This window comes from Pseudomonas allii, assembly GCF_055380095.1.
The window spans coordinates 515,314-630,656 of record NZ_AP039450.1 but is presented as its reverse complement, the minus strand read 5'-3'; the positions used below and the strand labels follow the sequence as shown (position 1 = coordinate 630,656).

At 61.2% G+C, this 115,343-nt stretch carries 94 protein-coding genes, 2 tRNA genes and 1 riboswitch (2 of these 97 only partly in view); of the genes, 27 read left to right on the top strand and 69 right to left on the bottom strand.

Going from position 1 to position 115,343, the window contains the following annotated elements; all coding sequences use genetic code 11:
• Positions 1-629, top strand: partial view of an integrase core domain-containing protein gene (locus ACZ445_RS02760; RefSeq protein WP_464707972.1) — the 3' portion only. 520 nt of this gene lie to the left of the window's left edge; only the last 629 of its 1,149 coding nucleotides appear in the window; the start codon falls outside the window, past its left edge; the stop codon is at positions 627-629.
• Between the two features lie 74 nt (positions 630-703).
• On the opposite strand, the gene ACZ445_RS02755 is transcribed toward ACZ445_RS02760, so the two are convergent.
• The 8 genes from ACZ445_RS02755 to amaB form a co-directional block, all read right to left on the bottom strand.
• Positions 704-1,468: an SDR family oxidoreductase gene (locus tag ACZ445_RS02755; RefSeq protein ID WP_058423435.1), complete on the bottom strand. Its 765-nt coding sequence runs from the start codon at positions 1,466-1,468 to the stop codon at positions 704-706.
• A gap of 802 nt (positions 1,469-2,270) precedes the next feature.
• Positions 2,271-2,987, bottom strand: coding sequence for an ABC transporter ATP-binding protein (locus ACZ445_RS02750; RefSeq protein ID WP_058423436.1), 717 nt, complete (start codon positions 2,985-2,987; stop codon positions 2,271-2,273).
• Positions 2,984-3,859: an ABC transporter ATP-binding protein gene (locus ACZ445_RS02745; protein ID WP_058423437.1), complete on the bottom strand. Its 876-nt coding sequence runs from the start codon at positions 3,857-3,859 to the stop codon at positions 2,984-2,986. The genes ACZ445_RS02750 and ACZ445_RS02745 overlap by 4 nt, the downstream gene beginning before the upstream one ends.
• On the bottom strand, positions 3,856-5,133 hold the full coding sequence (gene livM, locus ACZ445_RS02740) for a high-affinity branched-chain amino acid ABC transporter permease LivM (protein ID WP_058423438.1): 1,278 nt from the start codon (positions 5,131-5,133) through the stop codon (positions 3,856-3,858). Before livM ends, ACZ445_RS02745 begins: the two co-directional genes overlap by 4 nt.
• A 2-nt stretch (positions 5,134-5,135) precedes the next feature.
• Positions 5,136-6,050, bottom strand: a complete 915-nt coding sequence (locus ACZ445_RS02735; RefSeq protein WP_058423439.1) for an ABC transporter permease subunit — start codon at positions 6,048-6,050, stop codon at positions 5,136-5,138.
• A 200-nt stretch (positions 6,051-6,250) separates the two neighbouring features.
• Positions 6,251-7,387 carry a branched-chain amino acid ABC transporter substrate-binding protein gene (locus tag ACZ445_RS02730; RefSeq protein ID WP_058423440.1) on the bottom strand — a complete coding sequence of 379 codons (1,137 nt, stop codon included), beginning with the start codon at positions 7,385-7,387 and terminating at the stop codon, positions 6,251-6,253.
• A 374-nt stretch (positions 7,388-7,761) separates the two neighbouring features.
• On the bottom strand, positions 7,762-9,045 hold the full coding sequence (gene amaA / locus ACZ445_RS02725) for an L-pipecolate oxidase (protein ID WP_464704732.1): 1,284 nt from the start codon (positions 9,043-9,045) through the stop codon (positions 7,762-7,764).
• A gap of 157 nt (positions 9,046-9,202) precedes the next feature.
• A complete protein-coding gene (gene amaB / locus ACZ445_RS02720; RefSeq protein ID WP_058423442.1) occupies positions 9,203-10,693 on the bottom strand; it encodes an L-piperidine-6-carboxylate dehydrogenase in 1,491 nt (496 codons plus the stop codon).
• A gap of 153 nt (positions 10,694-10,846) precedes the next feature.
• On the opposite strand from amaB, the gene ACZ445_RS02715 reads away from it, so the two are divergent.
• The 3 genes from ACZ445_RS02715 to nadE all read left to right on the top strand — a co-directional run bounded on the left by ACZ445_RS02715 (position 10,847) and on the right by nadE (position 14,028).
• The gene (locus ACZ445_RS02715) at positions 10,847-11,737 is read left to right on the top strand and encodes a LysR family transcriptional regulator (RefSeq protein ID WP_058423443.1); all 891 of its coding nucleotides are present in this window, start codon (positions 10,847-10,849) and stop codon (positions 11,735-11,737) included.
• Positions 11,738-11,982: 245 nt separating this feature from the next.
• Complete coding sequence (gene pncB, locus ACZ445_RS02710; RefSeq protein WP_058423444.1) at positions 11,983-13,197, top strand: nicotinate phosphoribosyltransferase; 1,215 nt, start codon at positions 11,983-11,985, stop codon at positions 13,195-13,197.
• 3 nt (positions 13,198-13,200) lie between these two features.
• Positions 13,201-14,028, top strand: coding sequence for an ammonia-dependent NAD(+) synthetase (gene nadE / locus ACZ445_RS02705; protein WP_058423445.1), 828 nt, complete (start codon positions 13,201-13,203; stop codon positions 14,026-14,028).
• A 99-nt stretch (positions 14,029-14,127) separates the two neighbouring features.
• Here the strand turns inward: nadE and azu are convergent, their stop codons facing one another.
• Entirely contained in the window at positions 14,128-14,574 is a 447-nt protein-coding gene (azu, locus tag ACZ445_RS02700; protein ID WP_010213586.1) for an azurin, read from the bottom strand.
• Positions 14,575-14,906: 332 nt separating this feature from the next.
• Between azu and ACZ445_RS02695 the strand changes: the two genes are divergently transcribed.
• Positions 14,907-15,089: a hypothetical protein gene (locus ACZ445_RS02695; RefSeq protein ID WP_034105670.1), complete on the top strand. Its 183-nt coding sequence runs from the start codon at positions 14,907-14,909 to the stop codon at positions 15,087-15,089.
• A gap of 46 nt (positions 15,090-15,135) precedes the next feature.
• Here ACZ445_RS02695 and ACZ445_RS02690 read toward each other — a convergent pair whose 3' ends face one another.
• From ACZ445_RS02690 to ACZ445_RS02660, 7 genes are all read right to left on the bottom strand, one after another.
• A complete protein-coding gene (locus tag ACZ445_RS02690; RefSeq protein ID WP_058423446.1) occupies positions 15,136-16,026 on the bottom strand; it encodes a transglutaminase family protein in 891 nt (296 codons plus the stop codon).
• Positions 16,026-18,512, bottom strand: a complete 2,487-nt coding sequence (locus ACZ445_RS02685) for a circularly permuted type 2 ATP-grasp protein (RefSeq protein ID WP_058423447.1) — start codon at positions 18,510-18,512, stop codon at positions 16,026-16,028. Before ACZ445_RS02685 ends, ACZ445_RS02690 begins: the two co-directional genes overlap by 1 nt.
• Before the next feature lie 157 nt (positions 18,513-18,669).
• On the bottom strand, positions 18,670-21,960 hold the full coding sequence (locus tag ACZ445_RS02680) for a transglutaminase family protein (protein WP_464707971.1): 3,291 nt from the start codon (positions 21,958-21,960) through the stop codon (positions 18,670-18,672).
• A 187-nt stretch (positions 21,961-22,147) separates the two neighbouring features.
• Complete coding sequence (locus ACZ445_RS02675) at positions 22,148-22,543, bottom strand: hypothetical protein (protein ID WP_058423530.1); 396 nt, start codon at positions 22,541-22,543, stop codon at positions 22,148-22,150.
• Between the two features lie 50 nt (positions 22,544-22,593).
• Positions 22,594-23,052 (bottom strand): hypothetical protein, encoded by a 459-nt coding sequence (locus ACZ445_RS02670; RefSeq protein ID WP_028615524.1) that lies wholly within the window; start codon positions 23,050-23,052, stop codon positions 22,594-22,596.
• Complete coding sequence (locus ACZ445_RS02665) at positions 23,049-23,969, bottom strand: hypothetical protein (protein WP_058423449.1); 921 nt, start codon at positions 23,967-23,969, stop codon at positions 23,049-23,051. Before ACZ445_RS02665 ends, ACZ445_RS02670 begins: the two co-directional genes overlap by 4 nt.
• A gap of 212 nt (positions 23,970-24,181) precedes the next feature.
• Positions 24,182-26,485 (bottom strand): YgiQ family radical SAM protein, encoded by a 2,304-nt coding sequence (locus tag ACZ445_RS02660; RefSeq protein ID WP_058423450.1) that lies wholly within the window; start codon positions 26,483-26,485, stop codon positions 24,182-24,184.
• A gap of 211 nt (positions 26,486-26,696) precedes the next feature.
• On the opposite strand from ACZ445_RS02660, the gene ACZ445_RS02655 reads away from it, so the two are divergent.
• Positions 26,697-30,719, top strand: a complete 4,023-nt coding sequence (locus tag ACZ445_RS02655) for a dermonecrotic toxin domain-containing protein (RefSeq protein ID WP_058423451.1) — start codon at positions 26,697-26,699, stop codon at positions 30,717-30,719.
• 9 nt (positions 30,720-30,728) lie between these two features.
• On the opposite strand, the gene dnaB is transcribed toward ACZ445_RS02655, so the two are convergent.
• The 7 genes from dnaB to rnr all read right to left on the bottom strand — a co-directional run bounded on the left by dnaB (position 30,729) and on the right by rnr (position 37,991).
• Entirely contained in the window at positions 30,729-32,126 is a 1,398-nt protein-coding gene (gene dnaB, locus ACZ445_RS02650) for a replicative DNA helicase (protein WP_016976916.1), read from the bottom strand.
• Between the two features lie 111 nt (positions 32,127-32,237).
• Positions 32,238-32,684 carry a 50S ribosomal protein L9 gene (rplI, locus tag ACZ445_RS02645; RefSeq protein ID WP_003171376.1) on the bottom strand — a complete coding sequence of 149 codons (447 nt, stop codon included), beginning with the start codon at positions 32,682-32,684 and terminating at the stop codon, positions 32,238-32,240.
• Positions 32,685-32,702: 18 nt separating this feature from the next.
• A complete protein-coding gene (locus ACZ445_RS02640) occupies positions 32,703-33,596 on the bottom strand; it encodes a YybS family protein (RefSeq protein ID WP_058423452.1) in 894 nt (297 codons plus the stop codon).
• Between the two features lie 36 nt (positions 33,597-33,632).
• Positions 33,633-33,863 carry a 30S ribosomal protein S18 gene (gene rpsR / locus ACZ445_RS02635; protein WP_002551829.1) on the bottom strand — a complete coding sequence of 77 codons (231 nt, stop codon included), beginning with the start codon at positions 33,861-33,863 and terminating at the stop codon, positions 33,633-33,635.
• A gap of 28 nt (positions 33,864-33,891) precedes the next feature.
• Positions 33,892-34,314 (bottom strand): 30S ribosomal protein S6, encoded by a 423-nt coding sequence (gene rpsF / locus ACZ445_RS02630; protein ID WP_010563335.1) that lies wholly within the window; start codon positions 34,312-34,314, stop codon positions 33,892-33,894.
• A 291-nt stretch (positions 34,315-34,605) separates the two neighbouring features.
• On the bottom strand, positions 34,606-35,367 hold the full coding sequence (gene rlmB / locus ACZ445_RS02625; RefSeq protein ID WP_058423453.1) for a 23S rRNA (guanosine(2251)-2'-O)-methyltransferase RlmB: 762 nt from the start codon (positions 35,365-35,367) through the stop codon (positions 34,606-34,608).
• Positions 35,364-37,991, bottom strand: a complete 2,628-nt coding sequence (gene rnr / locus ACZ445_RS02620) for a ribonuclease R (RefSeq protein WP_058423454.1) — start codon at positions 37,989-37,991, stop codon at positions 35,364-35,366. Before rnr ends, rlmB begins: the two co-directional genes overlap by 4 nt.
• Before the next feature lie 225 nt (positions 37,992-38,216).
• Between rnr and ACZ445_RS02615 the strand changes: the two genes are divergently transcribed.
• From ACZ445_RS02615 to ACZ445_RS02585, 7 genes are all read left to right on the top strand, one after another.
• Positions 38,217-38,303 (top strand) — tRNA-Leu (locus tag ACZ445_RS02615).
• Between the two features lie 152 nt (positions 38,304-38,455).
• Positions 38,456-38,542 (top strand) — tRNA-Leu (locus ACZ445_RS02610).
• A 145-nt stretch (positions 38,543-38,687) separates the two neighbouring features.
• Positions 38,688-39,713, top strand: coding sequence for an extracellular solute-binding protein (locus ACZ445_RS02605; RefSeq protein WP_058423455.1), 1,026 nt, complete (start codon positions 38,688-38,690; stop codon positions 39,711-39,713).
• A complete protein-coding gene (locus ACZ445_RS02600; protein ID WP_058423456.1) occupies positions 39,713-41,272 on the top strand; it encodes an ABC transporter permease in 1,560 nt (519 codons plus the stop codon). The genes ACZ445_RS02605 and ACZ445_RS02600 overlap by 1 nt, the downstream gene beginning before the upstream one ends.
• 95 nt (positions 41,273-41,367) lie before the next feature.
• On the top strand, positions 41,368-41,763 hold the full coding sequence (locus ACZ445_RS02595; protein WP_147467444.1) for a hypothetical protein: 396 nt from the start codon (positions 41,368-41,370) through the stop codon (positions 41,761-41,763).
• 10 nt (positions 41,764-41,773) lie between these two features.
• A complete protein-coding gene (locus tag ACZ445_RS02590; RefSeq protein WP_058423457.1) occupies positions 41,774-43,129 on the top strand; it encodes a MinD/ParA family ATP-binding protein in 1,356 nt (451 codons plus the stop codon).
• Positions 43,130-43,131: 2 nt separating this feature from the next.
• Complete coding sequence (locus ACZ445_RS02585; RefSeq protein WP_058423458.1) at positions 43,132-44,607, top strand: hypothetical protein; 1,476 nt, start codon at positions 43,132-43,134, stop codon at positions 44,605-44,607.
• Positions 44,608-44,723: 116 nt separating this feature from the next.
• Here the strand turns inward: ACZ445_RS02585 and ACZ445_RS02580 are convergent, their stop codons facing one another.
• The 12 genes from ACZ445_RS02580 to ACZ445_RS02525 form a co-directional block, all read right to left on the bottom strand.
• Entirely contained in the window at positions 44,724-46,658 is a 1,935-nt protein-coding gene (locus tag ACZ445_RS02580; RefSeq protein WP_058423459.1) for a methyl-accepting chemotaxis protein, read from the bottom strand.
• 139 nt (positions 46,659-46,797) lie between these two features.
• Positions 46,798-48,087, bottom strand: coding sequence for an adenylosuccinate synthase (locus ACZ445_RS02575; RefSeq protein ID WP_058423460.1), 1,290 nt, complete (start codon positions 48,085-48,087; stop codon positions 46,798-46,800).
• 54 nt (positions 48,088-48,141) lie between these two features.
• Positions 48,142-49,329 carry an ATP phosphoribosyltransferase regulatory subunit gene (locus tag ACZ445_RS02570; RefSeq protein WP_058423461.1) on the bottom strand — a complete coding sequence of 396 codons (1,188 nt, stop codon included), beginning with the start codon at positions 49,327-49,329 and terminating at the stop codon, positions 48,142-48,144.
• A gap of 293 nt (positions 49,330-49,622) precedes the next feature.
• Complete coding sequence (hflC, locus tag ACZ445_RS02565) at positions 49,623-50,489, bottom strand: protease modulator HflC (protein WP_025857365.1); 867 nt, start codon at positions 50,487-50,489, stop codon at positions 49,623-49,625.
• Entirely contained in the window at positions 50,489-51,664 is a 1,176-nt protein-coding gene (gene hflK, locus ACZ445_RS02560) for an FtsH protease activity modulator HflK (protein WP_028615515.1), read from the bottom strand. The genes hflC and hflK overlap by 1 nt, the downstream gene beginning before the upstream one ends.
• Before the next feature lie 96 nt (positions 51,665-51,760).
• Positions 51,761-53,062, bottom strand: coding sequence for a ribosome rescue GTPase HflX (gene hflX / locus ACZ445_RS02555; RefSeq protein ID WP_058423462.1), 1,302 nt, complete (start codon positions 53,060-53,062; stop codon positions 51,761-51,763).
• A gap of 12 nt (positions 53,063-53,074) precedes the next feature.
• Positions 53,075-53,335 (bottom strand): RNA chaperone Hfq, encoded by a 261-nt coding sequence (gene hfq / locus ACZ445_RS02550; protein ID WP_058423463.1) that lies wholly within the window; start codon positions 53,333-53,335, stop codon positions 53,075-53,077.
• A 94-nt stretch (positions 53,336-53,429) separates the two neighbouring features.
• On the bottom strand, positions 53,430-54,401 hold the full coding sequence (gene miaA / locus ACZ445_RS02545) for a tRNA (adenosine(37)-N6)-dimethylallyltransferase MiaA (RefSeq protein ID WP_058423464.1): 972 nt from the start codon (positions 54,399-54,401) through the stop codon (positions 53,430-53,432).
• On the bottom strand, positions 54,401-56,317 hold the full coding sequence (gene mutL / locus ACZ445_RS02540; RefSeq protein ID WP_058423465.1) for a DNA mismatch repair endonuclease MutL: 1,917 nt from the start codon (positions 56,315-56,317) through the stop codon (positions 54,401-54,403). Before mutL ends, miaA begins: the two co-directional genes overlap by 1 nt.
• On the bottom strand, positions 56,317-57,738 hold the full coding sequence (locus tag ACZ445_RS02535) for an N-acetylmuramoyl-L-alanine amidase (protein WP_025857370.1): 1,422 nt from the start codon (positions 57,736-57,738) through the stop codon (positions 56,317-56,319). The genes mutL and ACZ445_RS02535 overlap by 1 nt, the downstream gene beginning before the upstream one ends.
• Before the next feature lie 15 nt (positions 57,739-57,753).
• Positions 57,754-58,224 carry a tRNA (adenosine(37)-N6)-threonylcarbamoyltransferase complex ATPase subunit type 1 TsaE gene (tsaE, locus tag ACZ445_RS02530; RefSeq protein ID WP_058423466.1) on the bottom strand — a complete coding sequence of 157 codons (471 nt, stop codon included), beginning with the start codon at positions 58,222-58,224 and terminating at the stop codon, positions 57,754-57,756.
• Positions 58,212-59,072 carry an NAD(P)H-hydrate dehydratase gene (locus ACZ445_RS02525; protein ID WP_058423467.1) on the bottom strand — a complete coding sequence of 287 codons (861 nt, stop codon included), beginning with the start codon at positions 59,070-59,072 and terminating at the stop codon, positions 58,212-58,214. The genes tsaE and ACZ445_RS02525 overlap by 13 nt, the downstream gene beginning before the upstream one ends.
• Positions 59,073-59,135: 63 nt before the next feature.
• Here ACZ445_RS02525 and queG point away from each other — a divergent pair, with 63 nt between their 5' ends.
• Positions 59,136-60,200 carry a tRNA epoxyqueuosine(34) reductase QueG gene (queG, locus tag ACZ445_RS02520; RefSeq protein ID WP_058423468.1) on the top strand — a complete coding sequence of 355 codons (1,065 nt, stop codon included), beginning with the start codon at positions 59,136-59,138 and terminating at the stop codon, positions 60,198-60,200.
• On the opposite strand, the gene ACZ445_RS02515 is transcribed toward queG, so the two are convergent.
• The gene (locus ACZ445_RS02515) at positions 60,197-60,811 is read right to left on the bottom strand and encodes a trimeric intracellular cation channel family protein (RefSeq protein ID WP_058423469.1); all 615 of its coding nucleotides are present in this window, start codon (positions 60,809-60,811) and stop codon (positions 60,197-60,199) included. The two genes, queG and ACZ445_RS02515, sit on opposite strands and share 4 nt — an antisense overlap.
• Before the next feature lie 194 nt (positions 60,812-61,005).
• Positions 61,006-61,548, bottom strand: coding sequence for an oligoribonuclease (gene orn / locus ACZ445_RS02510; RefSeq protein ID WP_010213620.1), 543 nt, complete (start codon positions 61,546-61,548; stop codon positions 61,006-61,008).
• A 108-nt stretch (positions 61,549-61,656) separates the two neighbouring features.
• On the opposite strand from orn, the gene rsgA reads away from it, so the two are divergent.
• A complete protein-coding gene (gene rsgA, locus ACZ445_RS02505; protein WP_025858074.1) occupies positions 61,657-62,688 on the top strand; it encodes a small ribosomal subunit biogenesis GTPase RsgA in 1,032 nt (343 codons plus the stop codon).
• 167 nt (positions 62,689-62,855) lie between these two features.
• On the opposite strand, the gene motB is transcribed toward rsgA, so the two are convergent.
• The gene (gene motB, locus ACZ445_RS02500) at positions 62,856-63,875 is read right to left on the bottom strand and encodes a flagellar motor protein MotB (RefSeq protein ID WP_058423470.1); all 1,020 of its coding nucleotides are present in this window, start codon (positions 63,873-63,875) and stop codon (positions 62,856-62,858) included.
• Between the two features lie 3 nt (positions 63,876-63,878).
• Complete coding sequence (motA, locus tag ACZ445_RS02495; protein ID WP_058423471.1) at positions 63,879-64,730, bottom strand: flagellar motor stator protein MotA; 852 nt, start codon at positions 64,728-64,730, stop codon at positions 63,879-63,881.
• 166 nt (positions 64,731-64,896) lie between these two features.
• Between motA and ACZ445_RS02490 the strand changes: the two genes are divergently transcribed.
• From ACZ445_RS02490 to asd, 3 genes are read left to right on the top strand one after another with little or no spacing between them, the layout of a single operon-like run.
• Positions 64,897-66,432, top strand: coding sequence for an HDOD domain-containing protein (locus ACZ445_RS02490; RefSeq protein WP_310863250.1), 1,536 nt, complete (start codon positions 64,897-64,899; stop codon positions 66,430-66,432).
• A gap of 57 nt (positions 66,433-66,489) precedes the next feature.
• Positions 66,490-67,305, top strand: coding sequence for a thiosulfate sulfurtransferase (gene rhdA, locus ACZ445_RS02485; protein WP_310863249.1), 816 nt, complete (start codon positions 66,490-66,492; stop codon positions 67,303-67,305).
• A 15-nt stretch (positions 67,306-67,320) separates the two neighbouring features.
• Positions 67,321-68,181 (top strand): archaetidylserine decarboxylase, encoded by an 861-nt coding sequence (gene asd / locus ACZ445_RS02480; RefSeq protein WP_310863248.1) that lies wholly within the window; start codon positions 67,321-67,323, stop codon positions 68,179-68,181.
• A 134-nt stretch (positions 68,182-68,315) separates the two neighbouring features.
• On the opposite strand, the gene serB is transcribed toward asd, so the two are convergent.
• Complete coding sequence (gene serB, locus ACZ445_RS02475) at positions 68,316-69,530, bottom strand: phosphoserine phosphatase SerB (protein WP_058423475.1); 1,215 nt, start codon at positions 69,528-69,530, stop codon at positions 68,316-68,318.
• A 133-nt stretch (positions 69,531-69,663) separates the two neighbouring features.
• On the opposite strand from serB, the gene ACZ445_RS02470 reads away from it, so the two are divergent.
• Positions 69,664-71,151 carry an AhpA/YtjB family protein gene (locus ACZ445_RS02470; protein WP_179029812.1) on the top strand — a complete coding sequence of 496 codons (1,488 nt, stop codon included), beginning with the start codon at positions 69,664-69,666 and terminating at the stop codon, positions 71,149-71,151.
• A 186-nt stretch (positions 71,152-71,337) separates the two neighbouring features.
• Here the strand turns inward: ACZ445_RS02470 and ACZ445_RS02465 are convergent, their stop codons facing one another.
• The 8 genes from ACZ445_RS02465 to ACZ445_RS02430 form a co-directional block, all read right to left on the bottom strand.
• A complete protein-coding gene (locus tag ACZ445_RS02465; protein WP_058423477.1) occupies positions 71,338-72,048 on the bottom strand; it encodes a PqiC family protein in 711 nt (236 codons plus the stop codon).
• A 176-nt stretch (positions 72,049-72,224) separates the two neighbouring features.
• Positions 72,225-74,489 (bottom strand): DNA topoisomerase IV subunit A, encoded by a 2,265-nt coding sequence (parC, locus tag ACZ445_RS02460; RefSeq protein WP_058423478.1) that lies wholly within the window; start codon positions 74,487-74,489, stop codon positions 72,225-72,227.
• A 73-nt stretch (positions 74,490-74,562) separates the two neighbouring features.
• Positions 74,563-75,558: an esterase-like activity of phytase family protein gene (locus ACZ445_RS02455; RefSeq protein ID WP_058423479.1), complete on the bottom strand. Its 996-nt coding sequence runs from the start codon at positions 75,556-75,558 to the stop codon at positions 74,563-74,565.
• Positions 75,558-77,462 (bottom strand): DNA topoisomerase IV subunit B, encoded by a 1,905-nt coding sequence (gene parE, locus ACZ445_RS02450; protein ID WP_058423480.1) that lies wholly within the window; start codon positions 77,460-77,462, stop codon positions 75,558-75,560. The genes ACZ445_RS02455 and parE overlap by 1 nt, the downstream gene beginning before the upstream one ends.
• 44 nt (positions 77,463-77,506) lie before the next feature.
• Complete coding sequence (locus tag ACZ445_RS02445; protein ID WP_248485841.1) at positions 77,507-78,115, bottom strand: YqiA/YcfP family alpha/beta fold hydrolase; 609 nt, start codon at positions 78,113-78,115, stop codon at positions 77,507-77,509.
• 184 nt (positions 78,116-78,299) lie between these two features.
• A complete protein-coding gene (gene cpdA / locus ACZ445_RS02440; protein ID WP_179029579.1) occupies positions 78,300-79,115 on the bottom strand; it encodes a 3',5'-cyclic-AMP phosphodiesterase in 816 nt (271 codons plus the stop codon).
• 97 nt (positions 79,116-79,212) lie between these two features.
• Positions 79,213-79,662, bottom strand: coding sequence for a DUF1249 domain-containing protein (locus ACZ445_RS02435; protein WP_012721893.1), 450 nt, complete (start codon positions 79,660-79,662; stop codon positions 79,213-79,215).
• The gene (locus ACZ445_RS02430; protein ID WP_058423483.1) at positions 79,653-80,270 is read right to left on the bottom strand and encodes an NUDIX domain-containing protein; all 618 of its coding nucleotides are present in this window, start codon (positions 80,268-80,270) and stop codon (positions 79,653-79,655) included. The genes ACZ445_RS02435 and ACZ445_RS02430 overlap by 10 nt, the downstream gene beginning before the upstream one ends.
• A 193-nt stretch (positions 80,271-80,463) precedes the next feature.
• Here ACZ445_RS02430 and ACZ445_RS02425 point away from each other — a divergent pair, with 193 nt between their 5' ends.
• A complete protein-coding gene (locus tag ACZ445_RS02425) occupies positions 80,464-81,201 on the top strand; it encodes an RsiV family protein (protein WP_058423484.1) in 738 nt (245 codons plus the stop codon).
• Here ACZ445_RS02425 and cytX read toward each other — a convergent pair.
• Positions 81,167-82,459 (bottom strand): putative hydroxymethylpyrimidine transporter CytX, encoded by a 1,293-nt coding sequence (gene cytX / locus ACZ445_RS02420; RefSeq protein ID WP_179029578.1) that lies wholly within the window; start codon positions 82,457-82,459, stop codon positions 81,167-81,169. The genes ACZ445_RS02425 and cytX overlap by 35 nt on opposite strands.
• Before the next feature lie 130 nt (positions 82,460-82,589).
• Positions 82,590-84,479 (bottom strand): phosphomethylpyrimidine synthase ThiC, encoded by a 1,890-nt coding sequence (gene thiC, locus ACZ445_RS02415; protein ID WP_464704715.1) that lies wholly within the window; start codon positions 84,477-84,479, stop codon positions 82,590-82,592.
• Between the two features lie 148 nt (positions 84,480-84,627).
• A riboswitch (TPP riboswitch) is annotated at positions 84,628-84,733 on the bottom strand.
• Between the two features lie 196 nt (positions 84,734-84,929).
• Between thiC and ACZ445_RS02410 the strand changes: the two genes are divergently transcribed.
• On the top strand, positions 84,930-86,369 hold the full coding sequence (locus ACZ445_RS02410; protein ID WP_058423487.1) for a TolC family outer membrane protein: 1,440 nt from the start codon (positions 84,930-84,932) through the stop codon (positions 86,367-86,369).
• 122 nt (positions 86,370-86,491) lie between these two features.
• Here ACZ445_RS02410 and waaA read toward each other — a convergent pair whose 3' ends face one another.
• The gene (gene waaA, locus ACZ445_RS02405) at positions 86,492-87,769 is read right to left on the bottom strand and encodes a lipid IV(A) 3-deoxy-D-manno-octulosonic acid transferase (protein ID WP_058423488.1); all 1,278 of its coding nucleotides are present in this window, start codon (positions 87,767-87,769) and stop codon (positions 86,492-86,494) included.
• Between the two features lie 23 nt (positions 87,770-87,792).
• Positions 87,793-88,683: a LysR family transcriptional regulator gene (locus ACZ445_RS02400; protein ID WP_058423489.1), complete on the bottom strand. Its 891-nt coding sequence runs from the start codon at positions 88,681-88,683 to the stop codon at positions 87,793-87,795.
• A 101-nt stretch (positions 88,684-88,784) separates the two neighbouring features.
• Here ACZ445_RS02400 and ACZ445_RS02395 point away from each other — a divergent pair, with 101 nt between their 5' ends.
• From ACZ445_RS02395 to ACZ445_RS02380, 4 genes are read left to right on the top strand one after another with little or no spacing between them, the layout of a single operon-like run.
• Entirely contained in the window at positions 88,785-89,120 is a 336-nt protein-coding gene (locus tag ACZ445_RS02395) for a DMT family transporter (RefSeq protein WP_049710328.1), read from the top strand.
• 55 nt (positions 89,121-89,175) lie between these two features.
• Positions 89,176-90,351 (top strand): NAD(P)/FAD-dependent oxidoreductase, encoded by a 1,176-nt coding sequence (locus tag ACZ445_RS02390; protein WP_058423490.1) that lies wholly within the window; start codon positions 89,176-89,178, stop codon positions 90,349-90,351.
• Positions 90,348-91,160 (top strand): aldo/keto reductase, encoded by an 813-nt coding sequence (locus ACZ445_RS02385; protein WP_058423491.1) that lies wholly within the window; start codon positions 90,348-90,350, stop codon positions 91,158-91,160. Before ACZ445_RS02390 ends, ACZ445_RS02385 begins: the two co-directional genes overlap by 4 nt.
• A gap of 41 nt (positions 91,161-91,201) precedes the next feature.
• Entirely contained in the window at positions 91,202-92,161 is a 960-nt protein-coding gene (locus ACZ445_RS02380; protein ID WP_058423492.1) for a hypothetical protein, read from the top strand.
• Between the two features lie 45 nt (positions 92,162-92,206).
• Here ACZ445_RS02380 and ACZ445_RS02375 read toward each other — a convergent pair whose 3' ends face one another.
• From ACZ445_RS02375 to msbA, 3 genes are all read right to left on the bottom strand, one after another.
• Entirely contained in the window at positions 92,207-93,133 is a 927-nt protein-coding gene (locus tag ACZ445_RS02375; protein WP_464707970.1) for an NAD-dependent epimerase/dehydratase family protein, read from the bottom strand.
• Positions 93,126-94,550, bottom strand: a complete 1,425-nt coding sequence (gene hldE, locus ACZ445_RS02370) for a bifunctional D-glycero-beta-D-manno-heptose-7-phosphate kinase/D-glycero-beta-D-manno-heptose 1-phosphate adenylyltransferase HldE (RefSeq protein WP_058423494.1) — start codon at positions 94,548-94,550, stop codon at positions 93,126-93,128. The genes ACZ445_RS02375 and hldE overlap by 8 nt, the downstream gene beginning before the upstream one ends.
• A gap of 113 nt (positions 94,551-94,663) precedes the next feature.
• Positions 94,664-96,469: a lipid A export permease/ATP-binding protein MsbA gene (gene msbA, locus ACZ445_RS02365; protein WP_310863242.1), complete on the bottom strand. Its 1,806-nt coding sequence runs from the start codon at positions 96,467-96,469 to the stop codon at positions 94,664-94,666.
• Positions 96,470-96,626: 157 nt separating this feature from the next.
• Here msbA and ACZ445_RS02360 point away from each other — a divergent pair, with 157 nt between their 5' ends.
• The gene (locus tag ACZ445_RS02360; protein ID WP_058423496.1) at positions 96,627-98,483 is read left to right on the top strand and encodes an O-antigen ligase family protein; all 1,857 of its coding nucleotides are present in this window, start codon (positions 96,627-96,629) and stop codon (positions 98,481-98,483) included.
• Positions 98,484-98,537: 54 nt separating this feature from the next.
• On the opposite strand, the gene ACZ445_RS02355 is transcribed toward ACZ445_RS02360, so the two are convergent.
• The 6 genes from ACZ445_RS02355 to ACZ445_RS02330 form a co-directional block, all read right to left on the bottom strand.
• Positions 98,538-99,419 carry a glycosyltransferase gene (locus ACZ445_RS02355; protein ID WP_058423497.1) on the bottom strand — a complete coding sequence of 294 codons (882 nt, stop codon included), beginning with the start codon at positions 99,417-99,419 and terminating at the stop codon, positions 98,538-98,540.
• Entirely contained in the window at positions 99,416-100,564 is a 1,149-nt protein-coding gene (locus tag ACZ445_RS02350; RefSeq protein ID WP_058423498.1) for a glycosyltransferase, read from the bottom strand. Before ACZ445_RS02350 ends, ACZ445_RS02355 begins: the two co-directional genes overlap by 4 nt.
• 59 nt (positions 100,565-100,623) lie before the next feature.
• Entirely contained in the window at positions 100,624-102,024 is a 1,401-nt protein-coding gene (locus ACZ445_RS02345) for a PIG-L deacetylase family protein (RefSeq protein ID WP_058423499.1), read from the bottom strand.
• Positions 102,021-102,917, bottom strand: a complete 897-nt coding sequence (locus ACZ445_RS02340; protein WP_464707969.1) for an antimicrobial resistance protein Mig-14 — start codon at positions 102,915-102,917, stop codon at positions 102,021-102,023. Before ACZ445_RS02340 ends, ACZ445_RS02345 begins: the two co-directional genes overlap by 4 nt.
• Complete coding sequence (locus tag ACZ445_RS02335; protein WP_034095562.1) at positions 102,918-104,675, bottom strand: carbamoyltransferase family protein; 1,758 nt, start codon at positions 104,673-104,675, stop codon at positions 102,918-102,920.
• Positions 104,676-104,817: 142 nt separating this feature from the next.
• Positions 104,818-105,174, bottom strand: a complete 357-nt coding sequence (locus ACZ445_RS02330; RefSeq protein WP_464707968.1) for a YceK/YidQ family lipoprotein — start codon at positions 105,172-105,174, stop codon at positions 104,818-104,820.
• A gap of 198 nt (positions 105,175-105,372) precedes the next feature.
• Here ACZ445_RS02330 and ACZ445_RS02325 point away from each other — a divergent pair, with 198 nt between their 5' ends.
• Positions 105,373-107,475 (top strand): TonB-dependent receptor family protein, encoded by a 2,103-nt coding sequence (locus tag ACZ445_RS02325; RefSeq protein WP_464707967.1) that lies wholly within the window; start codon positions 105,373-105,375, stop codon positions 107,473-107,475.
• A gap of 122 nt (positions 107,476-107,597) precedes the next feature.
• On the opposite strand, the gene ACZ445_RS02320 is transcribed toward ACZ445_RS02325, so the two are convergent.
• The 8 genes from ACZ445_RS02320 to waaF all read right to left on the bottom strand — a co-directional run.
• Complete coding sequence (locus ACZ445_RS02320; protein ID WP_464707966.1) at positions 107,598-108,476, bottom strand: DUF3800 domain-containing protein; 879 nt, start codon at positions 108,474-108,476, stop codon at positions 107,598-107,600.
• A gap of 71 nt (positions 108,477-108,547) precedes the next feature.
• A complete protein-coding gene (locus ACZ445_RS02315; protein WP_464707965.1) occupies positions 108,548-110,005 on the bottom strand; it encodes a lipopolysaccharide kinase InaA family protein in 1,458 nt (485 codons plus the stop codon).
• Complete coding sequence (locus ACZ445_RS02310) at positions 110,005-110,757, bottom strand: lipopolysaccharide kinase InaA family protein (protein WP_058423505.1); 753 nt, start codon at positions 110,755-110,757, stop codon at positions 110,005-110,007. The genes ACZ445_RS02315 and ACZ445_RS02310 overlap by 1 nt, the downstream gene beginning before the upstream one ends.
• Entirely contained in the window at positions 110,754-111,488 is a 735-nt protein-coding gene (locus ACZ445_RS02305) for a lipopolysaccharide kinase InaA family protein (protein ID WP_058423506.1), read from the bottom strand. The genes ACZ445_RS02310 and ACZ445_RS02305 overlap by 4 nt, the downstream gene beginning before the upstream one ends.
• Positions 111,488-112,294 carry a lipopolysaccharide core heptose(I) kinase RfaP gene (rfaP, locus tag ACZ445_RS02300; RefSeq protein WP_058423507.1) on the bottom strand — a complete coding sequence of 269 codons (807 nt, stop codon included), beginning with the start codon at positions 112,292-112,294 and terminating at the stop codon, positions 111,488-111,490. Before rfaP ends, ACZ445_RS02305 begins: the two co-directional genes overlap by 1 nt.
• Positions 112,291-113,415, bottom strand: coding sequence for a glycosyltransferase family 4 protein (locus ACZ445_RS02295; RefSeq protein ID WP_058423508.1), 1,125 nt, complete (start codon positions 113,413-113,415; stop codon positions 112,291-112,293). The genes rfaP and ACZ445_RS02295 overlap by 4 nt, the downstream gene beginning before the upstream one ends.
• On the bottom strand, positions 113,415-114,476 hold the full coding sequence (waaC, locus tag ACZ445_RS02290; protein WP_179040646.1) for a lipopolysaccharide heptosyltransferase I: 1,062 nt from the start codon (positions 114,474-114,476) through the stop codon (positions 113,415-113,417). Before waaC ends, ACZ445_RS02295 begins: the two co-directional genes overlap by 1 nt.
• 1 nt (position 114,477) lies before the next feature.
• Positions 114,478-115,343, bottom strand: partial view of a lipopolysaccharide heptosyltransferase II gene (waaF, locus tag ACZ445_RS02285; protein ID WP_179029567.1) — the 3' portion only. The gene runs 169 nt beyond the window's last position; 866 of the gene's 1,035 nt are visible here — the last part of the coding sequence; its start codon lies beyond the right edge, outside the window; it ends in the stop codon at positions 114,478-114,480.

The following is a 115,343-nucleotide window of genomic DNA, read 5'->3' as shown; positions in this document are numbered from 1 at the left end:
TGATTCTGGCGTGCAGGGCTCATCCTAAAATCATGACCCAGCCTGTAAAACAAACCTTTGAGCGGCTTTTTCAGGATTACGGCATGCCGGAAGTCATTCGTTCTGACAACGGAGTCCCTTTCGCCTCTCCTGGCCTGGCGAGGATATCCACACTGGCCGTCTGGTGGATCCGTTTAGGTATCTATCCCGAGCGAACCATGCCGGGAAGACCTGCCCAGAATGGTCGACACGAACGAATGCATCGCAGCCTGAAACTTGAGCTACCGCTAGGGAGCAACTTGGTGGAGCAGCAGCTTTTGCTGGAGCACTTCCGGCATGAGTTCAATTACGTACGCCCTCATGAAGCGCTTGGTATGAAACGTCCGGGAGATGTGTACGTGCCGTCTACTCGGCTTTACCCAGGGTGCTTGCCCGATGTGGAGTATCCGGCAGAAATGCGGGTGCGAAGCGTCAGGCAGGATGGATCGATCAAGTGGAACGGCAAGTTGGTATTTGTCAGCGAGGCCCTATCCGGAGAAAGGATAGGGCTTAAAGAAGCTGAGGATGATGTCTGGGATTTGTACCTGTGTGATTATCCCTTGGGGAGGCTTGGACGAGGTATGACCCGCGTCCAAGCCTCAAATGTGTAAACGATGTCCCCGGTTTCAGATGTAAACGATGTCTACGGTTCTACACCCCGATGGCAGCGAAGCGGTTTAAAGCCTTACTTGGCCCCACGCTCAATCGCAAACCCCGCCCAGGTCTGGCTCACCGGCATCAGCTCCAACCGGTTGATGTTCACGTGCGCCGGGGTGTTCATCACCCAAAAGATCGTGTCAGCAATATCCTGCGGCTGGATCGGCTCAGCCCCCGCATAAGTCGCGTCATACCGCGCCTGGTCACCGCCAAAACGCACCAGCGAGAACTCGCTCTCGCACAGGCCCGGCTCAATGTTGGTCACACGCACGCCGGTGCCCTGCAGGTCGCAACGCAGGTTCAACGAGAACTGCTTCACGAACGCCTTGGAGCCGCCATACACGTGGCTACCCGGATACGGGTAGCTGCCGGCGATGGAGCCAAGGTTGATGATGCCGGCGCCACGGCCGTGGGCGATCAAGCGCGGCAGCAGCAGGCTGGTGGTGGTCAGCAGGCCCTTGATGTTGGTGTCGACCATGGTTTCCCAATCGTCGAGATTGCACTTGGGCGCAGGGTCGGTGCCCACGGCCAGGCCGGCGTTGTTGATCAGCCCGCGCAGCGTGGCGAATGACGGCGGCAGGTTGGCAATGGCGTCTTCCATGCCCTTGCGGTCACGCACGTCCACGACCAGGCCATGCACTTCGGTCTGCTTGGAAAGCTCTTCGACCAACGCATTCAGGCGGTCGGCGCGACGACCGGTGAGCACCAGTTTCCAGCCGGCTTCGGCAAAACGACGAGCGCAGGCTTCGCCGAAACCTGAGGTTGCGCCAGTAATAAACAGCGTGTCGGACATGGTGTTCTCCTTGCGGGCATCGGGAAAAAAACAGCCAGCAGAATGCCCGTACGCCGCGATGTCGGCAACCACTGGGCACACAACTCGAAACATGCCTGATCACTTTTTAACCACTTCACGCAAAGCCTTACAGAGCGTGGCTCGCAGCCATATGCACGCAGGTTATCCACAACTGCGCCCACAGTCTTTGGGGGCAAGTGCAAAATGGCTCAGGCCTTTATACACAAGGGCTACAGACGGTTTTGCAAAGTTTTTTGCTTGACCTTGGCCGGGGCGTATGTAGGCCCAGCGGCACACCGAAAATCAGAACGATGGCTCCAGGCCAGTCATTCCGGCCTCTGCGGCGGTCTTTCCAGAGTTTAGTCACAGACTTATCCACAGGCTGGCGGGACATATTCCGGTCATATACCTGTGTCTTTAAACAGGTTGACAACGGGCTCGACCAGTCGTCAAAAAGCCGCTGATCAAAAAACAGGCATCGCGCTACAGGCCGCGTGTTTGTTGGCTTTCAGCCAGCTACTCCCACGTTACCCACAGCCGGTTCCACAGCAGATGGGGACAAGTCAAAACTGTGACAAAACAGGGATTTGCGGCGGCTATATGTCGCGCTTTGGAGGGTGGCTGGATTTGTTTTCCACAATTTGGTGGCAACCCTCTTCACACCACAAAAAAACATGTGGATCTGCTTAATGTGGGAGGGGGCTTGCCCCCGATGGCGGTATGTCAGTCGACAGATGTACTGCTGATCCACCGCTATCGGGGGCAAGCCCCCTCCCACAGGGGGACCGCGTCGTTATTTAGATCAGTGACCGCCGAGGTAGGCGTTGCGCACTTCCTCGTTGACCAGCAGCTCCTTGCCAGTGCCGGTCAGGCGGATCTCGCCGTTGACCATTACGTACGCCCGATCCGACAAGCGCAGCGCATGGTTGGCGTTCTGCTCCACCAGGAAAATAGTCATCCCGGTGGCCGCCAGCTCGCGCAGGGTCGAGAAGATCTGCTTCACCACAATCGGCGCCAGGCCCAGGCTCGGCTCGTCGAGCAGCAACAACTTCGGACGACTCATCAGTGCCCGCGCAATGGCGAGCATCTGCTGCTCGCCACCGGACATGGTCATGGCACGCTGGGTACGCCGTTCCTTGAGCCGTGGGAACAGCTCGAACATGCGCTGCATGTCTTCCTGAGCGTACTTGTCGCCAATCGGGATGGTGCCCATCAGCAGGTTTTCCTCGACGGTCATGTCGGGGAACACCCGCCGCCCTTCCGGCGACTGCGCAATGCCGTTGGAGGCGATGTAGTGGGACGACTTGTGGGTAATGTCGACACCGTTGTAGAGGATCTGCCCCGACTCGGCCCGTGGCTGGCCGAAGATCGACATCAGCAGCGTGGACTTGCCCGCGCCGTTGGAGCCGATCAGGCTGACGGTTTCGCCTTCGTTGATGTGCAGCGAGACTTTCTTCAGGGCCTGGATCGGACCGTAATACACATCCAGGTCCTTCATTTCGAGGATAGGTGCACTCATACCAGCTCCTCTTCGTCAGCGCCCAGGTAGGCGGCAATCACTTTCGGGTCGTTGCGGATCGCGTCCGGGCCGCCCTCGGCGATCACGTTGCCGTGGTCCAGCACCACGATGTGGTCGGAAATACTCATCACCATGCCCATGTCGTGTTCGATCAGCACCACCGTGAGGTCGTGTTCGTCGCGCAACAGGCGAATCATCGCGCTGAGGGCTTCGGTTTCCTGGGGGTTGAGGCCCGCAGCGGGTTCGTCCAGGCAGATGATCTGCGGCCGGGTGCACATGGCGCGGGCGATTTCCAGGCGGCGCTGCTGGCCGTAGGAGAGTTCACCGGCCAGGCGGTTGGCGCAGTCCACCAGGTCCACCACTTCCAGCCAGTAAAAGGCGTGGTCGAGGGCGTCGCTTTCGGCCTTGCGGTAGCCCTTGGTGTTGAGGATGCCCGCCAGCATGTTGCGATTGACCCACATGTGCTGGGCCACCAGCAGGTTTTCCAGTACCGACATTTCCTTGAACAGGCGGATGTTCTGGAACGTCCGGGCCAGACCGGCACGGTTCACCAGATGGGTGCCGCCGAACATCTTGTAGTACAGGCGGCTGAAGAAGCTTTTCGGTGACACGAAGTCGGTCGGCTGGAAGCGCTCGCCAAGCAACTGGATCACGTTGGTCTGCTTGCCGCGGATGTTCAGTTCGATCTTGCCGCCGCTGGCTTTGTAAAAGCCGGTGAGGCAGTTGAACACCGTGGTCTTGCCGGCGCCGTTAGGGCCGATCAAAGCGAAGATCGAGTTGCGTTCGACCTTGAGGCTCACATCGCTCAAGGCCTTGATGCCACCGAAGTGCATCATCAGGTGTTCCACGGAGAGGACGACTTCCTTGCTCATGGCGCTACCCCCTTGCGTGGTGTCACACCGGTACGGCTGATGCGGATCAGACCTCGCGGTCGCCAGATCATCATCACCACCATCAACACGCCAAACAGCAGCACGCGGTATTCGGAGAAGCTGCGCAGCAACTCAGGTGCGACGGTCAGCACAAAGGCCGCAATCACCACGCCCACCGTCGAGCCCATGCCGCCCAACACCACGATGGCCAGGATCAGCGCCGACTCGAAGAAGGTGAACGACGACGGGTTGACGAAGCCCTGGTAACTGGCAAAGAACACCCCGGCCAGACCGGCCGTCGATGCACCGATAGTGAACGCCGAGAGCTTGACCAGCACGTGGTTCAGGCCCATGGAACGGCAGGCGATTTCATCTTCGCGCAGGGCTTCCCAGGCGCGGCCCACTGGCATGCGGGTCAGGCGGTGCTTGATATACAGCACGGCCAGCACCACCAGGAACAGCACGATGTAGATGAACAGGAATTTGATGTTGGGGTTGTAGTCGATGCCGAAGAACTCATGAAACGGAACCCCGCCATCCTTCGCGCGCTTGCCGAACTCCAGACCGAGGAAGGTCGGCGACGGCACCGGCATGCCATTCGGCCCACCGGTAAACGACAGCCAGTTATTGAGCACCAACCGGATGATTTCACCAAAGCCCAGGGTCACAATGGCCAGATAGTCACCGTGCATTCGCAACACCGGGAACCCGAGTATGCATCCCGCCAACGCCGCCGCGATGGCCGCCAGTGGCAGCACGGTCCAGAAGCCCAGGCCCAGGTATTGATACCCCAATGCCAAGCCGTAGGCGCCGATGGCGTAGAACGCCACGTAACCCAGGTCGAGCAAGCCGGCCAGACCTACCACGATGTTGAGGCCCAGGCCCAGCAACACGTAGATCAGGCCGAGGATCACCACGGTGAGCAGGTACTTGTTAGCGAAGATCGGGAACACGATGGCGATCACGATCAGCGCCGGGATGATCCAGCGCAGCCGCGACTTGTAGTCCGGCGCCAGCACGTGCACGCCGGAGCCACTGCTCTCGAAGCCCTGCAAAATCTTCAGGCCCTTGGGGGTTTGCAGGAACAGGCTCATGGCAAAGCGGCCGACCATCACGATGGCCACCAGCAGGCCGACGCGGGCCGGTTCCAGGTTGAAGCTGTAGCCGTCGAGTACCACGCCGACGATCGGACCGAACACGATCAGCGAAATCAGCCCGGCAAGGATCGTATCGACCACACTTTTCTTGATATCGATTGATTTGGCAGCAGACATGTTTACACCTTCGCCACGAGTGGGCGACCAAGCAGGCCCTGGGGACGGAAAATCAGAATCACCACCAGCAGGGAGAAACTGAACACGTCTTTGTAGTCAGAGTTGATCAACCCCGAGAACAGCGACTCGGAGATACCGAGGATGATCCCGCCCAACATCGCTCCAGGCAGGGAGCCGATGCCGCCGAGTACCGCCGCGGTGAACGCCTTGATACCGATGATGAAACCAGCATAGAAGTCGAAGGTGCCGTAGTTGAGGGTGATGAGCACGCCGGCCAATGCCGCCATGGCGGCGCCGATGACGAACACGTAGGAGATCACCCGGTCGGTGTTGATGCCGAGGATCGACGCCATCTTGCGGTCTTGCTGGGTGGCACGGCACATGCGGCCGAGCTTGGTGTACTTGATCACGTAGGTGAGCAACGCCATGCCGGCGAACGCCGCCACGAGGATGAAGACCTTGGTGTAGGTGAGCTGGACGAACCCTGTGCCGAAATCGACGCGCCAGGCGCCTGCCAGCAGGGTGGGAATGCCTTGTTGCTTCGCTCCCTGAGCGATCTGCGCATAGTTCTGCAGGATCAGGGAGATACCGATGGCGCTAATCAGCGGTGCCAGTCGGGTGGAGTTGCGCAGCGGTTTGTAGGCGACACGCTCGATGACCCAACCGTACACGCCAGTGACGACCACGGTGAAGATCAAGGTGCCGAGAATGAGCAGCGGGAAGGATTCGATGCCGAAGTAAGCCAGCAGTGCCAGACTGATCGCCGCGAGGTAAGCGGAAATCATATAAACCTCGCCGTGGGCGAAGTTGATCATGCCAATGATGCCATAGACCATTGTGTAGCCGATGGCGATCAGGCCATAGACCGACCCGAGGGTCAGACCGTTGACCAGTTGCTGCAGGAAAATACCATCCATAACGCAATCTCACGCGGTGAGCACCTGCACACCGGGAGGTGTGCGGCGCTTCTGGAGGAAAAAACAGATATTGATAACAGCACGATCTCCTGTGGGAGGGGGCTTGCCCCCGATGGCGGTGTACCGGTCAACAGATCTGAACCTGATCCACCGCTATCGGGGGCAAGCCCCCTCCCACATTGGAGCTGTGGTGTTCTGGATTACTTCTGTTTTTCCAGCTGGTGGTATTTGCCGTCTTTATCCCACTGGTAAACCACGTAGTCGGAGATTTTCAGGTCGCCCTTGGAATCCCAGGCTTTCTCGCCCATGACGGTTTTCACCGGGTGAGCCTTGAGCCACTTGGCAGCGTCTTCGCCCTTGTTGGACTTGGCGCCGTTGAAGCCGGCGGCCAGGGCCTGGACCGACGCGTAGGCGTACAGGGTGTAGCCTTCAGGCTCGGTGCCATTCTTGCGGAACTCTTCCACCACCGCCTTGCTGTCCGGCAGCAGGCGCGGGTCGGCGCCGAAGGTCATGTACACGCCGTCGACATATTGCTTACCGCCAGCGGTGGCAACCAGTTCGTCGGTGACCACGCCGTCATCGGACATGAACTTCACGTCTTTCAGACCCGCTTCACGGATCTGGCGAACCAGTGGGCCGGCTTCGGGGTGCAGGCCGCCGAAGTACACGACGTCGGCACCGGTGGAGCGGATCTTGGTAACCAGGGCGCTGAAGTCTTTCTCGCCACGGGTCAGGCCTTCTTCCAGCACCGGCTTGACGCCGCGCTTGGTCAACTGGGCAGCGGTGGCGTCGGCCAGGCCTTTGCCGTAGGTGTCCTTGTCGTTGATGACCGCGACTTTCTTGCCCTTGAGCACATCGACAATGTAGTCGCCGGCCACGATGCCTTGCTGGTCGTCACGCCCGCACATCCGGAACATGGCGCCCAGGCCGCGCTCGGTCACCTGTGGGTTGGTGGAGCCTGGGGTGATTGCGATGATGCCGGCTTCGTCGTACACCTCGGACGCCGGGATGGTGTTGGAGGAACAGAAGTGCCCGACCACGCCGATCACTTTGTCCTGGTCCGCCAGGCGGTTGGCCACGGCCACGGCTTGCTTGGGTTCGCAAGCGTCGTCGCCAGCCACCAGCACAATTTTCTCGCCGTTGATGCCACCGGCCTTGTTGATCACATCGGCTGCCGCCTGGGCACCTTTCATGTACTGCTCACCGAAAGCAGCGTTGGCACCCGTCATCGGGCCCGCCACGCCAATTTTCACATCAGCTTGAACAAACGTAGAAACACCCAGCGCCGTTGCAACGGCGAGGGCCAGAAAACCTTTCTTGTAAAACGTCTGGGACATGAGTGGTGCTCCGATATTTTTGATTTTTGGCACGACAACTTGCATTCAAACTTTTCACCGAAAGCTCAGAGCAAAGCGCGTGCCATTAGGTTTTTATTCTTCAAAAAGACACGGTGTCATTGTTATTGCAGGCGTTTCGGCTCCGTTCGCCAGGACGTGCAACCCTCTAGCGTCAAGAGGTGCAACCAATGGATCGAAAAAGTACAACCTCGGCAGGTCGCACCTGCAACCAAACCTATAAACGACAGTTCCTACAGCTGTAACAGCCTGCGTAACGGAACTGCACATTTACAGTGCGCGACTGCTACGACTTGCACCAATACAGATTAGTAGCCTGCTAAGAAAATGCAGGCTTTTGAGCGGTATTTCGCTGATCAGATCACGATCCTCAGGCATTGGCCGGCGTGATACAGCGAGAAACCCGCCTCATAAAGACAGCTGCGTAACCCAACCCCCGACAACGGTTGCATGGGTGCAAAGGGAATCGGTAATGCCTGGAGATTCTGGTGACACAAATAGTCGGCAAACGCCTTGCCGACCACGCTGCCGGTGGTCACGCCACGACCGTTATAGCCCGTTACGGCCACAAGGCCCGGGGCGGGCTCGAACAGGCGCATCAAGTGGTCGGGGGTGAAGGCGATGCAGCCGGTCCAGGTGTACTCCCACTGCACCGATTTGAGGTACGGGAAGTAATGCTGCTGCACCCGATCGGCCCACGCCTTGAGGAACCAGGCGGGTTTCTGGTTGCCATTGCCCAGGCTGCCGAGCAACAGGCGGCCGTCGGCATCGCGGCGAATGCTGCTCAAGACCTGGCGTGTATCCCAGGAGCCCTGGCCACCGGGCAAAATCTGTTCGGCGGCGGCGTCCGTCAGCGGGGCCGATGCGAGCTGGTAGTAGTAACCGGGGAAAAAATTGCGCCGCAGTTCAGTCCATTCGCCTTCTGTGTAGGCGTTGGAGGCGATGACCACCTGTGCAGCCTGCACTGAGCCCTGGGCGGTCTGCACCGACCACTGCGCACCTTGGCGCTCAAGTCGAGTGACCGGTGAATGATCGAACAACTGCCCGCCCAGCCCGGCGGCAGCATTGGCCAGACCACTGGTGTAAGCCATCGGGTTCAGGGTGCCGGCACGCCGGTCCAGCAAGGCGGCGGCGATTTTTTTAGTGCCAGTGGCCTGCTCGCAGGCCTGGCCGGTGAGCAGTTCCACCGGTGCGCCACGGCGCTTCCACTGTTCTTCACGACTGCGCAGGTCCGCCTCGCCACGGGCGTTGTGCGCCATGTGCAAGGTGCCCTCACGGCGCAACTGGCAATCGATGTTGTATTTGTCGATCAGGCTGAACACCAGCGACGGTGCCGCGCCCAACATGCGGTTGAGCTGGCTGCCCACCGCCTCGCCGAAACCGGCTTCGATCTCGTCCGGCGGGATCCACATCCCGGCGTTGACCAGCCCCACGTTGCGCCCCGAACCACCATGGCCGGTGCGATGCGCCTCCAGCACGGCCACGCTTTTACCCTGTTCCAGCAAATGAATGGCCGCCGACAGACCGGTGATCCCGGCGCCGATCACACACACATCCACCTTGACCTCGCCGTTGAGCGCAGCGCGATCCGGCCGGCTGGGGGTGAGGTGTTCCCACAAACATGTTTCGCGTAATGGCATTGCCAGACTCCGTGATGAAACCTAACAAACAGCTCGGTCAATGTGGGAGGGGGCTTGCCCCCCGATGGCGATGTGTCAGCCAACAGATGTACAGCTGATCTACCGCTATCGGGGGCAAGCCCCCTCCCACATTTTGATCTCATTCCAGCCAGCAGAATCAGTCGAATGTAATGCCTTGTGCCAATGGCAGCTCAAGCGAGTAATTGACAGTATTGGTCTGCCGACGCATGTACCCGCGCCACGCATCCGAACCCGACTCGCGCCCGCCGCCGGTCTCTTTCTCCCCACCGAACGCGCCGCCGATTTCCGCGCCGCTCGGGCCGATGTTGACGTTGGCGATACCGCAGTCGCTGCCGACCGCCGACATGAACTGCTCGGCTTCACGCACGTCAGTGGTGAAGATGCACGAAGACAAGCCTTGCGGCACGGCGTTGTTCAGGCGCAGGGCCTCGGCGAAGTCGGTGTAGCCGACCACGTAGAGAATCGGCGCGAAGGTCTCGGTGCACACCACATCGCTTTGCTCGGGCATTTCCACAATCGCCGGTGACACGTAGTAGGCATTCGGGAACTTGTCTTCCAACTGGCGCTTGCCGCCAAACACCTTGCCGCCTTCGCTCAGGGCCTGCTCCAGCGCGTCCTGCATAGCGTCGAAGCCGTGCTTGTCGATCAGCGGGCCGATCAGGTTGCCTTCCAGCGGGTGGCCGATGCGCACCTTGGAATAAGCCGCCTTGAGGCGAGTGACGATTTCTTCCTTGACCGATTCATGGGCGATCAGGCGGCGCAGTGTGGTGCAGCGTTGGCCGGCAGTGCCAACGGCGCTGAACAGGATGGCGCGCACGGCCATGTCCAGGTCGGCGCTTGGGCCGAGGATCATCGCGTTGTTGCCGCCCAGCTCCAGGATGCTGCGGGCGAAACGCGCGGCGACTTTCGGCGCCACTTCGCGGCCCATGCGGGTGCTGCCGGTGGCGCTGATCAGGGCGACGCGCGGGTCGTCCACCAGTGCGGCACCGGCGTCGCGGCCGCCGATGATCACTTGGCTCAAGTACTGCGGGGCGCCGTCGAACTTTTTCAGCACGCGCTCGAACAGCGCCTGGCAGGCCAGGGCGGTGAGCGGGGTTTTTTCCGACGGTTTCCAGATCACCGCGTTGCCGCATACCAGCGCCAGGGCGGTGTTCCACGCCCACACCGCCACCGGGAAGTTGAAGGCGCTGATCACGCCGACCACGCCCAGCGGGTGCCAGGTTTCACGCATGTGGTGGCCAGGACGCTCGGAGGCGATGGTCAAACCGTACAACTGGCGCGACAGGCCGACCGCGAAGTCGCAGATGTCGATCATTTCCTGCACTTCGCCCAGGCCTTCCTGGGTGATCTTGCCGGCTTCCCAGGACACCAGCTCACCCAGGTCGGCCTTGTATTCGCGCAACACATCGCCAAATTGGCGCACCAGTTCGCCACGGCGCGGCGCCGGCACTTTGCGCCAGGCCTCGAATGCATGCTCGGCGCGACTGACCTGTTGCTCCACCTCGGCGGCACCTTCCCAGTGCACACTGCCGATACGGCTGCCATCAATCGGCGAATGCACAGGTTGTTTACCCGACTGGTACAACGCCGGGTTTACCCCGAGACGATCAAGCAATGCGGCAACCATGGGTCACTCCTTCAATTTCAAACAGAAAATTCGCACCGTCACACACACGGCGATCCAGGCCTTATTTGTAGCTGGCCCAAGACTTGCCAACAAACGACGATTAGGCGAGATATCATTCCGTTTATTCATGCAAAGAATAAAAAGAGGCGTGCCGTGCTGAACAAAAGACATTTGCCCTCGATCACTGCCCTGCAGTGTTTCGAAGCCGCCACCCGCCACCTGAGCTTTACCCGCGCCGCCGAGGAGCTGAACCTCACCCAGAGCGCCGTGAGCAAACAGGTGGCGCAGTTGGAAGAACTGCTACAACACCTGCTGTTTCGCCGGGTGCGCCGCCGTTTGCAGATGACCCCGGCGGGCGACCTGTATCTGGTGGAAGTGCGCAAGATCCTCACCCAAGTGGAGATGTCCACGCACTACCTGCGCTCCTACGGCGGCGAGACCGAAGTACTGCGCGTGTCCACGCCCTACACCTTCGGCGCGCGCTGGCTGGTGCCGCGCCTCAAGGGCTGGCGGCTGCGTCACCCGCAGATCCACCTGGACCTGTGCAACGAGCAGGAGCCGGACGAGCTGCTGCAAGGCAAGGCCGACATGGCCTTCTATTTCGGCCAGGGTTCACGCCCCGGCACCGAGAGCCTGAAGCTGTTCAGCGAAGAATTGGTGCCGGTATGCGCACCGGAAAGCCTGCCGGCGCGGCCCTTCACCGACCCCACGCAACTCAGCGACCTGGTGCTGCTGCAAAACGCCTCGCGGCCCCAGGGCTGGCATGACTGGTTCGCCAGCCAGGGTTACCAGACCGAACACAGCTACCACGGGCCACGTTTCGATACCTTCTATATGTGCATTCGGGCGGCGCAGGTGGGGTGTGGCGTGGCGTTGCTGCCGCGCTTCCTGGTGGAAGAAGAACTGGCCGACGGCAAGTTGGTGATCCCCTGGCAGCATGCGATGCCGAGCCAGGATGCGTATTACCTGGCTTACCCGGAGCATTCGGCGGAGGTGCCCAAGGTGCGTGATTTTGTGAAGTGGATGATGGAGCAGGTTATTTAGTGCCTGGAGTACCGCCATCGGGGACAAGTCGAATCGTCGCACCGCCCCTCCCACATTTGAATGCATCCACAAATCAAAATGTGTGAACCCGGTAAAGTGTGGGAGGGGGCTTGCCCCCGATGAGGCCAGTGGCCCAACTGAAAAAATCACTGGCAAAACCCCACAGGTCTATGCGCCACTAGCCCCCTTCATTAATTGTGCGTAAAGGTCGGCGCCCATCGCCGTCCCGTCTGGAGATTCCCGTTATGAGCGAGAGTGTGTTTGCCGATCGCATCGTGCAGAACTTGCTCGACACCGACTTCTACAAGCTGACCATGATGCAGGCGGTGCTGCACAACTACCCCAATGTGGAAGTTGAATGGGAGTTCCGTTGCCGTAATAGCGAAGACCTGCGCCCGTACCTGGCGGAGATCCGCTACCAGATCGAGCGCCTTGCCGAATTGAGCCTGAGCCCCGACCAACTGGGTTTCCTGGAGCGCATCAGCTTCATGAAGCCGGATTTTTTGCGCTTTCTCGGACTGTTCCGCTTCAACCTGCGCTACGTGCAGACCGGCATCGAGAACGGCGAGCTGTTCATCCGCCTGCGCGGGCCCTGGCTGCATGTGATTCTGTTTGAAGTGCCGATGCTGGCCATCGTCAGCGAAGTGCGTAACCGCTACCGCTACCAGACCGTGATCCTCGAACAGGCCCGCGAGCAGCTGTACCGCAAGTTCGACTGGCTGACCGCCAACGCCAGCAGCGACGAGCTGTCCGAGCTGCAAGTGGCCGACTTCGGCACGCGCCGGCGCTTCTCGTACCGCGTGCAGGAAGAAGTGGTCAGCGTGCTCAAGCATGACTTCCCCGGACGTTTTGTCGGCACCAGCAACGTGCACCTGGCCCGCGAGTTCGACATGAAGCCGCTGGGCACCATGGCCCACGAATGGATCATGGCCCACCAGCAACTCGGCCCACGCCTGATCGACAGCCAGATCGCCGCGCTGGACTGCTGGGTCCGCGAATACCGTGGCCTGCTGGGCATCGCCCTGACCGACTGCATCACCACCGACGCGTTCCTCGGCGACTTCGACTTGTACTTCGCCAAGCTCTTCGACGGCCTGCGCCATGACTCCGGCGACCCGGTGCAGTGGGCGGAAAAAGCCATCGCCCACTACCACAAGCTCGGCATCGAGCCGATGAGCAAGACCCTGGTGTTCTCCGACAGCCTGTCGCTGCCCAAAGCCCTGGAAATATTCCGTGCGCTGCGGGGTCGGATCAATGTGAGCTTTGGCATCGGCACCAACCTGACCTGTGACATCCCGGGTGTCGAGCCGATGAGCATCGTGCTTAAAATGACCGCCTGCAATGGCCAGCCCGTCGCGAAAATCTCCGATGAAGCGGGCAAGACCCACTGCACCGACCCGAATTTCGTCGCCTATTTGCGTCACGTTTTCAAAGTACCTGCCCTACCAAGCAAGGAGTGAATCATGCAAGCCGTACAGCGTGAGATTGCGCAGCAGCTCAAGGTCCAAGCGCCGTTCAACGACCAGGCCGCCCTTGAGGCCGAGGTTGCCCGCCGCGTGGGGTTTATCCAGGATTGCCTGCGCAAGTCAGGGCTCAAGGCGCTGGTGCTGGGCATCAGCGGTGGCGTCGACTCCCTGACCGCCGGCCTCCTGGCCCAACGCGCAATAAAAGAACTGCGTGAAAACAGCGGTGATGAGGCCTACCGCTTTATCGCGGTGCGCCTGCCTTACGAAACCCAGTTCGACGAAATCGACGCCACGGCCTCGGTGGACTTTATCGAGCCGGACGAGCGCCACACCGTGAACATCGGCCCGGCGGTCAAGGCCCTGGCCAATGAAGTCGCGGCATTTGAGGGCAAGGCGGCGGTGTCCCGCGATTTCGTACTGGGCAATACCAAGGCGCGCATGCGCATGGTGGCGCAGTACACCATCGCCGGCGCGGCCGGTGGCCTGGTGATCGGCACCGACCATGCGGCGGAAGCGGTGATGGGCTTTTTCACCAAGTTCGGTGACGGCGCCTGCGACCTGGCACCGTTGAGCGGGCTGGTGAAGAACCAGGTGCGTGCGATTGCGCGGTACTTCGGGGCGCCGGAGTCGTTGGTGGAGAAAGTGCCGACAGCCGACCTGGAAGACTTGTCGCCGGGCAAGCCGGACGAAGCGTCACATGGCGTGACCTACGCGGAGATCGATGCGTTCCTGCACGGCGAGCCGGTGCGTGAGGAAGCGTTCAGGATTATCTGCGAAACGTATCGCAAGACCGAGCACAAGCGGGTCATGCCATTCGCGCCGTGAGGTAGGACGCCATCGGGGGCAAGCCCCCTCCTACACTTTGATTTGTGAACACATCCAAATGTGGGAGGGGGCTTGCCCCCGATGAACGGTGATGCGGTATTACTTGACGGTCACAGTGCCTTTCATCATCGAGATGTGGCCTGGGAACGAGCAGAAGAACGCGTAGTCAGTCCCGGCGGCCAGCTTCGACACATCGAAGGTCACCGAGTCTTTCTCGCCGGCACCGATGATCTTGGTGTGGGCGATGATGCGGTCATCACCTGGTTTCAGGTAGTCCTTGTCGATACCGGCGGCCATGCCGTCAGTGGCAACCGGCTGCATGTTGGCGGCGCTGGTCAGCACCCAGTTATGGCCCATGACGTTTTTCGGCAGGTTGCCCGAATGAGTCAGCTCGACGGTGAATGTCTTGCAGCTCTTGTCGATTTCGATGGCTTTGGTGTTGAAGGACATTTGGTCGGTGGAGTCGACAGTGACCTTGCACTCTGCAGCAAGCAACTGGCCGCTCGCCAGAGTCAGCAGGGAAACAGCAACGAGTTTGGCAAACATGTGAATCTCCAAGGCAGGGTTTAAAAAACGCGTATTGCGACAAGGGTGCCTGAAGCAGGCAGAAATTCTTATGACCTGAATCAACAGATTGTATACAACTTTAGGCTATCAGACTTATCGACACAATCAACCAGCCAAAGTGCCGCACGCTGATTATGATCGGCCCATCACCCCCTGGAGTCCGAGCCATGCACCTCAATCAACTGTTCAACGGCCTGCTGGCCGCCTACGCCTGCGGTAAGTGAAGGCCAAGCGCACCTTGAAGCTGCTACCATGTCGTCCCAAGGCAGCTGCGCGCCGCCACCCTCACCTTCGACCTTAGAGGATCGCCCATGGCCAAACCTAATTACTCCTTCGCCAAACGTCAGAGAGACTTGGCCAAGGAACAGAAGAAAGAGGAAAAACTGCAACGCAAGAAAGCCGCTGCAGACGAAGAAGCTGGCGCACTGAACCCGGACGCTGATGCTGAAGTAACGAGCGACGAGACCGAAACACCAAAAGATCCGGCTGAATAATTTCCTTTGTGCTGAGCCGGCTGTTCCGGCTCGGCACAATCAACCATCATTCCAGCGGCATCACCGTCACCCGCACCTCCGGGTCATGGCTCCCTCCCCCCAGAATCACCCCCCGCAACGGCGACACATCGGAAAAGTCCCGGCCCCAGGCCAGGGTGATGTGCTCCAGCGCCGGCTGCACATTGTTCGTCGGATCAAAGTCCACCCAGCCTGAAACCGGGCAATACACCGAGACCCACGCATGGGACGCATCGGCGCCGATCAGCCGTGGCTGGCCGGGCGGTGGCTGGGTGAGCAGATAGCCGCTGATATAGCGCGCTGCCAGGCCGCGGGAGCGCAGGCAGGCGAGCATCAGGTGAGCGAAGTCCTGGCACACGCCGCGACGGCGCTCCAGCACTTCCACCAGCGGCGTGGCGACCTGGGTGGCTTCGGCATCGAAGGTGAATTCGCTGAAGATTTTTTCCATCAACGCCTGCGCGCCCAGCAGTAAAGGCGCGCGAGGCGGGAAACAGCTTTCGGAGAACTCGACGAAGGTTTTCTTCAGGTGCACATAGGGCGATTCGAAACGATAGCGGCAGGCTTCGATCAACTCACCGGACATCGGCTGGCTGCTGTAGGTCAGGCGGTCGCGGGTCTGATCCCAGGCCGGCGATTGCTGGAAATCCAGCACCGGCCGCGCCAGCACTTCCACGGTCAGCCCGGCATTCACCAACAGTTCGTCGTGGGGCCGCTCGAATGCCAGGCGCGTGATCGGGTTGCCGAACACGTCCAGCTCATCGCGGCGCGAGGTCGGTTCCGGGCTGATATCCAGTTGCTGCGAGCTGCAGCGCTGCCAGGCGCACGGCCGTGGCCACAGGTGCGCCAGCTGCTGAGCCAGGGACACCGGGCTGTCGTAGTGGTAATGGGTATCGTGGAATATCTGGTAGCGCGCACTCATCACACCGACACCGTTTGCTGGCTGACATCATCCACATGGGCAAAATGGCGCAAGGCCAGGCGATCCGACACCTGCCCGCTCTCATCGGCCACCGCTTGCAGCAAGTCGGCCAGGCCGTCCAGCGCGGCACGTACGCTGGACTCGCCGAACAACGGGTTTTCCAGGCAGCCCAGGTCGAAGCGCGCCAGGCGCTCCACCAACGGGCCGAGGCCGGTTTCCCGTGGCACACCAAAGTCATCGTTGAGACGGCGCAAGGTGCGACTCACCAGTTTGAGCTGGAACAGCACCGCATGGGGGTTCTGCTCATCCAGCAGCAACAGATCGAGCACCGGGATCAACTGCGGCACCGCCAGGTAGCGCGAGCGATAGGTGATGCTGCTGTTGCCCAATTCCAGCAACCACTCCAGGCCGGCCTGGTCGAACACCGCCACACCGCGCAGGAATGCCGCCAGGCTGCTGCTGAGGAATTGCAGGCGCTCGATGCGCCGGCCCATCATCAAAAAGCGCCAGCCTTCGTCGCGGGTCATGTCGTCCAGGGCAAACCCGGACAGCGCCGCCAGGGACATCACCAGGCGGTTAAGAAAGTCCAGCAACTCGCCGAAATCCGCTGACTCGCGTTCCAGCTCCAGGGCTTCGCGTTGCAGCTCCACCAGGGCCTGCCAGTTTTCCCGGGACAGCTTGCCGCGCACCTGGGACGCCGCCCACTGCAAGCGTTGCAAGTTGGCGCGCAGGCTTGAGGGCCAGTCATCACCGAGCAACGCCGCGAGCAAGCGCTCGGGCAACTCGCCCTCTTCTGGCAGCAAGCGCAGGTTTTCGCCCAGCTCGACGGCGGCCTGCAAGGCCAGCGGATCATCACCGTCCACATAACGCGCCAGCACGATGCGCAGCCAACGCGCGCTGTCGTCACAGCGTTCGCAATAACGGCCGAACCAGAACAGGTTTTCCACTACGCGGGACGGCAGATAAGGATCGCGGCGCACCAGGTCATGGGCGCCGATTGCGCGCTGTGCACGCCAATGTTCGCCACCGGAAGCGCGCTCACCGAGCACCCAAGTGTCCTTGCTGGCGCCGCCGCGTTGCATCGACACCACTTCGGCATCCGCTTCGGCGGCGACCCGAGTCAGGCCGCCGGGCAACACGCGATAGCCGTCATCGCTGGCCACGGCGTACACACGCATGCCGATGGCGCGGTGTTGCAGATGGTCATCCACGGTGTGCCACACCGGCGCCTGGGACAGCTGCGCCAGCTCCTGGGCGACGTACGCGTAGGGCCGCGCACGCATGCGCTCGGCCAGGGCCTGGCGCTGTGCGACATTCAGGTCGCGGCCGAACACCGGCGTGAAACTCTGCGACGGAAACGCAGGTTTGATCAGCAGCTCTGGCAGTTTCTCGAGGGCCTCGGCCAGTACCGGCGCTTCACCGCACCACCAAGTGGCGATGGACGGCAGGATCAGTGCTTCGCCAAACAGGAATTCGTTGATCTTCGGCAAAAAACCGAGCAGTCCGGGAGATTCCAACACACCGCTGCCCAGGGCATTGGCCACCAGCACATTGCCTTGGCGCACCGCATCGAGCAGGCCTGGCACGCCGAGGGCCGAATCGGTACGCAGTTCCAGCGGGTCGCAGAAGTCATCATCCAGGCGGCGCATGATCGCGTGCACCCGGCGCAGGCCGCTGAGGGTTTTCAGGAATACCGTGCTGTCACGCACAGTGAGGTCGCCGCCCTCCACCAGCGGGTAGCCGAGCTGGCGAGCGAGATAGAGGTGTTCGAAATAGCTTTCGTTGAACCGGCCCGGAGTGAGCAGCACGATCAGCGGCGGCTGGTCATCACCGGGCGCCTGGCGGGCCAGGGTTTCCTGCAAGGTGCGGAAGAAACCGGTGAGGTGCTGCACCTGCAAATCGCGGTACAGATCCGGAAAGGCGCGGGACACGATGGTGCGGTTTTCCAACGCGTAACCGGCGCCAGACGGCGCCTGGGTACGGTCGGCGGTGACCCACCAGCGGCCATCCGGCGTGCGCGCCAGGTCCACGGCGTACAGATGCAAAAAGGCACCGTCCGGCGGTTGGATACCCTGGCACGGCCACAGAAAATTGTTGTGTCCGAACACCAGCTCGGCCGGCAGCAGGCCTTCCTTGATCAGGCGTTGCGGGCCATACAGGTCGGCAAGCACAGCATTGAGCAAGCGCGCACGCTGGGCGATACCGGCGGACAGGTGCTGCCATTCATCGGCGGCCAGCACATGGGGCAGCAGGTCCAATTCCCAGGGGCGGTCGGCGCCCTTGGGGTCGGCGTAGACGTTGTAGGTCACGCCGTTTTCCTGGATCTGCCGGGTCAGCAGCGCCTGGCGCTGGGCCAGTTGTGCAGGCGTGCTGCGTTGCAGGTGGTCGAGCAGGCGCTGCCAATGGGCACGCACTGCGCCGCTGTCGTCCAGCAGTTCGTGATAAGTGCCCGCGGTCAGCGGGTAACGGTCGAGCAAGTCGGACATGGAACGCTCGGCAGGGGCAAGGGGGCTCAGATTAACTCAAATTCACTGCAATCTACTGTGGGAGGGGGCTTGCCCCCGATGGCGGACTGTCAGGCAACAGATGGACAGCAGACACACCGCAATCGGGGGCAAGCCCCCTCCCACATTTAAACAGCGTTCAGTCATTGTTATGGGGGAAACACCGTAGATCCAAGGTCATCGGTAACTCATCGTTGATGGCCATCTTCGGTACGGGAAGCTTGCCGGGGCTATGCCCAAGCCGGAAAAACCGCGCCATCCGCCGGCTCTCCGCCTCATTGGCATTCACCGGCAAGCTGTCGTAATTGCGCCCGCCCGGATGGGCCACATGGTACTGGCAGCCGCCTAGCGAACGCTGCATCCAGGTATCCAGCAGATCGAACACCAAGGGCGCATGCACCGGGATGGTCGGTTGCAGACAGTTGGCCGGTTGCCAGGCGCGATAACGCACGCCGGCGACGAACTCACCAACGCGCCCGGTCGCCTGCAGCGGCACCGGGATGCCGTTGCAGGTCAGCAGGTAGCGCTGCGGTGGCAGCCCGGTCAACTTGACTTGCAGGCGCTCCAGCGACGAATCCACATAGCGCACCGTACCGCCCACCGCGCCCTCCTCGCCCAGCACATGCCAGGGCTCCAGGGCCTGGCGCAGTTCCAGCTCGATACCGCTGACGGCGTAGTCGCCGACCTTGGGAAAACGGAACTCCAGGTGCGCGGCAAACCATTCGGCGCGCAGCGGGTAGCCGGCGGCGTTGAGCTCAACGATCACGTCAGCGAAGTCCTGCTCGATGAAGTGCGGCAACAGGAAACGGTCGTGCAACTCGGTGCCCCAGCGCGCCAGCTTCGGCGGTGCGTAGGGCTCGCGCCAAAAGCGCGCGACCAAGGCGCGCAACAGCAGTTGCTGGGTCAGGCTCATGCGCGCATGGGGCGGCATTTCAAACGCGCGCAGTTCCAGCAGGCCCAGGCGGCCCGTGGCGCCATCCGGTGAGTAGAGTTTGTCGATGCAGAATTCGGCGCGGTGGGTATTGCCGGTCACGTCGATCAGCAGGTTGCGCAGCAGGCGGTCGACCATCCAGGGCGGGCATTCTTCGCCGGGAGCAGGCATTTGCGCGAAGGCGATTTCCAGCTCGTACAGTGCATCGTTGCGCGCCTCGTCGACCCGTGGCGCCTGGGAGGTCGGGCCGATGAACAGGCCGGAAAACAGGTAGGACAACGACGGGTGGTTGTGCCAGTAGCTGATCAGGCTGCGCAGTAGATCGGGGCGACGCAGGAACGGCGAGTCCTTGGGCGTGGCGCCACCGAGCACGAAATGGTTACCGCCACCGGTGCCGGTATGGCGCCCATCGATCATGAATTTCTCGGTGGTCAGGCGGGTTTGCCGCGCCTCTTCGTAGAGGAACTCGGTGCGCTCCACCAACTCGTCCCAAGTGGCGGACGGCTGCACGTTGACCTCGATCACACCCGGGTCCGGCGTGACGCGGAAGTTGCTCAGGCGCGTATCGGCCGGTGGCTCGTAGCCTTCGAGCAACACCGGACAGTGCAGTTCTTCGGCGGTGGCTTCGATGGCCGCCACCAGTTCCAGATAGTCCTCGACGCGCTCCAGCGGCGGCATGAACAGATAGAGCCGCCCTTCCCGCGCTTCGGCGCACAGGGCGGTGCGGGTCAGCCAGTCGGCGGACTCGTCCAACTTGGGCACGCGCTCATCACTCGGCGCAGGTTCGCCATGGCTTTGCAGTTGTGCGGTGGACGGCAGCTCGGGCTGATCCTGGTTAGGGTCCGTCGGGTGCACAAACGGATACTCGGCCGCCGTCACCCAAGGCTGCGAAGCCAACGGCAGGCGATAGCCCAGGGGAGAATCTCCCGGCACCAAACGGCAGTGGTTATCGCGCAGGTACCAGCGCCCACTCTGCCAGCGATCATTGGCGGGCGTGCGCGCCAGCGGCAATACCTGCCCGATGATTTTATCCAGGCCCTGGGCGAACACCTTGCGCAGGCGTTCGCGCTCCAGCTCATCGCTCAGGCGCGGGTCCTGGGCGGTGACGTTCTGCGGCAGCGCGCCTTCGCGCCACAGGTAGTAGAAATTGTCTTCGAAGGCCGGGAACACAAAGCGTGCCGGCAGCTTAAGGCGTTCGGCGACGCTGGCCAGGAAACGCCCGGCCATCACCCCGTCGGCACCGTAATCTGCTTGCTCATCGGCGATCAACGCGCTGTTGTGCCAGATCGGCACGCCGTCGCGGCGCCAGTAGCAGTTGAGCGACCAGCGCGGCAGCTGTTCGCCGGGGTACCACTTGCCCTGGCCAAAGTGCACCAGCCCTTTGGGCGCGTAGTGCTTGCGCATGCGCTGGAACAGTTCGGCAGACAGGCGCCGCTTGTCCGGGCCGAGGGCGGCGGTGTTCCATTCGGCGCCGTCGGGGTCGTCGATGGACACGAAGGTCGGCTCGCCGCCCATGGTCAGGCGGACATCGTCCTTGAGCAGGTCGCCGTCAATCTGCCGGCCCAGTGCCTGGATCGCCAGCCATTGTTCTTCGGTGTAGGGCTTGGTGACCCGTGGGGCCTCCCAAATCCGCTCCACCGACATTTCGTGGGTGAATTCACACTCGCAGGGCTCCACCAACCCACTGATCGGCGCAGCAGACGAGGGATCGGGACTGCAGGCCAGCGGGATATGCCCTTCACCGGCGAACAGCCCCGAGGTGGCATCCAGGCCGATCCAGCCCGCGCCGGGCAAATACACTTCGCACCAGGCGTGCAGGTCGGTGAAGTCCACTTCGGTGCCGGACGGGCCGTCGAGGGCTTTGACGTCGGCGGTCAACTGGATCAGATAGCCAGACACAAACCGCGCCGCCAAGCCCAGGTTGCGCAGCAATTGCACCAACAACCACGCCGAATCGCGGCAGGAACCGGAGGCGTTTTCCAGGGTGAATTCCGGCGTCTGCACGCCCGGTTCCATACGGATCAGGTAGCCGATATCGGCGGCCAGGCGCTGGTTGAGACCGACCAGAAAATCCACGGCCGGCAACGGCGTGCGGTCGATACCCGCCAGGTACGCGGCGAACTTCGGCGTCAGCGGCAGGGTTTCCAGGTACGGCGCCAGCTCGCGCTGTTCATCGGCGGCGTAGCTGAAGGGGATTTTTTCGGCGTAGGGCTCAAGGAAAAAGTCGAACGGATTGAACACCGCCATTTCGGCGACCAGGTCGACCTCGATGCGCAGCTCATCGGTTTTTTCCGGAAACACTAACCGCGCCAGGTAATTGCCCTGGGGGTCTTGCTGCCAATTGATGAAGTGCTGCTCGGGCAATACTTTCAGCGCGTAGGACAGAATCCGCGTGCGGCTATGGGCGGCCGGACGCAACCGTACGATCTGCGGGCCGAGTTCGACAGCGCGGTCGTAGCGGTAATGCGTAACGTGGTGCAACGCGACATGAATCGACACGGCGGCCTCCTGCGAGCCAGGGCATGGACACAAAGCGCGCAAGACTTATGCCAGAGCGGCGGTCATTGCGCTTTATCGTGGGACCCGGTGCAGTACAGCACCAAAACGGCGCCAACGGCGATGCTCTGGTGCAAGTGACGCACATATTTGTGGCGCGGGTGTGAAGGCGGGTGGGGAATCTACCCAATCAACCGGTTTTGCGCCGGGCAATCGCGGCTTGGCGCAGGTGACGTATTTCCAGCAGCTTCTGGCGCATTTCGCGATGGCGCTTGCTGTTGAGCAGCAACAACCCCAACAGCGGGAAGAGCACAGCCGAGCCATAGACCAGCGTGTGCAGGTCGTATTGGATCATTGGCAATACGAACAACAGGCAAGCGCCCAGATAGCCCGCCACCAGCTTCGTCGCCCACGGATAGCCGCGCGCGATCATGACGTTGCCAAACACCAGCACCGCCACCAGCACCAGGATCGCAGCACCGGAATAGCTGGATTTGAGCGCGGGATCAATGCCACGCAAATAGGTCACGCCCGCCGTGGAAACCGCGGCAGAGCCAGAAAAGATCGCCATGAAAATCGTGCCCATGAACACGGGGAAATAGCGCGCGAGAAAACCGGTTATCGACGGCGACTCCTTCACATGCGGCTACTCGACCCAACGGTTGATTTGACAGATTGCCGAATGCGACGGATCCCCACCAGTTTTGCACGCATCTCTCGTTGAACCTTGCTGTTAAGTATCAACAATCCAAGGAACGGGAATAACAGCGCCAACCCATAGAGAACTTTATGAGGCTGGTACTGAAGCATTGGGACGACAAACAGTAGACAGGCGACGTAGATGCCGACCATCACCCAGACCCAGGAGGGGCGGCCGCGCAAAATCATAAAGTTGCTGTGGACAGTCAACAGAATGAGCAGCGCCCCGGCAGACATGATCTTGAGCCCCACTTGAGCAATGGGTGCATCACGAAAATAGGTGATGAACGCCAGCGCCACAGCCAACGCCAAAGAAAAACACGCAGCAAATACGCCGCCCATAAACGTCAGAAAGTATTGCCTGAAAAAGTCGCGTAGCGTCATCAATTCGCTCATTCGCTTACCTCCTCGTAGAGTCCAATCGCGATGGTGTTGACGTTTCCGGAGTAGGCACTCCCGCCAAATCCTATGGTTGCGCCCAGGACGTCTTTGATCTGGGTAGTGGTGCTGTGCTTGAGCTGCGTAGGGGTGAAACGCTTGGTGAGTTCGCCCGACGCCTGCCTCAACTTGAGCATCTTCGCGGTCAAGCTGGGATGGTTGATGCTGAGCAGCTCTTTCGTCAGCTTGGCTCTTTCCTGGCGATTCAAACCGCGAAGCACGTCACGCAGGCTCTTGCCCGTCGATGCTTTGGCAGCCCTGACCAGCTTGACCGTCGTCAGGGCCGAACCGCCTACGCCGGCCAGTGATACGGCGTCCAACACAACGGATGCATTCTGGTACCAGCCCTCACTGTCGAGCCAATCGTTTACCTCCGGTTTGGCGACCTCCAGCGCTGTTCGAGCAATGCCGTTGAAACACTGGAGCGAACTTGCACCGGCAGCCGCATATCCCACCACAACGATGACGGAACTGGCGCCGGCACTGAAAGGCACCAGAATGGTTCCACTGGCGATCGCAGCCCAGCTGATGACAGCCCCCAGGCAGGAGATTCCGGTATTGACGGCTTCGCCAATCAGTCGGGACTCTCGAGGATTGCTCACGACATGTTGAGCAAACTGCGTCGGCGCAATGTACTTCTGTGCTTCACGCAAAATGATGCGCTTAGGCTTGATGCTGCAGATGGGCTTGAATTCGCGCAGGGTGATGACGTTGAAATCGGCGTCGATGTATACGACGCCTGCACCGACAATACCGGGGTCGGCATCGATGGCCGCGAACAGGCGCGGCAGGTTGATCTGGCTTTCGATGCGCTGGCGCGCCATGAACTGCGAGCGGTTGGAGTCCATGCCGATGCCGGCCAGGGGGTTGCCCATGGGGTGTTCGTCCTTGAAATGGGTGGTGACTGAACTGACGCTATCGGGGGCAAGCCCCCTCCCACACATTGATTTGTGAATACATTCAACATGTGGGAGGGGGCTTGCCCGCGATAGCGATTTAATGGGCGCCACCTTAGCAAACAGGTTACCCAACAGCTAGAAAGCAAAACGCCAGCACGAGGCTGGCGTCTGGCATGTTCAGGCTGTGATCAACGCGGCACGACCGGCTTGCGCGCAGGCTTGCCGCCCTTGCCCTTGGCCGCATCCGCGCGTTCCTTGGCGGCCTGCTTGTTGCGCGCCTGGGCCGCGGCCTTGGCTTGTTCGCGCTTGTCCCACGGGTTGCTGCCGTCACTGCCACGCGGCGGCAGGCCGGTGTGCTGGGTGAGGATCCTGGTGGTGGTTTCCTTGGCGACCTTGTGGCTGCCGGCCGGCGTCGAGTTCTTGCGACGGGCGCTCTGGTAGCTGTCGGTGCTCGGTTGGTGCAGCGGGATCAGTTGGTCCTTGCCCGGCCCGATCAGGTCGGCGCGGCCCATGCGGGTCAGTGCTTCACGCAGCATCGGCCAGCCTTTCGGGTCGTGGTAGCGCAGAAACGCCTTATGCAGTCGGCGCTGTTCCTCGCTCTTGACGATGGTCACCGCGTCGCTCTTGTAGGTCACCTTGCGCAGCGGGTTCTTACCCGAGTGGTACATGGCCGTGGCGGTGGCCATCGGCGACGGGTAGAACGCCTGCACCTGGTCGGCGCGGAAGCCGTTGCCCTTGAGCCACAGGGCCAGGTTCATCATGTCTTCATCGGTGGTGCCGGGGTGGGCGGCGATGAAGTAAGGAATCAGGTACTGCTCCTTGCCCGCTTCCTTGGTGTACTTCTCGAACATGCGCTTGAACTTGTCATAGCTGCCAATGCCCGGCTTCATCATCTGGTTGAGCGGACCTTCCTCGGTGTGTTCCGGGGCGATCTTGAGGTAGCCACCGACGTGGTGGGTGACCAGCTCTTTGACGTACTCGGGCGACTCGACAGCCAGGTCGTAGCGCAGGCCGGAGGCGATCAGGATCTTCTTCACACCCGGCAACGCACGGGCGCTGCGGTACAGCTGGATCAACGACGAGTGGTCGGTGTTCAGGTTCGGGCAGATACCAGGGAACACGCACGATGGCTTGCGGCACGCGGATTCGATCTCCGGGCTCTTGCAGGCGATGCGGTACATGTTCGCGGTCGGGCCGCCGAGGTCAGAGATCACGCCGGTAAAGCCCGGCACCTTGTCGCGGATCTCTTCGATCTCGCGGATGATCGACTCTTCGGAACGGTTCTGGATGATGCGGCCTTCGTGCTCGGTGATCGAGCAGAAGGTGCAGCCGCCGAAGCAGCCACGCATGATGTTCACCGAGAAGCGGATCATGTCGTAGGCCGGGATTTTTTCCTTGCCATACACCGGATGCGGGACGCGGGCGTAAGGCATGCCGAACACGTAGTCCATTTCTTCGGTGGTCATGGGAATGGGCGGCGGGTTGAACCACACGTCCACTTCGCCGTGCTTCTGCACCAGGGCGCGGGCGTTGCCTGGGTTGGTCTCCAGGTGCAACACGCGGTTGGCGTGGGCGTAGAGCACCGCATCGCCACGGACTTTCTCCACCGAGGGCAGGCGGATCACGGTCTTTTCGCGGGTCATCTTCGGGCTGGCCAGGATCTGCACGACCTTGGCTTCTTCCGGGTCTTCAACCGGGCCTTTTTCCTGCTCGATGGCGCAGGCCTGGGTGTCCTGGGTGTTGACGTACGGGTTGATGATCTTGTCGATCTTGCCCGGACGGTCGATACGCGTGGAGTCCACTTCGTACCAGCCGGCCGGCGTGTCGCGACGGATGAACGCGGTACCGCGCACATCGGTGATGTCTTCGATCTTGTGGCCCCACGACAGGCGCTGGGCGACTTCGACGATGGCGCGCTCGGCGTTGCCGTACAGCAGGATATCGGCCGTGGCGTCGATCAGGATCGAGTTGCGCACCCGGTCCTGCCAGTAGTCGTAGTGGGCGATGCGACGCAGGGAGGCTTCGATGCCGCCGAGTACGATCGGCACGTTCTTGTAGGCTTCCTTGCACCGCTGGCTGTACACCAGGCTGGCGCGGTCCGGGCGTTTACCGGCCATGCCGCCTGGGGTGTAGGCGTCGTCGGAGCGGATTTTCTTGTCGGCGGTGTAGCGGTTGATCATGGAGTCCATGTTGCCGGCCGCGACGCCGAAGAACAGGTTCGGCTCGCCGAGCTTCATGAAGTCGTCTTTGGACTGCCAGTTCGGCTGCGCAATGATCCCGACGCGGAAGCCCTGGGACTCCAGCAGCCGGCCGATGATCGCCATGCCGAACGACGGATGGTCAACGTACGCATCACCGGTGACGATGATGATGTCGCAGGAATCCCAGCCAAGCTGATCCATCTCCTCCCTGCTCATCGGCAGGAATGGCGCTGGACCGAAACATTCGGCCCAGTACTTGGGATAATCAAATAAAGGCTTGGCTGTTTGCATGACGGTGACCGGTGTTGAGATGGAAAATCGCGGGCGCGGAATATAGCACAAATTTTGACCAATTCCGACGGCAATGGTCGGCTTTTGCCGCACCGGCATTTCAACCCAAGCCGCTACAGGGTTTCGCCTATCGTCGCGCACTACCCCGTTAGCCATTGCGGGCAATCTTCGTGGGTAACCTGAGGCAAACCAACCCGCCCTAGGACACGCCATGAGCGCCCTGACGCCAAAACCTGTCACGCCCCCCGCACTGCCGGCCCACACTGAATTCATTCGGAAAAACCTGCCCTCCTGGCTCACCCGGGCCAACAAGATACGGCGCGATGACTTGCGCCGCAGCCTGATCGACAGCAACCAGGCCCGGCATGACCTCAAGGCGCTGCTCAGCCAGCTCAAAAGCCCTTCGGAGTACGCCCGGCCGTATTTCGAACTTGCGCTCCACAACACCTTCTTCGGCCTGCTCGACAGTGAGCGTGGGGTTGTGTTGCGCGAATGGAAAAACCATCACCTGCTGGGCCTGATCAAGACCCACGCCAGGACCACCCAACAACCCCTGTTGGAAGCCGCACTGCAGAACTTTGAAGCGGATGAAGCCGAGGATGGCGGGATGGAAGCCGGATCGGCCATTTACAATGTGTATGGCGCCGCGATAACCCGGCAGCCCATCTCACCGATCATGTTCGCCGGTTTCTGTCGCAGCCTCGACCTGGGGAAGCATTACCTCCAACACCTTGAGACGCTGCTTGCGCCCAAGGACACACCCCAGGCAGCCGTGCAGGTACGCCAGCTTTTTTCCCGAAGCGAACAGACTCGGTTCGAAACCGCCTTGCATATCGCTCATTTGAGGGGCTGGATTGATCAAAGACTGTACAGCGCCCTATTGGGCCTGGCCCGCAATGGCAGCCATCCGGACCTGCAATGCAACCACCTGACCCTGGGCGGCGTGGTGCTGCCGAGCGTGCTGGTCATCCACGATACGCAAGTGGATCGACAGCAACTGCTCTATATACCCGACGATCCCGTCGGCTCGTTCCGCAAGCATGAGTCAATGGAGTCCCTGGAACACTCGCTGGTACAACGCCTGGCCCAGCCCGCCTACTTCGGTTTTTTCCAGCGACTGGTACCGCTTCGACACCAGGGCACGCTGCTCACGGTGCTGCCCGCCAGGACCGTCGCGCCACGCATTGACTCTCCTGCCAGGGTGATTGAGGCACACCTTGAAGCCAAAGTCAGCGGTACCCTGATCCAGGGCGACGCGTTCCAGGCAGTCGCCATACAACGTATCCAACAGATCCGCGACGACGCCCGCACCCTGGCGGTGCCGACCGCGGATGCCGACGCCCTGAGCCGGCAGAAACGCCTGCATTACTTTGCAGAGGCCGGTAAGTCGCTGCTGTTCTTCGCGGCGTCATTCATTCCCATCGTGGGCGAAGTGCTGCTGGTGGTAACAGCCGCACAGCTGGTCGACAGCCTGTACAACGGGTTTGCCGCCTGGAGCCGAGGGGACAGCGACCAAGCCCTGAATGACATGATGGACGTGGTGGACACCGTCGCCCAGGGCGTCGCTACCGCAGGCGCGGTGAAAGCCGGAGGGTTCGGCGCACGGTTGATCGCGGTCAAGGTGCAGGAACAGGGCATGCGCCTGTGGAACCCGGACATGGTGCCGTACCGCCAACTCAAGACACTGCCAGCGCAAGTGCCGGTCGACGCCCAGGGGCTGCAGCACTACGAGGGGCAGCATTACGTGTCTCTTGATGACCACCTGCACGCCCTGGCCCGCGACCCGCGCACCTCGCAATGGCGCCTGCAACACCCCAGCGACCCGCGCGCCTATCAGCCGCAGATGCTCAGCAATGACGTCGGCGGGTGGCGCCAGGAACACGAAACTTCCCGCGATTGGGACGACTTCAAACTGATCAAGCGGCTGGGCCCCGATGCGTCGAACATCAAGACATCGGCGGTGGAGCCGATCCTGCGGGTCAGTGGTGCCGACGCCAGCCTGCTGCGCCAGGCGCACCAGGAAGTCGTGCGCCCGCCGCCGGGCCTGCGCGACACAGTCAGGCGCTTCAACCTGGCGCAGGAAATCGAAGACTTCAACTTCGCCCGTGCCGAAGGCAGCGAGGTGAGCCGACACTCTCCGCTTATCCAGTTTCACCTGCTGGTGTCCCTGCCAAAATGGCCGACGAACCGCGTGCTGAAGGTGGTCGATGAACAGCAACGGGTCCTGCTCAGCCACGGCAACCAAGGGCCGGAAATCACGGTCCCCGAAGCACGCTTTCGCAAAGGCGAGTTGCTGGACTGCCTGGAAGAACAACTGACCCAAGCGCAGTTCAATGAACTGCCCGCCAGACGGGTCGGACGCTCCAGCAACGTCGAAAACCTCGCATTCACCCTGGCAGCCGAGGCCCATGAGCACGCACACCGCGTGTTTACCTGGCTCAACGACCGCGCCGAACAACCCGCGTCCCCGCTGGAGCAGGCGATCCGTGACATCCTGCCCGGCCTATCGAAATGTCATCTGGAAGAGGCGACCTGCGGGCTAAGCTTCGCAGACCAGCAGCGATTACAGCTGGAATACTCCCTCACCGCACAGCAGCATTGGGAGTTCGGCCAATACCTGAACCAATCCAGCGTCCATCGTGCCTACGAAAGCCTCTACCTGAAGACAACCCGCAGCCCTGACTACCCTGTGCTGGTGCTGACCGCACTGGAGTCTTTGCCCGGCTGGCCGACCTCCAGTCGACTGGAGATCCGCGAGCATACGCTCACCGGCCCCTTGCTCTATAGCAACGGAGCCGGCGATACCGACACCGGGCACTTGCTGGTGCGTGAGCAAGAGCAGTTCACCTGCCATGCGGCTCAAGGCCAAGCGCTGGGCGCACCGGCCGACCTGCTCACGGCTATCGATCAAAGCCTTTCAGACCGCGAGCGCAGTCACGTGCTGCGCCAGTCGGGGGTTGCGGACCTGCCCAGCGCCTTGCGCAAGGCCAGCCTCGAACTGCTGGCCACCCCCCCGCCGCCCAGGCGTGCGCCAACACCGTGGGCAGACGCCCCTCCTGTACCGGGGTTGCCTTTCGACCCGCTTTTCGCCAGCCCGACGCCCCCCGAAGGGCTGACCTTGCGCGCAGACGGCGTCTACCAAGCCCCGCCCCTGCCGGATGGCAGCTACCGCTATTACGTACTGGAGTCCGGCAACTACTATCTGGTCAAAGCTGACGCGCTGGGGTGGCGTTTGCTTGACGCCCGCAGCCGCTTCAGGGCCTACCAACCGTATATCGGCAAGAACGCAGAGGGCGGCTGGCAGATTGATCCGCAGAAGGGTGCGCTACTGGGCGGGATGCCGACACCCCCAAGGAGGCGCTCGGGCTCCACGTCCAGCGAGCTGTTTGAATCGGCCGATTCGAACGTCGACTATGAGTCAGCAATGGAAAGTTTACCGTCGCCCCTCCCCAACCCGCCTCATCCATACGGGCCCAGCGAGCTGCGCAGCATGCGCTCCCACGCCTCGTACCAGTTCAGCCAGAATTACCGAGGCCTCTACGACCGCGCCAACAATGGCCGCTATCCCCTGCGTGACGTGGACGGCCTACCGATGCGCATCAAAGCCATGCAAAGCCAGGGCAAATCCCCCACGACCGGAGCGATGTTCGCCAAGCAGCCCGTGTTGCCGTACATCCAGTGGGAAGGCTACGAAAAAGTTGCGCAGTTGTATGACGAAAAAATCGAAGTGGTGCCCTTTACTCAAGCCCAGTGCCGCTTCGCCGAAGAGTCGGTACTGATAGGGCAGTCCTGTGTGGTGAGCACGAGAGACTTGACGAGGGGGGAAGTGCTGGGGGTATATGGCGGCGGCTTACTGCCCAATCACATCGCCGGGTTTCGCCGGGACCCGTACCTGATCGACGTGCGCCCCTATCAGACCCCACACGAGACGACCGCGAGCCCCATCAACCGCGAAGTCGTGCTCTCAGGCGATAACGTGCTGTCGCGCATGAACACTATCTTTGACTACGAAGCCGGTTACCCGGTGCGCCAGGCAAGCGGTGGCTACAACGTCGAAGCAGTGTATTTCAATGTGGAGACCCAGAAAGGCGAGCAACCTCGGGAATCACTGAGACTGACAGCATTCTTTACCCGTGAGGATATTTGCGCCGGCACCGAGCTGCGCTGGAACTACCAGTACAACGAACCGACCATCCGCGCGTTGTTCGGCCCGCTCCCCGAGGCGCGCCCTTGAGCCTGGGTTTTACTCGTCGTCGTCGAAGTTGTAACTGCCCGGTGCGAGGTTCTCGAAGCGTGTGTACTTACCGATGAACGCCAGGCGGATAAAGCCGATCGGGCCGTTCCGCTGCTTGCCGATGATGATCTCGGCAATGCCCTTGTGCTCGGTCTCGGGGTGGTACACCTCGTCGCGATACACGAACATGATCACGTCGGCGTCCTGCTCGATCGCGCCGGATTCGCGCAAGTCGGAGTTCACCGGGCGCTTGTTGGGGCGTTGTTCCAGGGAACGGTTGAGCTGGGACAGCGCCACCACCGGGCAGTTGAATTCCTTGGCCAGAGCTTTCAAGGACCGGGAGATTTCGGAAATCTCGTTGGTCCGGCTGTCGCCGCTGGAACCAGGGATCTGCATCAACTGCAGGTAGTCGATCATGATCAGGGCGATGTCGCCGTGCTCACGCACCAGGCGGCGGGTACGGGCGCGCATCTCGGATGGGCTGATGCCTGCGGTGTCATCGATGAACAGCTTGCGGTCGTTGAGCAGGTTGACCGCCGAGGTCAGGCGCGGCCAATCGTCGTCTTCCAGTTGGCCGGAACGCACCTTGGTCTGGTCGATACGCCCGAGCGACGAGAGCATCCGCATGATCAGCGATTCGCCGGGCATCTCCAGGGAGTACACCAGCACGGTCTTGTCGCTGCGCAATACGGCGTTTTCCACCAGGTTCATCGCGAAGGTGGTCTTACCCATGGACGGACGACCGGCGACGATGATCAAGTCGGAAGGCTGCAGGCCGCTGGTCTTCTCGTCGAGGTCGGCATAACCGGTGGAAATACCGGTGATGGCGGCGTCGGTGTTGAACAGGGTGTCAATGCGGTCGATGGCCTTGGTCAACAGCTCGTTGACGCCCACCGGGCCACCGGTTTTCGGGCGGGCCTCGGCGATCTGGAAGATCTGGCGCTCGGCTTCGTCGAGGATCTCTTCGGCGGTGCGCCCTTCGGGGTTGAAGGCGCTGTCGGCGATCTCGGTGCTGATGCCGATCAGTTGGCGCAGCGTGGCGCGCTGGCGAACGATCTGGGCATAGGCCTTGATGTTGGCGACGGACGGCGTGTTTTTCGCCAGTTCGCCCAGGTAGCCCAGGCCGCCGACTTGGGAGGTCTGGCCTTCCTTGTCCAGTTGTTCGGCCAGGGTCACCACGTCGATCGGCGAGTTCTGGTCAGCCAGCTTGGCGATGGCACGGAAGATCAGGCGGTGGTCATGGCGATAGAAATCACCGTCCGAGACTTGATCCAGCACGCGTTCCCAGGCGTTGTTGTCCAGCATCAAACCACCGAGCACGGCCTGTTCGGCCTCGATGGAATGCGGCGGCACCTTCAGGGCAGCGGTTTGCAGATCGTATTGCTCAGGAGCTGAAATATCGTTCATGGCCACTTGGAATTTGGGGGTGTGTAAAAAAACAAAAGGCACGACCTGTAAACAGGATCGTGCCCGATGTTAACCGCCTGGCACGCGAGGTGCCAGTCAGTTAGGTGCGGCTTAAGCTGCTACCACGACAACGCGTACGGTGGCTTCAACTTCGGCGTGCAGGTGCACGGCTACGTCGAATTCGCCTACGTTGCGGATGGTGCCGTTCGGCAGACGAACTTCGCTCTTCTGCACTTCAACGCCGGAGGCGGTCAGTGCATCAGCGATGTCGTGGGTGCCGATCGAACCGAACAGCTTGCCTTCGTCACCGGCGGTGGCAGTGATAGTCACTTCCAGCTCAGCCAGTTGGGCAGCGCGAGTTTCGGCCGAAGCTTTTTTGTCTGCTGCGGCTTTTTCCAGCTCGGCACGACGCTCTTCAAACGCAGCCAGGTTGGCAGCGGTTGCGGCGGTGGCTTTGCCGTATGGCAGCAGGTAGTTACGACCGTAGCCGGCCTTAACGTTCACTTTGTCGCCCAGGTTGCCCAGGTTGGCGACTTTTTCCAGAAGGATCAGTTGCATGTGAAAATCCTCTAACTTTTAACCTTCACCGTTCGCGTTATCGGCGTCTTTCGGCGCCAGACGACCGCGAAAATCAATCAGGCCGTCGACAATGGCCAGAACCACGAGTAACGGATAGATCAGCTGCATGAACAGCAGCATTGTTACGTACATCCCCACCAGCCAGAACTTGGCCAGGCGCTTCTGCGCGACCAGCCCGTGAATCAGAGCCAGTCCGGCGAACACCAGCGGTACGCTGCAAAACAGCACCAGCAAGGTGGCTTGTGAACCGAAGTACGGTCCGACCACCATGAGTGCCAGCAGCAACATCGCCGGGCCCACGGGAATTCTGATACTGCGAAATTCGCGACCAAAACCACCCGGGTTGTACAACAACGCTTGCCAATATCGCCCAAGCATCAGGCTCAGCACGCTGACGATCTGCATCATTACCGCCATCAGGCCGATCAGGGCCGGTGCAATCAGTGTCGCAAGACGCGCTCGCTCATCTACCGAAAGCTGCTGGTAGAGTTCCCCGAGGGCCATCGGCAGGATCTTGACGATCTCTTGCGACAGCGCCTCGATCTGCGGGCGGAAAGCCGCGTCGATCAACACCGAAAACACCAACCCCACTGCCACGCTGACCAGCAGCGTGCGGGCCCAGGACTCACTTGCGCGCAAAACCAACGCAAGGCTCGACGACCCCAGCAGTACCAGAAGTACCTTGGGTTCGCCCAGTTGCAGCCACCAGATCAAGGCGGCCAGCACTCCCAGGGCCAGGACGCCAAGGGCATCCTGCAAACCGCGCCGCAGCAGCACAAGGCAACCTGCGGCAGCACCCAACCAATACAACAACGGCAATGCTGCACATCCAGCCACTACCAGAGTGGCCTGCACACGACCGCGCATGATGAACTCAGCTAAGGCGCGCATGCATTCAATCCCTTACTACTTGTCGACTGCCCGGTCTCAGCGGCCGTGGCTGTCGGTGTAGGCCAGCAGGGCCAGGAAGCGGGCGCGCTTGATAGCGGTGGCCAGCTGACGCTGATAACGTGCTTTGGTACCGGTGATACGGCTTGGAACGATTTTGCCGGTCTCGGATACGTAGGCTTTCAGAGTGTTGAGATCTTTGTAATCGATCTCTTTCACGTCTTCAGCGGTGAAGCGGCAGAATTTACGACGACGGAAGAAACGTGCCATTTGATAGGCTCCTTAAAAGGTCCGTGGATTACTCGTCAGCGTTATCGCTGTTGTCGCTGTCATCACTATCAACGCTATCAGCGCCTTCGTGCTCAGGACGGTCGCGACGCTCACGGCGCTCACTGCGGTTTTCTTCAGCCTTGAGCATCTCGGATTGGCCGGTAACGGCTTCTTCGCGACGGATGACCAGGTTACGGATCACAGCATCGTTGTAGCGGAAGTTGTCTTCCAGCTCGGCCAGGGCCTTGCCAGTGCACTCAACGTTCAGCATCACGTAGTGAGCCTTGTGAACATTGTTGATTGCGTAGGCCAGTTGACGACGGCCCCAATCTTCCAGACGGTGGATTTTGCCGCCGTCTTCTTCGATCAGCTTGGTGTAACGCTCAACCATGCCGCCGACTTGCTCGCTTTGATCCGGGTGGACCAAAAAGATGATTTCGTAATGACGCATGAATGCTCCTTACGGGTTGTAGCCTGCCGCTCAAAAACGGTCAGACAAGGAGTGAATGACACTTATGGATCTTGCCGCAGGGAGGCACATCGGTGCCCGCCAGGAAGGCAAGGGGCGCAATTGTAGAGAAGGGGGAGGATGCGCGCAAGGTGATTGGTGATTATTTGAACAATCTTCCAAGCACCCCAACACGACTGTGGGAGGGGGGCTTGCCCCCGATTACGGAGGATCAGCCACATCATCTGCAACTGACACACCGCTATCGGGGGCAAGCCCCCTCCCACATTTTGATCACTTCTTCGGTTTGGCCTTGGCCCTCGCGCCACGCTGGCGCTGGGCCTCGAACAGGCAGACACCGGTGGCCACCGACACGTTGAGACTGCTGACGCTACCGGCCATCGGCAGGTGCACTAGGTAATCGCAATGCTCACGGGTCAGGCGACGCATACCCTTGCCTTCGGCGCCCATGATCAGGATGGTCGGGCCGGTGAGGTCCTGGTCATAAATGCTGACCTCGGCCTCCCCCGCCGTACCCACGACCCACAGGCCACGCTGCTGGAGTTTCTCCAGGGTACGAGCCAGGTTGGTCACGGCCACCAGCGGAATCACTTCCGCCGCGCCACACGCAACTTTACGCACCACCGGCGTCAGGGTCGCCGACTTGTCTTTGGGCACAATCACCGCCAGCGCACCGGCAGCATCCGCCGAGCGCAAGCAGGCGCCGAGGTTGTGCGGGTCGGTCACGCCGTCGAGCACCAGCAGTAGCGGCGCACCTTCGGTGCGGTCGAGCAGCTCATCGAGCATCGCCTCGCCCCAGACCTGGCTCGGACTGACGTCTGCCACCACGCCCTGGTGAACGCCCTCTACCCACACGTCCATTTCACGACGCTCGGCCTGGCCGATGGCAACCTTGTTTTGCGTTGCCAGTTCAACCAGCGCTTGTACGCGCGGCTCGCTGCGGCCTTCCGCCAGCCAGACTTGTTTGACGCGCTTGGGGTGGTGACGCAGCAGTGCTTCTACGGCGTGGACGCCGTAGATTTTTTCCAGACTCATGACTTGGCCTTAGGTTTGCGCGACCCGCCGCTTTTCGCGGGAGCCGAACCCGCTTTTGGCGGGCCTTTACGGTGTTTACTCGGCTTGCTCGACGGCTTTTCCGCCCCGTGGGACTTTCCCCCAGACGCCGCTTTACCACCGCTTTTGGCTTCGTTGAGCAACTGCTGCTTCAATTCACGGCTCTTGCGCAGTTCGGCATTTTTCGCCGCTGCGTCGCTTGGGCGGTAGGCTTCGGGAGCCTTTTCCTTGGTCGATGGGCGGCGACCGGCCTTGGCAGGCGCTGGCTCCACGGCGGCCGCTTTAGCTGGCGCGCCCTTGCCTTTGCTGGTCGGTTCGCTGCCACGCTTTTTACGGCTGCCCGGCGATTCAGCCGGCTTATCAGGCATACCGAAGTCAATCTTGCGTTCGTCGAGGTCGACGCGCATGACCTGCACTTCCACGGTATCGCCCAGACGGAAGCTACGACCGCTGCGCTCGCCCGCCAGGCGGTGGTGCACAGGGTCAAAGTGATAGTAGTCGCCCGGCAAGGCGGTGACGTGCACCAGGCCCTCGACGTAGATATCGGTCAGTTCCACGAACAGACCAAAGCCGGTCACGGCCGTGATCACACCCGGGAACGACTCGCCTACACGATCTTTCATGAACTCGCACTTGAGCCAGTTCACCACGTCGCGGGTGGCTTCGTCGGCGCGGCGTTCGCTCATCGAGCACTGCTCGCCCAGCTGTTCCAGGGCCGCTTCGTCGTACGGATAGATCCGTGCCTTCGGAATGGTCATGGCACCGGCGCGCTTGACATGCGGGGTGTTCTGCTTGGAGTGGATCACGCTGCGGATGGCGCGGTGCGTGAGCAGGTCCGGGTAACGACGGATCGGCGAGGTGAAGTGGGTGTACGCCTCGTAATTCAGGCCGAAGTGGCCCTGGTTGTCGGCGCTGTACACCGCCTGGCTAAGGGAGCGCAGCATGACAGTCTGGATCACGTGGTAATCCGGACGGTCCTTGATGCTGGCCAGCAGAGCCTGGTAATCCTTCGGCGTCGGGCCGTCCTTGCCTTTGTGCAGGGACAGGCCGAGTTCACCGAGGAACGCGCGCAGTTTTTCCAGGCGTTCCGGCGGCGGGCCGTCGTGCACCCGGTACAACGCAGGGATCTCATGCTTCTTCAGGAATTCAGCGGTGGCCACGTTGGCCGCCAGCATGCATTCCTCGATCAGCTTGTGCGCATCGTTGCGGGTGGTCGGGGTGATCGCGGCGATCTTGCGCTCGGAGCCGAAAACAATCCGGGTTTCCTGGGTTTCAAAATCGATCGCGCCACGGGTATGACGTGCGCCCAGCAACACCTTGTACAGCGCATAGAGCTGCTTGAGGTGCGGCACGACATGGCCGTACTCGCCACGCAGGGCTTTGGCTTCGCTGGTTTTCGGCTGTTCCAGGATGGTGCTGACCTTGTTGTAGGTCAGGCGCGCCTGGGAGTGGATCACCGCTTCGTAGAACTGGTAGTCCGTCATTTCGCCGGTTTTCGAGATAGTCATCTCGCACACCATGGCCAAACGGTCGACTTTCGGGTTCAGCGAGCACAGGCCGTTGGACAACTCCTCGGGCAGCATCGGAATCACGCGCTCGGGGAAGTACACCGAGTTGCCACGCACCTGCGCCTCGGCATCCAGGGCCGAACCGATCTTCACGTAGCTGGAGACGTCGGCAATCGCCACGTACAACTTCCAGCCGCCGGAAAACAGGCGCAGCTTGCCTGGCTTGGCTTCGCAGTAGACCGCATCGTCGAAGTCGCGGGCGTCTTCGCCATCGATGGTGACGAACGGCAGATCGCGCAGGTCAATACGCTTCTCTTTGTCCTTCTCTTCGACTTCCGGCTTGAGCTTGCGCGCCTCTTTTACGACGGCTTCAGGCCAGACGTGAGGAATATCGTAGGTGCGCAGCGCGACATCGATTTCCATGCCCGGCGCCATGTAGTTGCCGACCACTTCAATCACATCACCTTGCGGCTGGAAGCGCGGCGTCGGCCAGTGGGTGATCTTCACCTCGACGAACTGGCCGATCTTGGCGTTGGCGTTGCGGCCCGGGGTGATCAGCACTTCCTGCTGGACCTTGGGGTTATCCGGCACGACAAAACCGATGCCGCCTTCTTCGAAGTAGCGACCAACGATGGTCTCGTGACCACGGGACACCACTTCGACGATCACGCCTTCGCGGCGACCGCGACGGTCGAGGCCGGAAACGCGCGCCAGGGCACGGTCGCCATCGAACACCAGGCGCATTTGCGCCGGGCTCATGAACAGATCGTCGCTGCCGTCGTCCGGGATCAGAAAGCCGAAGCCGTCACGGTGGCCGGCGATGCGGCCGAGGATCAGGTCGAGCTTGTCCACAGGCGCATAGGTGCCACGGCGGGTGTAGATCAGTTGTGCGTCGCGCTCCATGGCGCGCAGGCGGCGGCGCAGGGCTTCGAGTTGGTCTTCGGTGGTCAGACCGAATTCTTCGACCAACTGCTCGCGGCTAGCAGGCGAACCCCGATCGGCGAGATGCGCCAGGATCAGTTCGCGGCTAGGAATAGGGTTTTCATATTTTTCCGCTTCACGAGCGGCCTCGGGATCGAGGGACTGCCAATCGGCCATTAGAGAGTTTTCACCTTGTCTATATGCGGGTTAGTTTGGCATACGCGTATTGAAACGGGAAATTTCAGACGTCAACAAGCCTTTTAAAGCCCTTTGCAGCCCGCAACGGGCACCTTGCACGACCACTGGCGAAATTTTCCAGGCTTTTTTCGTGGCGGGGGTTTACAGCTTAAAATCCCCTCCGTATAGTGCGCGCCATCGACGACGGCAACGTTGTTTGATAATGCCCAGGTGGTGAAATTGGTAGACACGCCAGCTTCAGGTGCTGGTGACCTTACGGTCGTGGAAGTTCGAGTCTTCTCCTGGGCACCAAATTCAGATAAAACCCGCGAAAGCGGGTTTTTTCGTTTCAAGGCTTTGATTTTTAACGGAAAACTTGATTTATTTTTTTGAATCAGGGGTTTACAGATCAAAAAGCCCTCCGTATAGTTCGCTCCATCAACGGCGCAAGCGTTGTTGATAATGCCCAGGTGGTGAAATTGGTAGACACGCCAGCTTCAGGTGCTGGTGATCGCAAGGTCGTGGAAGTTCGAGTCTTCTCCTGGGCACCAAATTCAGATCAAACCCGCGAAAGCGGGTTTTTTCGTTTCCGTGGTTTGAAAACTTCCCTGTCGATTTCCGCCTGCATCCGCACCTGAGAAACTTTATCGTTTATCCTTGCAATGATTTGTTGCACACAAGCGAGGAAAACTTCGGATGACCATCCGCGATACCCGTCTCAAGACATCCCTTCTGCGTGGCCTGACCCTCACCCTGCTCGGCCTGACCTTGCTCTCCCCCACCGCCTATTCCGCCGACAAGGTCTCCCTGACCCTGTACAACGGCCAGCACAAAGAAGTCGGCGACGAACTCGCCAAGGCATTCGAAGCCAAGACCGGCATCCACGTCAACGTGCGCAAAGGCAGCAGTAACCAGCTGGCCAGCCAGGTCGTCGAAGAAGGCGACCGCTCCCCCGCCGACGTGATCTACACCGAAGAATCGCCGCCGCTGAACAAACTCGGCGAGCAAGGGCTGCTGGCCAAGATCGACGCCAACACCCTCGACGTATTGCCCAAGGATTATGTTGGCGCCCATGGCGACTGGATGGGTGTGACCGCGCGCACCCGTGTCGTGGCCTTCAACCCGAAGCTGATTGCTGAAAAAGACCTGCCCAAATCGGTACTCGACTTTGCCGGCCCCGAGTGGCAAGGCAAGGTCGGCTTCGTGCCAACCAGCGGCGCATTCCAGGAACAGGCTGTGGCGATCATCAAGCTGCACGGTCGTGAAGCCGCCGAAGAATGGCTGACCGGCCTGCGCGCCTTCGGCAAGGTGTACAGCAACAACATGGTTGCGCTGAAAGCCGTCGAAAACGGCGAAGTGGCCACCGTTCTGGTGAACAACTACTACTGGTTCGCCCTGAAGAAAGAAAAGACCCATCTGGATTCCCAACTGCACTACTTCACCAATGGCGACGCCGGTGGCTTGATCACCGTGTCTTCGGCCGCCGCGCTGAAATCCAGCAAGCACCCCAAGGAAGCCCAGCAACTGTTGGCATTCATGGCCAGTGAAGAAGGCCAGCGCGTGATCACCAATACCTCGGCCGAATACCCGCTGCGCAAGGGTATGGAATCCAATCGCGGTCTCAAGCCTTTCAGCGAACTGCAACCGCCGAAAGTCACCCCGGCAGACCTGGGCAATGCCGAAGAAGCCCTGGACCTGGAACGTGACGTTGGCTTGAACTGATGAACCCATCGCTACCCGCCCTGCGCACAGGGTTCAGCCCACGGCGCAAGCGCCCGTCAATCTGGCTGTTGCTGCCGGTGCTGTTTCTGGTTGGCTTGAGCCTGCTGCCGCTGGCGTACGTCGGCACCAAGGCCTGGCAAGCAGGCTGGGCGGAGGCGGTGCATCTGCTGTGGCGCCCCTATGTGTTTGGGTTGCTGCGCAACACCCTGGCGCTGATGATCGGGGTAACGGTAGCGTGCGGCGTGATCGGCCTGTCCCTGGCTTGGTTGCTGGAGCGCAGCAACCTGCCAGGGCGGCGCATCTGGGGTGTGATCCTGTGCCTGCCGTTTGCGGTGCCGGCGTTTGTCAGCAGCTTTACCTGGGTGTCGTTGAGCGCCAGTTTCGAAGGGCTCGGCGGCGCCATCCTGGTGATGAGCCTGTCCAAATACCCGTTGGTGTTCTTGCCGGTGGCGGCGACCCTGCGCAATCTTGATCCGTCCCTGGAAGAATCGGCCCGCACCCTGGGACTGAACCGCTGGGGCATCTTCTTTCACGTGACATTGCCGCTACTGTGGCCCTCGCTGCTGGCCGGGGCACTGCTGATCGCGCTGCACATGCTGGTGGAGTTCGGTGCACTGTCGATCATCGGCTTGCAGACCTTCACCACCGCGATCTACCAGCAGTTCGAGCTGGAGTTCAGCAACGCGAATGCCGCGATGCTCTCGGCCGTGCTGCTGGTGATGTGCCTGACGCTGCTGTGGCTGGAGCTGCGCGTGCGCGGCAAGGGCAGGCACGTGCGCATTGGCCAGGGCGCAGCGCGACATGCGGAGCAGGTTCGATTGGGTAAGTGGGCGCCACTGGGCCAGGTGTATTGCCTGGCGCTGGCGATCATCGGCAGCGGCATTCCGCTGGGGATGCTCGGTTATTGGCTGGCGGTGGGCTCTTCTGCCGCGTTCCCGGTAGTAGAGATCGGTGAAGCGTTGCTGTCCTCATTGGCACTGTCCCTCGGAGGCGCCGCGTTGTGCCTGGTACTGGCGGTGCCGGTCGGGTTACTGGTAGTGCGCTACAAAGGCCAACTGGCGGTATGGGCCGAGCGCCTGCCGTACCTGCTGCACGCCCTGCCCGGCCTGGTGATTGCGCTGACCCTGGTGTATTTCGCCCTGCACTACGTGCCGGCGCTGTATCAGACGTCAGCGTTGCTGTTGATTGCTTATGCGTTGCTGTTTTTGCCGCTGGCCCAGGCGCCGATTCGTACGGCTCTGAACAAGGCTGCGCCGCAGCTGGAAGAGGCTGCACGCACGCTGGGCGCCTCGCCGTTCAGTGCGTTTTGCAGAGTGACGTTGCCGATTATTTTCCCGGCATTGGGGGCGGCGTTTGCGCTGGTGTTCCTGGATGCGATGAAGGAATTGACGGCGACGTTGCTGCTCAGTCCGACGGGGCTGAATACCTTGGCGACTGCTGTGTGGGCGCATACCTCGAATATTGAGTTCGCGGCAGCAGCGCCATATGCGGCGCTGTTGATTTTGGTGTCGGGGTTGCCGGTTTATCTGCTGACAACCCGGATGTACCTGAGTCGCTAAGCCCTCAAACGCGCATATTCCCTAGTAACAAATTACAATGGATTTCAGCCATCCGAACGACTATTGTTCCTTCATTTTTTGAAGGTTAGAGATAGATGCCTTACGCCCCAGACATGAGAGCAGCAGCGAGACGACATCTGGAAGCAGCTGACATTCTAGACCCTACTAACCGCAGAGATGTTGCTGGTTACTTGTACGGAATTGCTGCCGAATGCGGAGTAAAGGCATTGATGCTTGAAATCGGGTTCAGGCCACTCGCGAGCCGTGAAAATGACCCCTTTTTCGCACACTTTCCAACGCTGAAAACGCTACTCAGAAACAAGCTTGAAGGCAGAAATGCCACTGTTTTACGCAGACACGTTCTGAACGACAACTTTTTTTCAGATTGGGATATAACGATGCGCTACAGCAAAGGAAACCAAATCCCAACCAGACTGTTGGATCAGTGGAAAGCGCAGGCCGTTAGTGTAATTGGCTCTATTGGTACCTGAGGATTTATTGATGCGCGTTCACTTCGATGACAGCCTTAGAATACTTGCCACAACAGTGGCTAGACAGCTTGGAGATGAGGCACTTTCTGACGGTGTCGTATTACGCGACACCACCGGCAGATTGGCATTTTTTAGTAACTCGATTTTGTCTCCAGCGACTATCGAGCAACTATCGACATCACTGCGGTCGTCCCTTAAGCACTACGCCCGAGACGATCAACTGGTAGCTGACATTTCGGAATATGGAGTCAGTGATTTATTAATCGAAAACACGATAACTTCCCTTATCATAGAAGGGCGGAAAATTCGCCTAATAGATAGACGTCTGGTTGGAGCGGATTGGCTACGCGCCCCAGCCCCACCTAACTCAGCGCCACCGCGCTTCGTCTTTTCAAGCATTAAAGGCGGAGTTGGGCGATCGACAGCGCTTGCAGTTGTAGCGGCGGATTTGGCTGCTCGCGGCTTAAAAGTTTTAGCTATAGATTTGGACATTGAGGCTCCAGGGCTCGGCGCTATTCTTCTGAACGATGACACGCTCCCTGAGTTTGGCTTGCTAGATGCCTTAGTTGAAAATGGACTTACAGCACTGGACGAAACTTTCTTGGCCGACTTAGTCAGCCCGTCACCATTGACTGGTAATAACGGCCGAATAGACGTTATACCTGTCTTGGGTCGGCGCTCAATAAATAATCCGTCTGAAGTCCTAGCAAAAATTGCTCGGGCTTACGCCGAGGACATTACCCCCGAAGGACAAGTAATTACGGTTCTTGACCAAATTTCATCACTAATCGACCAGTTTTCTGATCCGCGTCGGTATGACGTTATCCTGGTCGATGCTCGTGCCGGCCTTCACGAAACCACTGCTTCTGCGTTATTAGGTTTAGGGGCGGAAGTATTCCTTTTCGGACTAGATGAGCCACAAACCTTTCAAGGCTTTAGAATTCTACTATCCCATATGGCTAAGTTCACTAACGCCGAGCAATTGCCTGGCTGGCTAAGCCGATTCACAATTATCCAAGGCAAAGCTCCCGCAGAATCGGAGCTTCGCAAAGACTTTGCAGAACGTTGCGAAAGCTTGTTTACTACTATCGGACTAGGGCCTCACCAGAAAAGCCCAATTAACGAGATCAACCATGAGATCAGCGACTTTGATCAGTTGGAGTGGGACGATGAGATTTCCGACGCAGATGTGCTACCAGCTGAAGACCCTAATTATTTCACCCCTTTAGCAATCATCGACGACTCACGATACAAAAGCTTCAATCCTTTAATAAAACGCGACCTAATCGAAAACAGCATCTACAGCTCCTCCTATCAGGAACTACTAGACAAGATAAACAATAGCATCCCTCAGCTCCTGGAATAAAAATGAATCTTTCCCAAGACGACTTTCGAGCACTTCGTAACGCCGTCGCTCAATTCCCAGGCGACGTATCTAATGATGCGGTTGGCGCCCATGTGGCAAAAATTGAGGACCTCTATGCACCAGAAAAACACGCTGTTGCGCTAGATCCAATGATTCCAATTGTTGTGGGATCGCGCGGCAGCGGCAAAAGTTTTTGGTCAAGTGTTCTTGGTCAGACTGAAACACTGAAGGAAGCAGCTATTGCTTATCCCAAGCTAGGCCTCTCTGAACTGATTGTTCGGTTTGGATACACTGGCGTCGGAGGCCCTGATGGCATATCTCATGAAGCGATTGATAAATATGTACCTGCTACCGCTGCGCTCGATGAAGCTAAAGCTTTTTGGTGGGCAACTATTTTAAGTGCAGCGGCTCAGTCAGCAGGAAAGCTTAGTAGCAGACCGGGGAAATTTATCAGTGCTGGAATGGATTGGGAGCTTCGAGAAGATCTGCTCATTGATCATGAGCACCGGCTTCGTGACGAAGGAAAAACTTTACTGATTGTCTATGACGCGCTCGATACCGTAGCACGCACATGGCCGCGGCGACGGCTGCTGACAGAGGCCCTTTTGGAAGTGGTATGGGCTATGCGCGCCTACCGCTCTATTCGCGTCAAACTTTTTTTACGTCCTGACCAGATTGAGGATGATGCACTACGATTCGTAGAACTTCCGAAACTCCGAACTGGGGCAGTCCGCTTGGCGTGGTCTTGGACAGACCTCTATGGCCTTCTGTATTCGCGACTAGCCTCATCAAGTAAGGAAGACACTCGTAAAGCGTTTAACAAGCTACTGACAGCTAATAATCTACCTAAACCCAGCAGGAAATCCATCTTGACTCGGCGGTGGTCTCTGATCCATGACGAGGAAGATCAGAAGAACTTGATGATTGAATTCTCCGGCCCATATATGGGAACTGGTAGCTATGCATTCAAAAAAGGCAGCACCTACGAATGGCCGTTGAGACATACTGCTGACGCCCATGCGGAAGTTACACCAAGAAGCTTCCTGGGACTGATGAATGCGGCAGCGAAATATGGTGTTGCGCCCCTAGACAAGGTTTTAACTCCTGATGGCATCAGACATGGCCTCCGTGAAGCCTCTAAGACACGTGTCGACCAACTGCATCAAGAATTCCCATGGATCAAGGGGGTCCTAGCGCCTCTAGCAGGCCTACTCTTGCCGCAAGATGATCATGCAGTATTTGACGTATGGAGAAAGGCAGGAACTATAAAGACATTAGTTGCAGACGCAAAACGTCACAGCTACCTTCTGCCCTTTAAAAACCAAGAGGCACATAAGGAGGAAGAACTCTCGAAGATGCTTGAAGAGATAGGTGTAATGTATCGGCGGAATGACGGTCGCTTAGATATGCCCGACCTTTTTCGAGTTGCGGCAAAACTATTGAAAAAAGGCGCATTGGCACCATCGCAGCATCGCTAACCCCATAATACTGAGACGATGCCCCCCAGCGCCAATATGCTTCCCTGGAGAACATTTGAATGAGTATGTAGCCAAATTCAAGACTAATTAGCCTGCCCGTCCATCTGGCTATCCACCTAGGCCCTGAACTGCCCCAGGCTCGCCTTCAACTGCGCCGCCAACCCATCCAGCACCTTGCCACTGGCGGTAGTCTCCACCACCGCCTGAGCAGCACGCTCGGCCTGGGCATGGATCACCTCGACCCGGCCGCGCACCGCATGGGCGCCCTGGGCCTGGTGCTCGGCTGCACGCGTCGCCAAACCAATCGCGGCATGCACCTGCTCCACCGAGGCCTGCACCGTCTGCTGCAAGCGCACGCTGTCACGCAGCACCAGCAAGCCCTCATTCGCCTGACGCCCAGCCTTGCCGATGGTTTCCACCGCCTCCCGCGCGCCTTGCTGCAACGCCACGATATGCGCCTGGATATCGCCGGTGGAGCTTTGGGTCTTGCTCGCCAGTGCCCGTACTTCGTCTGCCACCACCGCGAAGCCGCGCCCGGTCTCGCCGGCACGCGCCGCTTCGATCGCCGCGTTGAGTGCCAACAGGTTGGTTTGCTCGGCAATGCCGTGAATGACAGTCAACACCACCTCGATCTGCTCGCTTTGCTGGGCCAGGCGCTCGATGACCGTGGAACCGGCCTGGACTTGCCCCGCCAGCGCCTCGATCAAACTGCCGACTTCAGCCGAGGTGCGCGAGTTCTCGTCCGTGGCCTGACGGATATCCACCACCTGCTGCAACGCCGCCTGCATCGCATGACTTTCGGCCTGCGCCTCATCGGCCATTTGCGACAGTGCGCGCAAGCTCTCGGCCACTTCATCGCGCTGCAAGCCGGCGGCCGCATCGGCACCTGCGTTGCGCAGGGTCATGGCACCAATTTCCACACCGGTACGCTGGGCCACATCCCCCGCCTCACGCACGATGGGCTGCAACTTATCCACAAAGCGATTGACCGCCGAAGCCATGTCGCCGATTTCATCTTTGCTGCTGATCTGCACGCGCTTGGTGAGATCACCCTCGCCCGCCGCCAAATCGTCCATGGCCGCGATCAGCAGCTTCAAGCGGTTGACCACACGGCGACCCAGCACCACAGCGATCAACAGCAATACGCCAAGACCGACCAGCGCGAGCCCCATGCCGATACGCCAGCGCAGGGTGCCAGCAGCGTCCTGCACGGCGCTGGTGGTGTTGGCCGTCATCTGGGTGGCCGTGGCTTGCGCAGATTGCAAGCGGGCGCCCATGGCAGCAGCGCTATCAGCCGCCGCGCCCTTGAGGCTATCGCCGACCAGTTGATCGCCGCTGGCGATCAGCGCCGCAAAACGCTTGTCGAGCGCTTGCAGATCAGCCTCGACCGCAGCCGTCGAAACCCCCATGCGCACCTTGCCGATCTCTACGCCATTGGGGCTGATGGACGCCTCCACGTAAAACACCGAAGGATCATCCTTGGCCGCATCCAACACTTTATCCAGGGCACGATCCCCCTTGCCCTTATCCAACAGCGCCTGGTTGATCGGGTTTTCACGGTTCAGGTAGCGAGTCAGGTGCTCGCCCGCCGCGTCGTCATAGACCACGAACAGCACGTTGGGATTGCGCTGGGCGCGCCGGGCGAACTCCGACAGCGTCGGCACGTCGCTGTCCCACATGGCGCGGGGCGCCACCGAGGCCAGCAGTTGCGCCATGTCATTGGCAGAGTCTTTCAGGTCTTTTTCCAGGGTCGCACGCAGTTGCTTCTGCTCTTCCTGCAAACGGGTCGATAACCCTGCGGTCAGACGCTGACGGGTGCTTGTAGACAAGCTATCGAGACTGGACGTGACTTCCTTGCCAGCCTGGGTCAATTCGCCGGACAGCTTCTGGCTGTCGACACCCAGGCGATTGCCCAGATCAGCCTCCAGTGCAGTGACCGTGCTTCGCGTCAGGGCGACCGCCACCAGCACTTGCACCAAAAGAGCGATACCTAGGGTAACGAACACCGGCCGCAACAGACGGCTTTGTAACAATGAGAGAACGGCAGACATCGGGAATCCCTCCACCACGGGTGCCATTAATTTGATAGCACCGCGAAAGAAAGAACCAAAGCAAGGGTCGTGCCGCTCGGGCGATAGAAACGACAAAGGGCTCCCTAAGGAGCCCTTTGCTTTTTACATCAACAGCTTATTAAGCGAACGGATGACGCAGAACGATGGTTTCGTTGCGGTCCGGACCTGTCGAAATAATGTCGATCGGCGCGCCGATCAGTGCTTCAACACGCTTGATGTAGGCACGGGCGTTAGCCGGCAGTTCTTCCAGGGTCTTGGCGCCCACGGTCGATTCGGTCCAGCCCGGCACTTCTTCGTACACAGGCTGCAGGCCCACGTAGCTGTCGGCGTCGGTCGGAGCAACGTCCTTGCCTTCGGCATCTTTGTAGCCGATGCAGATGTTGATGGTTTCCAGGCCATCGAGCACGTCCAGCTTGGTCAGGCAGATGCCCGAGATACTGTTCACATCGATAGCGCGACGCAGGATAACGGCGTCAAACCAGCCGCAACGACGGGCACGGCCGGTGGTCGCACCAAACTCGTGACCTTGCTTGGCCAGGTGAGCGCCGACTTCGTCGAACAGCTCAGTCGGGAACGGACCCGAACCGACACGGGTGGTGTAGGCCTTGGTGATGCCCAGGATGTAGTCCAGGAACATCGGGCCAACGCCCGAACCAGTGGCAACGCCGCCAGCAGTAGTGTTCGAGCTGGTCACGTACGGGTAGGTGCCGTGGTCGATGTCCAGCAGGGAGCCTTGGGCGCCTTCGAACATGATGTCTTTGCCGGCGCGGCGCAGGTCGTGCAACTCGGCGGTCACGTCGAGCATCAGCGGCTTGAGCAGCTCAGCGTATTCCTTGCACTCGGCCAGGGTCTTTTCGAACTCGATGGCCGGTTCTTTGTAGTAACCCACCAGCATGAAGTTGTGGTAATCCACCAATTCACGCAGCTTGTCTTCAAAGCGCGGCATGTTGAGCAGGTCGCCCACACGCAGGCCACGACGTGCAACCTTGTCTTCGTAGGCTGGGCCGATGCCACGACCGGTGGTGCCGATCTTCAGCTCGCCACGGGCCTTTTCACGGGCCTGGTCCAGCGCAACGTGGAAGGACAGGATCAGCGGGCAAGACGGGCTGATACGCAGGCGCTCGCGCACCGGTACGCCTTTTTCTTCCAGCTTGGTGATCTCACGCAGCAGGGCATCCGGTGCAACCACCACGCCGTTGCCGATCAGGCACTGCACGCCTTCGCGCAGTACGCCCGACGGGATCAGGTGCAAAACGGTTTTTTCGCCATCGATGACCAGGGTATGGCCAGCGTTGTGGCCACCTTGGTAGCGCACTACGGCGGCAGCATGTTCGGTCAGCAGATCAACGATCTTGCCTTTGCCCTCATCACCCCATTGGGTGCCCAGGACTACGACATTCTTACCCATAACACTTGTCCTCATTCGCGCAAACTTGGTGCCGGCGATGGCCGGCAGGAAAACTCAAGAAGCCAGTGGCGATACTTGCCAAAGCCCGTTCTGCAGAATCAATTGCCGGTCGCAGTCCGCTGCACGGGCGGCGGCCAATGGCTGGCCAGGCAGGGCCTGGACAACACGCTGACCCTCACTGCGCAACTGGCAAACCTGCTGCCAGAGTGCTGCGTCCGTACTGTCGGGCATCCAGATGCCACCAGACGGCAGCTCGACCTCAGCACGCCCCAGGGTCACCAGGGTTTTCAAATCGGTGGAAAAACCGGTGGCCGGACGCGCACGACCGAAGTCGGCGCCGATATCGTCATAACGACCGCCTTGGGCGATGGCCTGGCCAACACCCGGTACAAACACCGCGAACACCACGCCGGTGTGGTAGTGGTAACCGCGCAACTCACCCAGATCAAAGTACAGCGGCAGCTCCGGGAAGCGCGCCGACAACTGCTCGGCAATTGCCAACACGTCATCCATTGCCGCCCGTACTGGCGCCGGCGCATTGGCCAGGCGCTCACGCGCAGCCACCAGCACTTCACGGCCGCCGCACAGGTTGACCAGTGCACGCAGCATGTCAGCCAGGTCGGCAGGCACGCCGGCCGTGAGGTCGATCACTTCATCGATGGCCTTGCGTTGCAGGGCATCGAACAGCTGTTGTTCCACTTCACCGGACAAACCGGCGGCACGGGCCAAGCCACGGTAGATACCCACGTGACCCAGGTCCATGTGGACATCCGGTACGTCAGCCAGTTGCAGCATGGCCAGCATCAAGCTGATTACTTCAACGTCGCTGCTCGGGCTGGCATCGCCGTACAACTCGGCGCCCAACTGGATCGGGCTACGGGACGACGACAACGCACGCGGCTGCGCATGCAACACGCTGCCCGCGTAGCACAGGCGGCTCGGACCTTCGCGGCGCAGGGTGTGCGCATCGATGCGCGCCACTTGCGGCGTGATATCGGCACGGAAGCCCATCTGACGGCCCGACTGCGGGTCGATGACCTTGAAGGTGCGCAGATCCAGGTCCTGGCCCGCGCCGGTCAGCAGGGATTCCAGGTACTCGATATGGGGGGTCACGACAAACTCGTAACCCCAGCTCTGGAACAGATCCAACACCTGGCGACGCGCTATTTCGATGCGCGCAGCTTCCGGTGGCAGTACTTCTTCGATGCCATCTGGCAGCAGCCAGCGGTCTACCGTTGCCATTACGCCATTCCCCTTTGATCCGGGCGGCCAGCCCTCGGCCGAGCCTTGAGTGAAGCAGAAAATGCACGCCGCCTGCATAAACCACGCGCAAGAGCGACGTGACGAACGGCCTGTAATCGGCCTCGTCGGGCACTTTCCTCGAAAAACCTGTCACGCCTGCCGAATCAAACATGCAGACGCAAAAAAGCCGGGAATTTCCCGGCTGCCGCATCATACACCCGTTTTCTGAAAGGATCACCCCGCCAGGCGTTTTAGCCGCCCGACGGAGTGCTTCCTACACAGTGACGAGCTGATTACTTGGCTTTTTCCAGGTAGCGGAAGAAATCGCTACTTGGGTCCAGCACCATGACGTCGGTTTTGTTCGCGAAGCTTTCACGGTAGGCACGCAGGCTACGGTAGAACGCGTAGAACTCCTGGTCCTGGCCGTAAGCCTTGGCGTAGATCGCCGCAGCTTGAGCGTCGCCATCACCACGGGCCTCTTCAGACTCGCGATAGGCTTCGGCCAACAGTACACGACGCTGACGGTCAGCATCCGCACGGATACCCTCGGCCAGTTCGTTACCCTTGGCGCGGTGCTCACGGGCTTCACGCTCACGCTCGGTGCTCATGCGCTCGAACACGCTGCGGTTCACTTCCTTCGGCAGGTCGATGGCCTTGACCCGAACATCGACCACTTCGATGCCCAGCTCTTTTTCCGCCATCGTATTCAGCGAACGGGTGATGTCAGCCATCAGCGCGTCACGCTCACCGGAGACCACCTCGTGCAGGGTGCGCTTACCAAACTGGTCACGCAGGCCCGATTCCAGACGGCGCGACAAACGCTCATCGGCAATCTGCTTGAGGCCGGAGGTCGCGGTGTAGAAGCGCTCGGCATCCTTGACGCGCCACTTGGCGTAGGCGTCAACCATCACGGCTTTCTTTTCCAGGGTCAGGAAGCGCTGTGTCGGTGCATCCAGCGTCATCAAGCGGGCATCGAACTTGCGCACCTGGTTGACGTAGGGGACTTTCACATGCAGGCCCGGCTGGACATCCGCCTGGACCACGCGACCGAATTGCAGCAGCACCGCACGCTCGGTCTGAGCCACGATGTAGAAGCAGTTCCAGGCAGCGATGACCACGACGACGCCCACAATCAGGGCGGTCAGCGATTTATTGCTCATCAACGACTCTCCCTGGTACGTGTTTGCTGTTGCAGCAAGTCAGCGGCCGCACGGGCGCTCGCTTCGTTGGCAGCGGCATTGGAACCGGTGGACGGTGCGCTGGTGCTGCTACGACCACCTTCGATCATCTTGTCCAGCGGCAGGTACAGCAGGTTGTTCTGCCCACCCTTGCTGCCGGTCACGAGAACCTTGCTGGTGTTGCTGAAGACTTCCTGCATGGTGTCCAGGTACAGACGCTCACGCGTGACTTCCGGCGCCTTGCGGTACTCGGCAACCAGCTTGGTAAAGCGATCCGCCTCACCCTTGGCGCGGGAGACCACTTCGTCGCGGTAACCGTTGGCATCCTCGAGGATGCGCTGGGCCTGACCACGGGCTTCCGGCACGACGCCGTTGGCGTAGGTTTCAGCCTGGTTGCGCGAACGCTGCTCGTCTTCACGGGCGCGGATCACGTCGTCGAAGGCTTCCTGTACTTCACGCGGTGCGGCTGCGCTCTGTACGTTCACCTGGGTGACGGTGATACCGGTACGGTAGGTATCGAGGAACCGTTGCAGGCGCTCCTTGATCTCGCTGGCCATCAATTCACGACCTTCGGTCAGCACCTGGTCCATCGCGGTCGAACCGACGACGTGGCGCAGGGCACTTTCGGTGGCGTGTTGCAGGCTGATTTCCGGCTGATCTACGTTCAGCACGAAGTCCTGCAGGTTGCTGATCTTGTACTGCACGGTCAGCGGCACTTCGACGATGTTCTCGTCTTCGGTCAGCATCTGGCCCTGCTTGGTGTAGGCACGCTCACGCGTGACGTTCTCCATGTACTTCTTGTCGATCGGCGGGAAGTAGATGTTCAGGCCAGGGCCGACAGTCTCGTAGTACTTGCCGAAGCGCAGCACCACGGCTTGCTCCTGTTCGTCCACTACGTAGACAGCGCTGTACAGCCATACGGCCGCCAGCACGACAAGACCCAGGCCCAGCAGGCCATAGCCACCGCCCTTGCTTGTGCGACCGCCGTCGTCACCACCACGTTTTTTTCCACCACCGAACAACCCATTCAGGCTTTCCTGCAGCTTTCGGAAGGCCTCGTCGAGATCTGGTGGCCCCTTGCGGTCGCCATTATTGCGGCGTTTACCACCCCAAGGATCCTGATTATTCGAGTTGCCACCCGGCTCATTCCAAGCCATAGCGCTCTCCATCTGATAAAGCAAAGACGCACCCACGGCGCGCCGACCAATGCTACAGAATGCCTGCCACTGCGGCACAACCGCTTTAGGAGGCTTTTATTGCAAAGTGTGTTGTTCGATGAACTCCGCCGGTACCACGCCTTCACGGCTGACCAGCCGATTCAGCTCCGAGCGCGGCAATCGAACGGCCAGCAAGCTGACACCCTCTTCGTCGTGTTCTTCTTTCTGTACCGCGCCCAACTCGAAAAACTGTGCACGCAGTCGAGCAAAACGCTGGGGCAAGCGCAAGGTGCCAACGAACAAATCGCTGCCGAGCAACTCGGCAATGGCTTGTTCAAGCAACTCGAGACCGCTGCCATCACGCGCCGACAGCCAGACCCGTTGGGGCTTGCCGTTCTCATCGCGCTGGATTTGTGGCTCAACGCCTTCAAGCAAATCGAGTTTGTTATAGACCTCGAGGATCGGCAAGTCCTGGGCGCCAATCTCGCCCAGCACCAGCATCACCTGTTCAATCTGCAACATGCGATCCGGTTCGGCCGCATCGATCACGTGCAGCAGCAAGTCGGAATTGCTCGACTCTTCGAGCGTAGACCGAAATGCCTCGACCAGCTTGTGCGGCAAGTGACGAATGAAACCCACGGTATCGGCCAGGACAATCGGCCCCAGGTCGTCAAGATCCAGGCGGCGCAGGGTCGGGTCGAGGGTGGCGAACAGTTGGTCGGCCGCGTATACGTCCGATTTCGTCACGTTGTTGAACAGTGTGGATTTGCCGGCGTTGGTATAACCCACCAGGGACACGGTCGGAATATCCGCGCGGGAACGGCCACGCCGCGATTGCTCGCGCTGGCTGCGCACTTTCTCGAGGCGGCCCTTGATCTGGCGCAGGCGAACCCGCAGCAGGCGTCGGTCGGTTTCGAGCTGGGTTTCACCCGGGCCACGCATACCGATACCGCCACCCTGGCGCTCAAGGTGAGTCCAGCCGCGGACCAGCCGGGTGCTCATGTGGTCAAGCTGGGCCAGTTCGACCTGGAGCTTGCCTTCATGGGTACGTGCGCGCTGGGCAAAAATATCGAGAATCAGACCGGTACGGTCGATCACGCGACACTCGAAGACACGTTCGAGGTTGCGTTCCTGACTGGGCGTGAGGATGTGATTGAAGATCACCAGATCGGCTTCTTCGGCGTGGACCAGGTCGCGCAGTTCCTCGACCTTGCCGCTGCCAATCAGGAATTTGGCGGTTGGCCGATGACGCGGCACGTTAAAAAACGCAACGGTCTCGGCGCCGGCCGAATTTGCCAACTCCTGAAACTCCTGCGGATCTTCGCGCGCCTCAGGGTCCTGTCCATCCAAGTGAACGAGGATCACTCGCTCACCACCACCGTGGCGCTCAAAGAACAAAGGAGACTCCTATCAGGCGTTACCTGCCTCAACGTCACCCTGTTCATCACCCGCTGCGCTAGGCAGACGGATTGGACGAACTGGAACGACTGTCGAGATAGCGTGCTTGTAGACCATCTGGCTGACGGTGTTTTTCAGCAGGATCACGAACTGGTCGAACGACTCGATCGTGCCTTGCAGCTTGATACCGTTGACCAGATAGATGGAAACCCCCACTTTCTCTTTACGTAAAGTATTCAAGTAAGGGTCTTGTAGCGAATGCCCTTTTGACATGTGCCGCACTCCTTTAAGGATCAATAATAAAAAATCGGAAAATAGATAGCTTATGGCCGTCACACCCCCAAGGATAGACGGCAATTGCAAGGACTCAGCTCAATATGGAGACCGTTCCCAAGTATTTCAAGGCGCGTGACAGATTGTCGCTGTCCAGGCTGTCCAGCCAGTGCAAATCGCTCCAGCTGCGCAACCAGGTGAACTGGCGTTTCGCCAATTGGCGCGTGGCAATGATGCCGCGTTCCTGCATTTCGGCTGACGTCAGCTTGCCATCCAGATGATCCCAGACTTGGCGGTAGCCTACAGCACGTATCGAAGGTAACCCTGGATGCAGGTCACCTCTGGAACGCAGAGCTACGACCTCGTCCACAAACCCCTGTTCCAACATAATTGTGAATCTTTGTGCAATTCGTTCATGCAGCACCTGGCGATTTGCCGGAGCGATGGCCAGATTCGCCACAGTATAGGGCAATTGTGACTGTCCCGAAGCGCCTGCGTCAGCACTTTGCGCACTTTGTTTCAGGCGGTGTTCAGTCATGGTCTGCCCACTCACACGCCAGACTTCCAGGGCACGGGTGAGGCGCTGGGGGTCATTGGGGTGAATGCGTGCGGCGGATACCGGGTCGACTGCCGCCAACTGGTCGTGCAGGGCTTGCCAGCCAAGGCGTGCCGCTTCTTCTTCGAGCTCGGCGCGCACCTGGGCGTCGGCCGGGGGCATATCCGCCAGGCCTTCCTGCAAAGCCTTGTAGTAGAGCATCGTCCCCCCTACCAGCAGCGGAATATTGCCCCTTGCGGTGATGTCGGCCATGGCGGCGAGTGCATCGGTGCGAAAATCTGCAGCCGAATAGCTCTCGGACGGGTCGATGATGTCGATCAACCGGTGCGGATACTGGGCCAGAAGCTGTTTCGAAGGCTTGGCGGTGCCGATGTCCATGTCCCGGTAAACCAGGGCAGAGTCGACACTGATCAGCTCGCACGGCAGCACCTTGGTCAGCTCGATGGCCAGGTCGGTCTTGCCGGCGGCCGTGGGGCCCATCAGGAAGATCGCGGGGGGCAAGGCACTCATCAACGGCCGCGCAGGAACAGTTTGTCCAGATCGTCCAGGCCCATCTGGGTCCAGGTCGGTCGGCCATGGTTGCATTGCCCGCTGCGCTCGGTGTTTTCCATATCGCGCAGCAAGCCGTTCATTTCCGGCAGGGCCAGGCGGCGATTGGCGCGGATGGCGCCGTGACAGGCCATGGTGCCGAGCAGCTCGTTGATGTGCGCCTGGATGCGGTCACTGGTGCCGTACTCCATCAGGTCTGCCAGCACGTCAGCCACCAGCCGGTTTGCCTCAGCCTGCTTGAGCAGCGCGGGAATCTGGCGGATGGCCAGGGTTTCCGGGCCCAGGCGTTGCAATTCAAAGCCCAGCTTCTGGAACACGCTGTGGTGCTCTTCGGCGCAATCGGCCTCACGCTGGCTGACTGCCAGGGATTCCGGCACCAGCAGCGGCTGCCCGCTGAGGCCTTCGCTGGCCATCGCGATCTTGAGGCGCTCGTACATGATCCGCTCGTGGGCGGCGTGCATGTCCACCAGCACCAGGCCGTGGGCGTTCTCCGCCAGGATGTAGATGCCCTTGAGCTGCGCCAAGGCGTAACCCAGCGGCGGAATATCACCACCGCCCTCCGGCAAGGCGACCGAGGCACCCGGCTCAGCCCCCGGCAGCGGTGCAAAAAACTCGCGGTACGCGGCCTGGGCCTCGGCCACCGGCACCGCCGATTGCGGGCGCGGCGTATATTGAGACTGATAACCCGAGCCGGAGCCGGAGTTCGGCGCGGTATACGAAGGTTGCGACTGCGGCGATTGCAACAGGTTCGCCGCCAGGCTCATTTCACCCTGAGGGCCGAACTCACCGGCTTGCGGACCACTCGGTCGGACCACTGCCGTCACAATCGGTGCGGACAATTGATCATCCGGGCGCACATCACCCAGGGTGCGGTGCAAGGTGCCATAGAGGAAGTCATGCACCATGCGTCCATCACGGAAGCGCACTTCGTGCTTGGTGGGGTGCACGTTGACGTCCACCACCGACGGGTCGACCTCAAAGAACAGTACAAACGTAGGGTGGCGCCCGTTGAACAGCACGTCGCGATAAGCCTGGCGCACTGCGTGGGCCACCAGCTTGTCGCGCACCGCACGACCGTTCACAAAGAAGTACTGCAAGTCCGCCTGGCTGCGGGAAAAAGTCGGCAGCCCCACCCAACCCCACAGGCGCAGGCCATTGCGCTCGATTTCAATCGGCAGCGCCTGCTCCAGGAAGCCCGCACCACAAATCGCCGACACTCGACGCGCACGCGCAGCGTCATCGTTGGCTTCATGCAGGCTGAGGATGGTCTTGCCGTTATGGCGCAGGTGGAACGCTACATCGAAGCGAGCCAGGGCCAGGCGCTTGATGACTTCCTGCAGGTGATCGAATTCGGTTTTTTCAGCCTTTAGAAACTTGCGCCTCGCCGGGGTGTTGAAGAACAGATCGCGCACCTCCACCGAAGTGCCGACCGGATGCGCCGCTGGCTGGACCCGAGGTGCCATGTCGCGACCTTCGGTTTCCACCTGCCAGGCCTGTTCGGCGCTGCGGGTACGGGAGGTCAGGGTCAGGCGGGCGACGGAGCTGATGGAGGCCAGCGCCTCACCGCGAAAGCCCAGGCTCATCACCCGCTCAAGGTCTTCCAGGTCGCGAATCTTGCTGGTGGCGTGGCGCGCCAGGGCCAGCGGCAGGTCATCGGAGGAAATACCGCTGCCATCGTCACGCACACGCAACAGCTTGACGCCGCCCTGCTCCACATCGACATCAATGCGCTTGGCGCCGGAGTCGATGCTGTTTTCCAGCAGCTCCTTGATCACCGATGCGGGGCGCTCGACCACCTCGCCTGCCGCAATCTGGTTGGCAAGGCGCGGGCTCAGCAGCTCAATGCGCGATCCGCTGTTCAGGAGTGATTCGCTCATTACTGTGCCGCCAATTCAGTGCCGGGGATGGTCAACACCTGACCGACTTTCAACTCATCGGTTTTCAGGTTGTTGGCACTGCGCAAGGTCGCGGCCGACACCTGGAAACGCACCGCCAGCATGGCGAGGGTGTCGCCCGGCTGCACACGATGGTCACGCGGGCCCTGGGCGATTTTCCCCGAGTCACGCAGCCAGGCGATGTAGGTGCCCGGCGGCGGGTTCTGCTGGAAGAACTGGCGGATACCGGCACTGATCGAACGCGCCAGCGCCTGCTGGTGACTGGCGCTTGCCAGTTTCGAGGCCTCGTTGGAGTTGGAGATAAACCCGGTTTCCACCAGGATCGAGGGGATATCCGGCGATTTCAGCACCATGAACCCGGCCTGTTCCACACGCTGCTTGTGCAGCGAGGTGACTCGGCCGATGTTGCTCAGGACCTTCTGGCCCACGTTCAAGCTGGACGTCAGCGAAGCGGTCATCGACAGGTCGAGCAGCACGCCGGCGAGCATTTTGTCCTTGTCATCGAGGGACACGTTGCCGGCGCCGCCGATCAGGTCGGAACGGTTTTCACTGTCGGCCAGCCAGCGCGCGGTCTCGGACGTAGCACCGCGATCCGACAGGGCAAACACCGAGGCGCCAAACGCGGCGGCCGAAGGCGCGGCGTCGGCGTGGATCGACACAAACAGGTCGGCGCCTTTCTTGCGGGCGATTTCGGTACGGCCGCGCAGCGGAATGAAGTAGTCGCCGGTACGCGTCAGCTCGGCGCGGTAGCCCTTCATGCCATTGACCTGGCGCTGCAGCTCGCGGGCGATGGCGAGTACCACGTCTTTTTCGTGCTGGCCGCGTGAGCCAGAAGCACCCGGATCTTCACCACCGTGACCGGCGTCGATGACCACGATGATATCGCGCTTGCCGGCCGGAGCCGGTGGCGGCGGTGGCAGCTTGACCTGCGGTTGCGACGGGTTCACCGGCACTGCCGGCACCGTAGCCACGCTCGGGGTGGGCGCAGGCGGCGGCGCGGCATCGGCGGCGTTGTCGAACAGGTCGACCACCAGCCGGTTGCCGTATTGGGCGTTGGGCGCCAGGGAGAAGCTTTTCGGGGTCACGACTTTTTTCAGGTCGATGACCACGCGCAGGTCGGTCGGCGTGCGTTGGGCCGAACGCATGGCGGTAATCGGGGTGTTGGCGGTGGAGACTTTCAACGGCGCGGCCAGGGTCGCACCGTTGATGTCGATCACCAGGCGATCAGGCGCCGTCAGGGTAAAGACGCTGTGCTGGACCGGGCCAGACAGGTCGAACACCAGTCGCGTGTTATCCGGCGCTCGCCACAGGCGAACACTCTTCACCTGTGAAGCAGCCAGAGCATTGACAGTCATTGCCGCAAGCAACACCCCCACGACAGCAACCAACGCGCGAAAGCGCATACCTAACCCCACCAATTATTTGAATTCCAATGCCAAAGCCGCGCACCACGACTGGCCGCGCACGCTCTGGGGCAACAACTTCAACTGACGTCCATGCTCATGCGGCGTAATGGTAATGGTCAGGTCAGGCTTTGGCAAAAAGCCTGTGCCTTTATCTGGCCACTCGATCAGGCACAGCGTATCTTCGTCGAAGTAATCCCGGATACCCATGTATTCCAGTTCTTCGGGATCGACCAGGCGATAGAGGTCGAAATGGAACGCTCGCACGTCGCCGATTTCGTAGGGTTCGACCAAGGTGAACGTCGGGCTTTTTACCGCCCCCGTGTGGCCCAGCCCGCGAATGATCCCCCGCGACAGCGTGGTCTTGCCCGCCCCCAGGTCACCTTCCAGAAAGATCAGCCCCGCTCCCGCCGTGACCTGGGCAATGCGCTGACCGAAGGCAACCATGGCTTCTTCATCGGCCAGGAAAAAAATTACTTCAGACACGGTGACTGCTCCTCCAGCAATTGACGAATGGCAGGGATCAGGTCACTGGCCGCCAAACCGCGACCGAACGTCCCCTGGCGATCTCCCGCCGTTGCGTGCAACCACACGGCCAGGCAGCTTGCTTCATAGGCCGGCATGCCTTGGGCCAGCAGCGCGCCCACCAGACCGGCCAGTACATCGCCCAGCCCTGCCGTTGCCATCGCCGGGTGGCCTTGGTCACAGCGCGAAACACGCCCGTCCGGGTTGGCAATCAAGCTGCCTGCGCCCTTGAGAATAGCCACTGCATTGAATTTCTGGCTCAACGCGCGCGCCACCTTAAGACGATCGGCCTGAACCTCGGCTGTCGACACGCCCAACAAGCGCGCAGCCTCCCCAGGATGCGGGGTGATCACGCAATCGGCCGGCAGCCTGACACTGCCGGTGGCGAGCTGATTCAACGCGTCGGCGTCCCACACCTGCGGCAGGCTGGCATTGGCGGCGACCGAAAGCAGGCTTCTGCCCCAAGACGCATCACCGAGCCCTGGCCCGATCACAATGACTGAGATCTTTTCCAGCAGGCCCATCAATTGATTGGCCGAACTCACCCCAACGGTCATGACTTCCGGCAAGCGGGCCAGGGCCGCTGGCACATGCTCCAGGCGCGTCGCCAGGGACACCATGCCCGCGCCGCTGCGCAGGGCGCTTTCGGCACTCAGCAGCGCGGCGCCGCCAAAGCCGCGGTCACCGCCGATGACCAGCAGGTGGCCGAACTGGCCTTTATGGGCGTCCGGGGAACGCGCAGCGAGTTGCGGCAAATGGCCGTGCAACAGCGGTTGTACGTCGGTTATTGCGTGTTTTGTCTGCGGCATGCGTCTTCAAGCTCCGATGTCTGGCAGAATTATACCTATCTAACCTGCGGTTTCCCTTGTCTCATGCCTGCCATCACCACCGATCTGCCTGCCCTCGCCGAATCGATCAAAGACTGGGGCCGCGAGCTGGGCTTTCAGCAAGTCGGCATCAGCGGCCTGGACCTGGCCGAGCATGAACAGCACCTGCAACGCTGGCTCGACGCGGGTTACCACGGCGAAATGGACTACATGGGCGCCCATGGCAGCAAACGCTCCCATCCGGAGGAGCTGGTGCCCGGCACCTTGCGCGTGGTCTCGCTGCGCATGGACTACCTGCCCGGCGACACACAGATGGCGCAACTGCTGGCCAAGCCGGAAAAAGCCTATATCTCGCGTTACGCCCTGGGCCGCGACTACCACAAGCTGATCCGCAAGCGCGTGCAGCAACTGGCTGACCGTATCCAGGCGCAGATCGGCCCCTTCGGCTTCCGCGCCTTCGTCGACAGCGCACCGGTGCTGGAAAAAGCTATCGCCGAAAAAGCCGGGCTGGGCTGGATCGGCAAAAACACCCTGGTGCTCAATCGCAAGGCGGGCAGCTACTTCTTCCTGAGCGAGCTGTTTATCGACCTGCCGCTGCCGGTGGACGAACCTCATAGCACCGAACATTGCGGGCGCTGCACCGCCTGCCTGGACATCTGCCCCACCAATGCCTTTGTCGGCCCCTACGTGCTGGACGCCCGGCGCTGCATTTCCTACCTGACCATCGAGCTCAAGAACGCGATCCCCGAAGACCTGCGCCCGTTGATCGGCAACCGCGTGTTCGGTTGTGATGACTGTCAGATCGTTTGCCCGTGGAATCGTTTCGCCCGCGCTACGGCCGAAGGCGATTTCAAGCCACGCCACAACCTGGATAACGCCGAACTGGCCGAGTTGTTTATGTGGGATGAGGATAAATTCCTCAGCAGCACCGAAGGTTCCCCCCTGCGCCGCGCCGGCTATGAGCGCTGGTTGCGCAACCTGGCGGTCGGCCTGGGCAACGCACCATCAAGCATTCCGGTGCTGGAAGCCTTGAAGGCGCGGCGGGAGTATCCCTCGGAGCTGGTGCGCGAACATGTGGAATGGGCGCTGAACCAGCACGCCAACCGCTAGTGCACGTCGTCGTTGTAGACGAACTTGGGCATTTCCCAGTGGAAACGGATCGCCAGCAAGCGCAGTAGAAAGCCGCTGAATAGCGTCAGCAAAATCGATTGCTCACTGGGCAGTTCCAGGTAGAGGCACAGCATGTAGAACCAGGCGGCCAGGAACGACACGCTGGCGTACAGCTCACGGCGGAAGATCAGCGGGATGTCGTTGCAGAAGATATCCCGCAGGATGCCACCGAAGACTCCGGTGATCACGCCGCTGACCGATGCCACCAGCATGCCGTGCCCCATTTCCAGGGCGGTCATGCAACCGATCAGGGTGAAGGCCACCAGGCCCAGGGCGTCCAATGCCAGGAACAACGAACGCAGGCGGCGCATCAGCGGCGCGATAAAGATCGTCACCAGCGCGGCGACGGAGGTGAGCACCAGGTATTCGGGGTGCTTGACCCAGGTCAGCGGGTAATGCCCCAGCAGCACATCGCGCACCGAACCGCCCCCCAGCGCCGTCACGCAGGCGATCAGCACGACGCCAAACCAGTCCATGCCCCGCCGCCCGGCCGACAGCGCGCCAGTCATGGCTTCGGCAGTGATGGCGATGAGGTAGAGCATCAGCAGCATGAGGACGATCCTTGCAAAACTGTGGCGAGCGGGCTAGCCCCGCGTTGGGCTGCGCAGCAGCCCCAAAGCCGGCAATGATATCTGTTTGGAGAGGTGTGTTGGCAGTATTAGGGCTGCTGCGCAGCCCAACGCGGGCGGTGCGACGATTCGACTAGCCCGCTCGCCACAAAAAGCCGGCTCACCATTGAGGGAACTCAGGCCTTGATGAAATGCTTGCGGTAATGCTGCAACTCCGCAATCGACTCACGAATATCATCCAGCGCCAGGTGCGTGCTGCCTTTATGGAAGCTGTCCTTTACTTCCGGCGCCCAGCGCGCAGCCAGTTCTTTCAAGGTAGATACATCCAGGTTGCGGTAATGGAAGTAGCTTTCCAGCGCTTTCATATGCGTATAAAGGAAGCGGCGATCCTGGCAGATGCTGTTGCCGCAGATCGGCGACTTGCCCTTGGGCACCCATTTTTCCAGGAAGGCGATGGTTTCGGCTTCGGCTTCGGCCATGCTGATGCGGCTGTCACGCACGCGCTGGGTCAGGCCGGAGTTGCCGTGGGTGCGGGTGTTCCACTCGTCCATGGTGGCGAGCACCGCATCGCTGTGGTGGATGGCGATCACCGGACCTTCGGCCAAGGTGTTGAGGTTGCTGTCGGTGACGATGGTCGCCATCTCGATGATGACGTCGGTGTCGGGGTTCAGACCGGTCATTTCCAGATCGATCCAAATCAGGTTCTGTGGGTTTTGCATGGTTTGATTCTCTTGGCACCTTGGCGTAGCTGCGCAGTTTAGCAGGCGGGGCCGTGCTAGACTCGCGACCGTTTTACCCAACCTTTGCATTATCGACACGGAACACCAATGGCCAAACGCCAGCTCAACCGTCGCCAAAACTGGCGCATCGAAAAGATTCAGGGCGAACGCGCCGCGCGCGCCGCCAAACGTGAATCCTCCGCCGTGGAAGCGCTCGAGGGCGGCGACCTCGGCCCTGAACAAACAGGCCTAGTCATCGCGCACTTCGGCGTGCAGGTCGAAGTCGAGGCGCTCGAAGGCGAACTCGCAGGCCAGGTGTTCCGCTGCCACTTGCGCGCCAACCTGCCGGCGCTGGTGACGGGCGACCAGGTTGTGTGGCGTGCAGGCAACCAGGGCATCGGCGTGATCGTCGCCCAATTGCCGCGCACCACCGAGCTGCGCCGCCCGGACAGCCGTGGCCAGCTCAAGCCCGTAGCGGCCAACGTCGACATGATCGTGATCGTGTTTGCGCCACTGCCCGAGCCCCATGCCAACCTGATCGACCGCTACCTGGTGGCGGCTGAGCATGCCGGCATCCGCCCACTGTTGCTGCTGAACAAATTCGACCTGATCGACGAGCAGAATGCCCCGGCACTCAACGCCTTGCTGGCGGTGTACCGCACCCTCGGCTACCCGGTGCTGGAGGTTTCGGCGCATCACGGTAATGGCATGGAACAGTTGCAACAGCAACTGGACGGACGCATCAGCGTGTTTGTAGGCCAGTCCGGCGTGGGTAAATCCTCGCTGGTCAACAGCCTGCTGCCGGAAGTCGACACCCGCGTAGGCCCACTGTCGGAACTGTCCGGCCAGGGCACCCACACCACCACCACCGCGCGGTTGTTCCACTTCCCCGGCGGCGGTGAGCTGATCGACTCCCCCGGCATCCGTGAATTCGGCCTCGGCCACGTCAGCCGCAGCGATGTAGAAGCGGGCTTTATCGAATTCAACGACCTGATCGGCACCTGCCGCTTCCGCGATTGCAAACACGACCGCGAACCGGGCTGTGCGTTGCTCAAGGCCCTGGAAGATGGCCGCGTGCAGCAACAGCGGATGAACAGCTATCGGTCGATTATTGCGAGCTTGCCCGAAAGCAGTTATTGAGCCGCACAGACAACATTGTGGCGAGCGGGCTTGTCCCGCGTAGGGCTGCGCAGCAGCCCCAAAGCCTGATGACGCGTTTTACCTGGAAGGAATGCGTCGTTCGGGTCAGGGCTGCTTTGCAGCCCTACGCGGGACAAGCCCGCTCACCACAAAAAGACCTTAGTTGCCTAAGAACCCGTCTTAGGCACCGTAGGATCCTTCACCCCACCGTCATCAAACAGGTTCAGCTTCTGGCGCAGCTCATGCGCCGGCAACGGCTCCTGCCCTGGCGGAATCGCGTTCGGGTCGGCCGGTACTTCACCCGGCGCGCCGGCCCCCGGAGTGGGTTGCGGCGCTGGCGGCTGGTCACCTTCAATCGCACGCTGGGCCTTTTTGGTCAGCACCACAATATCGATCCGGCGGTTGACCGGGTTGAACGGGTCTTGATGATCAAACAGCTGTGACGAAGCAAAACCCACCACCCGCGCCACTTGCGCATCCGGATAGCTGCCAGCCACCAGCGCACGACGTGCGGCGTTGGCGCGGTTGGCTGAAAGCTCCCAGTTGCCGAAATCACCCTGCCCGGCGTACGGCTTGGCGTCGGTGTGGCCACTGATGCTGATCTTGTTCGGCACTGCCTTGATGGTGTCGGCCATGGCCAGCAGGATGTCTTCGAAGTACGGTTTCAATCGGGCGCTGCCGGAGTCGAACATCGGCCGGTTGGCGGCGTCGGTGATCTGGATGCGCAGGCCTTCAGGCGTGATTTCGAAGGAGATCTGGTCCTTGAACTTCAGCAGTTGCGGGTTTTCCTCGACCTTGGTCTGCAGCTCCTGCAGCAACAATTCGAGGCGCTCCTGCTCGACCTGTTCGGCCATCGACTCGACGGTATCGCGCTCGATCGGGATTTTTTCCTGAGGCGCTTCGGTCTTGACCTCCGGGTTGATGGTGCGCTCAGGGGCCAACTGCGGCGAGCCCCCCAGGTCGATCACAAAGGGCGTGCCGCTTTCCGAAAAGCCAATCGGGTCCTTGAAGTAGCCGGCAATGGCGATCTTCTGTTCCGGCGTGGCGGTGGACATCAGCCACAGCACCAGGAAGAACGCCATCATCGCCGTCGCAAAGTCGGCGAAGGCGATTTTCCAGGCGCCACCATGGTGCCCCGCAGCGAAGCGCTTGACGCGCTTGATGATTATCGGCTGGTTGTTTTCCATGGCTTAGCGACCGCGAACCGCTTGTTCCAGCTCGGCGAAGCTTGGGCGATGCTTGGGGTACAGGACCTTGCGACCGAACTCTACCGCCAGCGACGGCGGCATGCCGGAAGCGGAAGCAACAAGGCTGGCCTTGATCGATTCGTACAGGTTCACTTCTTCCTTGGCGTCATGGGCCAGGGAAGTCGCCAGCGGGCCGAAGAAACCATAGGCCGCGAGAATACCGAAGAAGGTACCGACCAGCGCTGCACCCACGTGCATGCCAATAGCGGCCTGGTCGCCCTCACCCAGGGACGCCATGGTCACCACGATACCGAGTACCGCCGCGACGATACCGAAACCCGGCATACCGTCAGCGATGCCGGTCACAGCGTGGGACGGGTGCTCCAGCTCTTCTTTAAGGCTGAACAATTCCATGTCGAACAGGCCTTCCAGCTCATGGGGGGCCATGTTGCCGGAGGACATGATGCGCAGGTAGTCACAGATGTAGGCGGTCATGCGCTCATCTTTGAGCACGGCCGGGTACTTGGCGAAAATCGGGCTGGCGGCGGCGTCTTCGATGTCGGCCTCGATGGCCATCATGCCTTCGCGGCGGCTCTTGTTGAGGATCTCGTAGACCAGGCCCAACACCTCCAGGTAGAAGGTGTGGGTGAAGCGCGAACCGAACATGCCCAGCGACTTCTTGATCACGTGCATGGTCATGTAGCCGGGGTTCGCCTGCAGGAATGCACCCAGTGCCGCACCGCCAATGATCATCACCTCGAAAGGCTGGATCAACGCAGCGATTTTACCGTGGGACAGGACGTACCCGCCGAGCACGCTTGCGAAGACGACGATGATGCCGATAATTTTAGCCATAGGAGATGAGTACTTGCGCCGTCGGGTTCATGGACATATTGGGTGTAGCAGAAAACTCTTGTTCTACTTATCGGCAAAACTGCGCCAGACTATAGCCCGTTAAGGCGAAAAGCCAGTTCGGCCCGCTCCGGGCGTGTAGACCGCAAGTGATGATCGCGCCCCAATCATGGCTAATGAAACGACAGTCCCAACTGCAAAACCCAACTCTCTCGCCGCTTGGATCAAGCGCCTGGACGAAGTGCTGCTGCCCGTTCCCCAGGCCAGTCACGACCGTGTGTGCAAAGGCATCCGCGATAACCGCAGTTCATTGCGGGATATTGCCGAACTGATGCAAAGCAGCCCGGCCCTGGTGCTCAGCGTGATGCGCGAGGCCAACAGCCACACCCATGGCAGCCTGGCGGAACCGGCGGAAAACCTCGAAGTGGCACTCAACCGCCTGGGCCTCAAGCGCGCCGAAGAACTGCTGGCACGCCTGCCCTCGGTGCCGGCCAACGAGATCCCCGTGGCGTTGCGCCAACTGTTGCTGGTCAGCCAGCACGCGTCGCAGCAGGCCAACGGTTTGTTCGGCAGCCGCCTGGCGCGGCTGTGGCAGGACATCCACTGGGGCAGCCTGCTGTTTCTGTCGCCGCTGTGGCCGATGGCGGTGGCCTACCCCAAACTCCTGGAGGAATGGGAGCTGCGGGTTATCCACAAGGGCCAGTCCGCCCGCGCGGTCGAGCAGGAATTGTTCGGCATACGCCTGCTGGACCTGTGCGTCGGCCTGACCGAAGCCTGGCACCTGCCGATCTGGGTATCCCAAGGCTATAAGTTGCTGATGAGCGAGCAGCGCCTGCTGGTCAAGGCCCTGCATATCGCTCGCGAAGACGACCCACTGCGCCATCAGCAATTGCTCGACGCCGAACCCAACCTGCGGCGCTGGCTGAACCAGCCGGCCAATACCGTGTTGCTGGCCAACGGCCTGGCGATGTCGGCCCAGGAATCCTGGACCTGCCCGCACACCGAACGCTGGCAGTTGCTCACAGCGCTGTACCTGCAACAACCGTTGGGCGAGGTGCAGCAACTGGTCCACCAACAAGCTGTCACCAGTGCCCGTACCACCTTGATGCCCGACCTCTGGCACCCGGCGCTGTCACTGATCTGGCCGTGGCATGTGGCGAAGATCCATCGCGGCCTGCTGCCGGCACCACCGCCCACCGCCGAGGCCCTGGCCGTGTGGCGCAAGCGCTGCACAGAACTGCTGGTGGAACCGAGCCGCTTTGCCAACGCGATGCACCTGACCACTTGCGCCAAGGAGGCCTTGGTCGCAAGTGGCATGCAGCGGGTCATGCTGCTGATGGCCGATCGCGCCTTGAGTACCTTGCGCGTGCACCAGGCCGATGGCCTGCCCAAAGACGCCGCCAACCTGAGCCTGGACGTGGTCAACAGCACCCTGCTGCAACGCCTGCTGGAAAAGTCCGCCCAGGTGCGCCTCAACCCCGAAAACCATGCCCAGTTCTCGGCCTTGCTGCCGCCGATCCTGCGCCGCCTGTTCACCGGCGAACACCTGCTGCTGCGTTCCCTGAGCTGCAATGGCAAGGTGGTGATGCTGATGGTGGCCGACCAGGGTGGCGGGCCGTTCTCGGAAACCACCGTGCAGGCTTTCGGCAAAACCGCCCAATGCATCGAAAAAGCCCTGCACTGCTTTACCAACCGCAGCGCCTGATGCTTGCGCTACAATCGCCCTCTTTTATCGCCAACATTTGTGCCCAGGAGACCTCACATGCTTGACTTCTCTGGCTTGCCGCTGGTGATCGAGTCCAGCGACCTGATTGTTCGCCTCGGTGCCGAACACCTGATTCTGGTGGACCTCACCAGTGCAGCCCGCTACGCCGAAGGGCATATCCCCGGCGCGCATTTCGTTGACCCCAAGCGCACCCAACTGGGCCAGCCGCCGGCGCCCGGCCTGCTGCCCAGCAAGGCGGACCTGGAAAAACTGTTCGGCGAACTGGGCCACACCCCGGATGCAACCTACGTGGTCTATGACGACGAAGGCGGCGGCTGGGCCGGGCGCTTTATCTGGATGCTCGACGTGATCGGCCACCAGAAATACCACTACCTGGATGGCGGCCTGCTGGCCTGGCTGGAAGAACAACGCCCAGTCTCCACCGACATGCCCGCACCTGTCGGTGGCCCGGTCAGCCTCACGCTGCACGACGGCCCCACCGCCACCCGTGAATACCTGCAAAGCCGCCTGGGCGCTGCCGACCTGGGCATCTGGGATGCACGTGGCCCGCTGGAGTACTCCGGCGAGAAGGTCCTCGCCGCCAAAAGCGGACACATTCCCGGCGCGGTGAACTTCGAATGGACGGCCGGCATGGACAAGGCGCGCAACCTGCGTATCCGCCGTGACATGCCACAGATTCTCGAAGACCTCGGATTGACCAAAGATAAAGAAATCATCACTCACTGCCAGACTCACCACCGCTCTGGCTTCACCTACCTGGTGGCCAAGGCGCTCGGTTATCCGCGAGTCAAAGGTTATGCCGGTTCCTGGGGCGAATGGGGCAACCACCCCGACACCCCCGTCGAGATTTAAGGTTTAAGGACAGTTATGAAAAAGCAGTTGTTTATCCTCAGCCAGTACTTGCTGCCGCACCACTTGCTGTCGCGCCTGGCTGGCTGCATTGCCGAATGCCGCGTGCGTTGGTTCAAGAACGCCTTCACCAGCTGGTTTGCCAAGCGCTATCAAGTGGACATGTCCCAGGCCCTGGTAGAAGACGTCACCGCTTACGAGCACTTCAACGCCTTCTTCACCCGTGCCCTGAAAGACGGCGCCCGCCCGCTGGATCAAACCCCAGGCGCGGTGCTGAGCCCAGCCGATGGTGCGGTCAGCCAGTTGGGTCCGATCGAGCATGGCCGCGTGTTCCAGGCCAAAGGCCACAGCTTCAGCGTGCTGGAACTGCTGGGTGGCGATGCAGCCGTAGCGGCGCCGTTCATGGGCGGTAATTTCGCCACCATCTACCTCTCGCCGAAGGACTACCACCGCGTGCACATGCCGTTGGCCGGCACGCTGCGCGAGATGGTCTACATTCCAGGGCGCATCTTTTCGGTCAACCAGACCACTGCTGAGAACGTACCCGAGTTGTTTGCACGTAACGAGCGCGTTGCCTGCATCTTCGACACCGAACGCGGCCCGATGGCCGTGGTATTGGTGGGCGCGATGATTGTGGCGTCGATTGAAACCGTGTGGGCCGGGCTGGTGACACCGCCGAAGCGTGAGCTGAAAACCTTCCGTTATGACGAGGCAGCTCGGGCGCCGATCCACCTGGAAAAAGGTGCCGAGTTGGGTCGCTTCAAGCTGGGTTCGACGGCGATTGTGCTGTTCGGGCCGGATCAGGTGAAGTGGGCTGAAGAATTGGCAGCGGGTACGCCAGTGCAAATGGGCCAGGGTATTGCACTGCCAAAAGCCTGATTTGAACTCAGTGAAGGTCAAATGTGGGAGGGGGCTTGCCCCCGATAGCAGAGTGTCAGCAAGCACATGCATGAGCTGATCCACCGCAATCGGGGGCAAGCCCCCTCCCACATTTTTGAACTGCGCTTCTTCAGTTACAGCTGACCATCGCGGTCGCGAAAGCCCAACAGATACAACACCCCGTCCAGCCCCAATGTCGAAATCGCCTGCTTGGCCGACTGCTTCACCAACGGCTTGGCCCGGAACGCCACGCCCAACCCCGCGATTGCCAACATCGGCAAGTCATTCGCCCCGTCGCCGACCGCAATGGTCTGCTCCAGACGCAACCCTTCCTTGTGGGCCAATTCCTTCAGCAGATCCGCTTTGCGCTGTGCGTCGACAATCGGCTCCACCGCCACGCCGGTCACCTTGCCATCCACCACTTCCAGCTCGTTGGCGTACACATAGTCGATGCCCAACTTGGCCTGCAATTGCTTGGCGAAGTAGGTGAAGCCGCCCGACAGGATGGCGGTCTTGTAGCCCAGGCGCTTGAGCTCGGCGAACAGAGTCTCTGCACCTTCGGTCAGGCGCAGGGAAGCGCCGATGGAGTCCAGCACGCTCACGTCCAGCCCCTTGAGCAGCGCCAGGCGCTCCTTGAAGCTGGCGCGGAAGTCGAGCTCACCGGCCATGGCACGCTCGGTAATTTCCGAGACCTGCTCGCCAACACCCGCAGCCTTGGCCAGTTCGTCGATCACTTCGGCTTCGATCAGGGTGGAGTCCATGTCGAACACTGCCAGGCGGCGGTTGCGGCGGAACAGCGAGTCTTCCTGGAAGGCGATATCGACGTTCAGCTCCTGGGCCACGCTGAGAAACTCGGCGCGCAGGGCCTGCGGATCGGCCGGTTCACCGCGCACGGAGAACTCGATGCAGCCCTTGCCCTTGTCGGCCGGCGTGTCCAATGGCATACGACCCGACAAACGGTCGATATGGTCGATATTCAGGCCATATTGCGCGGTGATGGAGCTGACGCGCTGCAGTTGCTCGGCGGTGACCTTGCGGGTCAGCAGCGTGACGATATGGCGTTTCTTGCCCTGGCCGGCCACCCATTGCTGGTAATCGGCTTCGGACACCGGAGTGAAACGCACCTGTTGGTCCAGCTTGTACGCCGTAAACAGGATGTCCTTGAGCACCGAAGACGCCTGCTCGGTGCTCGGGATTTCGACCAGGATGCCGAACGACAAGGTGTCGTGGATCACCGCCTGGCCGATGTCGAGAATGTTCACACCACCCTGGGCCAGAACGCCGGTAATGGCTGCGGTCAGACCCGGGCGGTCTTCCCCAGTGATGTTAATCAGGACAATTTCGCGCAAGGCGCACCCCCAGGCTGGAAAAAAACCGCATTCTACCCACTTTCAGTGACCATCGGGCACAGCCAGCGCTTTGCCGGTCCTAGGGCTGTCGCTATACTGCGCGTCAACTTCACGGACCAAGAGCCGAGCGCAAGTGAACCGGCCCACGCCAGTAAAAACCGATAATTTCTTCTTGCTGATCTTCCGGGCACTGCGCCATCGCCGTGTACCGATCGCATTACGCATCGCCAGCCATAACGTGATCCTGGTCGCCCTGGCCCTGGTGATCTACGCCTGCGTGATGGGTTTGCAGTTCAAGCAGGCCATGCACGAGCAAGCCGACGCCCTGGGCGAGAGCCTGACCACCCAGACCGCCACCTCGGCGACTGAGTTGCTGGTGTCCAACGACATCCTCAGCCTCAACGTGCTGCTCAACAACCTGACCAAGAACCCGCTGGTGGCGCACGCCGCCATCTACAGCGTAGACAACCGGATCATGGCCGAAGCCGGGCAACGCCCGAAAAACGGCCTGTTGGGTGAAGCAGAAGGCCTGTATTCGAGCAATATCACCTTTCAGGATGTGAAGGCCGGGCAACTGCGCATCAGTCTCGACATGCAGCAATTCCAGCAGCCGATGACCATCAGCCTGCAGAGCATGGGCATTCTCAGCGCGATCCTGCTGGCATTGGCCCTGGCCCTGAGCCTGCGCCTGGGACGGCATATCTCTACGCCCTTGATGCAACTGCGCATCTGGCTGCGGGACATCGACGAACATACCCCGGCCACTGATCGCCAGGACGAAATAGGCGACCTCGCTCGCCAGCTGCACGCCAGCTTCGCCCCGGAACCGGTGGTGCGCGAGATTGAGCCCGAGCCTGAGTTCGACGATGAGCCTGAGTTTGAAGTGGAAGACGCGCCGGTGGCGGGCCTCAAACCTGCCACCCGCCAGGCCTTCAAAGCCGAAGAAGATGAGCTGGACGACGAGGACCCGTTCGCCGACCTGCGCGACACCTCGGCCAGCGCCCCGGCCGTCGCCGCCAAACCGGCTCCGGTAAAGAGTGCAGAACCCCAGTACAGCGCCGTGCTGGCGGTGCAACTGGGAGCACAGGATCAACTCCGTCGCCTGCCACGCGCACGCCTGACCGAGTTGCTGGAACGCTACCGTGACTGCCTCGACCAGGCCGCTTCGCTGTACCAGAGCGAATTGCACACCCTGAACGATGGCAGCACGCTGATGCTGTTCCACAGTGAAGACAGCGGTGAAGACTACCTGACCAACGCCATCTGCTGCGGCGAGTTGCTGCGCGCCCTGGGTCATGAACTGCAGATCGAAGTGGCAGACAGCGGCATTACCCTGCAACTGCAGCTTGGCCTGACAGTAGGCGACGATCTGTTCGGCATAAGCCAGATCGACCTGTTGCTCACCGAGAACGCCCAGGATGCCCTGGCCTTGTCCCAACACAGCCGCAACCTGCTGCTGGTGGAGCGCAAGATCAGTGAAGACACGCTGATCCGCCAACGCGCACGTATCCGCCCGATTGCCAGCCCTGAAGGTGCCAGTTGTGTGGAGCGGTTGATGGAGCCGTATCCGTCGATGCTGGAGCGGCAGTTGGCGCGGATGCATGAGACCCGCACCAAATAAAACGGTAGGACTCATGTGGGAGGGGGCTTGCCCCCGATAGCCGAGTATCAGTTAACACATCATTAACTGAACTACCGCTATCGGGGGCAAGCCCCCTCCCACATTGGGTCCGCAGCCTGGCTCAAATTGCGCACAAACAAAAAGGCCCGCTTACTCAGCGGGCCTTTTGTTTGTGCGCGATTCAGATCAGAACCTGAACACTTCCATATCCGTACGGATCGGCGTCGCCATTGGCATCTTCGGCTTTTCCGGAGCGGCCGGCTTGGCCTGCGCCGGGGCGCTCTGCTTGCGCGGCGCTTCGGCAATCGGCGGCTGGTTGGCCAATGGCTTGAGCGCCACCGACAACTGCTGCGCCAGATGCTGCAACAGCACGCCCTGGGCCTGGACCTGGGACGCAGTGGAGCCGGTGTGCTGTTCCTGCAAATGCACGATGCGGTTATCGCGCACCTGACCACGACGGTCGATCAAACGCCATTGCGCGTCGAGGATTGCCGGTTGCGACGTACCGGAGTCGAGCCGGGTAATGGTCAGCAACACCTGCACATCCGGGGTAAAACCGGTGGGCGCAGGCGCGAGGACCACACGCTGGCTGTCCAACTGACCCGCCACCTGGCGCAACATCAACTGGTTGATGTCGGAGGACAAACTGCCCGCCCAACGGCCATCGGTGGAACCTTGCAGGCTTCCATCGTTCTGACGTTGCAGAAGGGTTTCGCGTTGCAGGTAGTCGGCTACGACCACCGGGCCGAGCAAGACCGCCATGCCGGCGGTCTGTGCAGGTTGAGCCGGACTTCCGCTGTCCAGCTGGTACAGCGACACCGGTTGATGGGTGCTGCAACCCGCCAACCCCAAAAGGCCAGCGAGCATGAAAATAAAAGGAAGGCGTGGAGCAGTCATCATCCCATCCAGGTGGCTGCCACAAGGCAAACCACAATGTAATACTAAAAATAACCTAAACACGCTCGGCCACGCCGGCGCTGGAAAGGCCATATCATCCGTGAATATGCGCCATGACTCCAGCGCCAAAGCGTCGATCTACGCGTTAAATCGTAGATCGAGAGCTCTAAAACGCGTTAAACCGGCGCTTCTACCAGCAGGGCATCCACTCGCTGGAAGCCTCGAGGCAGTTTGTTCCCACGCCGACCACGTTCGCCCTTGTAATGTTCAAGGTCGTCAGGGCGTAGAGACAGCGTGCGCTTACCCGCCTGCAGCACTAGGGTTGCACCTTCCGGGATCACCGCGATATCGGTCACATACTCTTCGCGACTGGCCACACGCTCGCCGGGAATACCGATGATCTTGTTGCCTTTACCTTTACCCAACTGCGGCAGGTCGCTGATCTTGAACACCAGCAGCCGACCTTCGGTGGTCACCGACGCCAGCCAGTTGCTTTCACGATCATCCACTGGCCGCGGCAGAATAACCTTGGCGTTGTTCGGCAAGCTCAGCAACGCCTTGCCCGCCTTGTTCTTGGCCTGCAGGTCTTCACCCTTGACCACGAACCCATAACCCGCGTCGGAAGCAATCACGTACAGCGCATCATCGTCCGGCAGCAGCACACATTCAAAATTCGCCCCTGGCGGCGGCGTCAGGCGCCCGGTCAACGGCTCGCCCTGCCCCCGTGCGGATGGCAAGGTGTGGGCCGGCACCGAATAACTGCGCCCGGTGGAATCGATAAACACTGCAAACTGGTTGGAACGCCCGGCCGCAGCGGTCTTGAACCCATCACCGGCCTTGTACGACAGACCGGTGGCGTCAATATCATGCCCCTTGGCGGATCGAACCCAACCCTTTTCCGACAGAACGACAGTAATTTTCTCGTTTGGCAGCAGCTCGGTTTCTGTCAGGGCTTTCGCCTCGGCACGCTGCACAATTGGCGAGCGACGGTCGTCGCCGTAGGTTTCGGCGTCTTTGATCAGCTCGCTGCGCACCAGCTTTTTCAGCTTGGCTTCGCTGCCCAGCAGGGCTTGCAGCTTGGCTTGTTCCTTGAGCAGCGCGTCCTGTTCGTCGCGCAGCTTCATTTCTTCCAGTCGCGCCAATTGACGCAAGCGGGTGTCGAGGATGTAGTCCGCCTGGATCTCGCTCAGCTCGAAACGCGCGATCAACTCGGCTTTCGGGTGCTCGGCGGTACGGATGATGTGGATCACTTCATCCAGGTTGAGGTAGGCGATCAGCAAGCCGTCCAACAGGTGCAGGCGGCGCTCGACCTTATCGAGGCGGAATTGCAGGCGGCGACGCACGGTCTGCACCCGGAATTCCAGCCACTCCACCAGCAGGTTGCGCAGGTTCTTCAACTGCGGCTTGCCGTCCAGGCCAATGATGTTGACGTTGACCCGGTAACTGGACTCCAGGTCCGTGCTGGCGAACAGATGCTGCATCAGCACTTCGTGGTCGACCCGGCTGTTGGTCGGGATGATCACGATGCGGCATGGGTTCTCGTGGTCGGACTCGTCACGCAGGTCGGCCACCTGCGGCAGTTTCGACGGTTTGGCCTGCATCAGCGCGGCGATCTGCTCCAGCACCTTGGCGCCCGACACCTGGTGCGGCAGTGCGGTGACGATAATGTCGCCATCCTCGATGTGGTACACGGCGCGCATGCGCACCGAGCCCTTGCCGGTTTCGTACATTTTCAGCAGGTCGGCGCGCGGTGTGATGATTTCCGCTTCGGTCGGATAGTCCGGGCCCTGGATATGCTCGCAGAGCTGCTCCACCGTGGCTTTGGGCTCATCCAGCAAACGCACGCAGGCCGTGGCGACCTCACGCAGGTTGTGCGGTGGCACGTCAGTGGCCATACCCACCGCAATACCGGTGGTGCCGTTAAGCAGGATATTCGGCAAACGTGCCGGCAACACCAGCGGTTCGTCGAGGGTGCCGTCGAAATTCGGCCCCCAGTCGGCGGTGCCCTGCCCCAGTTCGCTCAACAGCACTTCCGAGTAACGCGACAGGCGCGCTTCGGTGTATCGCATGGCCGCAAAGGACTTGGGATCATCCGGCGCACCCCAGTTGCCCTGACCGTCCACCAACGTGTAGCGATAGCTGAACGGTTGCGCCATCAGCACCATGGCTTCGTAGCACGCCGAGTCGCCATGGGGGTGGAACTTACCGAGTACGTCACCGACGGTACGCGCCGATTTCTTGTGCTTGGAATCGGCGTCCAGGCCCAACTCACTCATGGCGTAGATGATGCGCCGTTGTACGGGCTTCAGGCCGTCGCCGATATGCGGCAAGGCACGGTCCATGATCACGTACATGGAGTAGTTGAGGTAGGCATTTTCGGTGAAGTCAGCCAGCGACCGGCGTTCTACGCCGTCTAAGCTGTCTGCGAGGATGTCACTCATGCGGGCCTCATCATGCTTGGGTATGGCGCAGCGGAAATGCCACGGCGCCGGGTCAATTCAAAAAAATATCGGCTCATGGCTTGGCGCTCCAGCCACCGGCAGGGGCGGCAAAACGATAGACCATGGGGCGTTTTTCACCATCGGCGCGGGGGCCGAAATTGTTGTCCAGACCGATCCAGGCGCCATCGGCATCCACCACCAGCGCTTCGGCCAGGCCGTAAGGCTGATCATATCGGCGTTGTGGCATAAGCATCTCGGAAGCAAATGACCAGCACTGCTCGACCGCCGCCGTGACGGCATCGCGGCGGCACAGCTGGTATCGGCTGCTTTCGAGCGTGAACAATTTGCCCTGAAACAGCGCCACATCCGAAAAATTCCTGGCGACGGCCTTGGCCTTGGGCACCTGGGCAGGCTGCATCTCGGTACCCGCCTCACTTAACAACACGCACGGACCATCGCAGTCCCACAGGCTTTGCGGACGCTTGATGGAAATCAGGCCACGCCGTTCACGCTCAGCCGCCAGCCAGATCTGGTTGCCTTCGGGGTTTATCGCCAGGCCTTCAAACAATGCATTGAAGTGCAGCAACAGGCCACTGGCACGGGCCTCACGCACCATGCCCGGCGCGATCTTCAACCAATCCGGCGCCCCCGTTACCGGCACTTGCAGCACCGCCGCATGGGCTTCGCTGACAATGTAGCGATTACCGACGGCATCGCAGGTGATCCCTTCAAAATCCAGGTCGCCACCGCGAATGAAAGACGCGGCCTTGGTACGTGAACGCAACCCCCAGGGCAAGCCGGACTCGGGCACCGGTGGCACGTCGATCTTCACGGTTTCGGCCTTCCAGGTCGGCGCGCTTATATCCAGGCGGTAGATCTGATCGTCATCACGATCGGAAACCGTCCACAACTCGTTGCCGCACAGCGCCAGGCCCGACAGGTTGCCGCCGCGCATGCCATCCACCGGGTGTTCGGACACTAGATTGAGCTCGGCCGCAGGCGCGGCAGCCACCTGGGTGGCCGCCAAACTGCTCAACATCAGGATCGCCAGGGCGAAACCTGTGCGCATCAGCCCAGAACCTCGGCCAGGTTGCCTTTGGATTCCAGCCAGGACTTGCGGTCCGGCGCGCGTTTCTTCGCCAGCAGCATGTCCATCATTTCCGAGGTGGCGGCGAAGTCGTCCAAGGTCAGCTGCACCAGGCGCCGGGTGTTCGGGTCCATGGTGGTTTCGCGCAGTTGTGGCGGGTTCATTTCACCCAGGCCTTTGAATCGCGTGACCTGGGGTTTGCCGCGTTTTTTCTCGGCTACCAGGCGGTCGAGAATGCCATCGCGCTCGGCTTCGTCCAGGGCGTAGTAAATCTCTTTGCCCAGGTCGATCCGGTACAGCGGCGGCATGGCGACGTAGACGTGGCCGGCATCCACCAGCGGGCGGAAGTGCTGCACGAACAACGCGCATAGCAAGGTGGCAATGTGCAAACCATCAGAGTCGGCGTCGGCGAGGATGCAGATCTTGCCGTAGCGCAGCTGGCTCATGTCCGCCGCGCCCGGGTCTACACCAATGGCCACGGCGATGTTGTGCACTTCCTGGCTGGCCAGGACTTCGCTGCCATCGACTTCCCAGGTGTTGAGGATCTTGCCGCGCAACGGCAGGATCGCCTGGAACTCCTTGTCCCGCGCTTGCTTGGCGGAACCGCCGGCGGAGTCACCTTCCACCAGGAACAGCTCGGAGCGCATCGGGTCCTGCCCGGCGCAATCGGCCAGCTTGCCTGGAAGTGCCGGGCCCTGGGTGATGCGCTTGCGCTCGACCTTCTTGCTGGCCTTCAAGCGACGGCCGGCGTTGTTGATCGCCAGTTCAGCCAGGGCCAGGCCCAGTTCAGGGTGTTCGTTGAGCCACAGGCTGAATGCATCCTTGACCACACCGGAGACAAACGCCGCCGCTTCACGGGAGGACAGGCGTTCTTTGGTCTGGCCGGAGAATTGCGGCTCCTGCATCTTCATCGACAGCACGAACGCAATGCGCTCCCACACGTCTTCCGGCGCCAGCTTCACGCCGCGTGGCAGCAGGCTGCGGTATTCGCAGAATTCGCGCATGGCATCCAGCAGGCCCTGACGCAAACCGTTCACGTGGGTGCCGCCCTGGGCCGTGGGGATCAGGTTGACGTAGCTTTCCTGCACGCTGTCGCCGCCTTCGGGCAACCACAGCAGCGCCCAGTCCACGGCTTCTTTATTACCGGCCAGGCTGCCGCAGAACGGCTCGTTGGGCAGGCGCTCGAAGTCGCTGACGGAATCTTCCAGGTACGAACGCAGGCCGTCTTCGTAATGCCACTCGACCTTCTCGCCAGTGCCTTTGTCTTCAAAGGTCACCAGCAGGCCCGGGCACAGCACGGCCTTGGCCTTGAGCACATGCTTGAGGCGGCTGATGGAGAATTTCGGCGAATCGAAGTATTTCGGGTCCGGGGCGAAGTACACGCTGGTGCCGGTGTTGCGCTTGCCAACGGTGCCGATCACTTCCAGGTCGGTGGCTTTATAGCCATCGGCAAAAGTCATCTGGTACTCGTTGCCGTCGCGCTTGACCTTGACCCGCACCAGCGTAGACAGGGCGTTGACCACGGAAATACCCACACCGTGCAGGCCACCGGAGAACTGGTAGTTCTTGTTGGAGAACTTGCCACCCGCATGGAGCTTGGTGAGGATCAGCTCGACGCCCGGCACGCCCTCTTCCGGGTGGATATCCACCGGCATGCCGCGACCATCGTCGGACACTTCCAGGGAGTGGTCAGCGTGAAGAATGACATGCACCGACTTGGCGTGACCGGCCAAGGCTTCGTCGACGCTGTTGTCGATGACTTCCTGGGCAAGGTGGTTCGGCCGACTGGTGTCGGTGTACATGCCGGGGCGTTTGCGCACCGGGTCGAGGCCCGAGAGGACTTCGATGGCGTCGGCGTTATAAGAGCTAGCGCTGGGAGTGGCCATGGGGTCTCGTCGTGAGTCGTTCGATTAAAAAATGACCTGCGACTTTACAGTGCAGCAAAGTCGAAGGATTGATACTGATCTGCGCCAATGCCGGCAAAGCTCAACATGGCCGGTAATTGCCGGGCGAACCCCTGGTAACCATGGTCGCCGCCGGCCTGGATGCGCAAGGCACAGGCTCGGTAATACTGCTGGGCAAGGCGATAGTCCAGGGTTTCATCCCCGGTCTGCAACCACACCTGATACCGCGCGGCATCCTGGGGCGCCGGGACTTCCAGCTCGGCCAGGGCCGTCACGTGGTCGTGGGTCAGTTCCCAGGTTTCATCGGTGTAGAGGTTCTTCTGGGTGCCCAGGTAACCGTCGAACATCCGATGGGGGCTGACCGCCGGGTTTACCAGCAATGCCTTGAGGCCATGGCGTTCGGCAAGATGGGTTGCATAGTAGCCGCCGAGTGAGCTGCCGACCAGCAGTGGCCGACCCAGTTCGGCAATCGCGGCTTCCAGTTGAGGAATCGCCTGACGGGGATGGTGATGCAGGGCCGGTACACGCAGTTGGTCAGCCAGGCCGATGGCGCCCATCACGGTGATCAACTGAGTGGCCTTGTTGGACGCGGGCGCACTGTTGAAACCGTGGATATACAGGATCGAAGCGGACATGCCGGGCTCTCCATGACTCAGCCAAAGAGCCGCAGTTTACAGGGATCGGGGCCATGTGTGATGACCTCGGCCCTCAATACACCGAAGATCCAATGTGGGAGGGGGCTTACCCCCGATAGCGGAGTGTCAGGCACGGTTAGATGTGACTGATCCACCGCCGTCGGGGGCAAGCCCCCTGCCACAGTCAATAGCCGTTGCTGCCGTAGTCCACGGTAAATTCGAAGCCCTGGACCCGCTCCACGCCGGTCTCCAACCGTCCGTCGGCATGCAGGCGTAGCCAGCGGTAGCCCGGTGCTTGCTCACTGACTTTGAAATCCTCGCTGCCCGGCGCGAACTGGATGCAGGTGGACGGCGACGCCAGCAGGCGCACGCCGTTGCGCTCGTGGTCGATCTCCTGGTGCACATGCCCCCACAGTACCGCCCTCACCTGCGGGAAACGGTCGAGCACCGCAAACAGGGCCTCCGGGTTGCGCAGGCCAATGGGTTCCATCCAGGCGCAACCGATGGACACCGGATGATGGTGGAAGCACACCAGGTGGTGACGGTTTGGCGCCTCGCTCAGGGCCTGGGCGAGCAGTTGCAATTGACTGTCCTGCAGGTAACCGGGCACCGAACCGGGTACGGCGGAGTCCAGCAGGGTGATGCGCCACTGGCCGACATCGACCACCGGCTCCAGCAAATCACTGTGCACCGCGGCGTGGGCCATGATCTGCGGCTCGTCGTGATTGCCGGGAATCCAGCGCGTCGGGGCGCCGATGGGCGCCGTCATATCGCGAAACTGCTGATACGACTCCAATGTGCCGTCCTGGGAAAGATCCCCGGTGACCAACACCAGATCAATGCGTGGCTGCTGCGCACGCACCAACTCGATCACCCTGTGCAGGCTGTCACGGGTGTTCATGCCCAACAGCGTGCCATCGGCCTCGGCAAACAGGTGGCTGTCAGACAGTTGCACCAGCAAGGCCGGTGCATCAGGGCTCACGGTGGATACGCTCGACAAGGCGCTCTCCCAAGGCAATCGCAGGAATGGACGTTTGGCGTGATTATGCTGGGGCAGGACACAAAGAGGAAACCCAGGAAGCGGACGCAGTTCACATCTACCGCACAGCTTCGAACTCGTGGCCCAGGGCCAGACAGTGGCTCAACCATTCACCGAGGAACACATTGAGCTGTGCCTTCTCATCGGGCTGGTGCATGAACACGTTGGGGTAAGGATAGATGCTGCGAAAGCGCCGCGCATGTTCGGCGCTGATCACTTCGGCCATGCGCGCGTCGTGGTACACCTGCACTTCCAACTGCGGCACCGGCAGCCAAGGCAGGCTGTGTTCCTGGCGCACGCGCAGGGTGGTGGTGTACGGGCAGTTGACGATGACCTCCAGGGCCAGCACGCCGAGCATCTGGTCGCCATGGGTCACGCCGATACGCCGCGCCTCGGGGGCGTGGCGCATGTCGGGGAGCAGGCGCATCAGCCGCGCATAGTTGGCCTCGCAGGCGGCTTGCAGCCCGATCAGGTCGACTCGATAACGTTCCCGTGCCTTTACTGCCATAACCCCCTCACTTCCGCGCGATTAAGCGCAAGCCACTGCAGGGCGATAATGCTGGCTGCGTTGGAAATTTTGCCGTCGCGCACCGCTTGCAGGGCATCTTCGAAGGCCCACACGGTGACGCGGATATCTTCAGCTTCTTCTTCCAATCCATGGACGCCGCCCGCGCCCGAGCTGTCGCAACGGCCCAGGTACAAGTGGACAAATTCGGTACTGCCGCCGGGCGACGGGAAATACTTGGTGATCGGCCACAGCGCGGAGAATGTCAGCCCAGCTTCCTCCTCGGCTTCGCGGTGTGCAACCTCCTCCGGCTCTTCGTCCTTGTCGATCAGGCCGGCGACCATCTCCACCAGCCACGGGTTGTCGGTACGGCCCATGGCGCCGACGCGGAACTGCTCGATCAGCACCACTTCATCACGCTGCGGGTCGTAGGGCAGCACGCACACGGCATCATGACGAACAAAGACTTCGCGGTTGATCACCCGGCTCATGCCGCCATCGAACTTCTCGTGGCGCAGTTGCACGCGATCAAGCTTGTAGAAGCCCTGGTAGGCATTGTCGCGCTGAACAATCTCGATTGTGCTCGGCGTCGATTTTGCAAAATCCGTCATATCCCTTCCTCGTTGAGCCTGCGCAATTGGCGCCATCCTAACGCGCTCATGCCTCTGGATGCAGCCCCTTTCCAGTTGCCGGGATAGACGGCGGGCGTCAAACACACTCTAATCAGCTTAGTGGCGAACTGACTGCCGTGCTGGCAGTCGAAGCTGCACAAATTTCGCTCTTATCGATAGACGAAGGACTTACATGTCGCTTTTAAAAATCGCCTCCGTGGCCTGTATCGCATTGACCCTCGGCGCGTGCCAGAGCCTGTTCCAGCCAAGCTACAAAGCCCCGCTGGAAGCCACCCGCGACGCCACCGAGCAGAGCAAGCCGGGCTGCGCCAGCGCCGATTGCCCACTGGTGAATATCGACACCGTGCACTTTGCCAAGGACCCCAAGCTGGACGCATTGATTGAACAGCGCCTGCTGGAAATGACCCAAAGCGATCCCCTGCCGACCAGCCTGGAGACCTATCGCGAGCAATTCCTCAAAACCGCCGCCCCACGCAACAGCATGTACTTGCAGGCCAAGGTACGTGAACAGCATGACGGCTTGGTGATCATCGAATTGTCCAGCTACCTGGACCAGGGCGCCACCCACGGCGAGCCCGGCCGCGCATTCATCAACTATTCGCGCCAGCGGCAAAAGGCCCTGACCCTGACCGACATGCTGCTGCCCGGCAAGGAAGACGCGTTCTGGAAAGCCGCCCAGGTGGCCCACAACAGCTGGTTGATCAGCACCCGCCTGAGCCTGGAGCCAGAGTATGTGAAGACCTACCCCTTCCAGAAAACCCCGAACGTGGCGCTGACTTATGGTGGCGTGATCCTCAAGTACCCCACCAAAACCATCGCGCCGTACGCCCTGGGCCACGTCGAATTGCAGATTCCCTACTCACGCCTGGACGGCATCATCCAGCCTGAGCTGGTGCCTGCACGCCGCTGAAGGCCCGCCCCAGGATCAACTGCAACAGCCCTGCCAGCACCAGCGCCGGCAGGGTCGCGCCGATGTCCGGATACAGATTGGCCAGCAGGTGATACGTCACGACGCCACCCAACCACGCCAGCAGCGCCGACCAACGCAGATTGGCGACAGCACCCTGACCACGGCGACGCAGGATAAAGTGATCCACCAGCACCACGCCGAACAGCGGCGCGAACACCGAGCCGATCAGCAACAGGAAGTTCTGGTACTGGGCCAATGGCGCAAAGCAGGCGATGAGCGTGCAGATCACACCAATGGCCAACGCCAGGTGCTCGACCTTCAAGCGCAACAACATGCCGCTGGAAACCGCCGCCGAGTGAATATCGGCAAAGGCGTTTTCCGACTCATCCAGCAGGATCAGCAGCAGCGGAATCCCCAGGCCAGCCCCGGCCAACGCCAGCAACAGCGCATTCACCTCACCGCTCGGCGCAAACGCCAGGGTGTAGGCCACGCCCAGGCTCATCAGCCAGAAATTACCGATAAAGAACCCCAGCGCCGTGCCGCCGAACACGCTTTTGGCGCGTTTACCGAAGCGCGAGTAATCGGCGATCAGCGGCAGCCATGACAACGGCATGGCGATGGCGATATCAAAGCCCACCGCGAACGACATCGAACCGTCACCGGCCTGGGCCCAGAGCGCGGCGAGGTCGGCTTTGGCGAACAGGTTCCAGGTCAGCCACAGGCAGGCGGCGAGCAGCAGCCAGATGCCCCACTTGCGCAGGACCTGGCGCACAAACGTCAGCGGGCCACTGACCGCCAGCAAGGTCGCCAGGCCACCAAAGAACAGCGTCCACAATAATGGACTGGCCAACAGGCTACCGCCGCTGAACGCGCGCGCGCCCAACAGGCTGGCGGCGTCACGCATCACGATGATTTCAAACGAGCCCCAGCCGATCAGTTGCAGCAGGTTGAGCAGCGCCGGCAGGCTGGCGCCCCTGGCACCCAGGCTGAGCTTGAGCGCGGCCATGGCGGACAGGCCCGTATCGCTGCCGATCACGCCGACAGCGGCCAGCAGCAGGACGCCGACCAGGGTGCCGAGGAAAATCGCCAGCAACGAACCGGACAAGCCCAGGCCCGGCGCCAGCAACGCGCCGGTCTGCAGGACCATCAGGCCGATGCCGAGGGAGAACCACAGGGAGAACAGGTCGCGGGCGCCGAAGACTCTTTTGTCGCTCGGCACTGCGATATCGGGGGAGTAAGTACTCGGTTGAATGCTCAAGGGGGCTATCTCTGAGGGGCATTTGTTGTTTGCTGGATCGCTATCGGGGGCAAGCCCCCTCCCACAGTTTGAGTCATGTGGGAGGGGGCTTGCCCCCGATAAGGCCGGTACAGACGCCTACGATCTTGAATCAGACTTTCTTGTAGAGCTGGCTGCCTTCCTGCTTGAACCGCTCCGCCTGCTCCGCCAAGCCCTTGGCCACGTCCACATCCACCGCTTCAATGCGCTGGTTGGCCGCGTACTCACGCACTTCCTGGGTGATCTTCATCGAACAGAACTTCGGCCCGCACATGGAGCAGAAGTGCGCGACCTTGGCCGAATCCTTCGGCAGGGTTTCGTCGTGATAGGAACGCGCGGTGTCCGGATCCAGGCCGAGGTTGAACTGGTCCTCCCAGCGGAACTCGAAACGCGCCTTGCTCAAGGCGTTATCGCGGATCTGCGCGCCCGGATGGCCTTTGGCGAGGTCCGCCGCGTGGGCGGCGATCTTGTAGGTGATGATCCCGGTCTTCACGTCATCCTTGTTCGGCAGGCCCAGATGCTCCTTGGGCGTGACGTAGCAGAGCATGGCGCAACCGAACCAGCCGATCATCGCCGCGCCGATGCCGGAGGTGATGTGGTCGTAACCTGGCGCGATGTCGGTGGTCAGCGGGCCGAGGGTGTAGAACGGCGCCTCGTCGCAGCACTCGAGCTGCTTGTCCATGTTCTCCTTGATCAACTGCATCGGCACGTGGCCGGGGCCTTCGATCATGGTTTGCACGTCGTGCTTCCAGGCGGTCTTGGTCAGTTCGCCGAGGGTTTCCAGCTCGCCGAACTGCGCGGCGTCGTTGGCGTCGGCAATCGAACCCGGGCGCAGGCCATCGCCGAGGGAGAAGCTGACGTCGTAGGCCTTCATGATTTCGCAGATTTCGTCGAAATGCGTGTAGGTGAAGTTCTCTTTGTGGTGCGCCAGGCACCACTTGGCCATGATCGAGCCGCCACGGGACACAATGCCGGTCACGCGCTTGGCGGTCAGCGGCACATAGCGCAGCAACACGCCGGCGTGGATGGTGAAGTAGTCGACGCCCTGCTCGGCCTGTTCGATCAGGGTGTCGCGGAACAGCTCCCAGGTCAGGTCCTCGGCGGCGCCGCCGACTTTTTCCAGGGCCTGGTAGATCGGCACGGTGCCGATCGGTACCGGCGAGTTGCGGATGATCCACTCACGGGTTTCGTGGATGTGCTTGCCGGTGGACAGGTCCATCACCGTGTCCGACCCCCAACGAATGCCCCAGGTGAGTTTGGCCACTTCTTCTTCGATGGACGAACCCAGGGCGCTGTTGCCGATGTTGCCGTTGATCTTCACCAGGAAGTTACGGCCGATGATCATCGGTTCCAGTTCGGTGTGGTTGATGTTGGCGGGGATAATCGCGCGGCCGCGGGCGATTTCTTCGCGCACGAATTCGGGGGTGATGATCTTCGGCACGCTGGCGCCAAAGCTGTGGCCCGCGTGCTGCTGGTCGAGCAGGCCGCTGGCGCGGGCTTCTTCGAGCTTCATGTTCTCGCGGATGGCGACGTATTCCATCTCGGCGGTGATGATGCCTTTGCGCGCGTAGTGCATCTGGGTGACGTTGGCGCCGGCCTTGGCACGACGCGGGTTCTTCACGTGGGCGAAGCGCAACGCGGTCAGTTCAGCATCGCTGAGGCGCTGTTGGCCGAAGTGCGAGCTGAGGCCCGACAGGCGCTCGGTGTCGCCACGCGCTTCGATCCACGGCGAGCGCACATCGCCCAGGCCTTTGCGCACATCGATGATCACGTTGGGGTCGGTGTAGGGGCCGGAGGTGTCATACACAGTAACCGGCGCGTTGATTTCACCGCCGAAATCGGTGGGGGTGACGTCCAGGCTGATTTGTCGCATCGGTACACGAATGTCCGGGCGGGTGCCTTCTACGTAGATCTTCTGCGAGCGGGTAAAGGGCTGCACGGAGCCGGAGTCGACCTTGGCCGATTCACTCAAATGCACGGTGTTTTTTAATGTTGTAGTCATCACGGGCTCTCCAACTTATCCAGGCGGTGGATTTTTGTCGGAGCGAACCTGTGACGGACGGACGCACTGGAACCAGTGCTGTGCTTGGCGCACGAGGCTGTTCGATTGTCGAACAACATCCCGGACGAAGCACAAGAGGACTCGCCGGGTGACGAGAAATCTTGTTCCCTACGCAGGCGCTAACCTGATCAGGTTCAACGGGATCCGGTATTTACCGATCTCAGCCTTCCAACAAGGCACCCCGACAAGAACGCGGCCAGTCTAGACCATGCCGTGGGCAAATTGCCAATGGCGGTGCATTCAGCGTGATGAATGGCGTGATTGCGGGATTGTTGCGCCGAGTCAGCACCACTACACTCGGTTGCCGCCACAATGCTTGACGCCAGGAATGGCCGGCCTTAGCCTTGGGCGCTAAATTATCACCGTAATATTCAAACTAGGGATCGCCTCATGCTGCGCAAACTTTCACTGGCTTTTGCCGTGTCTTGTGCGACCAACGGAATGGTCTGGGCAGCTGAAGCGCCCTTGTCCGCCAAAACCGACCTGGTCAGCGTCTACCAGGAAGCGGTGGACAACAACGCCGACCTGGCCGCCGCCCGTGCCCAGTACGGCGCGCAAAAGGAAGTGGTGCCCCAGGCCCGTGCCGGCTTGCTGCCGAACCTGACCGGCGGTGCCGACATCAATAACGTGCGCACCCAGATCGACACGCCGGCCGCCACCGCCAACCGCGATGCCCACTCCTGGCGCGCCACCTTGAGCCAGCCGTTGTTCCGTGCCGACCGCTGGTTCCAGCTGCAAGCCGCCGAGGCCACCAATGAGCAGGCGGCATTGCAACTGTCGGCCACCGAACAGAACCTGATCCTGCAAAGCGCCGAAAGCTATTTTGCCGTGCTGCGCGCCCAGGACAACCTGGCCTCGACCAAGGCCGAAGAAAACGCGTTCAAGCGCCAGCTGGACCAGTCCAACGAGCGCTTTGACGTGGGCCTGTCGGACAAGACCGACGTGCTGCAATCCCAGGCCAGCTACGACACCGCCCGCGCCAACCGCATCCTGGCCCAGCGCCAGGTCGAAGACGCCTTTGAAGCGCTGATCACCCTGACCAACCGCCAGTACAACTCGATCCAGGGCATCGTCCACACGCTGCCGGTGTTGCCGCCGCTGCCGAATGACGCCAAGGCCTGGGTCGAAACCGCCGGCCGCCAGAACCTGAACCTGCTGGCCAGCAACTACGCGGTCACGGCCGCCGAGGAAACCCTCAAGCAACGCAAAGCCGGCCACGCACCGACCCTGGACGCCGTGGCGCAATATGAAAAAGGCGATAACGACGCCCTCGGTTTCAGCAACCCGAATGCCTTCGGCACCCCGTACCGGGGCGATGTGGAACAGCGCACCATCGGCCTGCGCCTGAGCATCCCGATCTACAGCGGTGGGCTGACCAGCTCGCAGGTGCGTGAGTCCTACTCGCGCCTGGGCCAGACCGAGCAGCAGCGCGAAGGCCTGCGCCGCCAGGTGGTAGAAAACACGCGCAACCTGCACCGCGCGGTGAACACCGATGTGGAGCAGGTACAGGCGCGCCGCCAGTCGATCATCTCCAACCAGAGCGCGGTGGAAGCCACGGAAATCGGCTATCAGGTGGGGACGCGCAATATCGTCGATGTGCTCGACTCCCAGCGCCAGCTCTATGCGTCGGTACGCAACTACAACAACAGCCGCTACGACTACATCCTCGACAACCTGCGCTTGAAGCAGGCGGCGGGCACCCTGAACCCAGGCGACCTGCAGGACCTGGCGCGCTACCTCAAGGCTGACTACAACCCGGACCGCGACTTTCTGCCGCCGGACCTGGCCAAGGCCGCCGCCGAACAACTCAAGGCCCGCCCCGCCAACTGAATCCACCGCAAACCCATGTGGGAGGGGGCTTGCCCCCGATAGCAGAGTGTCAGGCACCGTATAGGTGACTGATCGACCGCCAACGGGGGCAAGCCCCCTCCCACATTGAGTCAGGTGGTGATTCAGTCAGCCAGCAGTCGACCTAACCCATCCAGTAAACGCTTCAACGCGCCCTGGTTGGCCTGCATCACCTTGAGCCCCGCCTGCGCCATCTTGCGCGCATCCTGCGGCAGTTCGAACAACTGGCGGACGGCTTCGGCCAACCCTTCTGCGTCATCCACCGCGCGCAACGCGCCGGCTTCGCGCATCATCGCGGTGATTTCGAGGAAGTTGAACACGTGCGGTCCCATGATCACCGGCAAGCCCAGCGCCGCCGGTTCCAGTGGATTGTGCCCACCGGTCGCCACCAGGCTGCCGCCTACGAAGGCGCTGTCGGCCAAGGCGTAGAGAAACAGCAACTCGCCCATGGTGTCGCCGAGCAGTACCGATGTGTTCGCGCTGACGGGTTCGCCACTGGAGCGACGCACCGTGGCAAAACCCTGCTGCTCGCACAATTCGAACATCGGGCCGAAGCGCTCCTGATGGCGTGGCACCAGAATCAGCAAGGCGTTGGGGTAGCTGTCGAGCAGTTGGCGATGGGCCGCCAGCACCACCTCATCTTCACCCTCATGGGTACTCGCGGCGATCCACACCGGACGCTCGCTGGCGCCCCATTGCGCGCGCAACGCGGCGGCGCGTACCGGCAACTGGGGATCGATGGTCAGGTCGAACTTGATCGAGCCGGTGACTTCGACGGTTTCCGGCCGAGCGCCCAAATCCAGGAAGCGCTGGGCTTCGGTTTGCGTCTGCACTGCGAAAAGGCTCATCTCGGCCAACATCGGCGCCGTCAACTTGGCGAAGCGCGCATAGCCCTTGCCGGAACGCGCCGACAACCGCGCATTGGCCAATGCCACCGGAATCCCGCGCTGGGCGCAGGCGTGGATATGATTGGGCCACAACTCGGTTTCCATGATCACCGCGAGCTTGGGCTGTACGCGATCCAGGAAACGCTTGGCCGCGCACGGCAAGTCATACGGCAAGTAGCAGTGCTGGATTCGCGGTTCATTGGCGAACAACGCCTGGATGCGCTCGGACCCGGTCGGCGTCATGCAGGTGACGGTAATCGGCAGCGTCGGATAACGCTCGAGCAAGCCGCGCACCATCGGCGCGGCGGCAATGCTTTCGCCCACCGACACGGCATGCACCCAGATCCCGCCCGGCTGCATCACCGGCAAGCCATAGGAAAAGCGCTCACTGACGCGCTTGGCATAGGCCGGCGCCTTGCGCGCACGCAACCACAGACGTAAAGCCACCAAGGGCAGCGCCAGGTAAAACAGACAGCTGTAGAGAGTTCTATTCATGGCGGCGGAGTTTATCGGCTTTTTCAGTCGATCGCCTGCAAGCACTCGGCAAATCGTTTGGCCAGGAAACGCGCCGCCGGCCCCAGATGCTCGTCGCGCCGCCAGACCAACTCGACCACCAGCGCCGGCGGCGTCCATTCGCTGTCCAGTTCGACCATCTGTTGCTGGTAGGTCGGGTATTGCACGATATGCCGCGGCAGCCAGGCCCAGCCCAGGCCACTCATCAGCCATTCGGCCAGCACGTAGAAACTGTCGGCGCGCCACACCAGCGGGCTGGCGGCTTCGCTGCCGGGGTAGACGCTGGTCTGGGTCGACATCAGCAACTGGCGGAACTGCGCCAGGTGCTGGCAGGTTACATAGGTTTCCTTGGCCAGCGGGTGGTTTACGCCGCACACCGTGACCATCTCCACGCTGCCGACCACGCGCCGCTCCAGGGCTTCGGGGATCTGGTCGTGATAGAACAACAGACCCAGGTCAGCCTTGCGCTCCACCAGCTTGCGCGCCACATCACCCTGGGCCGCACTGGACAACTGCACTTCCAGCAAGGGGTATTGGCCCGCCAGCGCCTCCAGGCTGTCGAGCACCGGCTGGAACAGCATGGCTTCATCCTGGGCCAGGCGCAGGCAAGCCTCTTCACCACGGGTCAATGACAGTGCCCGACCATTGAGTCGCTCGCACTGGCGCAATACTTCGCGTGCTTCCTCCAGCAACACGCTGCCGGCTTCGGTCAGCCGGGGCTGGCGGCCGCTGCTGCGCTCGAACAGGCTGACGCCCAGGTCCGCCTCCAGCATGGCAATCCCATTGCTGACCGCCGATTGAGCCTTGCGCTGCTGGCGCGCCACCGCCGAAAACGAACGCTGCTCGGCGACGCTGACAAACAGGCGCATCTGTTCCAGATCCCACTGCACGCTCATGGCTCAACCCATCTCTGATTCGGATAGGTAATGACTTTACCCCATCTGACAAGACTCTAGAATGCCAGCCTCAACTGATCGCCTTACCCGAGGACTGCCCCATGAACGCCGCTTACTACTACCTGGCCATCGCCATCTGCTCGGAAGTGATCGCCACCGTTTCCATGAAAGCCATCAAGGGCTGGAGCACGCCCATCCCCCTGCTGCTGGTGATCGTCGGCTACGGCGTGGCGTTCTGGATGCTGACGCTGGTGGTGCGCACCGTACCGGTGGGCGTGGCCTACGCGGTGTGGGCTGGAATGGGCATTGTGATGGTCAGCATCGCGGCGTTGTTTATCTACGGGCAGAAGCTGGATATTCCGGCGATGCTGGGGATGGGCCTGATTGTGCTGGGCGTGGTGGTGATTCAGCTGTTCTCGAAAACCGCCGGGCACTGACCACTCCTCAACAGCCTGTATACTGCGCCCCTTGTCTTGAACACTGAGGTCGCCCATGCCATCCGTTATTTCCACCGACGTTCTGATAGTCGGCGCCGGGGTTGCCGGCCTCTGGCTGAATGCGCGCCTGCGCCGCCAGGGGTTTTCCACGGTGGTGGTGGAAAACGCCACCTTGGGTGGCGGGCAAAGCGTGAAGTCCCAAGGGATCATTCACGGCGGCGCGAAATACGCCCTGCACGGCGCCATCACCGGCGCGTCCGAAGCCATTGCCGACATGCCGCGCCGTTGGCGCGAAGCACTGGCGGGTAACGGCGAGTTGGACCTGCGCAGCGTGCGCTTGTTATCCGAGGCGCATTACCTGTGGTCCCCCGGCACGCTTGCCGGCAACCTCACCAGTTTCTTCGCCAGCAAGGCCGTGCGTGGCCGTGTCGACCAAGTCAAAGGCGACGACTTGCCGCCGGCGCTGCAAGACCGCCGCTTCAAGGGCAAGGTCTATCGCCTGGCGGAGCTGGTCATCGATGTACCGAGCCTGATCGAACGCCTGGCCCAGCTGGCCGGCGATGGTTTGCTCGCCGGCCAGCACATCGAACCGTTGCTGGAAGGCGACGCTTTGGTGGGCTTGAAGGTGGACGGTCGCGAGATCCGCGCCCAACGCATCGTGTTGAGTGCCGGCGCCGGCACGGCTGATCTGCTGACCACGCTGGGTATCAGCCAGCCAGCCATGCAAAAACGCCCCTTGCACATGATCATTGCCAAGGGCCCCGGCCTCAAGCCGCTGTATGCCCACTGCCTGGGCGGCGGCACCAAGCCACGCATCACCGTCACCACTCACCCGGCCGCCGATGGCAATTGGGTGTGGTACATGGGCGGCGATATTGCCGAGGCCGATGGCGTGGCGCGCACGCCGCAGGAACAGATCGCCACGGCCCAGAAAGAGCTGGCGCAATTGCTGCCGTGGATCGACATGAGCCAGACCCAGTGGGCGACCCTGCGTGTCGACCGTGCCGAGCCCCTGCAATCGGGCCTGACCCGCCCCGACAATGCCTTCATCGCCGAACAAGGCCGCCTGCTGGTGGGCTGGCCCACCAAGTTGGCGTTGGCACCGGACTTCGCCGATCGGGTGATCAACAGCCTGGAACGTGACGGCATCCGCCCAAGTGCCAGCGAGCCGCTGCCCGACCTGCCAAAACCCGCCATCGGCGTGCCTGCCTGGGAGCAACTGTTGCCATGAGCCTGCCCACCCTGCACGACCTGCACCGCCCCCTGGGCAGCACTGGCCTGTTGGTGTCACCGCTGGGCCTGGGCACCGTCAAGCTGGGCCGCGACCAAGGGGTGAAATACCCCAGCGGCTTCCAGATCCCCGGCGACGACGAGGCCCGCATGCTGTTGCGCCAGGCCCGTGAACTGGGCATCAACCTGATCGACACCGCGCCGGCCTATGGCATGAGCGAAGAACGTCTGGGGCCGCTGCTGCGGGGCCAGCGCAAAGACTGGGTGATCGTCAGCAAAGTCGGCGAAGAGTTCGAGAACGGTGCCTCCAGCCACGACTTCAGCGCGGCCCACACCCGGATGTCGATCGAACGCAGTCTGAAACGACTTGAAACCGACTTTATCGACCTGGTGCTGGTGCACTCCGACGGTAACGACCTGCATATCCTCAATGACTGCGAGGTCTACCAGACCCTGGCGACGCTGAAACAGGAAGGCAAGATCCGTGGTTTCGGCTTTTCCGGCAAGACCGTCGAGGGCGGTGTGAAGGCTCTGGAACAGGGTGATTGCGCGATGGTCACCTACAATTTGAACGAACAGGCCGAGAAAGCCGTCATTGAATATGCGGCGGCCCACGGCAAGGGCATCCTGGTGAAAAAGGCCTTGGCCAGCGGCCACGTCTGCCTGGAGCCTGGAATGGATCCAATTCGCGCCAGTTTCATGTTGTTGTTTGCGCAAACAGGCGTTGCCAGTGCTATTGTCGGGACCATTAATCCGCTGCACCTGGCCCATAACGTGGCGACCGCTGCCCAGGTCATTCGTCAACTCTGATGCCGCCGACGCGGCCGACCCCGTCGCAAGAAGGAGCCGACATGCCGCGAACGCTCATAAGAAAAAACCCCAGCAACTTCAAGACACTGCCGCTGCACGTCGAAGCCACCCCCGAAGGCCTGAGCTACCAGAGCGTCGGCATGCCGCTCAACTTTGCCCAAACCCTGCAACGGCGCAAGCCGGTGGAGGTGGCAGACCCTGAGCGTTTCGCCCTGGAACTGGCCAACCTCGGCGTGTCGGTGCGCCTGACCCTGCATTGGCAAAACAAGGATTACTGGGTGCTGGTGCGCCAGCGCCGCCAGGACCGTGGCGACGTGGTACTCAAGCTGATCTCCGGCTACGTGCCCGCCCATGAGCTGAACCTGCCGCTGCACACCGCCATCCAGGAAATTGCCGAAGAATGCCTGCTGGAGACGCCGGAAGGCTGGCTCGGCGGGCGCTTCAACGACACCTGGCTGCCGGCGCCCTACTCCGCCGCCCTGCATTACCGCGAAGCCCTGCCCTTTCGTCTCAGCCCGCTGTCCGGCGCGGCTCGCCCGGTGCGCTGCGCCACCACCCAGTTGATCGAACGCCCGCGCGCTTACGTGCACCTGCCCACGGCATCGCTGCAATTGATCTACGACCTGCGCCTGGAAGTGCCCAAGGAAGCCAAATCCCTGAGCCTGTTCCATGTGGACGAGCGCCTCGAAGGCGACCAACTGGTCGCCCGCCTCGACCGTCAACGCCCGGACCTGTACCTGATGCCATTGAAAGACGGCCAGCCCCGGGCTGAGTTGTACACCGTCAAGAAAGACCAGTTGTACCCGGCGAGCACGCGGGGTTTGTACCTGGCGGAAAGCTTCGCCCAGCAGGAGGGCTGGCTGGTGCGTGAGGAGCGGATTCGCTGGAAAGATTGGCTGCGCCAGCAAGGCCTGGCAGAGCCTGAGAAAGAGTCGAAATTGAAGCGCCTGGCTCAGCGGGTGCTGCGCAAGATCGTGCCCAAGAAAAAAACCAAGGCCTGAATCAGACTGTAGTGAGCGGGCTTGCCCCGCGCACTACACATCACGTCAGCCTTTGAGCAAGTGCTCCAGGCCTACCTTCAAAGGAGTGGGCTCGGGCAGGGTGAAGCTCGCCAGTAACCGCTGGTTGTTCGCTCGCGAATGCCGGATATCCCCGGAGCGCGCCGGCCCGTAAGTCACCTCGGGCAGCTTGCCGACGATGTCTTCCAAGGCTTGCAGCACATCCTTGAGCGTCGTGGTGCGATTCCAGCCGACATTGATTGCCCCCAATGGAGCCTCGGGCGCTTCAATCGCCTGCAACAACAAGTCCACCAGATCACCCACGTACATGAAGTCGCGGGTTTGCTCACCATCGCCAAACACGGCAATCGGTACGCCCTGCTGCGCCCGCTCGCTGAAGATGCTGATCACGCCGGAATACGGCGATGACGGGTCCTGGCGTGGCCCGAAGATATTGAAGAAGCGGAAGATCACCGGCTCCAGGCCATGCTGGCGACGGTAGAAATCGAAGTAGTGCTCGCCGGCCAACTTGTCGGACGCATAGGGCGTCAACGGCGCCTTGGTGGTGGCTTCGTCGATTGAAGCGCCTTCGCCATTGTTGCCGTATACCGCAGCGCTGGAGGCATACACCACGCGCTTGATGCCGGCCTTGCGCATGGCTTCGCACACATTCAAGGTGCCGATGAAGTTGCTCTGGTGCGTGCTGACCGGATCATCCACCGACGCCTGCACCGAGGCCACCGCCGCCAGATGCACCACCGCGGCTGCGCCGACAGCGGCACGGGCGACCAGCTCGGCATCGGCCACATCGCCTTCAAGCAGTTCGACGCGCGGATTGTCCAACGGCAGGTTAGTGCGCTTGCCGGTGGAGAGGTTATCCAGCACCCGCACACCGTAGCCTTTGGCGAGCAGCGCATCGACCAGGTGCGAGCCGATAAAGCCCGCACCGCCGGTGACAAGAACCTGCTTACTCATTGTTGCGGATCTTCTCGACAATGGCGGTGGTCGAGCTGTTCTCGACCAGGCCCAGCACTTTGACTTTGCCGCCGTAGGCGCTGACGATATCGGCCCCCACGACCTGGTCGACAGAATAGTCGCCGCCCTTGACCAGCACATCCGGCTTGACCTGGGCCAACAGGTTCTCAGGGGTCCCTTCAGGGAAACTGATCACCCAGTCCACCGCGCCCAGGCCCGCCAGCACGGCCATGCGACGGTCGACACTGTTGATCGGACGGCCAGGGCCTTTGAGGCGGCTCACCGAGGCATCGTCGTTGACCGCAACGATCAGGCGATCGCCTTGGGCACGCGCTTGCTCGAGGTAAGTCACGTGACCGGCGTGCAGGATGTCGAAGCAGCCGTTGGTGAACACAATGCTTTCGTTGTGGGCGCGGGCATCGTCAATCGCCAGCAGCAATTGCTCGATGGTCAGCACACCCCGCTCCGAGCCTTCGGAACGCTGGATCGCACGGCGTAACTCAGGCGCGCTGATGGCAGCGGTACCCAGCTTGCCCACCACGATGCCCGCCGCCAGGTTGGCCAGGGCCACGGCGTGGGGCAGTTCCTCACCGGCGGCAATCGAGGCGGCCAGGGTGGAAATCACGGTGTCGCCGGCGCCGGTCACGTCGAACACTTCACGGGCACGTGCCGGCAAGTGCATCGCCGGGTGGCCGGGGCGCAACAGGGTCATGCCGTGCTCGCCACGGGTCACCAGCAAGGCGCCGAGGTCGAGGTCGGCCATCAGTGCCGCACCTTTGGTCACCAGGTCGTGCTCATCGGCGCAACCGCCGACGATGGCTTCGAACTCGCTGAGATTGGGCGTGATCAGGCTGGCTCCGCGATAAATCGAGAAGTCCTTGCCCTTGGGATCGGCCAATACCGGGATGCCCCGGGCCTTGGCGGCCTGGATCAGTTCCTGGTGATTCTTCAAGGCGCCTTTGCCGTAGTCGGACAACACCAGCACCTTGATGCCTTCGAGCAACTGATCGACCTGACCGCTAAGGGCCAGGGCGTCGGTGGCGAAGGGTTCTTCGAAATCGATACGCAGCAATTGCTGGTGACGGCTCATCACCCGCAGCTTGACGATGGTCGGCTGGTGGGCAATGCGCTGGAACAACGCACGCACGCCGGCACCGCGCAGGCTGTTGGCCAGGCTTTCGGCAGCTTCGTCGTCGCCGGTCACGCCGACCAGCGAGGCCGGGGCGCCGAGGGCGGCAATGTTAAGGGCAACGTTGGCAGCGCCACCTGGACGGTCTTCGATTTGCTCGACCTTGACGACCGGCACCGGCGCCTCAGGGGAAATCCGTGAGGTACCACCATGCCAGTAACGGTCGAGCATGACATCGCCGACCACCAAGACAGGGGCTTGATCGAATCGCGGCATGGACAACTTCATGGAGCAACCCACATACAAAATGAACAGGGGCGCGATATTAGCACAGGGTTGTGGGAGGTTTGCGGGAGGGTTTTGCAATGTAGGAACCGGCTTGCCGGCTCCTACAGGGAGGGTCAGGTAATGTCGGCGGAAATCGGCGCATCCAGGCCCATGGCATGCAGGCGGGCGTAATAGCCGTTCTGTGCCAGCAGCTCACCGTGCGTGCCACGCTCGACAATTCGACCGTCGTCCATCACCAGGATCAGGTCGGCCTTCTCGATGGTGGACAAACGGTGCGCGATCACCAGGGTGGTACGACCTTGCATGACCTTGTCCAGCGCCGCCTGGATGTGGCGCTCGGATTCGGTGTCGAGGGCCGAGGTGGCCTCGTCGAGAATCAGCAGCGGTGCATTCTTCAGAAGGGCACGGGCAATTGCCAGGCGCTGGCGTTGACCACCGGACAGCAACACACCGTTTTCGCCAACCTGGGTGTCGAAGCCCTTGGGCAACTGGTCGATGAAGTCCTTGGCATTGGCGTCCGCCGCGGCCGCTTCAACGTCTGCCCGAGGCGCACCCGCCAGGTCGCCGTAGGCGATGTTGTTGGTCACGGTGTCGCTGAACAAGGTCACATGCTGGGTCACCTGGGCAATGTGTTTGCGCAGGTTGAGCAGTTTGTAGTCTTCGATCTCGACACCATCCAGCAGGATTTCGCCGCTTGCGTGGTGGTAGAAGCGCGGGATCAGGCTGGCCAGGGTCGACTTCCCGCTGCCCGAGCGCCCGACCAGGGCGATCATCTGCCCAGGCTCGGCGGTGAAGCTGATGTCCTTGAGCACATGGCGCTCGGTGCCCGGGTAGGTAAAGTTCAGGTTGCGTACGTCGAGACGACCGCTGACCTTGTCGCGCTCGATGGTGCCGTTGTCGACTTCGACCTCTTCGTCCAACTGTTCAAAAATGCTTTCGGCACCCGCCACGCCCTTCTGGATGGTCGAGCTGACTTCCGAGAGCTGGCGAATCGGTTTGGGCAGCAGGCCGGCCAGGGTGATGTAGGCCACCATGTCACCGGCCGATGCGTCACCGCGAAGATAAAGGACCAGGAACATCAGCACCGCCATCGCGGTGTAGATCACCAGTTGCAGCGCCGGGGTATAGATCGCCCCGGTGCGGGTCATGCGCAGTTGCTTGTCAGTGTTGCTCTGGCTGGCCTTGAGGAAGCGTTTTTCCTCGTAGACCTCACCGCCGAAGCTGCGCACCACGCGGTAGCCCTGGATGGTTTCGGAGGCCACGTGGGTCACGTCACCCATCGCTACCTGGATCTTCTTGCTCTGCTTGCGGAATTTCTTGCTGGCCGTGCTCACCATCACTGCGATCAACGGCAGGATGGCAATCATCACCAGCGTCAGGCGCCAGTTCATGTACAGCAACGAGGCGAACAGGAAGATCACTGTCATGCCTTCACGAATCACCACTTTGATCGCGTCGGTCGCCGCCCCCGTGACCATGGTCACGTTGAAGGTGATGCGTGAAATCAGGTGCCCGGAGTTATGGTTGTCGAAGTAGCGGTTGGGCAGCGTCAGCAAGTTGTTGAACAACTGCACGCGCAGGTCATGGACCAGGCCCAGGGAAACCTTGGCCAGCAGGTAGTTGCCCAGGAACGATCCCAGGCCCTGCCAGGCGGCGATCAGGATGATCAGCAGCGGCACGGCTTGCAGCAGTTGCAGGTCCCGAAGGAACGGCACGGTAGGGAATAGCACGGCTTCAGGGTTGGAAAGGCCGTCGACGAAGTACTTGAGGATGTACCCCAGCATCGGCTGGGTCGACGCGAAAATCAGAAATCCGACGATACTCAGCGCGAACAAGCCGGCGTAGGGCTTAACGTAACTGAGCAGGCGGAAGTATATTTTCAAGCTCGAAGGGCTTGCGCTCGGACTGGAGTCGGTCATATCACGCGGCGTTTTGAAAAAGGAGGCTGACTTTAGCACAGCTTCTCTGTTGTACTTGCACCCTGCATGACCCTCAAACCGGTTGGCTCCAACCGGCGACATTATATAGCCACTACTTTAAGATGGTCGGCTTTCTCAAATGGAATGGCTTTACTGTATGCACTCCAAGCGCCTGATCTATGGCTCAAATCGCGTTTTTGACTTCCTGGTCCTGTGGATCTTGCCCATTGGCTTGTTGCTGTTGCTGAGTTCGCTGTTCTTCGTATCCAACCGCAACGTGCTGCATCGAATTGTCTACATCCTGTTCAGCGTACCGACCCTGTTCATGTTGTGCATGCGCCCCCGGGAGCTGAAAGAGTTACTGCGCGAGCCCCTGGCGCTCGCCTTCCTGGTCTTCTCCGCCTGGGCCCTGACCAGCCTGCTGTGGAGCCCCGAGCCCACCGCCGACACCGACCTGTTCAAGCGCCCGCTCAATACCTTCATGCTGTTTGGTGGCTGCGGGCTGTTGCTGCATTACCGCAACGATCTGTTCAAGCCGATCTTCTTCAGTGCGGCGGTAATCGCACTGGTGGTGAGCCTGTGCAACCTGGTGGCGTTCGTCAAAGGCTTCGAACCGGGCATGCGCATGATCGGTGGGCGTGGCGCTCTCGACAATCCGCTGCTCAGCTCTCATCTATTCGGTTTCTTCTGCGTCTACTGGCTGTATGTCTGCATGACCACCCAGCGCCTGAAAGTCCTGTGGTTCAGCGCCCCGGCTCTGGCAGTCATGCTCGCGGCGGTTCTGGCCACGGGCTCGCGCACACCGCTGGTAGCCCTGACGCTGACCATCCTGTGGATGACCTTCGTCAGCCGCAACCGCCGCTCGGCCCTGCTGATAGCAGGCCTGGTGCTGGGGGCCGCCGGACTGCTGCTGCTATTCCCGGATGCCATTACCGAACGAGGCAGCTCATTTCGCCTTGAACTGTGGGGCATGTCACTGCAACGCATTGCTGAACATCCATGGATCGGCCACAGCTACGACTCCGAGCTGTACCTGACCCTGTCCGACGGCTATCAACTGCGCGAGCCGCACAGTTTTGCCCTGGGCGTGCTGTATTACGTCGGCATCATCGGCTTTATCCCGTGGATCTTCATGATCGGCTGGGGGCTGTACAAGGGCCTGAAACAACGCGCCCAGCCACTCTTCATCCTGGCTTCGTCGCTGCTGACCTATGGCATCGGCGCCGGGCTGACCGAAGGGGGTGGCATCCTGTCACGCCCGAAAGAGCACTGGTTCGTGCTGTGGATCCCACTGGCGATCATTGCCGGCCTGAGCATCGCCCAGCGCCGTCACAGCCTGTTGCGCATGCCGGTACAAGCGCTCAAGCCCGCGGCTTTCGACCAGTTGTGCAGCAATGCCCATGTGATCGAAGCCGACGGGCTGGGTCCGAAAGTCCTGCGCCTGGCCGACGGCCGCTTCCTGAAGATCTTCCGTGCGCGCCGCTGGTACACCTCGGGCAGCTTCAACCCCTACTCCGAGCGGTTTGCCAGCAACGCCGAGCAATTGCGCACCCTGGGCATCCCTACGCCGCAGATTCTAGGCCTCTATAGTCTGCGCGACGCCAGCACCGCCGTCAGCTACGCGCCACTGCCCGGCCTGACCCTGCGCCAGGCCCTGCAAGGCCTGGACAACAGCCTGCGTGAGTCGCTGATCGAACGTTTCGGTCAGTTCATGGCCAAGCTGCATGAGCGCGGTGTGTACTTCCGTTCGCTGCACCTGGGTAACGTGTTGTTGATGGATGACGGTGAGTTCGCCCTGATCGATATCGCCGACCTGCGCATCTTCCCGTCACCGCTGCGCAACGCGTTGCGCCAGCGCAACCTGCGCCATATGCAGCGCTACCCACAGGACCGCGCCTGGTTGTTCGAGACACACTTCGAACAGTTGGCCAAAGGTTATGCGTCCGTTGCCAGCCAAGGCGCCACGGCGAAGATCCGCGCGCAAGTGCAGGCATTGACCAGCCCCGCCACCTGATAAAAAAGGCGACTATCACTGCTGATAGTCGCCTTTTTCATACCCCCCGCCGCCTCATTTCCTGAGGGGCGCCAGGTACAACCGCACCAAGCCACGCAAGGTCTTGCGCCCCCAGAACTTCAGCGGGATCTGCTTGAGGATCTCCCGCGCCAGTGGCCGGTCACGATCAGCCGTCTTCAGGAACATCGAGTTCAGGAAGTTATAGCGCACCGCGTCATAGGCCGGATGCTCGCTGAAATGGGCATAGGTCTTGAGAATGTTCTGGATCATGTAGCGATGGTTCTTGTAGGTGTTGCTTGCGTGCTGCCGATACTGCGCCATCACCACGCCGAGCGCGTCAATGGTGTAGCCCGCGGCGGTGATCTTCAATTGGATCAGCAGGTCTTCCAGAGGGATGAATGGGTCGAAGCCACCGACTTCTTCCAGGACTTCGCGGCGAATCAACATGGTCGGTGCCGGCGGGAAGGGCTTGCGGTCCATGAACATGTCGTCGAAATCCAGGCTGCGAAACGGTACGTCGCGGCGCTGCTTTTTCTCCGGGTGCAGGTTGCCGTCACCATCGATCAACTCGATATTGCCAGCGCACATGCCCACCTTCGGCTTCCCTTCCATGTAGGCCACTTGGGTGGCGATGCGGTCCGGCAACATAATGTCATCGGAGCCGAAGGGCGCGATCAGGCTGCCCTTGGCGCGGGCGATGGCACCGTTGAGCGTGGCGGTCAGGCCCTGGTTCTGCTGCACCTGGAAATCAAAGCCGTGTTCGGCCTGCAGGCGCTGGATGCGCTCGACACTGTCATCCTTGGAACCGTCATCCACCACCAGCAGCTCGATGTTCGAGTACGTCTGGCCGAGTACGCTGAGGATGCTCTCCTCGATATACCGGCCGTGGTTGTAGGACGCGATGATCACCGAGACCAGGGGTTGTTGCGCTGTCATGCTCTACCTACTTCTTTCAAACCGGTTTCGATGAGGTTCAGATACTTTTGCTGGAACTCGGCCAGGGCGTGGTTTTCTTCCAGGTAACGGAATACCTGTTCACCCTTGGCGCGCAGTTGCTCGTCGCTCATGGCCAGATAAGTGTCCAGGGCCGCTGTCAGTTGCTCGACATTGCCAGGCTCGTGGGACAAACCACCCGCCCCTTCCACCAGCGGCAGCATGGCCGGCCCGTTGGAAGCAATCACCGGCAGGCGTCCACTCATGCCTTCGAGCAGCGCCAGGCCCAGGCCCTCCAGCAAGGAAGGCATGGTCCAGATATCGAAGGCGCGTACATATTTGAGGCCATCCTCGCGAAAGCCCAGCAAATGCGCACGGCCAGTGAGGCCAAGGCGCTCGATGTCCGCGCGCAAGTCGGCTTCGGCACGGCCGGAACCGATGATTCCGACCTGGACATTGGGGTATTTGTCCTTGAGACGGGCAAAGGCCTGCAGCAGGTGCGTATGGCCCTTGATCGGCACCAAGCGCCCCAGCGCGCCGATGATCCGTGCGTCGAGCGGCAGCCCGAGCGCCTGGCGAGCCTGCTCGCGTGGCAACTGCAAGGCTTCGGCCTGGGGAATATCGATGGCATTGGTGACGAAGGTGGTGTTCTCTTGGGTAAAGCCGCAGTTGAGGCCGATCAGGTAGTCCCTGACCGCCGCCGACACCCCGACAAACCGCCAGGCCGGGCTGACCAGCCGGCGCGTCTGGCGCCGGCGATAGGCGCGTTCGTACTCACCGAAACCGTGGGAAATACCGATGCACAACGGGATCTTCAACCAGCGATTGAGCGACAGCATCATGTTCACCGACTTGAAGCGGTTACAGATGACCACATCGAATTTCTGCTCACGGCAGTACTTGTAGATTTCCCACATGGCGCCCAGGCGAATGCCTTTGAGGGCCTTCTCGGGAAACTCGAAATACTTGGAATGATCCGCCACGCTCAACGGCTGGCCCGGCTGCGGCCGACCACTCAGGAAGGCCGACGTCACCTCGAACCGCTCCGTCGGCAGCGCCTTGACGATCTGCTCGCCGAGATCGGCGAAGTCATTCAGTTTGACGTTGTAGTCAGGCTGCAACTGCAAAACCTTGAAACGAGGCTTCATATCACTCCATGAGGCAATCGGGCTGCTACACGCGGGCAGCCCGACGAAAAAAGTCAATTTCAGTCCTGCTTCAGCACCCAAAGCAGCTCGTGGCGGCGTACGGCCTTGCGGAAAAATTCGTTCTCGCCGTAAGGCGATGGACCACGGCCGGCCAGCCATTGCTGCAACAGACGACGCACCCGGCGCTTGAACGGTGCACGGGGCTGCAGATCATGCATCATGCCCAGCGCCATGGCCTTGTCCTGCTGCTGGCTCAGGCTGAGCACCCGGCAATAGGGCTCGAGTACCTGGGCGGCATCGAACTGTGGCGGCAAAGCGATGCCAGCGCCTGAATCACCCATGGGCCAACGGTCGTTATCATGCAGATGGTTGGCATAACCAAGCAACGTGGTCGGTTGCCACTCAAGCCCCTGCAGCGCCTGCACCACCGCGGTGTGCGCGCAGATATGGTCAGGGTGGGGGTCGAGCACTGGCGTCGGCAACACAATCACCTCGGGACGCGCCTTGAGCAACACCGCCCGCAGGTCGGCTATCAGGTTGTTCCAGGTCGGCGCACCGTCCACATCCCCCGGCAACGCCAAGGCATTGAACTGGCGGAACAGCCGCGTATCGTCCAACTGCGCTTCGCGCGATGCCTGGGGTTGATCGGGGGCGTCACGCATCGCCGGCAGTTGCAGGCAGAAGTAGCCCAACTGCACGCAGTGCGCCTCGGGCACGCCGGCCCAGCGCGGCACGGCAATGCTGTCCCAGGCGCGCAGGCGCCCTTTGATCCGCGCCGCTTCAGCCTTGGGCATGCCCATCTGCTGATAGTGTTCGGCTTCGATTTCACCGGCGGTCAGGGTCACGATCCAGCTTTCATCCGCCTGGCTGTACAGGCCGAAGGCAGCCAGTTCAGCATCATCGGCGTGAGGGGCGATCACCATCACCCGCTGGCGGGCAGCATCTGGCTGGCGAAACACCCACAAGACCGGCTGGCCGATCACGCGACAAAAGCGCCCGCGCAGGCGCAGTTCACCGCCGGCCAATGCCGCCGCCGAACCGGTGAGATTGAGGTAACGTTTGCCGGCAACCCCGCGCTCGAACGCCTGGCGATCGTCCAGAAAATCAACTGCAGGATCAAACAAACGCCCCCAGAGGGTGCTCTTGAGCTGCACTTCGACGACCAGCGTTTCATCGCCAGCCAGCTCGAGCGGTGTCTCTGCCAGCAACCTGCCGCCCTCCAGACGCAGCCCGACCTGCTGGCCACTCGACGCAAACCTGTATTGGTAGTCGTCCTTGGGCGAATAAAACAGGTGGTCGGCAAACCAGGCTTCATGGGCCACCCACAGCACGACCACGAGGATCAGCGGCAACCACCAGGCCACCAGCACACCGGTCGCGATCAACAGCAGCAGCCCGATCAGCAGCGCAATGCGTTTATTGCGCCGGTGGCGCTTGAGCAGTTGCTGTTTGCGGCTCATACGCTGAACACCGGCACCGGGTTGCACCAGCGCTCCTTGTACTCGCGGTCGGCACGCCCGAAGGAAAAACGCAGCGGTTTATCCACGGCCCGCGCCTGTTCCCAGGCGCTTTGGGTGTTGAGGAAGCTCAGCACACTGCCGGGGCTGAATGCCCGGGTTTCAGGGTCGACACCGCCATTGACGTACTCGATGCTGATCCACTCCGGCGCCTCGACGCGGTATACCAGTTGTACGGCAATCGGCGCATCGTTGAGAAACAGCACCGAGCCGATCAGGAACTCTTTGAGCAGCGCCAGCACCTCAGCCAGGCGCTCGGCGCCTGTAGCGGCAAAGCCCCAGCGGCGCTGGAACAGATCGCAGTAGATCGCCGACAGCTCCACACTGGAAAACTCGCTCACCGCCCGCACCACGCCGCCCGCCTCTTCCAGCAGACGCAGTTCGCGGCGCTGGTTGTAGCGAAACTTCTTCGACAGCTCTTCGGGGGTACGCGCCATGGCCAACTGCTCGGCCTGGGACTTGAGGGTGCTGATGCGGCCCTCGTTCAGCGCTGACAGGTAGCGCCCGCGATGGCGCACCGGCAACTGCGCATCGGCAGTGATCGGCAGGATGATCTCGGCATTGCCCAGGTCAAACAGGCCTTTCTTGCCGCTGCGCTTGAGTACGTCCTTGGACAGGGCCAGGTCGCGCCCCCAGGTGGCAATCGCCCCTCGGAGTTCACCGTCCTGTTCCCAGCCCAGGTAACGCACCGGAATCTGCGCCAGGCCCGCCAAGCGCTCGACAACCTGCGGATGGGTTGCAACGCTGCCGCCAAACCGCTGCCAGGCCTGGGCGTAAACCTCGGCCTCGACAGGCGCCCAGCCACGCTCACGCCACGCCTGGAAGCGGTTCAGCATTTAGACCACGGCGTCATAAGGGTCCACGCCGTCCTTGACGACCAGGATGTCTTCCATGATCAGGTACTGCAGGTCGGAGCCGAAGAACATGTTCAGTGCGTCGGTCGGCGAGCAGATCATCGCTTCGCCGCGACGGTTGAGCGAGGTGTTCAGGGACACGCCGTTGCCGGTCAGCACTTCGAGCTCTTTCATCATGTCGTAGTAGCGCGGGTTGTACTCGCGCTTGAGCACCTGGGCGCGGGAGGTGCCATCTTCATGGACCACTTCCGGCACGCGGGTTTTCCACTCTTCGGCCACTTCAAAGGTGAAGGTCATGAACGGTGCCGGGTGGTCGACCTTGATCATCTGCGGCGCCACGGTGTCGAGCATCGACGGGCAGAAAGGCCTCCAGCGCTCGCGGAACTTGATCTGGTGGTTGATACGGTCCGCCACGCCGGTGGCGCTTGGGCAACCGATGATCGAACGACCGCCGAGTGCACGCGGACCAAACTCCATGCGCCCCTGGAACCAGGCCACCGGGTTGCCGTCGACCATGATCTTGGCGATGCGCTGGGGCATGTTCTCGATCTTGCGCCAGTTAGGCTTGCTCTCGTGCTTGGCGCACGCAGCGATCACATCTTCGTTGCTGTAGGACGGGCCGAGGTAGACGTGCTCCATCTTCTCCACCGGCACACCACGGGCGTGGGACACGTAGGCCGCCGCACCCACGGCAGTACCGGCATCGCCGGACGCCGGCTGCACGAACAGCTCCTTGACGTCGTCACGGGCAATGATTTTCTGGTTCAGCTTGACGTTCAGCGCGCAGCCGCCGGCGAAGGCCAGCTTGCCGGTGTCCTTGAGGATGTCGCCCAGGTAGTGGTCGATCATCTGCAGGGCCAGCTTCTCGAACAGCGCCTGCATGCTGGCGGCGTAGTGGATGTACGGCTCGTCGGCAATATCGCCTTCGCGCTTGGGACCCAGCCACTCGATCAGTTTTGGCGAGAAGTAGAAACCCTTGCCCTTCTCTTTATAACGGCGCAGGCCGATGACGTTGGCGTAGTCGGTGTTGATCACCAACTCGCCGTTCTCAAAGGAGGCCAGGCGCGAGAAATCGTACTTGCTGGCATCGCCATACGGCGCCATGCCCATGACCTTGAACTCACCGTCGAGCATCTCGAAACCGAGGAACTCGGTGATCGCGCCGTACAGGCCGCCGAGGGAGTCCGGATCGTAGAATTCCTTGATCTTGTGGATCTTGCCGTTTTCGCCGTAGCCGAAGAACGTGGTGGCGTACTCACCTTTACCGTCGATACCGAGGATCGCGGTTTTCTCCTGGAAGCCGGAGCAGTGGTAGGCGCTGGAAGCGTGGGCCAGGTGGTGTTCAACCGGTTCGATCTTGATTTTCTTCGGATCAAAGCCCAGTTGCTCCAGGCACCAGACGATCTTGTTGCGATAACGCTTGTAGCGACGGTTGCCCATCAGGATCGCATCGAGGGCGCGGTCCGGGGCGTACCAGTAACGCTTGGCGTAGTGCCATCGCGCCTCGCCGAACAGGCTGATCGGGGCGAACGGGATCGCGACCACGTCAACGTCGGAGGGCTTGATGCCGGCCTGTTCCAGGCAGAACTTCGCCGACTCGTAGGGCATGCGGTTCTTTGCATGTTTGTCACGTACGAAGCGTTCTTCTTCGGCGGCCGCGATCAGCTTGCCGTCGATATACAAGGCTGCGGAAGGATCATGGCTAAGGGCGCCGGACAGGCCAAGAATCGTCAATGCCACAGGGGTCTAGCCTCTTTTAGTCTGCATGCAGGCGGGTTGCGCCTGAAAAAAGTGTGCCTCCCGCCTGGGCGGGAAACAGCTAAAGGGCGGGATTATAGCGTAAAAGCGGCGGGAAGCTGTTAGCGGCGAGCGTCAAGAGGGATCAGCGGAAGATCTCGATGCTGCCGTCCCGGCTTTGACGGTAAACGGTGTAGGGCAGCACCAGGGTGTCCAGCACGCCGGAGGCGACAAACTCCACCGCGACAATGGGTAGCATGCTCCCGCCATGGTCGATCAGGCTGTTGTCCTTCAGGCTCTTGTCGGGCGCCGGTTCGCCATTGAGCGTGCAGAACCCATAGATCACCCCGCTGTAGATGCGCGGCACGTTTTCGCAGTGACTGCGCGAGTCCTTGAGGTTCTGGCTGGTGACCGCGTCTGGCCGGAAGACGGTATTGATGGTTCCGCAGCCCGCCAGCATCAGCGACAGCACACTGCACAAGACTTTCGACCCCCTCCTCATGACCCTCTCCTTATGGCCCATCAGCCATTGTTATTGCCAAGGCTGACCACGCTAACATCGCAAGGGCGGATGACCCAAAGTGGTAACACTGATTTGCAGCGTAGGACGATTCCCAAATGATAAAAATCGCCCGAGCCACTAAACTCGCGCCCCTTTGCGCGTCTACCGCCTATGCGCGCCATGGATTCCAACTGACCGATGAAAACCCTCGCCCGCTTCACCTTGCTGCTGCCTGGCCTGTTCGCCCTGAGCGATGCCGCTCGGGCTGAAGACGCCCCGCTGGTCCTCGACCCCAGCGTGGTCACCGGCTCACGCAGCGCCAGCCCGACCTTCGACCTGCCGTACTCGGTGGACGGCATCAGCCGCGAACAGATCAGCGATGGCCAATTGGGCATCAACGCCTCCGAGGCCCTGTCCCGCGTGCCCGGCCTGGTGGTACAGAACCGCCAGAACTATGCCCAGGACCTGCAGATTTCCACCCGTGGCTTCGGCGCCCGCTCGGCGTTCGGTGTGCGCGGCATCAAGCTGATTGCCGACGGCATTCCCGCCAGCACCCCGGACGGCCAGGGCCAGGCGGCCACCTTCAACCTCGACACTGCCGAACGCATCGAAGTGCTGCGCGGCCCTGCCGCGACCCTGTATGGCAGCAATGCCGGCGGCGTGATCCAGATGTTCTCCCGCGACGGCGAAGGCCCGCCGCGCATTGGCGCCGAGACCCTGGTGGGCAGCGACGGCCTGAACAAGAACCACCTGAGCGCCGAAGGCGCGGCCAACGGCGCCGGCTTCGTGCTCGACGCTTCGCGCATGGACACCAACGGCTACCGCGACCACAGCAGCGCACGCCGCGACCAGACCTTCGCCAAGCTCAACGTCCAGCCGGATGACGACAGCAAGCTGGCGCTGATCTACAGCAGCCTGGAACAGAACGGCACCCAGGACCCGCTGGGGCAGACCTTGGCAGCGTACAAGGCCGACCCGCGCTCGGTGAGCGCCAACGCGCTGACGTACAACACGCGTAAAAGCATCGATCATCAGCAATTGGGGATGAATTACGAGCGGTACTTCGGCGATGCGACGCTGCAGGTCAATGGGTATACGGGGCGGCGGAGTGTGATTCAGTACTTGTCGATTCCTGACAAATTCCCCAGCGGTGCGACCAACCCCGCCAACGTGCGAGGCGGTGTGGTGGCGTTCGACCGCAAGTTCTACGGTGGCTCCATCCACTGGCTACAACCCGTCACCAGCGCTCCGGGCGAACTGACCTTGATCGCCGGCCTCGACTACGACCGCAGCGAAGATGATCGCCAAGGCTATTCCAACACCGCCAACGGCGTGCACGGCGTCAAGGGCGCACTGGGCCGTGATGAAATCGACACCGCCACCAGCCTCGACCCCTTCGTGCAGGCCAATTGGCTGCTGGGCGACTGGACCCTGCAAGCCGGCCTGCGCCACAGCACCATGAAGATGGACGTGGACGACCATTTTCTCAGCGACGGCAACGACAGCGGCAGCAAGACTTACCAGAAGAACACCCCCTCGGTCAGCGTGATGTACGCGTTTACCCCCGACCTGCACGGCTACGTGAGCGCGGGCAAAGGCTTTGAAACTCCGACACAAGCGGAGTCAGCGTATTCCAGCAGCTCAAACGGCTTTAACTTAGCGCTCAAGCCATCGGTCAGTACACAGTACGAAGTCGGCCTGAAGGCACGCGTTGGCCAGGACACCCGCATCAACGCTGCAGTCTTCCAGATCACCACCGAAGACGAGTTGGTGGTGCAGCAATCCAGCGGCGGTCGCACCACTTACCAAAACGCTGGCCGAACCTTGCGCCGCGGCTTCGAACTGGGCATCGAAAGCCAACTCAGCGAACAGTGGACCGCCAACCTCGCCTACACCCGCCTGCAAGCTACCTACGACAGTGACTTCGTCAGCGGCGGCAACACCGCCATCGACAAGGGCAACTACCTGCCCGGCGTACCGCAAACCACCTTGTTCGCCGAGCTCAACTGGAAGCCCCGCGACTGGGTCAGCACCGCCCTCGAAGGCATGTACCGCAGCCAGGTCTACGTCGAAGACACCAACAGCCAACACGCCGCCCCGGCCTACAGCGTATTCAACTGGCGCGCCCGCTTTGAGCAGAAAGTCGAACACTGGACCTTCCACCAGACCCTGCGCCTGGATAACCTGCTCGACCGCCAGTACGTCGGCTCGGTGATCGTCGGCGACGGAAATTACCGCTATTACGAAGCGGCGCCAGGGCGCTCGTGGTATGCCGGAGCAGGTGCGGAGTACCGATTCTGATCACCCCTCTATTCTGCAAGAGGAGCAGTAATTACTCTGCATTGACACTCAAAAATCGCAAGCATAGAATCTGGCGCAAATGGACTGGGGGATCCCGGTCGGCGTTATAGCCTCGGTGAGTTTCATCGGGGCTTTTCGCTTTCTGCGGTAGGGAAAACTTTAAGTCCCCAGTTCTCAAAACCCTCACCGACCTTGCTTCGTCCTCCGCTGCAGTAAAACTTGCGCTTGAGCACATCAAAGGCACGGTTTTCCTGACCTCGCCGTAGAACACTCATGCCTATCGGCCTTGCAACGAGATCTGCAAGTTGCAACCCCGTGGAGTTAACCTGCTTAGTCGCAAACACGATGTCAAATGGCAGGCGAATACCTAAACGAACGGCGCCGTCGCACATTCGCCGAAACTCCAACTCAAGCTCGTTATCTTCTTTACGCCCTCGTCGTTCGAAAATGACGTGAGTCAACGCTCTCTGCTGATTTTTCTCACTGAGAAACTCATAAAGCGTTTCAAGACAGAATCCAAGCGCCAGATGGTAGGGATTATGTACGGGGCCTTGCTGCTCCCGAAGAGTGGCCTTATCAATAACGCAACTGATCAAAACAAAGTTGCTCGACTCAATGATGCTTGTCAGCTCCTCAAGAAAGGCATGTTTGTGCTGGCGAGAGACAAAAACGTTCGAGAAAGCCCCCTTTTCCTTACGGATTTCCAATTCATGCAGGCCAACAAGATCATGCCCCATATGATTGAACTTAAACTTTTGGAGGGCCGGAATGACTTTTTCACAGTAGTGTCTTTTATGAAAAACACAAAACGCTAGAACAAACATGGGGTAATTCGCATCCAGCGCCTGCATCCCGTGATCACCACTTTCATCCACATACACAATGAAGTCGCTGAACGCACCTTTCGGCGGCGTCACTGCAACAACTTGCGCAGCGCGCTCTGACTCAGTTTCACTTTCAAAGAGCATGAACTGAGGGGGCCTTAGTTGTTCATCTGCCATGGGATGCCTAATCCTGTTGTTTGCGTGTTTTCCGAGTCACGCATCAACATTCATATTGCCCTACGGCTTTGCTACAGGGGGCCACCAGACTGACTCACTTTGGGCAACCGCTGATCAATCAATTGATACAACGCGCTGTCCTGCGGCCAATTGCGCATAAACCGCGCCCTGTCCTTGGCATACGCCGAGGCGAAGCTCGCCTCGGAGCTGTGCTGGCACATGGCGTCCAGGTCGATCAGCGACCAGCGGTCCTTGTCCCAGAACAGGTTGTGCCCCTTGAAATCGCCATGGCTGATGCGCTCGCGGATCAGTTCGGTGAACAGGTGATCCAGCGCCAACAGTTCGTTTTCCGGCGCATCACTGTTTTCAACGTACGGTGCGAAGCGCTCGATGATGTCCGGGCCGGGCAGGTATTCGGTGATCAGGTAAGCGCGACGGCGCAGCCAGAAGAAGCGCTTCTCCAGCACCGCCAGCGGCTTGGGCGTGGCGATGCCGAGGAACGCCAGGCGGTTGCCTTCGCGCCAGGAGTGCCAGGCACGGCTCGGACGCCAGAAGCGTTTGAGCCAGTGGGCGAAGCCCTTGATGTTGTAGCGCTTGATCACCAGCGGCCGACCGGCCACCTCGACCTTGGCCACGCTGGCGGCGCCGCCGGTCTTGTACAAATGGCCCTGGTCCAGCAACGCATCGGCCTGTTCCAGTACCGGCAGCATGGCCGGTTCTTCTTCCCGCCGGATCGCACGCAAGGCGAAGGCGCCGCGCACCACGCTGAACAGCGTGCATTCACGGCCGACCTTGCTCAGGAAGTCCTTGAGGCGCCAGGCACTGACCTTGCGCACCTGTTTCTCCAAGGCTTCCAGCGGCAGGGCGTGCTCGCCGTTGCTCAGCAGGTAGTACACCAGCAGCTCTTCGGTAAACGGCTCGAGATTTTTCGGCAACTGGGCGAAAAACACCCCGAGGTTTTCCAGCACGCGGTTGCGTGACAGCGGTTTGCCCGCCTCTTCGACGCGGATCCCGGCGCCATCGATCAGGTACAGCTTGCCGTCCTGGCGCAGCAGGTTGTCCAGGTGCAGATCTTCCTGCCACAGCCCCTTGGTGTGCATCTGAGCGATCGCACCCAGCGCTTCGGCCAGCACGGCGGTTTGCTCGTCAGCCAGCGGCGGCAGGTCTTCGACGGCCTGCCAGGCATCGGCCAGGCTTTCGGCGCCCTCGATAAACTCGAACAGCAACCAGCCGCCCTCGCCTTCCTGCAAGCCATCGGCCAGCAGCAACGGCGTGGTCAGGCCTTGCTCGGCGAGCAAGCGCACGCCGCCGAGTTCACGCTGGAAGTGCCGCGCCGCCTTGCTGCCCACCAACAATTTGGCCAGTACCGGACGACCACGCCAGACCGCCGCCCCCACATAACGCTCACCCGGCAGCACACGCAACAGGCTCAGCAGTTGCAACTGGCCCGGGCCGGCCGCATCGGCCAGTTCGAGGGTCAGGGGCAGCTCGGGGGTACGGCCGGCGGTTTTCAGCTCGGACAAGCGCATCAACGGTTTTCCTTGTGACTACGGCGCGCGGTCAGTTTCTGCAGCCAGGTGGCGACCAGCGCGCTGTCCTTCGGTTGATCCAGATAGGCGGCCAACAGTTGGCGTACCTGTTCGTCCGACCACTGCGGTGCGCGTCGCAACAACGGCTCCAGGTCCTTGACCCGATCACGCCAGCCGAACAGCAGCGGGCGGGTTTTCTCCAGGTCGATCAACTGCGCGGCATAACCGTCGCCGGTGGCCTGCATAAAAATATGTTTGGGATAAAAACAGCCATGTACCTGGCCGACGCTGTGTAACAGACGAGCAAGCTCACCGCAGGCCCGCAGGATCGCGCGGTGCTGGGCATCGCTCAGTTGGGGCCACTGCTCCAGCAGCGAATCCAAGTCATTCCAGCCGTCCAGGGCACGTGTCAGCAGCATCGCGCGATGCTCGCCGCCCACCTTGCGCTCGCCGTAGAAAGCCGCCTGCAAGGCAGGGATGCCGAGCTTGCGGTAACGACTGATATTGCGGAACTCGCGGGAGAAACTCGGCTCGCCAAAGGGACGGTGCAGGCTGCGCGTCAGGTAGTTGCTCTGACGCTTGAGGTAATAACCGTGGCCATCGAGCTCCAGGCGAAAGACGCTGCTCCAGCCGCCGCGACTGGTGTTGGGTTCATCCACTGCATCCAGTTGTTTGGCCCACAGGGCGTCGAACGTCGCCAAACCGTTGCGCTCCAGCAGCGCCCGGTCCTCAGCCGCCAGGAAATCACTCATTCACGTCCCTCGAAAAACTTCACCACGTGGCGAATTCGCTGTTTGTCCGCTGCACTCAGGTGCCGGCGCTGACGGTATTGCATGTAGAAACGCAGGCGCTGGGTGGCGGACAGGTGATACTTGGCCACCTTGTCCAGGCAGGCCAGGTCTTTGGTGATGCGGTACTTGAGCCAGAACCCGCGCCAGAAATCGCCGTTGGGGCAGTCGATCAGGTACAGGGTCTGCTGGTCATCGATCAACAGGTTGCGCCACTTCAAGTCGTTATGGGTAAAGCGATGATCGTGCATGGTACGTGTGTATTCGGCGAGCTGACGGCTCACCGCGTTGACCCACTTGGGGTCGCGCAGGCGCGCATCGTTGCGCTCGGCCAATACCGAGAGGTCTTCGGTCTTCGGCAGCTCGCGGGTGATCATCGCCCCACGATCATAGGCCAGGCCCTTTCGCTCCAGCCCCCAGGCAACCACATCGGCGGTGGGAATGCCCCATTTGGCGAAACGCTTGAGGTTCTGCCATTCGGACTTGACCCGCGGCTTGCCCAGGTAGCGCCGCAGCCCTTTGCCGGCACCGATGTAGCGCTTGACGTAATAGTTGACGCCGCCACGCTCCACGCGGATCACTTCCGACAGCGGATCGCGGGTCAGGCGCTCACCCTGCAGGGCGAAGACCGCTTCGAGGCTGCCGAAATCATCCGCCAGGCTGGCGTACGCAGGTTCCAGGTTCCAACCCGCCATCAGATCGCATCCCCATAACGCAGCTTGCGCGCATACAGCTTGTCGGCCTTGCGCTGCATCAGGCTCAGGGACGCTGATTGCTCTGCGAGGATCTGGCGCAGCGGCTGGCGGAAGTAGCCCTTGAGGAAACGCAGTTTGTCGCGACGGGTGAGTCCGATATCCAGCGCCGAGTAGTACAGCGCGGACAGGTCCTTGTCGCGCCAGCGCAACGGCAAGTGCGCGCGCAATTGGGCACGGTGCAGGTCGATCACCGACAGCTTGATGTTCTTCGCATCGATGGGCTTGGCAGTGTCCAGCAGGAAATGGCACAGGTAGCAGTCGCGGTGGTTCACACCACCCCGGTGCATATCGCCAACCATGCGCGCCAGCTCGGCCGTGAGGGCATGACGCAACGCGGGTGCCGGCGGTTCGGCGACCCAGTTGATCGTGACGTCTTCGAGGCTGAGGGTCGGCGCCAGCTCTTCGGTGATGATGAACGAGTGCTGGTCCGCCGGGTTGCTGCCCTTTTCGCCGAACGCCACACCGGTCATGGTCGGCACGCCGAGCTCCTGCAGGCGATGAATCGCCGCCCACTCAAGGCCCGCCCCGAGTACCGGCAGCTTGGCGGTGATGAGGTTCTTGAAGATTTCACCCCAGCCGATGCCACGGTGGATCTTCACGAAATACGGACGGCCATCCACCTCGGTACGCAGGGTGCGACGCGCCGCCAGTTCACGGAATACTTCACCTTGCAGTTTCTCGACTTCGGCAAAGGCATCGAGCCCGGCCCATAAAGTCTTGAACGGTTCGGCAAGAATCAACTTCATCGTTTTGGCTCCGCCAGAATCACATCCGCAGCGTGCTGCGGCATGCTGTAAAGGTCGGCCGTCTCGGCGAAGGCCAGGCCATTGCGGCTCCAGGCCGCGCGCTGTGCAGTGTCGGTGAGCATATGCGTCAGGTATTGATTGAGCTGCGCTTGTTCAAACGGCTCATCCAGTACCAGGCCACTGTCGGCCTCGGCGATGTAGTGGGCATACCCACACACGGCCGAGACCAGTACCGGCAGCCCGGCCACCAGGGCTTCGAGCAAGACGGTGCCGGTATTTTCGTTGTACGCCGGGTGGATCAACAGGTCGGCGCCCAGCAGGAAACGCGGGATATCACTGCGACCCTTGAGAAACTGCACATTGTCGCCCAAGCCCAAGGTAGCGCTTTGCAGTTGGAATACCTTGGGGTCGTCCTGGCCGATTACAAACAGGCGCGTACGTTTTTTCAGTTCAGACGGCAACGCGGCCACGGCCTTGAGGCTGCGGTCGACGCCCTTGGTCTTGAAGCCCGAACCAATCTGCACCAACAGCAGCTCGTCGTCGCCGAGGTTGAATTCCTTGCGGAAACCTTCGCGGATTTCGGCGGCATTCGGCGGCGCACGACGGTCCTGGGCAATGCCCGGCGGCAGCAGGTGAAAGCGTTCCACCGGCGTGTCGTAATGCTTGATGAACAGCGGCTGCTGCACTTCGGAAATCATCAGGACTTCGGTCTTGGCGTCCTTGGCGAACACCGCGCGCTCGTACTCGGCGAAATGCTTGTAGCGGCCAAAATAGCGGTACAGCGAGTGGCGCAGGTTTTGCGCCTTGTCTTCAAAGCAACCGTCGGCGGCGTAGTACACGTCCAGGTTGGGCATTTTGTTGAAGCCGATCAGGCGGTCCACCGGGCGCTTGGCCAGGTCGGCGGCCATCCAGGCGCTGAGTTTTTCGTTGCGCCGATGGTTGAAGAACGCCTTGACCGGTGCCACCAGCACCTCGAAGCCGGGCGGGATGTCGCCTTCCCAGATCAGCGTGTACACGCGAATCTGATGGCCGCGCTGCTGGCACTCCAGGGCGATGCGCATGAAGTCGCGCTGCAGGCCACCGAAGGGGAAATATTTGTACAGCACAAAAGCCAGTTGCATCAGTGCAGCTCCTCAGCCAATAACAACGTGCTCAGTCGGCTCGCCACACGCTCAGGGTTCAGGCGCGTGAAGCACAGGGGCGACTCGCGCTTGAGGTCGAACCGACGCAGGTCGTCGGCCGTCGGTTGATAGGTACATTGCTTTTGCAGGCACGGCGCGCAGGGGAAGTCGCTGGCCAAATGAATCTGGCCCTTGCCGTAGGCGCCGGTGAGGCCGGGGTTGGTCGGTCCGAACAGGGAGATGGTCGGCACGTCCAACGCAGCAGCCAGGTGCCCGAGGCCAGTGTCCACCGCTACACAGGCACGGGCGCCGGCCAATACACGGGCCACACCGGCCAGGTTCAGCTTGGGCAGTACCTCGGCGTTTTGCAGGCCCTGGGCCAGGCGTTCGGCACGGGCTTTTTCGGCGGCGTTGCCCCAGGGCAATTTCACGTCGACGCCCAGGCGGCCCATGCGCTCGGCCAGCTCGCGCCAGTAGGCTTCGGGCCAGTGCTTGGTGTCCCAGGTGGTGCCGTGCAGCAGCAGCACAAAGGGTTTTTTCGGCGGCAGGCCCAGGAGTTTTTCAGTGCTCAGGCCGTAGTCGCCCAGGCCCTTGGGCAAGTCATAACCGAGCGCCACGGCGAACAACTGGCGCAGACGCTCCACCGCGTGCTGCCCACGTGCTACGGCGAGCCGTCGGGAATAGAAACGCGCCGCCATCGGCTCGCGGGCGGAGTTTCTGTCGAAACCCGCGACGGGCGCACGCACATAACGGGTCAGCCAGGCGCTTTTCAGCAGGCCCTGCGCATCGATCACCAGATCGTATTTGGTCGACTGGACTTGCTGCTTGAACCGCCGCCACTCGCCACTCTTGATGGTTTGCCAGATATTTTTGCGCCAGCGGCGGATCGCCACCGGGATCACCTTGTCGACCGCCGGGTGCCAGGTGGGAATCTCGGCAAAGCCTTCTTCCACTACCCAATCGAATTGAATGCCGGGGATCGCCCGCGCCGCGTCGGTCAGCGCCGGCAAGGCGTGGATCACGTCGCCCAGGGATGAGGTCTTGATTACCAGTACGCGCAAACTATCGGACCTCGACCACAGAGCCCTGCAACCGCTGCAAGGCTTCGTTCACCGGCTGCGGCAGCAATTGGCGCATACAGTTGTAGTGGCCGAAGCGGCAGGTGCGGTCAAAACACGGGCTGCACTCCAGGCCCAGGCGCACCACTTCGACCTGATCGGCCAAGGGCGGCGTGAAGCCCGGCGAGGTGGAGCCATACACCGCCACCAGCGGACGGTTCAGCGCAGCGGCTACGTGCATCAGGCCGGAGTCGTTGGACACCACCGAATCGGCGCAGGACAGCAGGTCGATGGCCTCGGCCAGGGACGTGTCGCCACTGAGGTTCACCGCCTCTTCGCGCAGGCCGGGGATCAGGCGCTGGCGAATATCTTCACCCACCGGATGGTCCTTCTTTGAACCGAACAGCCACACCTGCCAGCCTTCGCGGATCTTTGCCTCGGCGACCTTGGCGTAGTGCTCCGACGGCCAGCGCTTGGACTCGCCGAACTCGGCGCCGGGGCACAAGGCCAATACCGGGCGGTCCAGGGTCAGGCCGAACTTGGCCAGGGCCGCGTCGCGGCTCGCCGGATCGATTTGCAGGCTCGGGCGCGGATACGGTTTGGGCAACTCGGCACCCGGCTCATACGCCAGGGCCATGAAGCGCTCGATCATCAGCGGATAGCGGGCTTTGTCGAGTGTGCGCACGTCATTGAGCAGCACATAGCGGAACTCGCCACGCCAGCCGGTGCGCTTGGGGATGCCGGCAAAATACGGCACCAGCGCCGACTTGAGCGAGTTGGGCAGCAGGATCGCCTGGTCGTATTTACCCGCCAGGGATTTACCGATGCGACGCCGGGTCGCCAGTTCCAGGGCACCGTGGCCGAGCGGGA

Excerpts from the sequence above, each read along its gene's own strand:
- ACZ445_RS02755 (WP_058423435.1), bottom strand. The coding sequence starts at position 1,468 with ATGTCCGACACGCTGTTTATTACTGGCGCAACCTCAGGTTTCGGCGAA.
- ACZ445_RS02750 (WP_058423436.1), bottom strand. The coding sequence starts at position 2,987 with ATGAGTGCACCTATCCTCGAAATGAAGGACCTGGATGTGTATTACGGT.
- ACZ445_RS02745 (WP_058423437.1), bottom strand. The coding sequence starts at position 3,859 with ATGAGCAAGGAAGTCGTCCTCTCCGTGGAACACCTGATGATGCACTTC.
- livM (WP_058423438.1), bottom strand. The coding sequence starts at position 5,133 with ATGTCTGCTGCCAAATCAATCGATATCAAGAAAAGTGTGGTCGATACG.
- ACZ445_RS02735 (WP_058423439.1), bottom strand. The coding sequence starts at position 6,050 with ATGGATGGTATTTTCCTGCAGCAACTGGTCAACGGTCTGACCCTCGGG.
- ACZ445_RS02730 (WP_058423440.1), bottom strand. The coding sequence starts at position 7,387 with ATGTCCCAGACGTTTTACAAGAAAGGTTTTCTGGCCCTCGCCGTTGCA.
- amaA (WP_464704732.1), bottom strand. The coding sequence starts at position 9,045 with ATGCCATTACGCGAAACATGTTTGTGGGAACACCTCACCCCCAGCCGG.
- amaB (WP_058423442.1), bottom strand. The coding sequence starts at position 10,693 with ATGGTTGCCGCATTGCTTGATCGTCTCGGGGTAAACCCGGCGTTGTAC.
- pncB (WP_058423444.1), top strand. The coding sequence starts at position 11,983 with ATGAGCGAGAGTGTGTTTGCCGATCGCATCGTGCAGAACTTGCTCGAC.
- nadE (WP_058423445.1), top strand. The coding sequence starts at position 13,201 with ATGCAAGCCGTACAGCGTGAGATTGCGCAGCAGCTCAAGGTCCAAGCG.
- azu (WP_010213586.1), bottom strand. The coding sequence starts at position 14,574 with ATGTTTGCCAAACTCGTTGCTGTTTCCCTGCTGACTCTGGCGAGCGGC.
- ACZ445_RS02695 (WP_034105670.1), top strand. The coding sequence starts at position 14,907 with ATGGCCAAACCTAATTACTCCTTCGCCAAACGTCAGAGAGACTTGGCC.
- ACZ445_RS02690 (WP_058423446.1), bottom strand. The coding sequence starts at position 16,026 with ATGAGTGCGCGCTACCAGATATTCCACGATACCCATTACCACTACGAC.
- ACZ445_RS02685 (WP_058423447.1), bottom strand. The coding sequence starts at position 18,512 with ATGTCCGACTTGCTCGACCGTTACCCGCTGACCGCGGGCACTTATCAC.
- ACZ445_RS02675 (WP_058423530.1), bottom strand. The coding sequence starts at position 22,543 with ATGGGCACGATTTTCATGGCGATCTTTTCTGGCTCTGCCGCGGTTTCC.
- ACZ445_RS02670 (WP_028615524.1), bottom strand. The coding sequence starts at position 23,052 with ATGAGCGAATTGATGACGCTACGCGACTTTTTCAGGCAATACTTTCTG.
- ACZ445_RS02665 (WP_058423449.1), bottom strand. The coding sequence starts at position 23,969 with ATGGGCAACCCCCTGGCCGGCATCGGCATGGACTCCAACCGCTCGCAG.
- ACZ445_RS02660 (WP_058423450.1), bottom strand. The coding sequence starts at position 26,485 with ATGCAAACAGCCAAGCCTTTATTTGATTATCCCAAGTACTGGGCCGAA.
- ACZ445_RS02655 (WP_058423451.1), top strand. The coding sequence starts at position 26,697 with ATGAGCGCCCTGACGCCAAAACCTGTCACGCCCCCCGCACTGCCGGCC.
- dnaB (WP_016976916.1), bottom strand. The coding sequence starts at position 32,126 with ATGAACGATATTTCAGCTCCTGAGCAATACGATCTGCAAACCGCTGCC.
- rplI (WP_003171376.1), bottom strand. The coding sequence starts at position 32,684 with ATGCAACTGATCCTTCTGGAAAAAGTCGCCAACCTGGGCAACCTGGGC.
- ACZ445_RS02640 (WP_058423452.1), bottom strand. The coding sequence starts at position 33,596 with ATGCGCGCCTTAGCTGAGTTCATCATGCGCGGTCGTGTGCAGGCCACT.
- rpsR (WP_002551829.1), bottom strand. The coding sequence starts at position 33,863 with ATGGCACGTTTCTTCCGTCGTCGTAAATTCTGCCGCTTCACCGCTGAA.
- rpsF (WP_010563335.1), bottom strand. The coding sequence starts at position 34,314 with ATGCGTCATTACGAAATCATCTTTTTGGTCCACCCGGATCAAAGCGAG.
- rlmB (WP_058423453.1), bottom strand. The coding sequence starts at position 35,367 with ATGAGTCTGGAAAAAATCTACGGCGTCCACGCCGTAGAAGCACTGCTG.
- rnr (WP_058423454.1), bottom strand. The coding sequence starts at position 37,991 with ATGGCCGATTGGCAGTCCCTCGATCCCGAGGCCGCTCGTGAAGCGGAA.
- ACZ445_RS02605 (WP_058423455.1), top strand. The coding sequence starts at position 38,688 with ATGACCATCCGCGATACCCGTCTCAAGACATCCCTTCTGCGTGGCCTG.
- ACZ445_RS02600 (WP_058423456.1), top strand. The coding sequence starts at position 39,713 with ATGAACCCATCGCTACCCGCCCTGCGCACAGGGTTCAGCCCACGGCGC.
- ACZ445_RS02595 (WP_147467444.1), top strand. The coding sequence starts at position 41,368 with ATGCCTTACGCCCCAGACATGAGAGCAGCAGCGAGACGACATCTGGAA.
- ACZ445_RS02590 (WP_058423457.1), top strand. The coding sequence starts at position 41,774 with ATGCGCGTTCACTTCGATGACAGCCTTAGAATACTTGCCACAACAGTG.
- ACZ445_RS02585 (WP_058423458.1), top strand. The coding sequence starts at position 43,132 with ATGAATCTTTCCCAAGACGACTTTCGAGCACTTCGTAACGCCGTCGCT.
- ACZ445_RS02580 (WP_058423459.1), bottom strand. The coding sequence starts at position 46,658 with ATGTCTGCCGTTCTCTCATTGTTACAAAGCCGTCTGTTGCGGCCGGTG.
- ACZ445_RS02575 (WP_058423460.1), bottom strand. The coding sequence starts at position 48,087 with ATGGGTAAGAATGTCGTAGTCCTGGGCACCCAATGGGGTGATGAGGGC.
- ACZ445_RS02570 (WP_058423461.1), bottom strand. The coding sequence starts at position 49,329 with ATGGCAACGGTAGACCGCTGGCTGCTGCCAGATGGCATCGAAGAAGTA.
- hflC (WP_025857365.1), bottom strand. The coding sequence starts at position 50,489 with ATGAGCAATAAATCGCTGACCGCCCTGATTGTGGGCGTCGTCGTGGTC.
- hflK (WP_028615515.1), bottom strand. The coding sequence starts at position 51,664 with ATGGCTTGGAATGAGCCGGGTGGCAACTCGAATAATCAGGATCCTTGG.
- hfq (WP_058423463.1), bottom strand. The coding sequence starts at position 53,335 with ATGTCAAAAGGGCATTCGCTACAAGACCCTTACTTGAATACTTTACGT.
- miaA (WP_058423464.1), bottom strand. The coding sequence starts at position 54,401 with ATGAGTGCCTTGCCCCCCGCGATCTTCCTGATGGGCCCCACGGCCGCC.
- mutL (WP_058423465.1), bottom strand. The coding sequence starts at position 56,317 with ATGAGCGAATCACTCCTGAACAGCGGATCGCGCATTGAGCTGCTGAGC.
- ACZ445_RS02535 (WP_025857370.1), bottom strand. The coding sequence starts at position 57,738 with ATGCGCTTTCGCGCGTTGGTTGCTGTCGTGGGGGTGTTGCTTGCGGCA.
- ACZ445_RS02525 (WP_058423467.1), bottom strand. The coding sequence starts at position 59,072 with ATGCCGCAGACAAAACACGCAATAACCGACGTACAACCGCTGTTGCAC.
- queG (WP_058423468.1), top strand. The coding sequence starts at position 59,136 with ATGCCTGCCATCACCACCGATCTGCCTGCCCTCGCCGAATCGATCAAA.
- ACZ445_RS02515 (WP_058423469.1), bottom strand. The coding sequence starts at position 60,811 with ATGCTGCTGATGCTCTACCTCATCGCCATCACTGCCGAAGCCATGACT.
- orn (WP_010213620.1), bottom strand. The coding sequence starts at position 61,548 with ATGCAAAACCCACAGAACCTGATTTGGATCGATCTGGAAATGACCGGT.
- rsgA (WP_025858074.1), top strand. The coding sequence starts at position 61,657 with ATGGCCAAACGCCAGCTCAACCGTCGCCAAAACTGGCGCATCGAAAAG.
- motB (WP_058423470.1), bottom strand. The coding sequence starts at position 63,875 with ATGGAAAACAACCAGCCGATAATCATCAAGCGCGTCAAGCGCTTCGCT.
- motA (WP_058423471.1), bottom strand. The coding sequence starts at position 64,730 with ATGGCTAAAATTATCGGCATCATCGTCGTCTTCGCAAGCGTGCTCGGC.
- ACZ445_RS02490 (WP_310863250.1), top strand. The coding sequence starts at position 64,897 with ATGGCTAATGAAACGACAGTCCCAACTGCAAAACCCAACTCTCTCGCC.
- rhdA (WP_310863249.1), top strand. The coding sequence starts at position 66,490 with ATGCTTGACTTCTCTGGCTTGCCGCTGGTGATCGAGTCCAGCGACCTG.
- asd (WP_310863248.1), top strand. The coding sequence starts at position 67,321 with ATGAAAAAGCAGTTGTTTATCCTCAGCCAGTACTTGCTGCCGCACCAC.
- ACZ445_RS02465 (WP_058423477.1), bottom strand. The coding sequence starts at position 72,048 with ATGACTGCTCCACGCCTTCCTTTTATTTTCATGCTCGCTGGCCTTTTG.
- parC (WP_058423478.1), bottom strand. The coding sequence starts at position 74,489 with ATGAGTGACATCCTCGCAGACAGCTTAGACGGCGTAGAACGCCGGTCG.
- ACZ445_RS02455 (WP_058423479.1), bottom strand. The coding sequence starts at position 75,558 with ATGCGCACAGGTTTCGCCCTGGCGATCCTGATGTTGAGCAGTTTGGCG.
- parE (WP_058423480.1), bottom strand. The coding sequence starts at position 77,462 with ATGGCCACTCCCAGCGCTAGCTCTTATAACGCCGACGCCATCGAAGTC.
- ACZ445_RS02445 (WP_248485841.1), bottom strand. The coding sequence starts at position 78,115 with ATGTCCGCTTCGATCCTGTATATCCACGGTTTCAACAGTGCGCCCGCG.
- ACZ445_RS02435 (WP_012721893.1), bottom strand. The coding sequence starts at position 79,662 with ATGGCAGTAAAGGCACGGGAACGTTATCGAGTCGACCTGATCGGGCTG.
- ACZ445_RS02430 (WP_058423483.1), bottom strand. The coding sequence starts at position 80,270 with ATGACGGATTTTGCAAAATCGACGCCGAGCACAATCGAGATTGTTCAG.
- ACZ445_RS02425 (WP_058423484.1), top strand. The coding sequence starts at position 80,464 with ATGTCGCTTTTAAAAATCGCCTCCGTGGCCTGTATCGCATTGACCCTC.
- thiC (WP_464704715.1), bottom strand. The coding sequence starts at position 84,479 with ATGACTACAACATTAAAAAACACCGTGCATTTGAGTGAATCGGCCAAG.
- ACZ445_RS02410 (WP_058423487.1), top strand. The coding sequence starts at position 84,930 with ATGCTGCGCAAACTTTCACTGGCTTTTGCCGTGTCTTGTGCGACCAAC.
- waaA (WP_058423488.1), bottom strand. The coding sequence starts at position 87,769 with ATGAATAGAACTCTCTACAGCTGTCTGTTTTACCTGGCGCTGCCCTTG.
- ACZ445_RS02400 (WP_058423489.1), bottom strand. The coding sequence starts at position 88,683 with ATGAGCGTGCAGTGGGATCTGGAACAGATGCGCCTGTTTGTCAGCGTC.
- ACZ445_RS02395 (WP_049710328.1), top strand. The coding sequence starts at position 88,785 with ATGAACGCCGCTTACTACTACCTGGCCATCGCCATCTGCTCGGAAGTG.
- ACZ445_RS02390 (WP_058423490.1), top strand. The coding sequence starts at position 89,176 with ATGCCATCCGTTATTTCCACCGACGTTCTGATAGTCGGCGCCGGGGTT.
- ACZ445_RS02385 (WP_058423491.1), top strand. The coding sequence starts at position 90,348 with ATGAGCCTGCCCACCCTGCACGACCTGCACCGCCCCCTGGGCAGCACT.
- ACZ445_RS02380 (WP_058423492.1), top strand. The coding sequence starts at position 91,202 with ATGCCGCGAACGCTCATAAGAAAAAACCCCAGCAACTTCAAGACACTG.
- ACZ445_RS02375 (WP_464707970.1), bottom strand. The coding sequence starts at position 93,133 with ATGAGTAAGCAGGTTCTTGTCACCGGCGGTGCGGGCTTTATCGGCTCG.
- hldE (WP_058423494.1), bottom strand. The coding sequence starts at position 94,550 with ATGAAGTTGTCCATGCCGCGATTCGATCAAGCCCCTGTCTTGGTGGTC.
- msbA (WP_310863242.1), bottom strand. The coding sequence starts at position 96,469 with ATGACCGACTCCAGTCCGAGCGCAAGCCCTTCGAGCTTGAAAATATAC.
- ACZ445_RS02360 (WP_058423496.1), top strand. The coding sequence starts at position 96,627 with ATGCACTCCAAGCGCCTGATCTATGGCTCAAATCGCGTTTTTGACTTC.
- ACZ445_RS02355 (WP_058423497.1), bottom strand. The coding sequence starts at position 99,419 with ATGACAGCGCAACAACCCCTGGTCTCGGTGATCATCGCGTCCTACAAC.
- ACZ445_RS02350 (WP_058423498.1), bottom strand. The coding sequence starts at position 100,564 with ATGAAGCCTCGTTTCAAGGTTTTGCAGTTGCAGCCTGACTACAACGTC.
- ACZ445_RS02345 (WP_058423499.1), bottom strand. The coding sequence starts at position 102,024 with ATGAGCCGCAAACAGCAACTGCTCAAGCGCCACCGGCGCAATAAACGC.
- ACZ445_RS02340 (WP_464707969.1), bottom strand. The coding sequence starts at position 102,917 with ATGCTGAACCGCTTCCAGGCGTGGCGTGAGCGTGGCTGGGCGCCTGTC.
- ACZ445_RS02330 (WP_464707968.1), bottom strand. The coding sequence starts at position 105,174 with ATGAGGAGGGGGTCGAAAGTCTTGTGCAGTGTGCTGTCGCTGATGCTG.
- ACZ445_RS02325 (WP_464707967.1), top strand. The coding sequence starts at position 105,373 with ATGAAAACCCTCGCCCGCTTCACCTTGCTGCTGCCTGGCCTGTTCGCC.
- ACZ445_RS02320 (WP_464707966.1), bottom strand. The coding sequence starts at position 108,476 with ATGGCAGATGAACAACTAAGGCCCCCTCAGTTCATGCTCTTTGAAAGT.
- ACZ445_RS02315 (WP_464707965.1), bottom strand. The coding sequence starts at position 110,005 with ATGCGCTTGTCCGAGCTGAAAACCGCCGGCCGTACCCCCGAGCTGCCC.
- ACZ445_RS02310 (WP_058423505.1), bottom strand. The coding sequence starts at position 110,757 with ATGAGTGATTTCCTGGCGGCTGAGGACCGGGCGCTGCTGGAGCGCAAC.
- ACZ445_RS02305 (WP_058423506.1), bottom strand. The coding sequence starts at position 111,488 with ATGGCGGGTTGGAACCTGGAACCTGCGTACGCCAGCCTGGCGGATGAT.
- rfaP (WP_058423507.1), bottom strand. The coding sequence starts at position 112,294 with ATGAAGTTGATTCTTGCCGAACCGTTCAAGACTTTATGGGCCGGGCTC.
- ACZ445_RS02295 (WP_058423508.1), bottom strand. The coding sequence starts at position 113,415 with ATGCAACTGGCTTTTGTGCTGTACAAATATTTCCCCTTCGGTGGCCTG.